The 115,343-nt window shown below is 51.6% G+C and carries 102 protein-coding genes and 1 tRNA gene (2 of these 103 cut by a window edge); 55 read left to right on the top strand and 48 right to left on the bottom strand.

What is annotated here, in order from left to right; translation table 11 throughout:
- The 4 genes in view from thiD to rsxB are tightly spaced (each overlapping or abutting the next) and all read right to left on the bottom strand, a layout consistent with a single transcriptional unit that may run on beyond the window.
- Positions 1-682, bottom strand: the 5' portion of a protein-coding gene (thiD, locus tag LG200_RS03025) for a bifunctional hydroxymethylpyrimidine kinase/phosphomethylpyrimidine kinase (protein WP_226756120.1). It extends 185 nt beyond the left edge of the window; only the first 682 of its 867 coding nucleotides appear in the window; it begins with the start codon at positions 680-682; the stop codon falls past the left edge of the window.
- Positions 679-1,824: an FIST C-terminal domain-containing protein gene (locus tag LG200_RS03020; RefSeq protein WP_226756119.1), complete on the bottom strand. Its 1,146-nt coding sequence runs from the start codon at positions 1,822-1,824 to the stop codon at positions 679-681. The genes thiD and LG200_RS03020 overlap by 4 nt, the downstream gene beginning before the upstream one ends.
- The gene (gene nth, locus LG200_RS03015) at positions 1,770-2,429 is read right to left on the bottom strand and encodes an endonuclease III (protein ID WP_226756118.1); all 660 of its coding nucleotides are present in this window, start codon (positions 2,427-2,429) and stop codon (positions 1,770-1,772) included. Before nth ends, LG200_RS03020 begins: the two co-directional genes overlap by 55 nt.
- Positions 2,426-3,091: an electron transport complex subunit RsxB gene (gene rsxB / locus LG200_RS03010; RefSeq protein ID WP_226756117.1), complete on the bottom strand. Its 666-nt coding sequence runs from the start codon at positions 3,089-3,091 to the stop codon at positions 2,426-2,428. Before rsxB ends, nth begins: the two co-directional genes overlap by 4 nt.
- A 273-nt stretch (positions 3,092-3,364) precedes the next feature.
- Between rsxB and LG200_RS03005 the strand changes: the two genes are divergently transcribed.
- The 11 genes from LG200_RS03005 to LG200_RS02955 all read left to right on the top strand — a co-directional run bounded on the left by LG200_RS03005 (position 3,365) and on the right by LG200_RS02955 (position 20,811).
- Positions 3,365-5,059 carry a ShlB/FhaC/HecB family hemolysin secretion/activation protein gene (locus tag LG200_RS03005; protein WP_226756116.1) on the top strand — a complete coding sequence of 565 codons (1,695 nt, stop codon included), beginning with the start codon at positions 3,365-3,367 and terminating at the stop codon, positions 5,057-5,059.
- A 21-nt stretch (positions 5,060-5,080) separates the two neighbouring features.
- Positions 5,081-11,563, top strand: coding sequence for a two-partner secretion domain-containing protein (locus tag LG200_RS03000; RefSeq protein WP_226756115.1), 6,483 nt, complete (start codon positions 5,081-5,083; stop codon positions 11,561-11,563).
- Between the two features lie 3 nt (positions 11,564-11,566).
- Positions 11,567-12,559 carry a hypothetical protein gene (locus tag LG200_RS02995; RefSeq protein WP_226756114.1) on the top strand — a complete coding sequence of 331 codons (993 nt, stop codon included), beginning with the start codon at positions 11,567-11,569 and terminating at the stop codon, positions 12,557-12,559.
- Positions 12,560-12,621: 62 nt separating this feature from the next.
- The gene (locus LG200_RS02990) at positions 12,622-13,185 is read left to right on the top strand and encodes a hypothetical protein (protein WP_226756113.1); all 564 of its coding nucleotides are present in this window, start codon (positions 12,622-12,624) and stop codon (positions 13,183-13,185) included.
- Positions 13,186-13,261: 76 nt separating this feature from the next.
- Positions 13,262-14,056, top strand: coding sequence for a hypothetical protein (locus tag LG200_RS02985; protein ID WP_226756112.1), 795 nt, complete (start codon positions 13,262-13,264; stop codon positions 14,054-14,056).
- A gap of 376 nt (positions 14,057-14,432) precedes the next feature.
- The gene (locus LG200_RS02980) at positions 14,433-15,140 is read left to right on the top strand and encodes a transposase (protein WP_226756111.1); all 708 of its coding nucleotides are present in this window, start codon (positions 14,433-14,435) and stop codon (positions 15,138-15,140) included.
- A 953-nt stretch (positions 15,141-16,093) separates the two neighbouring features.
- The gene (locus LG200_RS02975) at positions 16,094-17,617 is read left to right on the top strand and encodes a fumarate hydratase (protein WP_226756110.1); all 1,524 of its coding nucleotides are present in this window, start codon (positions 16,094-16,096) and stop codon (positions 17,615-17,617) included.
- Positions 17,618-17,626: 9 nt separating this feature from the next.
- Positions 17,627-18,694 carry an NADH:flavin oxidoreductase/NADH oxidase gene (locus LG200_RS02970; RefSeq protein ID WP_226756109.1) on the top strand — a complete coding sequence of 356 codons (1,068 nt, stop codon included), beginning with the start codon at positions 17,627-17,629 and terminating at the stop codon, positions 18,692-18,694.
- A 10-nt stretch (positions 18,695-18,704) separates the two neighbouring features.
- Positions 18,705-18,899, top strand: coding sequence for a Fe-S cluster assembly protein IscX (gene iscX, locus LG200_RS02965; RefSeq protein WP_226756108.1), 195 nt, complete (start codon positions 18,705-18,707; stop codon positions 18,897-18,899).
- 65 nt (positions 18,900-18,964) lie between these two features.
- Positions 18,965-20,338: a phosphomannomutase/phosphoglucomutase gene (locus tag LG200_RS02960; protein WP_226756107.1), complete on the top strand. Its 1,374-nt coding sequence runs from the start codon at positions 18,965-18,967 to the stop codon at positions 20,336-20,338.
- Positions 20,338-20,811 carry a retropepsin-like aspartic protease family protein gene (locus LG200_RS02955; protein ID WP_226756106.1) on the top strand — a complete coding sequence of 158 codons (474 nt, stop codon included), beginning with the start codon at positions 20,338-20,340 and terminating at the stop codon, positions 20,809-20,811. Before LG200_RS02960 ends, LG200_RS02955 begins: the two co-directional genes overlap by 1 nt.
- A gap of 211 nt (positions 20,812-21,022) precedes the next feature.
- On the opposite strand, the gene LG200_RS02950 is transcribed toward LG200_RS02955, so the two are convergent.
- On the bottom strand, positions 21,023-22,654 hold the full coding sequence (locus LG200_RS02950; RefSeq protein WP_226756105.1) for an alpha-D-glucose phosphate-specific phosphoglucomutase: 1,632 nt from the start codon (positions 22,652-22,654) through the stop codon (positions 21,023-21,025).
- A 109-nt stretch (positions 22,655-22,763) separates the two neighbouring features.
- Between LG200_RS02950 and LG200_RS02945 the strand changes: the two genes are divergently transcribed.
- From LG200_RS02945 to LG200_RS02910, 8 genes are all read left to right on the top strand, one after another.
- Positions 22,764-22,839, top strand: a tRNA-Lys gene (locus LG200_RS02945).
- A gap of 582 nt (positions 22,840-23,421) precedes the next feature.
- Positions 23,422-23,559 (top strand): DUF3149 domain-containing protein, encoded by a 138-nt coding sequence (locus tag LG200_RS02940; RefSeq protein ID WP_226756104.1) that lies wholly within the window; start codon positions 23,422-23,424, stop codon positions 23,557-23,559.
- A 162-nt stretch (positions 23,560-23,721) separates the two neighbouring features.
- Entirely contained in the window at positions 23,722-24,498 is a 777-nt protein-coding gene (locus LG200_RS02935) for an elongation factor-1 alpha (protein ID WP_319004533.1), read from the top strand.
- A 120-nt stretch (positions 24,499-24,618) separates the two neighbouring features.
- On the top strand, positions 24,619-25,404 hold the full coding sequence (locus tag LG200_RS02930; RefSeq protein WP_226756102.1) for a TIGR01458 family HAD-type hydrolase: 786 nt from the start codon (positions 24,619-24,621) through the stop codon (positions 25,402-25,404).
- A 17-nt stretch (positions 25,405-25,421) separates the two neighbouring features.
- Complete coding sequence (locus LG200_RS02925) at positions 25,422-25,976, top strand: YqiA/YcfP family alpha/beta fold hydrolase (RefSeq protein WP_226756101.1); 555 nt, start codon at positions 25,422-25,424, stop codon at positions 25,974-25,976.
- A 197-nt stretch (positions 25,977-26,173) separates the two neighbouring features.
- Entirely contained in the window at positions 26,174-27,046 is an 873-nt protein-coding gene (gene dapA / locus LG200_RS02920; RefSeq protein WP_226756100.1) for a 4-hydroxy-tetrahydrodipicolinate synthase, read from the top strand.
- 28 nt (positions 27,047-27,074) lie between these two features.
- Entirely contained in the window at positions 27,075-28,298 is a 1,224-nt protein-coding gene (bamC, locus tag LG200_RS02915; protein ID WP_226756099.1) for an outer membrane protein assembly factor BamC, read from the top strand.
- Between the two features lie 33 nt (positions 28,299-28,331).
- Positions 28,332-29,105, top strand: a complete 774-nt coding sequence (locus tag LG200_RS02910; protein WP_226756098.1) for an MBL fold metallo-hydrolase — start codon at positions 28,332-28,334, stop codon at positions 29,103-29,105.
- Positions 29,106-29,243: 138 nt separating this feature from the next.
- On the opposite strand, the gene LG200_RS02905 is transcribed toward LG200_RS02910, so the two are convergent.
- The 4 genes from LG200_RS02905 to LG200_RS02890 form a co-directional block, all read right to left on the bottom strand.
- Positions 29,244-29,453 carry a hypothetical protein gene (locus tag LG200_RS02905; protein WP_226756097.1) on the bottom strand — a complete coding sequence of 70 codons (210 nt, stop codon included), beginning with the start codon at positions 29,451-29,453 and terminating at the stop codon, positions 29,244-29,246.
- A 182-nt stretch (positions 29,454-29,635) separates the two neighbouring features.
- Entirely contained in the window at positions 29,636-30,466 is an 831-nt protein-coding gene (locus LG200_RS02900) for a secretin N-terminal domain-containing protein (protein ID WP_226756096.1), read from the bottom strand.
- Entirely contained in the window at positions 30,466-30,954 is a 489-nt protein-coding gene (locus tag LG200_RS02895) for a DUF7931 domain-containing protein (protein ID WP_226756095.1), read from the bottom strand. The genes LG200_RS02900 and LG200_RS02895 overlap by 1 nt, the downstream gene beginning before the upstream one ends.
- A gap of 18 nt (positions 30,955-30,972) precedes the next feature.
- Positions 30,973-32,139, bottom strand: a complete 1,167-nt coding sequence (locus LG200_RS02890; protein ID WP_226756094.1) for a cupin domain-containing protein — start codon at positions 32,137-32,139, stop codon at positions 30,973-30,975.
- Between the two features lie 79 nt (positions 32,140-32,218).
- Here LG200_RS02890 and LG200_RS02885 point away from each other — a divergent pair, with 79 nt between their 5' ends.
- Positions 32,219-32,680, top strand: a complete 462-nt coding sequence (locus LG200_RS02885; RefSeq protein WP_226756093.1) for a peroxiredoxin — start codon at positions 32,219-32,221, stop codon at positions 32,678-32,680.
- A 10-nt stretch (positions 32,681-32,690) separates the two neighbouring features.
- Positions 32,691-33,170, top strand: coding sequence for an FKBP-type peptidyl-prolyl cis-trans isomerase (locus tag LG200_RS02880; protein ID WP_226756092.1), 480 nt, complete (start codon positions 32,691-32,693; stop codon positions 33,168-33,170).
- Between the two features lie 169 nt (positions 33,171-33,339).
- Here LG200_RS02880 and LG200_RS02875 read toward each other — a convergent pair whose 3' ends face one another.
- The 3 genes from LG200_RS02875 to LG200_RS02865 form a co-directional block, all read right to left on the bottom strand.
- Entirely contained in the window at positions 33,340-33,588 is a 249-nt protein-coding gene (locus tag LG200_RS02875; protein WP_226756091.1) for a hypothetical protein, read from the bottom strand.
- Positions 33,589-33,684: 96 nt separating this feature from the next.
- The gene (mutS, locus tag LG200_RS02870; protein WP_226757285.1) at positions 33,685-36,216 is read right to left on the bottom strand and encodes a DNA mismatch repair protein MutS; all 2,532 of its coding nucleotides are present in this window, start codon (positions 36,214-36,216) and stop codon (positions 33,685-33,687) included.
- A gap of 204 nt (positions 36,217-36,420) precedes the next feature.
- Positions 36,421-38,637, bottom strand: a complete 2,217-nt coding sequence (locus LG200_RS02865) for a TonB-dependent receptor family protein (protein ID WP_226756090.1) — start codon at positions 38,635-38,637, stop codon at positions 36,421-36,423.
- 356 nt (positions 38,638-38,993) lie between these two features.
- Between LG200_RS02865 and LG200_RS02860 the strand changes: the two genes are divergently transcribed.
- Both LG200_RS02860 and LG200_RS02855 read left to right on the top strand, forming a co-directional pair.
- Positions 38,994-40,307, top strand: a complete 1,314-nt coding sequence (locus LG200_RS02860; RefSeq protein WP_226756089.1) for a histidine kinase — start codon at positions 38,994-38,996, stop codon at positions 40,305-40,307.
- 1 nt (position 40,308) lies between these two features.
- Positions 40,309-40,947, top strand: a complete 639-nt coding sequence (locus LG200_RS02855; protein ID WP_226756088.1) for a response regulator — start codon at positions 40,309-40,311, stop codon at positions 40,945-40,947.
- A gap of 300 nt (positions 40,948-41,247) precedes the next feature.
- Here the strand turns inward: LG200_RS02855 and LG200_RS02850 are convergent, their stop codons facing one another.
- From LG200_RS02850 to LG200_RS02840, 3 genes are all read right to left on the bottom strand, one after another.
- Positions 41,248-41,889 (bottom strand): response regulator, encoded by a 642-nt coding sequence (locus LG200_RS02850; RefSeq protein WP_226756087.1) that lies wholly within the window; start codon positions 41,887-41,889, stop codon positions 41,248-41,250.
- Positions 41,890-41,909: 20 nt separating this feature from the next.
- Complete coding sequence (locus LG200_RS02845; RefSeq protein ID WP_226756086.1) at positions 41,910-43,241, bottom strand: sensor histidine kinase; 1,332 nt, start codon at positions 43,239-43,241, stop codon at positions 41,910-41,912.
- Between the two features lie 294 nt (positions 43,242-43,535).
- Positions 43,536-44,342: an inositol monophosphatase family protein gene (locus tag LG200_RS02840; protein WP_226756085.1), complete on the bottom strand. Its 807-nt coding sequence runs from the start codon at positions 44,340-44,342 to the stop codon at positions 43,536-43,538.
- A 125-nt stretch (positions 44,343-44,467) separates the two neighbouring features.
- Between LG200_RS02840 and LG200_RS02835 the strand changes: the two genes are divergently transcribed.
- The 10 genes from LG200_RS02835 (at position 44,468) to fdx (ending at position 52,745) form a co-directional block, all read left to right on the top strand.
- The gene (locus LG200_RS02835; protein ID WP_226756084.1) at positions 44,468-45,217 is read left to right on the top strand and encodes an RNA methyltransferase; all 750 of its coding nucleotides are present in this window, start codon (positions 44,468-44,470) and stop codon (positions 45,215-45,217) included.
- Positions 45,218-45,294: 77 nt separating this feature from the next.
- Positions 45,295-46,047, top strand: coding sequence for a serine O-acetyltransferase (cysE, locus tag LG200_RS02830; RefSeq protein WP_226756083.1), 753 nt, complete (start codon positions 45,295-45,297; stop codon positions 46,045-46,047).
- A gap of 100 nt (positions 46,048-46,147) precedes the next feature.
- A complete protein-coding gene (gene iscR / locus LG200_RS02825) occupies positions 46,148-46,627 on the top strand; it encodes a Fe-S cluster assembly transcriptional regulator IscR (protein ID WP_226756082.1) in 480 nt (159 codons plus the stop codon).
- Between the two features lie 15 nt (positions 46,628-46,642).
- Complete coding sequence (locus LG200_RS02820) at positions 46,643-47,791, top strand: cysteine desulfurase family protein (protein WP_226756081.1); 1,149 nt, start codon at positions 46,643-46,645, stop codon at positions 47,789-47,791.
- A gap of 10 nt (positions 47,792-47,801) precedes the next feature.
- Entirely contained in the window at positions 47,802-49,022 is a 1,221-nt protein-coding gene (locus LG200_RS02815) for an IscS subfamily cysteine desulfurase (RefSeq protein ID WP_226756080.1), read from the top strand.
- Positions 49,023-49,142: 120 nt separating this feature from the next.
- Positions 49,143-49,544, top strand: a complete 402-nt coding sequence (gene iscU, locus LG200_RS02810) for a Fe-S cluster assembly scaffold IscU (RefSeq protein ID WP_226756079.1) — start codon at positions 49,143-49,145, stop codon at positions 49,542-49,544.
- Between the two features lie 10 nt (positions 49,545-49,554).
- Positions 49,555-49,878 carry an iron-sulfur cluster assembly protein IscA gene (gene iscA, locus LG200_RS02805; RefSeq protein ID WP_226756078.1) on the top strand — a complete coding sequence of 108 codons (324 nt, stop codon included), beginning with the start codon at positions 49,555-49,557 and terminating at the stop codon, positions 49,876-49,878.
- A 98-nt stretch (positions 49,879-49,976) separates the two neighbouring features.
- Positions 49,977-50,507: a Fe-S protein assembly co-chaperone HscB gene (hscB, locus tag LG200_RS02800; protein WP_226756077.1), complete on the top strand. Its 531-nt coding sequence runs from the start codon at positions 49,977-49,979 to the stop codon at positions 50,505-50,507.
- 24 nt (positions 50,508-50,531) lie between these two features.
- Positions 50,532-52,400 (top strand): Fe-S protein assembly chaperone HscA, encoded by a 1,869-nt coding sequence (gene hscA, locus LG200_RS02795; protein ID WP_226756076.1) that lies wholly within the window; start codon positions 50,532-50,534, stop codon positions 52,398-52,400.
- Positions 52,401-52,403: 3 nt separating this feature from the next.
- Positions 52,404-52,745 (top strand): ISC system 2Fe-2S type ferredoxin, encoded by a 342-nt coding sequence (fdx, locus tag LG200_RS02790; RefSeq protein WP_226756075.1) that lies wholly within the window; start codon positions 52,404-52,406, stop codon positions 52,743-52,745.
- A gap of 46 nt (positions 52,746-52,791) precedes the next feature.
- Here the strand turns inward: fdx and LG200_RS02785 are convergent, their stop codons facing one another.
- Both LG200_RS02785 and LG200_RS02780 read right to left on the bottom strand, forming a co-directional pair.
- Complete coding sequence (locus LG200_RS02785) at positions 52,792-56,121, bottom strand: bifunctional diguanylate cyclase/phosphodiesterase (protein ID WP_226756074.1); 3,330 nt, start codon at positions 56,119-56,121, stop codon at positions 52,792-52,794.
- 166 nt (positions 56,122-56,287) lie between these two features.
- Positions 56,288-57,715 (bottom strand): porin, encoded by a 1,428-nt coding sequence (locus LG200_RS02780; RefSeq protein ID WP_226756073.1) that lies wholly within the window; start codon positions 57,713-57,715, stop codon positions 56,288-56,290.
- 488 nt (positions 57,716-58,203) lie between these two features.
- On the opposite strand from LG200_RS02780, the gene LG200_RS02775 reads away from it, so the two are divergent.
- Together LG200_RS02775 and LG200_RS02770 are read left to right on the top strand one after the other, a co-directional pair.
- Positions 58,204-58,869, top strand: coding sequence for a carbonic anhydrase (locus LG200_RS02775; protein WP_226756072.1), 666 nt, complete (start codon positions 58,204-58,206; stop codon positions 58,867-58,869).
- Positions 58,870-58,914: 45 nt separating this feature from the next.
- Positions 58,915-60,474, top strand: a complete 1,560-nt coding sequence (locus LG200_RS02770) for a SulP family inorganic anion transporter (RefSeq protein WP_226756071.1) — start codon at positions 58,915-58,917, stop codon at positions 60,472-60,474.
- A gap of 71 nt (positions 60,475-60,545) precedes the next feature.
- Here LG200_RS02770 and LG200_RS02765 read toward each other — a convergent pair whose 3' ends face one another.
- From LG200_RS02765 to prfB, 3 genes are all read right to left on the bottom strand, one after another.
- The gene (locus LG200_RS02765; protein WP_226756070.1) at positions 60,546-61,112 is read right to left on the bottom strand and encodes a bactofilin family protein; all 567 of its coding nucleotides are present in this window, start codon (positions 61,110-61,112) and stop codon (positions 60,546-60,548) included.
- A 375-nt stretch (positions 61,113-61,487) separates the two neighbouring features.
- A complete protein-coding gene (gene lysS, locus LG200_RS02760; protein ID WP_226756069.1) occupies positions 61,488-63,017 on the bottom strand; it encodes a lysine--tRNA ligase in 1,530 nt (509 codons plus the stop codon).
- A gap of 2 nt (positions 63,018-63,019) precedes the next feature.
- A protein-coding gene (gene prfB, locus LG200_RS02755) for a peptide chain release factor 2 (protein ID WP_226757284.1) occupies positions 63,020-64,124 on the bottom strand; the annotation gives its coding sequence in 2 pieces (ribosomal slippage) (positions 63,020-64,042 and positions 64,044-64,124; 1,104 coding nt in all).
- A 168-nt stretch (positions 64,125-64,292) separates the two neighbouring features.
- Between prfB and LG200_RS02750 the strand changes: the two genes are divergently transcribed.
- From LG200_RS02750 to pstB, 5 genes are all read left to right on the top strand, one after another.
- Positions 64,293-65,183, top strand: coding sequence for a trypsin-like serine protease (locus LG200_RS02750; RefSeq protein ID WP_226756068.1), 891 nt, complete (start codon positions 64,293-64,295; stop codon positions 65,181-65,183).
- 170 nt (positions 65,184-65,353) lie between these two features.
- Complete coding sequence (locus LG200_RS02745; RefSeq protein WP_226756067.1) at positions 65,354-66,373, top strand: PstS family phosphate ABC transporter substrate-binding protein; 1,020 nt, start codon at positions 65,354-65,356, stop codon at positions 66,371-66,373.
- A 93-nt stretch (positions 66,374-66,466) separates the two neighbouring features.
- Positions 66,467-67,408, top strand: a complete 942-nt coding sequence (gene pstC / locus LG200_RS02740) for a phosphate ABC transporter permease subunit PstC (RefSeq protein WP_226757283.1) — start codon at positions 66,467-66,469, stop codon at positions 67,406-67,408.
- 4 nt (positions 67,409-67,412) lie between these two features.
- Positions 67,413-68,351, top strand: coding sequence for a phosphate ABC transporter permease PstA (gene pstA, locus LG200_RS02735; protein WP_226756066.1), 939 nt, complete (start codon positions 67,413-67,415; stop codon positions 68,349-68,351).
- Positions 68,352-68,413: 62 nt separating this feature from the next.
- Positions 68,414-69,193: a phosphate ABC transporter ATP-binding protein PstB gene (pstB, locus tag LG200_RS02730; protein WP_226756065.1), complete on the top strand. Its 780-nt coding sequence runs from the start codon at positions 68,414-68,416 to the stop codon at positions 69,191-69,193.
- Positions 69,194-69,264: 71 nt separating this feature from the next.
- On the opposite strand, the gene LG200_RS02725 is transcribed toward pstB, so the two are convergent.
- Positions 69,265-70,515, bottom strand: coding sequence for a D-amino acid dehydrogenase (locus tag LG200_RS02725; protein WP_226756064.1), 1,251 nt, complete (start codon positions 70,513-70,515; stop codon positions 69,265-69,267).
- A gap of 74 nt (positions 70,516-70,589) precedes the next feature.
- Complete coding sequence (locus LG200_RS02720) at positions 70,590-71,792, bottom strand: glycosyltransferase (protein ID WP_226756063.1); 1,203 nt, start codon at positions 71,790-71,792, stop codon at positions 70,590-70,592.
- A 110-nt stretch (positions 71,793-71,902) separates the two neighbouring features.
- Between LG200_RS02720 and LG200_RS02715 the strand changes: the two genes are divergently transcribed.
- On the top strand, positions 71,903-72,622 hold the full coding sequence (locus LG200_RS02715) for a hypothetical protein (RefSeq protein WP_226756062.1): 720 nt from the start codon (positions 71,903-71,905) through the stop codon (positions 72,620-72,622).
- 13 nt (positions 72,623-72,635) lie between these two features.
- On the opposite strand, the gene LG200_RS02710 is transcribed toward LG200_RS02715, so the two are convergent.
- A complete protein-coding gene (locus LG200_RS02710; RefSeq protein ID WP_226756061.1) occupies positions 72,636-73,004 on the bottom strand; it encodes a diacylglycerol kinase in 369 nt (122 codons plus the stop codon).
- 131 nt (positions 73,005-73,135) lie between these two features.
- Here LG200_RS02710 and LG200_RS02705 point away from each other — a divergent pair, with 131 nt between their 5' ends.
- Entirely contained in the window at positions 73,136-73,969 is an 834-nt protein-coding gene (locus tag LG200_RS02705) for a zinc dependent phospholipase C family protein (RefSeq protein WP_226756060.1), read from the top strand.
- Between the two features lie 131 nt (positions 73,970-74,100).
- Positions 74,101-74,772, top strand: a complete 672-nt coding sequence (locus LG200_RS02700; RefSeq protein WP_226756059.1) for a class I SAM-dependent methyltransferase — start codon at positions 74,101-74,103, stop codon at positions 74,770-74,772.
- A 17-nt stretch (positions 74,773-74,789) separates the two neighbouring features.
- On the opposite strand, the gene LG200_RS02695 is transcribed toward LG200_RS02700, so the two are convergent.
- From LG200_RS02695 to rlmE, 5 genes are all read right to left on the bottom strand, one after another.
- Positions 74,790-75,329, bottom strand: a complete 540-nt coding sequence (locus LG200_RS02695) for a phosphatase PAP2 family protein (RefSeq protein ID WP_226756058.1) — start codon at positions 75,327-75,329, stop codon at positions 74,790-74,792.
- A 117-nt stretch (positions 75,330-75,446) separates the two neighbouring features.
- Positions 75,447-76,805, bottom strand: coding sequence for a phosphoglucosamine mutase (gene glmM, locus LG200_RS02690; RefSeq protein WP_226756057.1), 1,359 nt, complete (start codon positions 76,803-76,805; stop codon positions 75,447-75,449).
- A 61-nt stretch (positions 76,806-76,866) separates the two neighbouring features.
- Positions 76,867-77,706 carry a dihydropteroate synthase gene (folP, locus tag LG200_RS02685; RefSeq protein WP_226756056.1) on the bottom strand — a complete coding sequence of 280 codons (840 nt, stop codon included), beginning with the start codon at positions 77,704-77,706 and terminating at the stop codon, positions 76,867-76,869.
- A gap of 70 nt (positions 77,707-77,776) precedes the next feature.
- Entirely contained in the window at positions 77,777-79,669 is a 1,893-nt protein-coding gene (gene ftsH / locus LG200_RS02680; protein WP_226756055.1) for an ATP-dependent zinc metalloprotease FtsH, read from the bottom strand.
- A 79-nt stretch (positions 79,670-79,748) separates the two neighbouring features.
- Positions 79,749-80,372, bottom strand: a complete 624-nt coding sequence (rlmE, locus tag LG200_RS02675; RefSeq protein WP_226756054.1) for a 23S rRNA (uridine(2552)-2'-O)-methyltransferase RlmE — start codon at positions 80,370-80,372, stop codon at positions 79,749-79,751.
- 43 nt (positions 80,373-80,415) lie between these two features.
- Between rlmE and yhbY the strand changes: the two genes are divergently transcribed.
- A complete protein-coding gene (gene yhbY / locus LG200_RS02670) occupies positions 80,416-80,706 on the top strand; it encodes a ribosome assembly RNA-binding protein YhbY (RefSeq protein WP_226756053.1) in 291 nt (96 codons plus the stop codon).
- A 63-nt stretch (positions 80,707-80,769) separates the two neighbouring features.
- Here yhbY and LG200_RS02665 read toward each other — a convergent pair whose 3' ends face one another.
- The 6 genes from LG200_RS02665 to bamE all read right to left on the bottom strand — a co-directional run bounded on the left by LG200_RS02665 (position 80,770) and on the right by bamE (position 87,867).
- Positions 80,770-81,222: a DUF4149 domain-containing protein gene (locus tag LG200_RS02665; protein WP_226756052.1), complete on the bottom strand. Its 453-nt coding sequence runs from the start codon at positions 81,220-81,222 to the stop codon at positions 80,770-80,772.
- 9 nt (positions 81,223-81,231) lie between these two features.
- Positions 81,232-81,708: a transcription elongation factor GreA gene (gene greA, locus LG200_RS02660; protein WP_226756051.1), complete on the bottom strand. Its 477-nt coding sequence runs from the start codon at positions 81,706-81,708 to the stop codon at positions 81,232-81,234.
- An 84-nt stretch (positions 81,709-81,792) separates the two neighbouring features.
- On the bottom strand, positions 81,793-84,999 hold the full coding sequence (gene carB, locus LG200_RS02655) for a carbamoyl-phosphate synthase large subunit (RefSeq protein ID WP_226756050.1): 3,207 nt from the start codon (positions 84,997-84,999) through the stop codon (positions 81,793-81,795).
- A 3-nt stretch (positions 85,000-85,002) separates the two neighbouring features.
- The gene (gene carA, locus LG200_RS02650) at positions 85,003-86,133 is read right to left on the bottom strand and encodes a glutamine-hydrolyzing carbamoyl-phosphate synthase small subunit (protein ID WP_226756049.1); all 1,131 of its coding nucleotides are present in this window, start codon (positions 86,131-86,133) and stop codon (positions 85,003-85,005) included.
- Positions 86,134-86,339: 206 nt separating this feature from the next.
- Entirely contained in the window at positions 86,340-87,149 is an 810-nt protein-coding gene (gene dapB / locus LG200_RS02645; RefSeq protein WP_226756048.1) for a 4-hydroxy-tetrahydrodipicolinate reductase, read from the bottom strand.
- 73 nt (positions 87,150-87,222) lie between these two features.
- Positions 87,223-87,867, bottom strand: coding sequence for an outer membrane protein assembly factor BamE (gene bamE / locus LG200_RS02640; RefSeq protein ID WP_319004532.1), 645 nt, complete (start codon positions 87,865-87,867; stop codon positions 87,223-87,225).
- A gap of 190 nt (positions 87,868-88,057) precedes the next feature.
- Here bamE and LG200_RS02635 point away from each other — a divergent pair, with 190 nt between their 5' ends.
- Complete coding sequence (locus LG200_RS02635) at positions 88,058-88,405, top strand: helix-turn-helix domain-containing protein (protein ID WP_226756046.1); 348 nt, start codon at positions 88,058-88,060, stop codon at positions 88,403-88,405.
- Positions 88,406-88,481: 76 nt separating this feature from the next.
- On the opposite strand, the gene recN is transcribed toward LG200_RS02635, so the two are convergent.
- The gene (gene recN / locus LG200_RS02630; protein ID WP_226756045.1) at positions 88,482-90,143 is read right to left on the bottom strand and encodes a DNA repair protein RecN; all 1,662 of its coding nucleotides are present in this window, start codon (positions 90,141-90,143) and stop codon (positions 88,482-88,484) included.
- A 6-nt stretch (positions 90,144-90,149) separates the two neighbouring features.
- Positions 90,150-91,013 (bottom strand): NAD kinase, encoded by an 864-nt coding sequence (locus tag LG200_RS02625; RefSeq protein WP_226756044.1) that lies wholly within the window; start codon positions 91,011-91,013, stop codon positions 90,150-90,152.
- Positions 91,014-91,226: 213 nt separating this feature from the next.
- Between LG200_RS02625 and hrcA the strand changes: the two genes are divergently transcribed.
- From hrcA to LG200_RS02590, 7 genes are all read left to right on the top strand, one after another.
- Positions 91,227-92,246: a heat-inducible transcriptional repressor HrcA gene (gene hrcA / locus LG200_RS02620; RefSeq protein ID WP_226756043.1), complete on the top strand. Its 1,020-nt coding sequence runs from the start codon at positions 91,227-91,229 to the stop codon at positions 92,244-92,246.
- A 51-nt stretch (positions 92,247-92,297) separates the two neighbouring features.
- Complete coding sequence (hemH, locus tag LG200_RS02615; protein WP_226756042.1) at positions 92,298-93,332, top strand: ferrochelatase; 1,035 nt, start codon at positions 92,298-92,300, stop codon at positions 93,330-93,332.
- 73 nt (positions 93,333-93,405) lie between these two features.
- Complete coding sequence (rfaD, locus tag LG200_RS02610; RefSeq protein WP_226756041.1) at positions 93,406-94,386, top strand: ADP-glyceromanno-heptose 6-epimerase; 981 nt, start codon at positions 93,406-93,408, stop codon at positions 94,384-94,386.
- Between the two features lie 22 nt (positions 94,387-94,408).
- A complete protein-coding gene (locus LG200_RS02605) occupies positions 94,409-94,972 on the top strand; it encodes a D-sedoheptulose 7-phosphate isomerase (RefSeq protein ID WP_226756040.1) in 564 nt (187 codons plus the stop codon).
- A gap of 5 nt (positions 94,973-94,977) precedes the next feature.
- Positions 94,978-96,444 carry a bifunctional D-glycero-beta-D-manno-heptose-7-phosphate kinase/D-glycero-beta-D-manno-heptose 1-phosphate adenylyltransferase HldE gene (hldE, locus tag LG200_RS02600; protein WP_226756039.1) on the top strand — a complete coding sequence of 489 codons (1,467 nt, stop codon included), beginning with the start codon at positions 94,978-94,980 and terminating at the stop codon, positions 96,442-96,444.
- A gap of 3 nt (positions 96,445-96,447) precedes the next feature.
- Positions 96,448-97,470, top strand: coding sequence for a lipopolysaccharide heptosyltransferase II (gene waaF / locus LG200_RS02595; protein WP_226756038.1), 1,023 nt, complete (start codon positions 96,448-96,450; stop codon positions 97,468-97,470).
- Between the two features lie 2 nt (positions 97,471-97,472).
- Positions 97,473-98,504, top strand: coding sequence for a glycosyltransferase family protein (locus LG200_RS02590; RefSeq protein WP_226756037.1), 1,032 nt, complete (start codon positions 97,473-97,475; stop codon positions 98,502-98,504).
- A 13-nt stretch (positions 98,505-98,517) separates the two neighbouring features.
- On the opposite strand, the gene LG200_RS02585 is transcribed toward LG200_RS02590, so the two are convergent.
- The 12 genes from LG200_RS02585 to LG200_RS02530 all read right to left on the bottom strand — a co-directional run bounded on the left by LG200_RS02585 (position 98,518) and on the right by LG200_RS02530 (position 112,921).
- On the bottom strand, positions 98,518-99,468 hold the full coding sequence (locus tag LG200_RS02585) for a glycosyltransferase family 2 protein (RefSeq protein WP_226756036.1): 951 nt from the start codon (positions 99,466-99,468) through the stop codon (positions 98,518-98,520).
- Between the two features lies 1 nt (position 99,469).
- On the bottom strand, positions 99,470-100,666 hold the full coding sequence (locus tag LG200_RS02580; RefSeq protein ID WP_226756035.1) for an O-antigen ligase family protein: 1,197 nt from the start codon (positions 100,664-100,666) through the stop codon (positions 99,470-99,472).
- Positions 100,667-100,976: 310 nt separating this feature from the next.
- Positions 100,977-101,666: a PhoP regulatory network YrbL family protein gene (locus LG200_RS02575; protein ID WP_226756034.1), complete on the bottom strand. Its 690-nt coding sequence runs from the start codon at positions 101,664-101,666 to the stop codon at positions 100,977-100,979.
- Positions 101,663-102,328 (bottom strand): HAD family hydrolase, encoded by a 666-nt coding sequence (locus LG200_RS02570; RefSeq protein ID WP_226756033.1) that lies wholly within the window; start codon positions 102,326-102,328, stop codon positions 101,663-101,665. The genes LG200_RS02575 and LG200_RS02570 overlap by 4 nt, the downstream gene beginning before the upstream one ends.
- Positions 102,329-102,407: 79 nt before the next feature.
- On the bottom strand, positions 102,408-103,034 hold the full coding sequence (gene eda, locus LG200_RS02565) for a bifunctional 4-hydroxy-2-oxoglutarate aldolase/2-dehydro-3-deoxy-phosphogluconate aldolase (RefSeq protein ID WP_226756032.1): 627 nt from the start codon (positions 103,032-103,034) through the stop codon (positions 102,408-102,410).
- 133 nt (positions 103,035-103,167) lie between these two features.
- Positions 103,168-104,982, bottom strand: a complete 1,815-nt coding sequence (edd, locus tag LG200_RS02560; protein WP_226756031.1) for a phosphogluconate dehydratase — start codon at positions 104,980-104,982, stop codon at positions 103,168-103,170.
- Positions 104,983-105,124: 142 nt separating this feature from the next.
- A complete protein-coding gene (locus tag LG200_RS02555) occupies positions 105,125-106,843 on the bottom strand; it encodes a carbamoyltransferase family protein (protein WP_226756030.1) in 1,719 nt (572 codons plus the stop codon).
- Positions 106,840-108,342, bottom strand: coding sequence for a lipopolysaccharide kinase InaA family protein (locus tag LG200_RS02550; RefSeq protein WP_226756029.1), 1,503 nt, complete (start codon positions 108,340-108,342; stop codon positions 106,840-106,842). Before LG200_RS02550 ends, LG200_RS02555 begins: the two co-directional genes overlap by 4 nt.
- A 3-nt stretch (positions 108,343-108,345) precedes the next feature.
- Positions 108,346-109,128 carry a lipopolysaccharide kinase InaA family protein gene (locus tag LG200_RS02545; protein ID WP_226756028.1) on the bottom strand — a complete coding sequence of 261 codons (783 nt, stop codon included), beginning with the start codon at positions 109,126-109,128 and terminating at the stop codon, positions 108,346-108,348.
- 37 nt (positions 109,129-109,165) lie between these two features.
- Positions 109,166-110,869, bottom strand: coding sequence for a phosphoethanolamine transferase CptA (gene cptA / locus LG200_RS02540; RefSeq protein WP_226756027.1), 1,704 nt, complete (start codon positions 110,867-110,869; stop codon positions 109,166-109,168).
- A gap of 31 nt (positions 110,870-110,900) precedes the next feature.
- Positions 110,901-111,749: a lipopolysaccharide core heptose(I) kinase RfaP gene (rfaP, locus tag LG200_RS02535; protein ID WP_226756026.1), complete on the bottom strand. Its 849-nt coding sequence runs from the start codon at positions 111,747-111,749 to the stop codon at positions 110,901-110,903.
- Positions 111,746-112,921 carry a glycosyltransferase family 4 protein gene (locus LG200_RS02530; RefSeq protein WP_226756025.1) on the bottom strand — a complete coding sequence of 392 codons (1,176 nt, stop codon included), beginning with the start codon at positions 112,919-112,921 and terminating at the stop codon, positions 111,746-111,748. The genes rfaP and LG200_RS02530 overlap by 4 nt, the downstream gene beginning before the upstream one ends.
- Before the next feature lie 17 nt (positions 112,922-112,938).
- Here LG200_RS02530 and waaC point away from each other — a divergent pair, with 17 nt between their 5' ends.
- The 3 genes from waaC to dnaK all read left to right on the top strand — a co-directional run.
- Positions 112,939-113,928, top strand: coding sequence for a lipopolysaccharide heptosyltransferase I (gene waaC / locus LG200_RS02525; RefSeq protein WP_319004531.1), 990 nt, complete (start codon positions 112,939-112,941; stop codon positions 113,926-113,928).
- A gap of 133 nt (positions 113,929-114,061) precedes the next feature.
- Positions 114,062-114,589: a nucleotide exchange factor GrpE gene (grpE, locus tag LG200_RS02520; RefSeq protein ID WP_226756024.1), complete on the top strand. Its 528-nt coding sequence runs from the start codon at positions 114,062-114,064 to the stop codon at positions 114,587-114,589.
- A gap of 103 nt (positions 114,590-114,692) precedes the next feature.
- A protein-coding gene (gene dnaK, locus LG200_RS02515; RefSeq protein WP_226756023.1) for a molecular chaperone DnaK crosses the window boundary here: on the top strand, positions 114,693-115,343 show its 5' portion. Its footprint extends 1,275 nt past the window's final position; the window shows 651 of its 1,926 coding nt (coding positions 1-651); it begins with the start codon at positions 114,693-114,695; its stop codon lies off the right edge, out of view.

Genomic DNA, 115,343 nt, shown 5'->3' with positions numbered 1-115,343 from the left:
ATCCCGTGCCGTGCAGATTATGAGTGGAGATGCGTAATGAATGCAGCTTGAGCAGCTCGCACACCTGCCCGGAAGAACCAGCCCTGGCCAGGATATCGATCACGTCATGGCCGGGCAAATGTCCGCCCTTGAGCAAAATGGCCTTGGCGCCCTGCTCCAGCAATTGCTGCGCCGCCAGTTCCAGCTCCCCTGTGTCAGTCAATGGGCGACCCAGCAACAATGCAGCCTCGTCCAGATTGGGGGTCACCACCAATGCACGGGGAAATAGCCTTTCCACCAGCACCGCTACTGCTTCATCAGAGATCAGCTTGGCCCCGTTTGCAGCCACCATCACTGGATCCAATACGACTTTTGTCAGTTGATGCGCATCCAGTGCCGCGGCCACTGTTTCCACGATTTCCGGGGAATGCAGCATGCCTATCTTGACGGCATCCACGCCGATGTCTTCTACCACTGCATCTATCTGGTCACGCAGCATTTGTGGCGGTACGCTGTGGATAGCGCGTACGCCCTGCGTGTTCTGCGCAGTGAGGGCGGTAATCGCCGTCATGCCATAGCAGCCCAGCGCAGAAAAGGTCTTGAGGTCTGCCTGGATACCGGCGCCACCGCTACTATCGGAACCGGCAATCGACAACACACGCGGATAACTGTTGATTGACGATGGAAATGCTTGTTTGCTCATACCTGCCCTTCACTGGCAAATAACCCCAATACTGCGGAATACTGCAATAATTCATTAGACCCCGACATGGGCGCAATCTCTCCGTTGCCATAAAAACCGATTAACGGCATGGAGGGGTAATATTGCTTCAATAGCTCGATATCCCGGTCTACCCCACCATAAAAATACGGCCCACGTCCCATGCAGGAAAACAGCAGCCCGAATAATGGCGGGCCTGGCAGCAACGCACTGGCTGTTTCTGTACACTCCCCTAGATTGATCAGTGCGGCTTCGGCATCACGCAAACCCCATGCCAGCCACTGTCCTTCCGCAAGCTGCCTGGCAAGCGTAATAGAACCATCTTCCGGGTTTCCGCTGACCAGTGAGGCCAGCTTGTAATGCCCAAGTTCCAGTTGCTCGCGGCTGTCCGCAAACACGGCCATTAGCCGGTGATAAGGCAGGCCCTCATCCTCAACAGCCCCGCATTTTTGCAGTAGCTGCAGCAAGCCCGTGAATGCTGGACTGGCAGATAATGTCTTTACATCATACCCACGTACACTACTCACCTGCTGTGCTTGCGCGAGCAGCTTGAAGCCATGCGCAGCAGATACCGCTCCCGTCACTCCTTGCAGTGCTACCTCACAATATCCGCGCACCGCTCCTTTCCCATTTTCCCAAACAGAAAACGGTCCTTGCCCGGTCACATCCCCCGACACCCCTCCAAAGCGCCTGCCCGGCAGCTCCAGCCAAGTAGTATTGACCGCATTGGGGGCAGTCAAGGTCAAGAGCAACTGATCCGCGCCAGGATCCGGCAGGTGTTGTAAGGCCACCCCTTCTCCCAGCACCAGTGCAGCGGCCGCGGGAGTATCCAGCGCCCAATCCTGTTCGGTAAAAATACCGGTGGCGGAACATCCTGTCACTTGGGTAGTACTTGCCGCCACAGCGGCAGCACGTATTGCAGGCAAGGGGTTCTCGGCAAACTCCTCGGTCAGGAATAACAACACGCTATTGGCGATCTGTAGACCGGCCGCATCCAGCGCCAGCCTTACTGCATCCGCTGCCAGCTCAGGGAGCGCCTGGCGCCCGCGCACAAATCCCGTGCCAGCCTTCAAACGGTCATCTCCAGATTGCCCGCTGGAGTAGGCTTGGCCTTGAACTCGCACAAATCATAGATCACGCACTCTTCACATTTTGGCCGGCGCGCCACACAAACGTAGCGTCCATGCAAGATCAATAAATGATGGGCATCCTGCATATACTCCTTGGGCACCACTTTCATCAGCTTGGTTTCCACTTCCAATGGTGTCTTGCCCGGGGCAATGCCTATGCGGTTGCCCAGGCGGAAAATATGAGTATCGACAGCAATGGTCGGCTGGCCAAAAGCCGTATTGAGAATCACATTGGCTGTCTTGCGCCCCACTCCGGGCAGGCTTTCCAGTGCCTCGCGTGTATTCGGCACTTCACCGCCATGGTTCTCAACCAGCATGCGGCAGGTAGCAATCACATTCTTGGCCTTGCTGCGAAAAAGGCCGATGGTCTTGATATATCCCTCCAGCCCTTCTATCCCCAAATCCAGAATAGCCTGCGGCGTATTGGCTACGGGAAACAATTTGGCGGTGGCAATATTCACACCCTTATCAGTGGCCTGCGCGGAAAGAATCACGGCAATCAGCAACTCAAAAGTGCTGTGGTGAACCAACTCCGTTGTAGGGTTGGGAATGGCAATGCTCAATCTGCGGAATATCTCGTGCCGTTTTTCTGCATTCATTGATTGTGTAAGTCCTGTTTTACCGGCATCAATTGCTGTTTCTTGGCTTTGGCGCGGGCCATGGCTGCGGCAATGGCTGCCTTCTTGGCATCGATGGCGGCCGAGGCCCCAACAAGGGAAGGGCCAATAGCATTTGCTTGTTTCCGCTCAACGGCTTGCCGGGCCAATCGCAACATGTGCCTTTGACGTGCCTCATCAGCTATCTTGCGTGCGTAGCCTCCTGTCTGAGTATAGTCCCATTCCTGCATCGGCAAAGGCTGCATATCGATGCAATCTACCGGGCAAGGCGCCACGCAAAGTTCACAGCCTGTGCATTCTGCTGCAATCACGGTATGCATCTGCCGTGCGGCTCCAAGAATCGCATCCACAGGGCAAGCCTTGATGCAGAGCGTGCAGCCTATACACGTCTCCTCGTCAATCACGGCCAGCATCTTGGGGCCAAACTTACCATGGGCAGGATTCAGCGGTTGATAAGGCTGGTTCAATATGTCCGCCAATGCGTGTATGCCCGCATCCCCGCCGGGCGGGCACTGGTTGATACCGGCCTGCCCGGCAGCAAGCGCCTCTGCATAGGGGCGACAACCCGCATACCCACACTGGGTACATTGTGTCTGCGGCAAAATTGCATCAATGCGTTCAACTAACGCAGCAAAATCCCTCATGGCCTCATTCATCATGGTCAATTATGGAATTATACCCGTAGCCCAATACCGGTCAGTAAATTGAGAATTAATACAGACAAAAAACTACAACTCTTACAGCCATTTCCTGACGAAATTTAATGATAAATTCATCTTACAAATCAGCCTATTGGGTAGGAAAATTACTATCAATAACAGTGGTCCAAAAATACCACTCCATAACAGTAAAAACAGTCAAGGGACCTACAATTGCAGCAGTTTAGGGGAAACGGGTGGCGCAATCTGGGCCACTGCATGTTAATTGGCATATGCGTATATACCAAGCAGGCCGTGGCAGCCATAGAGCCGATTGACACTTCAGCCCAAGAACAACTACTGCAGCAAGAGCGTTTGCGTGCCCTGCGCCAGCAACAAGAGACCAGCCCGGATATCCGCCAGCAGCAGCTCCTTGAACAACCAGACCTTACCTACCCTGATCAGGAAACTCTCTGTTTTGCTATCCAAGATATCAACTTGGCAGGCAATCATGCCTCGTTGTTCCAGTTTGCACTGCGTGAAGTCCTGCATGGCGAGCATGCGGCAATCGGTCGCTGCCTGGGCGCCCAGGGCATTAATGTCATCATGTCCCATGTGCAGAACGCCATCGTGGCCCAGGGCTTTGTCACGACACGCATCCTGGCCGGGCCGCAAGATCTCAGCAACGGACACCTCACCCTCACCGTGATTCCCGGCAAGGTACGCCAGGTCCGCTTCACCCCGGATTCCAGCCAGCGCATCCGCTACGGTAATGCATTGCCGATTGCCCCTGGCGACATCCTCAACCTGCGCAGCATCGAGCAAGGCCTGGAAAACCTCAAACGCTCCCCCACCTCCGATGCCGATATCCAGATCGAGCCTGCTGAAGACAATGCCCAGCCCGGTGAAAGTGACCTGGTGATCCGCTACCGCCAGGCATTGCCTTTCCGTCTCACTTTCAGCGCTGATGACGGCGGTTTCGACAGCACAGGCAAATATCAGGGCGGCGTCACGCTCTCCGGCGACAACCTGCTGGGCCTGAGCGACCTGTTCTACATCAACCTCAACCAGGACCTGGGTGGCGGTGACAAGGGCAGCCGCGGCACGCGCGGCAAGACCCTGCATTATTCCATCCCTTACGGACATTGGCTGCTCAGCGCCACCGGCTCCAGCTACAACTATCACCAGGAAGTCGCCGGCCTCAACCAATCCTACCTCTACAGCGGCCGCACGCAGAATGCCGAACTCAGGCTCAGCCGCATGATGTACCGCTCCGCCATCAACAAGACGCAGCTTTCCCTGGGGAGCTTCTTCCGCAAATCATTCAACTACGTTGACGACACCGAGGTGGAAGTGCAGCGACGCCGTACCGCCGGGTGGACACTGGGCATCAACCAGAGTTGGTACATCGGCCAGTCAGTGCTGGATTACACCTTGTCCTACCGTCGTGGCACCGGCGCGCAACAGGCGCTCAAGGCACCTGAAGAAGCATTTGGCGAAGGCGCTTCGCGCATGGAAATCATCACCGCCGATATCAGCTTCATGGCCCCGCTTTCCATCCAGGCACCATGGGGAACACAGGCCTTACGCTATGCCGCCAATATCCGCGCGCAATCCAACCTCACCCCGCTCACGCCGCAAGACCGCTTCGCCATCGGCAACCGCTACACCGTGCGCGGCTTTGACGGACAACTCACCTTGAGCGCAGACCGTGGCTGGTTCATCCGCAATGATCTCAGCGCCATGCTCGGGCAAAGCGGCCAAGCGCTTTATCTCGGGCTCGACTATGGCGAGGTCGGCGGACAATCCAGCAACATTCTTATCGGCAAGCAACTGGCAGGCGCTGTCATCGGCATGCGCGGCGGCTACAAAGGATTCAGCTACGACCTGTTCCTGAGCAAACCCGTCAAGAAGCCGGATGGATTCGATACCGCCAACACAGCCGTCGGATTCAATCTCAATTGGTCGTTCTAGCAACACAGGAGAGACATCAATATGAATAAACATCGCTACCGCCTGGTATTCAACCGTGCCCGTGGCCTCATGATGGCCGTGGCGGAAAACATCCCGGCCCGCAATTCCGCCCCGACAACGCAATCCGGCACTACCCAGCCTGTGGACAGAATAACGCTGGCGAGCATTTCGGTCCTGCGCCTCGCCCTCATGCTCCTGCTGGGCTCCGCCGTCATCATGCATGGCACGGTCCGGGCCGACATCATTGCAGACCCATCGGCCCCCGCCAGCCAGCAGCCCATCATCAACAGCACCGCCAACGGCTTGCCGCTGGTCAACATCCAGACGCCCAGCGCGGCCGGGGTATCACGCAACACCTACAGCCAGTTCGACGTCAATACCCAGGGAGCCATCCTCAACAACAGCAACACCAATGTGCAGACCCAGCTTGGCGGCTGGGTGCAGGGCAACCCTTTTCTGGCAGGCGGCACTGCCCGCGTCATCCTCAACGAAGTCAACAGCAACAACCCCAGCCTGCTCAATGGCTTTGTCGAGATCGCAGGCAGCCGCGCCCAGCTCGTCATTGCCAACCCGGCCGGCATCAGTTGCAATGGCTGCGGCTTCATCAACGCCAACCGCGCCACCCTGACCACCGGCACCCCCATCATCAATGGTGGCAACCTGCTGGGTTATCGTGTGGGTGGCGGCAGCATCAGCTTCTTAGGCCAAGGCATGGATGCCAGCCACACCGACTACACCGACGTCATCACGCGTGCTGTCGAGGTCAACGCGGGCATCTGGGCCAACCATCTCAACGTCACTACTGGCAGCAACCAAGTGAATGTGGATAGCACCGGCAACCAGACGACGATATCCCCCATCATCCCGACAAGCACGGCCCCGGCCTTTGCCGTGGATGTGGCAGCACTAGGCGGGATGTATGCAGGCAAGATCCACCTCATCGGCACCGAAGCCGGATTGGGCGTGCGCAATGCCGGGCATATCGGCGCCAGTGTGGGCGAGGTGGTGGTGACGACTGACGGGCACATTACCAACTCAGGGACACTGGCAGCGCATACCGATATCAACATCACCACTAATCACGACTTGCAGAATGCCGGCATCATCAATGCCAATGCCGGGTTGAGCCTGAATGCCGAAAATATCGACAACCAAGACACCGGGGACATCTCCTCATCCAGCACCACGCTCCTCAGCCAAGATACCCTTATCAATCGCGGCACCATAGACGGAGACACCACGCATATCAGCGCAAACAGGCTGGACAACATCGGGCGCGGCAGCATATTCGGCGACTACCTCAGCATCGAGGCCAGCGAGATCAACAACCTCGCAGAAACCGTGAATGACATCACTACCGCGGCCATCATGGCTGGGCGCACCCGGCTGGACCTGGCAACAGGCAGTCTCCTTAATCGCGACAATGCCATGCTGTTCAGCGGCGGTGACATCGCCATCGGCGGCACCCTCAATGATTCAGGGATAGCCATTGGCAGTGCCGCTTCCGTCATCAACCAGGACGCTACCATTGAAGCGCTGGGCAACATGGTCATCAGCGCAGATGAGGTACAAAACCTCAATACAGGCTTGCAAGTAGGCAGGACAGCGGAAACCATGGCAAGTTATGACAAATTCACCCCACGTGACCAGGGTGTCGTCTGGGATAGCGCAGACTACCCTGGCGCACAAATCGGCAATGTCCATGTGGAGTGGCGCTCTGCCGGGCCATATACATTCCGCGAATACATGCGCTATCAGGGCACCAGCTACACTTCCCACACTGAAGTGCTCGCCTCCACTCCCGGCAAAATCCTCTCTGGCGGGGATATGCAGATCACTGGGAATGTATTGAATAGCGATAGCCAGATCATCGCTGGCGCTGCGCTGGACATCAGCGGCGCTACCGTTCAAAACCTCAACACCGAAGGCCAGACCATTGTCCGTCACAGCGGCAGCGCTTGGTATTACGACTGGGATGGCAATGATGATGATTACGACATCGACTACCTGGGCAACCACAGTCCCGGCAACATCGTCACCACCTACAACCTGGCCACTACACGCCTTGAAGGCAATGCCGCGCCACCGGCCAGCAGTACCCTGGTCAGCAGCAACTCAAGCACAGTCAATAACAACGCATTGTTCCAGGCGCTGCCCGATGCTTCAGCAGACTACCTGATAGAAACCAATCCCCGCTTCACCAATTACCGCACCTGGCTGAGCTCCGACTACATGGTGCAGCAATTATCCTTTGACCCTGCCATCACGCAAAAGCGCCTGGGGGATGGTTTTTATGAACAGCGCCTGGTGCGTGAACAAGTGGCGGAACTGACTGGCAGACGCTTCCTCGATGGTTACGCCAGTGATGAAGCGCAATATCAGGCCCTGATGAACGCAGGGCTCACCGTGGCAAGCCAGATCCAGCTGATTCCAGGTATTGCCTTGTCAGCGGAACAAATAGCCCAGCTTACCTCCGACATCGTCTGGCTGGTAGAACAGGAAATCACCCTGCCTGACGGCACCGTCACCAAAGCCCTTGTTCCTCAGGTATACGTGCGCCTGCAGGATGGCGACTTAAGCCTCACGACCGGCATCATGGCGGGCAACAGCATCAACATCAATGCCACAGACACCATCACCAACGGCGGCACCATGGCAGGGCGAACCCTGGCCGTGCTCAATGCGGACAACATCCAGAACCTGGGCGGCAACATCAGTGCTGATGTCACGGCCTTGAAAGCCACCGGCGACATCGACAACATCGGTGGCACCATCATGGCAAAAAATGCCCTGGTACTCGAAGCCGGCAACAACATCAACATCGAAAGCACCACGCAGAGCCATGCCCAGACCATAGGCGCCAGCAGTTTCAACCGCACCAACCTTGACAGGGTTGCCGGCTTGTACGTCAGCAACCCGGATGCCATCCTCGTCGCCAGTGCAGGCAACGACCTCAACCTCATGGCCGCCAGCATTGCCAATAGCGGCGTAGACGGTCAAACAGTGCTATCCGCCGGTCGCGACATCAACCTCGGCACCGTGCAGATCGCCGAGCAAAACAACAGTGTGCGCAATGCCAAGAATCGTGTTTCCTACGGTAGCACGCAAGATATCGGCACTGCCATCCAGGCCGCTGGCGACATCATCCTGCAAGCAGGCAATGATGCCAACCTGAGAGCAGCCAATATCAATAGTCAACATGGCGAGCTGAGCATCACGGCAGCCAAAGACATCAACATCACCGCAGGCGAAGCCACCAGCAACTTCGACCAAGCGCGCAAAACCAAGCGCAGCAGCGGTTTAAACAGCACCACAAAAACCTACCGCAACACCTTTGAAGACAGTCAGGCCATTGGCAGCACCCTCAGTGCAGACACCATCGCCCTTCGGGCAGGTAGCGCAGCCAGCGAAACAGCAGCAGCCATTGCGGGCAATATCAATATCGAGGGCAGCCAGGTGGTCAGCGACAACGGCACCCTGTTGCAAGCCAGTGGCGACATTACACTCGCCACCGCTGAAAACACCAGCTACACCTTCAACCAGAAAACCACCAAGAAATCAGGCTTCTCCGCCGGCGGCTCCAGCATCGGCTACGGCACCAGCAACCTGAGCCAAAAGCAAACCGGCACCACCATCACCCAGACCGGCAGCACCATTGGCAGTGTAGAAGGCAATGTCACCATCCAGGCAGGCAATACCTACACCCAAACCGGCAGCGAGGTACTCACCCCACAAGGTGATATTGACATCAAGGCTCAGCAAGTCAACATTACGGCTGGCAACAACACATCGACCCAAACTACCGAGACCAAGTTCAAGCAGAGCGGGCTGACATTAGCGATCACCAGCCCAGTGATCTCGGCCATCCAGACTGCCGAGCAAATGAAGCAGGCCGCTAACAATACTTCCGATGGCCGCATGCAGGCATTGGCCGCAGGTACTACAGCATTGGCTGCGAAGAACGCTTTCGATTCCACCCAGCAGGCATTATTTGCGGCACCGACAGACAATGGCGTCACCAATGCCGCCAATCAGGCAGGCGGCGTCAACATTAGTCTTTCCATCGGCACCAGCAAAAGCAGCAGCACCTCCACGCAAACCAGCAGCACGGTTCAAGGCAGCAATGTGATGGCGGGCGGCAATATTGCCATCCAGGCCACAGGGGCTGGCGAGCAATCTGATATTAACGTCATCGGCAGCACAATCAAGGCAGGCGGAGATGTCAACCTGAAAGCGGATGATAAGGTGAACCTGATCGCTGCGCAGAACACGGAAACACTTAACAGCAAGAATAAAAACAGCAGTGCCAGTGTCGGCATCAGCATCGGTTCCAACGGGCTTGCCATTACCGCCAGCGCATCACAGGGTAAAGGCAAGGCCAATGGGTCGGATGTCACGTGGACAGAAAGCGTGGTACAGGCTGGCAACAAGGTCAGCCTGGAAAGTGGCACGGATACCAATATCATCGGTTCGCAAGTCAAGGGCGATCAGGTAGTAGCCAACGTCGGCACTTCGGGCAAGGGCAATCTCAATATCCAGAGTTTGCAGGACTCCAGCACCTACGACAGCAAGCAGAAAAGCGCCGGCATCAGCGTCAGTGTGCCGGTTGGCGCGGGCATGGCCGGCGGGTCGTTCAGTTCGTCCAGCAGCAAGATCAATAGCGACTATGCCTCGGTCAACGAGCAGGCGGGTATATTTGCGGGAGATGGCGGCTTCCAGGTCAATGTCAACGGCAATACCGACCTCAAGGGGGCAGTGATTGCATCGACTGAAACAGCGATTGCGGAGAATAGGAACAGCCTGACTACGGAGACGCTCACGGTTTCGGACATTCAGAATCGAGCAGAATATGCAGCCGACAGTAGTAGCATGAGCTTAAGTATGTCTTATAACTCTAACCAATCCATCACCAAAAATATTGGTAATAATTTAGTCAATCTTCCTGGTACATTGACACCCGACCTAAATCAGTCAGGCACAGACTCCAGTGTTACGCATAGCGCGGTAAGTACAGCACAAATTGCCATTACTGATGATGCAAAGCAAACTGCATTGACTGGTAAAAATGCCGAAACAACCATCGCTACCTTAAACCGGGATACTGACACAGCCAACAATGATGTATTGACTAAACCTGACATCACAGCCATTCAAAATGAAATAGCGGCGAATGCAAGCATTGTCAGCGCAGCCACCCAGCAAGTGACTACGGCCATCAATTCGTATTACGTCAAAAGAATGGCGGAATATGATCAGCAATATAATGACAAGCTCAACCTCGCCAGAGACAAAGAAGCAGAAGCGGCTGTTCTGAATGCCAGCGGTAAAACAAGCGAAGCAGCTAGTTTAATAGCCGAAGCGCAAACACTGCGTTATCAAGCGATTGATATTCGCAATGAACGTGACAAACCAAGCCTATCGCAAGGCTTAGCACTCACTTTGGGTAATATACTGGTCGGTAGTTTGGCTGGTGAAATTGATATCGCGAATGCCGCCACCAGTTATGCAGTTGGGACGCTGGGCAATGCCTTCTTGTTAACTGCACAAAAGCGCGATAGCGACATCACGCAAGGGTTTATTGCCACTTGTAAAAAATCACCGCCTGAATGCGCACAAGCCGCCTCTGGGCTAGGCGACACCATTAACAATGCAGACTTGCCGCTAGAAGAACGCATCAAGGCCTTAGCCGATCTAAAAAAAGACGATACACCGCTATTCGAGATTAAAGCCGTGGATAGCAATAGTGAAGGTCTATTTAATATTGCCGTGAATGGCATTCTGAATGAGCCAGACCGCGCATTGGTGCTGGGTATTGGTCATTTACCAACGAATGGTGAAAATCAATCCATTTACCTGTCCTATAACGACACCCAGGGCAGCCTGGCCGATTTGCTCAATGCAGCCATCGACCAATACGCCAAAGCGACTTCCAACACTTCAGACGCCATCGTGCAAGCCTTGATCGCCTCTCACGGCAACCAGCAAGTGGGAGGCCACGGTGAAACCAATCTCCTTTCCCATAGCGGCGGCACGCTCTCCAGCAACATTGCCTTGAATGATTATGCCGCACAAGGTAATGCAAACCCTAATCTGCATATCGATTACTTCGGGCCGGCATCTTCCACAGGCGCAGCAGTCGCTGCAGCATTGAATGCCGCCGGTTTGGCAGGCGCAACGCCTGAACAGCAGGCTAACTGGTTGGCCTATGGCAATGTTAATGGTCCAATAGATAATAGTATTAATGGCCTTGGTTACCATAATCACGCCAATGACCCTGTTGCCACGGTGGTAGGTGGTAATTTAGGTCAAACCAATCAATATAATGACCCCAACTCAGCCACGCATTTACAAGGAGTTGAGCTAGGCAATCTATTGCAATCGGTATTGGAGCTGAAGGCTTTATTTACCACGAGCGATAGCGCACACTCCACCTACCGCTGGAATGACCCTTCCACTTGGCCGACCACAACGGTTGCGCCTGTTTCCAGCAACCCACCAAGGTAAACCATGTATAAATCCATTACCACCCTTCTGTTCATCAGCGCCACAGGTATAGCTACACTCAGCGCCTGCAGCATGACTGGGTATCAGAAAATAGAAGAAATGTCGCTGCCACGCTACCAAAAAGGCATGCCCGTGATGAGCGACATGAAAGTCATGTGCCGTGCGCAGGTTATTGTGAAACCCGACCATGACAGGCACATGGTGGACTATACCCCACGCCGCACGCACGGGTCGGCGCTGACTGACGAAGACAGACACGCGGTAGATGATCGCACCGGAAGCGCATATTTTCTCTCTCAAGACACTAAAGAGAGACCTGCTACAGATTACACGCATCCGCCTTTGGACTTTATGGTGACTTACGACCGTATCTGGGATGTCACGGTTTATCCGACCCCCCCCCGTATCCCACCGAAATACCCACAACAACTATGCCAAAACGGCATTTCTACCCAAGTCATCACCAGTCCTGGCATAGGTGGTTTATTTACTCAATTGGAGCCCGATTACAAATATGATGTGCGCCTCCGTTATAACTTGGACCCCAGCAAAGGTGCAGTACGGGTGTGGACATTGCCCCATGTGAGTATGGATGGCCTGAATTACCGAGCCACCATGATCGGTTTTTGGCCGATGATTATTGAAGGTCACAAATTACCAACGGGGAGTAATTTTAGTAGAGGTAAATTTACCACCGACCCCCGTACCAAAAAAGAAACCGTCACCATTAATGGGCGGGAGTGGGAGTATATGAAGTGGAGCATAATTTATGGAAAAAGTGACCCTGTCCAAGAAAAGTACAATGTGCCAGGAGCATCTTCTGGAGTTGATGAACTCTATATCACCAAGGTAGGCAACTACACGTTTGCAATGCTTGCATGGTATAGCGGAGATTTAGCAACACACGTCCCCGACTGGCTAACCAAGCGTCAGGAATTTTTAAGGCACTGGCTGGAATCATTCAAGTTTGAGCCAATCCCGTCTAACGTTGAGTAGCTCCCGTTAAAACAATAATAGGGAGCATAGATATGTGGCCCCATATCTTTAAGATAAATCTCATGAACTCTCGAAATCTCCTGCTTTTTATGATTGTTATCAGCATGCTGACCGCATGTGCAGGACCCAAAGTGCTGGATGCCTCTCCAGAACATGGACCTATTGCCCGCATGCGCGTACTCACCACAGGGGCATTCGTTTATCTTCATCCCAACAAGTCTTGTTATACCTTGTACGATAAAGCAACGATTCCTGCTTTTTCTGGTGGAAAAGATTATGGTCTTTTTTATGGTTTGTCCCAGTTAAGCAAAAACAGAAAGATCGGGATGCCTATAACAGATGACATCACTTGGGCGTACAACGAGTTTATCGTGCAAGCAAGTCAGCCAATAACCATCTATTCCACCTATGTCGCCAATGGAGAAGTCGGTGGACAATGGAGGCACGCTAGTTGTGGCCCTTTTACAGGAAGCTTTAGCCCTGAACCCGGAAAAGATTATGATGCTGCACTTCTTTTGGAAGGCGGCCGATGCAATCTAAGAGTTCGGGAACTAGTCGCTGATGATATTACAGGGGAAATTAATCCAATCGAGATAAAACTCCAGCCCGCGCCTCCATGTAAATAGCATTTAAATAAAATCAAGCAATTCAAATTAATTAAAGGGTAAGAGTAACCGGCTGGCAGTATTGGAAGCCTCGGGAATGACGCTGGAATCAGCTCAAGCGATACTAAATGACCCACAAGCCAAATCTAATTATGAGAACTGGAATGGCAATGGTAATTACCGCAGGGCTGCGAATATCATCATCGCTGCGATCGGCGGCAGCTCTGCCGAACTTACTTCTACCGTCACTAAGGAGTCTCTTTCCTGGGCTGCTGATGTGATGCGGCAGAAAATGATTGACGACTCAAAGAAATTCAAAAATCTTTGTGCCAGCGAAAACGATTGTATTAATAATGCTTCAGGAGTAAGTGTTGGTGTTAATGGAGATAATTTCAAGCTAGCTGGCGGACGGATTGTACTGGAAAAATGGTGTGAAGTTGCTGGTGCTGGTGCATGCCAAGCCGACCTATCTACAAAAAGTGGATACGCAGAAAACTCTGATGGCACAGTTATTTTTAAACCAAAAGATGCACAAGGAAATGATATAACAATTAACGATTTTATTGCACAAAATCAGGATTTAATAAGTCCACTCTGTGGAGTGCAAGGCAGTAATGGTCAAATGGCATTAGGGGTACAATTTGAATACTCTACCGGAGATTTTTGGGATAGATTAGCAGAGGCTTACTCCGGCACTCATGATACTCTCAATAGCTTTATCTGGTATGACAAGATCGGAACTGGAAAACAATTAGACAACACTTTACGAGGTAACATCGGAGAGGCTGCGAATAAATTAAATGTTCTAATTGCAACACCATTTGCGGCTAGCATCCTACTTCCTCCAGAAGTATTTAGTACCATTCTCCAATCATTAAAAAATATAAAATAGCAATATACTCATCAGGATGAAAATATGAAGAAAATTTTGAAAAAAACATTTAGCGTATTAGGAATTATTATTCTAGTTTTTGTCACTTGTTCATGTGCTGTCAATGGATATAAAGGAGGATGGTAATACATCACAGAAATGAAAATAATGAATAATAGGGGATAGCCCAGTCTGTCCCCTATTGTTGCTATTAATCCAACCACTGGGAAGATAGTTTCCGTTAATCCTCTTTCCCGACTTGGAGTCAATTGAGAATTGCCATGTCCGATAAAATAACAGTTCAATTAAATACAGAACAAATCAAAGGGGTCAGACTCGATTGATTTTGCTTCAAGCGGCTGCTATGGTGAGAGCAGTTTCTGTTGGAGAGACTCGAATGGTTCGCCTACCACGCTTTGTACTGACGGGACACCCTCAACATATCATCATCCGCGGCAATAACCGTGAACCGGTTTTTTCTGCGGAAGAAGACTATCACTTCTTCCTGGACAAACTGTCGCAAGCTGCCAAGAAACATCAATGTGATATTCATGCCTATGTCTTGATGACCAACCATGTACATTTATTGGTCACGCCTCATCAAGAGAATAGCATTGCGAAGATGATGCAAAGTGTGGGCCGACATTACGTGCAATATTACAACGTTACCTATCGACGTACCGGCACCCTTTGGGAAGGCCGCTACAAAGCCAGCCTGATTGATAGTGAAACCTATGCCCTACTCTGTTATCGCTATATTGAACTGAATCCAGTCAGAGCCAACATGGTGCAACTCCCTGCTGAATATCCATGGAGTAGCTATCGTGCCAATGCACTGGGACAAGCTGATCCATTGGTGACCCCTCATACGATGTATCACAGGCTGGGCAATGACGAAACATCCAGGCAGGTGCATTATCGGTGCTTGTTTGAAGCGCATATTGATGAACTGAGCCTGCATCAGCTAAGAGAAGCTACCAACAAAGCTTGGGTACTGGGAAGCGAATATTTCAAGCAAAAGATTGCTCAACAACTCAACCGTAGAATAGACAAGCTACCTAGAGGTGGAGACAGGAAGTCAGAGGCTTTTCGTCGTCAACGATAATTATGGATCAATCGAGTCTGACCCCTTTGATTCCACCCCTTTGATTCCACCCCTTTGATTCCACCCCTTTGATTCCACCCCTTTGATTCCAACCCCTTTGATTCCAACCCCTTTGATTCCATGACCCCTTTGATTCCATCGAGTCTGACCCCTTTGATTCCAAGAGCGCGGAAACTGAAGAAGAGAAATACGTTACTTTCAGCGAGGAGAAGATTCGATCCGATATCCGAACGATATTCAAGCAGAGGTGCGACTCAGTAAAAAATGGGCTGAGTGCATGCGCGACAGAGGTTGTACCTATCTGGAATATTGCGATGCACGCTGTCAGTATCCATAGCTCGCTTACAACATTTACCCTCGCCACCAAAGCCAGCGATAGAAAATTGAGAGAAATCTGAAGCCTCCTCAGAAACCCGCCTGGTCGACTGGCAAGCACGTGGCGGAGTTAAAAGCGGGAACTTTGCAATGGACCCTAAACACAGTATTGAAGGAGAAGATGACCTGCAAGCCTCTAAACGGCAAAGTGCCGAACACCAACGTTGTCTGATCCGTAAAGGCTATCGTTATATTGGGCTTTGCCATACGGACTACTGGAAATCTATGCCAGCTTGCGGCTCACAATAGCCAGCAAAATTCGCCGCAGGCCACCTTAACAACATGCCGAATCAAATTGCACATTACCTTTCCATCTGTATGGCCATTACTACAGGTATGACTAGCAATTTCTGTTTTATTAAAAGTGGCACAATGAAAACATGGATATTGCCGCAGCAGCTCACTCGGCTCTTCCAGTAGCAAGATCAATAACGACTATGCCTCGGTCAATGAGCAAACAAATATCATCTACTACCATCAAGTCATCTGCGTGGCTAAGATTCATGCAGATTTTTACATGCGGTGCTAGCCTTGATGCAGGGTATAATTCCTGCATATCCACAAACTCAAGCAGCAGCATGGCATTGATCCGCCAAGAAGATTTTATCAGCAGCATCCACCAGGCTTTGCAATATATTGCCTGTTACCACGCGCCCGACTTTCTGCATGCAATGCATGAGGCCTGGCAGCGAGAGCCCTCTCCTGCTGCCCGCGATGCCATCGGCCAGATACTCATCAATTCCTATCTTTGTGCCAATGGCCAGCGCCCGCTGTGCCAGGATACGGGTATTGTTGTGGCTTTTGTCCAGGTGGGCATGAGTGTGCAATGGCAAACCGAAATGAGCTTGCAACAGATGGTGGATGAAGGTGTTCGGCGTGCCTATACAGATGCAGATAACCGCTTGCGTGCCTCTATTGTGAGCGACCCGGCAGGCAAGCGCCTTAACACGCGTGACAACACGCCCTCCGTGGTGCATGTGGAAATGGTGTCTGGGGATACGGTGGAAATTCATATTGCGGCCAAGGGCGGCGGCTCCGAGAATAAGTCAAAACTTGCCATGCTGGAGCCGTCTGACAGCATTGTGGATTGGGTATTGCAGGTTGTGCCTGAAATGGGCGCAGGCTGGTGCCCACCGGGCGTGCTCGGTATCGGCATTGGCGGTACTGCTGAAAAAGCCGTATTGCTGGCCAAGCAGTCATTGTTTTCAGCGATTGACATTCAGGCATTGCAGGCGCGCGGCGCGCAAACGCGTACGGAAGAACTGCGGCTGGAAATCTACGAGAAGGTCAATCGCCTGGGCATAGGCGCACAAGGGTTAGGCGGTCTCACAACGGTACTCGATGTCAAAATACTGGAAGCCCCCACCCACGCCACCTCATTGCCTGTTGCGATTATTCCCAATTGTGCAGCCACCCGTCATGTCCACTTCACCCTGGATGGCAGCGGCCCAGCTCAGTTGCCGGTACCAAAGCTGGAAGACTGGCCTCAGGTAGTGCTGGATGCCAGCACACCCATGCGCCGCGTCAACCTTGATGAGCTAAGCAAGGCTGACATCAAGGATTGGCAGCCGGGCGAAAAGCTGCTGCTCTCTGGCAAACTGCTTACCGGACGTGATGCTGCGCACAAACGCATCGTGGACCTGATTGCCCGTGGAGAACCAATGCCGGAAGGGCTGGATTTCACTAATCGCTTTATCTATTACGTCGGTCCGGTAGACCCAGTGGGGGAAGAGATCATAGGTCCGGCCGGCCCAACCACTGCTACCCGCATGGATAGATTTACCGACACTATGCTGACCAAGACCGGCTTGCTTGGCATGATAGGAAAGGCAGAACGCGGAGAATTGACAGTCGATGCCATACGCCAGCATCAGTCAGTCTACCTGATTGCCATCGGCGGTGCGGCTTACCTCATTTCCCAGGCCATCAAGGCATCCCGCGTGGTAGCTTTTCCCGAGCTGGGCATGGAAGCCGTCTACGAATTTACGGTGGAGGACATGCCCGTTACCGTGGCAGTAGACAGCCAAGGCCATTCAGTGCATGAATCAGGTCCAGCGGAATGGCGACCACGGATTGCCGATATCCCCATATTCAGTCACTAAGGAATATTAATGGCCAAACTTTTCACTCCCATCACCCTGCGCAAGACAGAAATCAAGAACCGTATTTTTGTCGCCCCTATGTGTCAATACTCGGCAGTGAATGGCATTGCCAACCACTGGCACCTGGTACATCTGGGTGGGTTGGCAGTCGGTGGTGCAGGACTGGTGATGGTGGAAGCCACAGCCATATCCCCTGAAGGGCGCATCACCCCTTCCTGCCTGGGATTGTGGTCAGAAGAGCATGCGCAGGCGCTGCAACCTATCGTGCAGTTTATCCGGGAGCACGGCGCCATTCCGGCCATCCAGATTGCCCATGCAGGCCGCAAGGCTTCATGTGATGTGCCCTGGCGTGACGGCAAGTTTTTATCCAAGGAACAAGGCGGATGGCAAACAGTTGCGCCTTCTGCCATTCCTGTCACACCTGAGCACGGCACACCAGTTGAACTAAGCCATTCTGATATCCAGGAGATAGCGGCACAATTTCTAGCAACAGCAGAACGTGCACTGGCTATCGGCTTTGAAGTATTGGAACTTCACTGCGCCCACGGCTATCTGTTGCATGAGTTTCTCTCTCCCCTCTCCAACCAGCGTCAGGACGAATATGGCGGCAGCCTGGAAAACCGCTGCCGTCTGACGTTGCAGATCGCCAAAGACCTGCGCAAGTTCTGGCCGCAGGACAAGCCCGTGTTTGTGCGCATTTCCGCAACCGACTGGGTGCAAGGCGGCTGGGATATAGAGCAATCCATACAGCTTGCCAATTGGCTGAAAGAGCTGGGCATAGACCTCATAGACTGCTCCAGCGGCGGCTTGATCCTGGATGCCAAAATACCGACAGGTCCGGGCTACCAGACGGTATTTGCCGAGCGCATCCGCAAGGAGGCCGGCATAGCCAGCGGTGCGGTTGGTATTATCACATCCGCCCTGCAGGCGGAACATATCCTGGCCACCGGGCAGGCAGACGTCATCCTGCTGGCTCGTATATTATTAAGTGATCCGCACTGGCCATTGCATGCAGCCAAGGAATTACATGTAGATTTAACCTGGCCGGAGCAATATGTCCGAGCCAAGCACCTATAAGGAAAGCAGAATGAAATGGACTGATAGCCAGCGCATTGCTGAAGAACTATTTGATCAATATCCAGACGTGGATCCAAAGACCATACGCTTCACCGATTTGTATGACTGGATACTGAAACTGGATGGCTTCAATGACGACCCCAGCAAATGCGGCGAAAGAATATTGGAAGCCATCCAGTTGGCATGGATAGAAGAAGCAGAATAAAGCTGTGCATGTACGGAAAAACACTTAAAGACTTGAATAACAAAGGTTTGACCAGAAGGAGTTCCATGATTGCGCCAAAAGAAATCTTCAAGGCCTATGATATTCGCGGCATCGTCGGCAAGACCCTAACGCCTGAAGTGGTGGAAGCCATAGGCCAGGCTATAGGCAGTGAAGCTGCCGCGCGCCAGCAAAAGGCCATCTGCGTTGGCTACGATGGACGCCTGTCCGGCCCGGAACTGGCTGCTGCCCTTTCTCGCGGTATACGCAAAAGTGGGCTGGACGTCATCAACCTGGGATTGGTTGCCACCCCCATGGTGTATTTTGCCGCCTTCCACCTCAACACAGATTGCGGCGTCATGGTGACCGGCAGTCACAACCCGCCAGAATATAACGGCCTGAAAATGGTTGTCGCCGGTGAAACTCTTTCCGGCGATACCATCCAGCGCCTGCGCCATCGCATAGACAACAATGATTTCACCACTGGCAACGGCAGTGAAAGCAGCTTTGACATTGCGCCTGCCTATATAGACCGCATTGCTTCAGACATCAAACTCAAGCGCCCGCTCAAACTCACCGTGGATTGCGGCAATGGCGTACCAGGGGCATTTGCCGGAAAGCTCTATCGTGCGCTTGGTTGTGAAGTGGAAGAGCTTTTCTGCGAGGTGGATGGCAACTTCCCCAATCACCATCCCGATCCTTCCGTGCCGGAAAACCTGGCTGATCTGATCGACAATCTAATCAATGGTAGCTCTGAAATCGGTTTTGCATTTGATGGCGATGGCGACCGCCTGGGTGTGGTCACCAAAGACGGCAGCATCATTTACCCTGATCGCCAGTTGTTGCTGTTTGCCGAAGACGTGCTCAAGCGCAACCCGGCTGCCACCATTATTTACGACGTCAAATCCACGCGTAACCTTGCCCCTTGGATCAAGCAGCGTGGCGGCAACCCGCTGATGTGGAAAACCGGCCATTCATTGGTCAAGGCCAAGATGAAGGAAACGGGCGCAGCGCTGGCTGGTGAAATGAGCGGCCATATATTCTTCAAGGAGCGCTGGTATGGCTTTGATGACGGCCTTTATTCAGGTGCCCGCCTGCTGGAAATCCTCAGCCAGTTCGATAATCCATCGGATATCCTCAATGGATTGCCAGACAGCGTGAGCACGCCCGAGCAGCATATCAATATGCAAGAGGGTGAACCGCACAAGCTGATTGCAGAGTTACAAGCCAGCGCAACCTTTGATGGTGCGGATGAAGTCATCACCATTGACGGCCTGCGTGTGGAATATCCTGACGGTTTTGGCCTGATGCGCCCATCCAACACCACACCAGTGATTGTGCTGCGTTTTGAGGCAGATAATATCGCTGCCCTCAAGCGTATCCAGGAACAGTTCCGCCACGTGATTCTGGCTGCAGCACCAGACGCAAAGTTGCCGTTCTGATGTCTGGCGGCAAGGTACTCTGGATCGCCGTCTGGCTTACATTGGCAGGCGGCCTTTACTATCTTGCCGACAGCATGCTGAATCCGAACAAACTTTCGGTGTTAGGTGAAGCCAGTACTGTCACCCTTCAACGCGGACCAGATGGACATTATCGTGCAGAAGCGCTTATTAACGGCATCAAGGTAGATGTATTGGTAGATACTGGCGCAACCGGCGTCGCCATTTCGCAAGACATTGCCGACAAGCTGAATCTCAGCAGCAACCATGCCATTCGCACCTCAACCGCCAATGGCAACACGGTAAGCTATATGACACGGCTCGAATCAGTCAGGATTGGCGGGGTTGAGGCCAAGAATGTGGCGGCTGTTATTGCCCCCGGACTCAATGGTGACGTATTGCTTGGCATGTCTTATCTGGGACGCATGGATGTCAGGTTATTCCAGGGGAAAATGACTATTACGCAGGTTGAATGAATTTCGCATCACCACTTTTTCATTGAAGATCGCGCTTTGTTTACATCCAGCCTGACTTTCCTGTAAGTCAGGCTGCACATACCAACCGTTGACACGGGCTTTAACCCGTCCACCACTGGAGAGTTGATTCACCTGGCGCCCCCGGGAGCCCAGATGTCATGAATCAACGCTCAAACACAGACTTTCAATTCCTATCTCGAATGGATGCATATCAGGTGATGACCGTGGGCTGCTCCCGGCCTGTACGCTGCTTCAGCTCGGAAATCTGATTTGCAATCTGGATCATCTCGGCCAGTGCATCCTGGGCGTCAAGGCTATGCTTCGCCATATCAGTTTCAAATGCTTCCAGGTAGATTCTCAGGGTAGCGCCTTCAGTGCCCGTGCCGGAAAGGCGGAACACAATCCGTGAACCATCCTCAAACAGGATACGTATCCCCTGTTTGTGACTCACACTTCCATCTACAGGGTCGGTATAACTGAAATCATCACAGGTCTTGACGGTGTAACGACCAAACTGCTTGCCGGTAAGATTAGGAAAACTGTTGCGGACGTGTTCAATCAGGCTGTTTGCCGCATCGCTTGGCAACTCTTCATAATCATGGCGCGAATACACATTGCGCCCAAACTGCACCCAGTGCCGCTTCATCAGCGTTTCCACCGGCTGGCGTTTGATGGCCAGGATATTGAGCCAGAACAATACTGCCCACAGGCCATCCTTTTCACGTACATGGTCTGAACCAGTCCCAAAGCTTTCTTCACCACATAATGTGACCTTGCCTGCATCCATCAGGTTGCCAAAAAACTTCCAGCCGGTCGGCGTTTCAAAACAAGGAATCCCCAGCTCTTCAGCCACACGGTCAACAGCTGCACTCGTAGGCATGGAGCGCGCCACACCGGCAATCCCTTTGGCATAGCCAGGTGCCAACCTGGCATTAGCCGCAATCAAGGCTAGGCTATCGGAAGGCGTCACAAAAAAGCGCTTGCCCAGAATCATGTTACGGTCACCATCACCGTCAGAGGCCGCGCCAAAATCAGGTGCATATTCACCATACATAATTTCCACCAGATCATGCGCATAGGTCAGGTTGGGATCAGGATGCCCACCACCAAAATCCGGCAATGGCACAGCATTGAGCACCGCACCCGCGTCAGCTCCCAGCTTGTCCACCAGGATGGCGCGCGCATAAGGCCCAGTTACCGCATGCATGGCATCAAAACAGATACGGAAGCCACTAGCCAGCAACTGGCGGATTGCCTCAAAGTCAAACAGCTTGTCCATCAGCTTAACATAGTCGGCCACGGCATCTATCACCTGTACCTTCATCCCGGCTAGGTCGCTTTCGCCTATGACATCCAGTGCCACGTCAGGAGCATCCACTATCTGGTACTGGCTGATCCCTTTACTCAGCGCATAAATCGCTTCAGTCACCTTTTCCGGTGCTGGCCCTCCATTGGAAGTGTTGTACTTGATGCCAAAATCTCCCTGTGGGCCGCCTGGGTTGTGGCTGGCAGAAAGAATAATTCCACCAAAAGTCTGATATTTACGGATGACGCAGGAAGCCGCAGGCGTGGAAAGAATCCCATCTTGTCCAACCAGTACCCTGCCGAACCCGTTGGCTGCCGCCATCTTGATAATGATCTGGATAGCTTCGCGATTATAAAAACGGCCATCTCCACCTACCACCAGGGTTGCACCCGCAGGTGCGGAGATTGCATCGAAAATACTTTGTACAAAATTCTCAAGATAATGTGGCTGCTGGAATACAGTCACGCGCTTGCGTAAACCGGAAGTTCCCGGTTTCTGGTCATTGAAAGGCTTGGTCGATATTGTTTGAATTGTCATGCACGCGCTTTCGATATGAATTTGGATAAAAATGTAACTTACTCGATAAAGTTGCTGGTTTCAAGTTGACACACAGCCTCAATCTCAGCATAATTGCGCCTCTCGATTGGGGGCATTAGCTCAGTTGGTAGAGCAGCGGACTCTTAATCCGTTTGTCGTAGGTTCGACCCCTACATGCCCCACCAGAAAAATCAAAGGCTTGTGCATCAGCACAAGCCTTTTCCATTTCTCTTTCCCGTCCCACTTAATTGACAGGCAACTTCAGACAATACTTTGCCTCCTATCTATTAAAGCCTCATAGACATAATTTCGCGCAACCAGTTATTCAGCTGGATCAAGCTCCGTAGTCATGTCTTTCATCCAGATGAGGCCAAGGCGTGTTGCACCGGCATATGGGCCCGATGGCAAGAAGCTGTATTTAGTACCAGGCTGAAGATTCATTGCCTCAAACTCCATCTGCTTCAGATCTGAAGGCTTTTATTGCTATCTGTCATTTTTCTAGTAATTGACGCATTCCAAAATACCATGATGAAGACATGGTCCAGAACTTTGTGGTTTTATTACCACTACGATAAATCCAAACAGTTCCTGCTCGAACATTGAGATCAATAATGCAAAAACTGTATCAATTTGGCTACATCAAAATAAAACACATAATTTTTTTATGGTTATTTAACCTTTTTTAAAAAAAGGTCTTTACTCTTTTTTATAGAAGCGTAGGATCCTAATCAGGCCTACAGCAAATAATTGTAAAAAAGGAGAACGTCATGCTTAAGGTGCTATTTGGCTCATGGGTAGGAATTGCCTCAATATCCACCATCATCCTTACTATTCTTGTAGTGACTTACTGGGTTGGCTTTTGCGTAATCAACGCCCGCAAAGAGCGCGAGCAATCATTGCGCTGAGTAATTGCTCGCCTGTGCCTCCGTGAATGAGAAGCCAATGACCGCATCAATCGCATAACGGCTTTTCATTCTCAAATATCCCTAATAAAATTAGGTGTTATATCTCAAATTGAGTTATTCTTTGCTCTGCTTGTACTTTGTTAATGCTTGACGAGACTGTTTATGAAAGACACTTCCTCCAGCCTTCCCTGGCTAAATTTGCCCAACCTTCCTACTTCACTCAAAGTTTTATTTGCCGGCTATCTTTTAGTGATTGGTGTTGGTCTCTGTATGGCCGGGTTACAAATCATGCTGACTCATGGCATGGCCGATGGGAAATTAGGTCTTTCCAAGGATGATATTGTTTATAGTTATTATGGTGATCGCAGTGGCAGCAAACTGGAGAGCAAGCTTAATGGCTCTATGAAGGACCATGCACCACCGGCAGTTAAACTGGAAATCATCAAATGGGCACGAGAAGGCGCACCTGAAGCAGAATGGGAAAACCACTTCAAAGGGGTGTTTGCTCAACATTGTGTCATGTGCCATAGCAATATTCCCGGCATTCCCAACTTCACCAAGTTTGACGAAGTCAAAAAAGTAGCTGCCATCAACGAAGGTGCCAGCGTGCAAAGCCTTACCCGCGTGTCACACATACACTTGTTCGGCATCAGTTTTATTTTCTTCTTTATGGCTTTTATTTTCAGTTTTGCGGTGAATGTGCCACGCATATTGAAGATTCTAGCGATTGCCTTCCCGTTCGCCTTCCTCATCCTGGACGTACTCTCCTGGTGGCTGACAAAATGGAATCCAGGCTTTGCGTGGCTTACCATTATCGGCGGCGTAGGTTACAGCATCGCTTCCACCTTCATGTGGTTCACCAGCATGTACCAGATGCTCATCCTTTCCCGCAATGGCAAAATCTACGGTAACGCCTGGGAAGCTGACTTGAAGCATTAAGCAAGTTGTCACAATATCGTGCTAGGCTACACGGAGGCTCCTGCCTCCGTTGTTTTTCATGAATACCGGCACAGGCTTTGCTTGAGATCTACTAGACATACCCCACTAGGAGAACTCGCGATGGATACGTCTTCTGTTAATGCAGTCTTGTTTGACCTGGATGGTGTACTGCATATCGGCAACAGTCCGATAGAGGGTGCCATTGAAACCGTTGACCTGCTGAGGGTGCGAGGCATTGCCTGTCGCTTCCTCACCAACACCAGCACCCTTTCCCGCAAATCTCTGCACAAAAAGATCACGGGTATGGGGTTTTACATTTCGCCTGAAGAAATCATCAGCGCACCAGAAGCAGCACTCAGATACCTTGAGCAATTGGGTAACCCTGTATGCCGCTTCCTGCTGACCGAAGACGTCAAGCAGGATTTTTCACATTTTCGTCAATCTAAGACCGATGCTGAATATATTGTTGTAGGCGATATTGGTGATGCATGGTCTTATGAAATGCTGAATGAAGTCTTCAATTGCCTGAAAAATGGCGCCAAGTTGATTGCCATACATAAGAATCGCTTCTGGCAAACAAACGAGGGGCTGAAAATGGATATTGGCGGTTTTATTGATGGCCTCGAATATGCGTCAGGCACTGAAGCCATGATTATAGGCAAGCCCTCAACCGCCTTCTTCCAGATTGCATTGGCAGACCTGAAGGTGCCAGCTTCTGAGGCTCTGGTCATTGGCGATGACATAGACTCTGACATTGGCGGTGCACAAAAAGCGGGCCTGAGGGGTATCCTGGTGCGCACGGGCAAATTTCGCCAATCCTACCTTGAGTCCTCAACCATCAAGCCTGACATGGTGATAGACTCCATCAGCGACCTACCGCCCCTGCTGGGCTTGGTATCCTATTAACATCGGAAAGCGGATATTTGAATATTGTCTATATGCCGGGCTTTAACTCTAGCCCACTGAGTGAAAAATCCAAACTATTAACAGCACAATTCCCGGGGATTGTGATCCCCGACTACAACTCCTGGGACCCAGAAATATCCTATGCCCAGCTTACTCATTGCATAGAACCCCTGCTTTCAGAAAAACTTCTACTCACAGGCTCATCACTGGGCGGCTTTTGGGCTTATCACCTGGCCAGCCAATATAAATTACCTTGCTTGTTGATCAACCCCTGCATGTCACCTGAAATCAGTCTCCAGCGTTATGTAGGCCCAGTAGAAAATTTCTATACCCACGAAACCGGCTTATTGACCAAACATCACCTGGCTCAATATCAGCGGTTCCGCTTCCCTGGCAAACCAAGATACATCACGGTATTACACGAGCAAGGGGATGAATTGATCCCCTATCAGGAAAGTGTGAAAAACTTTGTCGGCAAGGCAAAACTATTGCTCCCGGGGGCAGGAAATCATCGTTTTGCACGCACGGATTTGCTGCTGGAAAATATACGTTTGATGACAAGGCGATTTTAGTATTGATGTTGTTTGATGGCATCATCATCTGGAAGCCAAATTAATGGGGTGTTTTCAATTGGCAATTGCAGCGCGAGGGTCAATGAAAAGCGCCGCCCTCACAATGTTTTACCATATGGCGATGGCATAAAATCATATTATTGTTATGCCAGTTTCAGTTAGAATGTTCAGGTTTATTCATTATCAGGTTGTTTAACATGCTGCAAGGCAGTCTCGTTGCCATTGTCACCCCCATGCACGATGATGGCAGTTTAGATATCAAGGCATTACGCTCACTTATAGATTTTCATGTCGAACAAGGCACTGACGGTATTGTCGTTGTCGGCACTACAGGTGAATCTCCTACTGTGGACTTCACTGAGCATGCGTTGCTGATCCAAACAACTATAGAACATGCAGCAGGCCGCGTTCCGGTCATTGCAGGCACTGGTGCCAACTCGACTAGCGAAGCAATCGCACTCACCCGCAAGGCCAAAGAACTAGGAGCAGACGCCTGCCTTCTGGTTGCACCTTATTACAACAAGCCAACACAAGAAGGTTTATACCGGCACTTTCATGCCGTGGCTGAAGCCGTTGATATCCCGCAAATTCTCTACAACGTGCCAGGCAGAACTGGTTGCGACATCAACAATGACACTATATTGCGCCTGGCCGGCCTCAAGAACATTATCGGCATTAAGGATGCTACTGGCGGCATAGAACGCGGTACGGATCTTATTCTGCGAGCCCCGGCCGATTTTGCAATTTACAGTGGTGACGATGCAAGTAGCCTGGCCTTATTATTGCTCGGTGGACACGGGGTCATCTCCGTTACTGCCAATGCAGCCCCCAAGCTCATGCGTGAGCTGTGTGTAGCTGCACAAAATGGCAAAATCGATGAAGCACGCAAGATTAATGCAAAACTCTTCGCACTTCACCAGAAATTGTTTGTCGAAGCCAACCCAATCCCTGTCAAATGGGTATTGCAAGAGATGGGTTTGATTCAAGGTGGCATCCGTTTACCTTTAGTGCCACTTTCAGCTCAATTCCATGAAACATTACGCAGCGCCATGAAGCAAGCCGCTGTTTGATGCTACCGTTTACCAGTCAAGAGAAACCATGAATCAATTTACTTTCAAACCTGTTTTATTGGCCACATTACTGACCCTGACAGTAAGCGGTTGTGATTCAATTCCATTTATTGACACCAGTTCCGACTACAAGGCTGCTGGACGTTCACGCCCCCTGGAAGTGCCTCCTGACCTGACCAACATTTCCGCCAGTGACGCCTATGCTATCCCCGGCGCTGCAACCAACTATTCTGATTACAGCCAAGGCTTGAATGAAAGCGGCCAGCAGGAAAATGAACAGGAGAAATTGCTACCTACGCCTGACGGGGTCAAGATGGAACGGGCAGGATCTCAGCGCTGGCTAGTGGTCAATGCACCACCAGAAAAGGTATGGCCAGTGATTCGCGAATTCTGGGCTGACCTGGGTTTTGCTGTACGTACCGAAAATGCACAGACCGGGGTTATGGAAACCGAATGGGTAGACCCGAGCTCACTGCAATCGGATGATAAAAGCTACCTGGAGAAATTCCAGGGATGGCTGGACAAGCTCAACAGCCTGCAAAGCCGCCAGAAATTCCGTACCCGTATTGATCGCGGCCAGGAAGCTGGTACTACTGAAATCTACATGAGCCATCGCGCTGTCAGCAATGTTCCAGATGATGGCAAGGTCAAGGTTCGCACTATTGCGGGTGAGGTTGAGATGGGCTATGCCCCGACTAAGACCTCTAGAAACAAGGGAGATGAGGCCAAGTCCACTGCTGAAGACATTGATGCAGAATTGTTACGCCGCCTGATGGTACGCCTTGGAGTCGAGGAAAAGAAATCACGCGCCATCATTGCCAATCCGACTACAGAGCTACGTGCAAACGTCAACAAGGAAGCGGATGGCACCTTGAACCTTAGCACCAATGATGCATTTGATCGTGCATGGCGCCGTGTTGGCCTTGCCCTGGATCGCATAGGTTTTGTGGTTGAAGATCGAGACCGATCCAGTGGCTTGTTCTTTGTACGATATACCGACATTGATATTGATGACGCCCCCAAAGAGAAGAAGGGCCTGCTGGCAACCCTGAAATTCTGGGGTGATGACAAGGATGAAGGCAACGATAAATCTGGCAAGAAGCGTAAGTCAGGTGAAAACCAGTATCACGTCAAGGTGGAAAATTCCAGTTCCGGTGGCTCCATAGTCACAGTAACCGACAAGGATGGCAACCGCGAGCATTCCAGCACGGCCAACCGCATTATCACGCTACTTTATGAGCAACTGAAATAACCATGTTCTACCGCCTGCCAGTCCATTATCCATATGCGCTTTGCCTCGCTGGGTAGTGGCAGTGCGGGCAATGGCCTGATTGTCGAGCAACAGACCACCCGCTTATTGCTTGATTGCGGTTTTGGACTGCGTGATGCCGTCGCTCGCATCCACAGGCTGGGCCTGGAGCCTGAACAGATCACCGGCATTCTTGTCAGTCACGAGCATGACGACCATACCAGTGGAGTCTTCAAGCTTGCCAACAAGTATGGCATCCCTGTCTGGATTACACATGGCACCCTCGCCATGAGCGAGAGATTAATCCCCAAACAACGAAGTTTTAAAATTCATACTATAGACAGTCACCAGCGGTTCAGTATCGCTGATCTGGAAATACACCCTTACCCGGTTCCACATGATGCGCGCGAACCTGTGCAGTACCTATTTGAAGATGGCCGGCACAAACTGGGGATACTGACGGACACCGGCTGCTCAACACCACACATAGAAGCCATGCTGACTGCCTGTGACGCGCTAGTGCTTGAATGCAATCACGATATTGCAATGTTGCAGAATGGCCCTTATATACGATCACTCAAACAACGGGTAGGTGGTCGCTTGGGGCACCTGGACAACGAAAGTGCGGCCACCTTGCTTTCCAGGCTGGACAACAGCAAGTTACAACACATCATTGCCGCCCATCTCAGTGAAAAGAACAACGCACCAGAACTGGCACGTGCCGCGCTAAGCCGCAGCCTGAATTGTGAAAGTGAATGGATAGGAATTGCGGGACAGTCGCTGGGCTTTGATTGGCGCCAGTTAGTATAGCCGCAGCAGGGCTGCTATACCCACGGCACACACCTGTATCACTAAAAACCTTGTATGCGCCACACAAAGCAAAAAGCCGACATTAAGTCGGCTTTTTGCTTAGATAATTCAAAGCTGGCCTAATAAGCCAGCGTTAAATTACTTAGCTTCTTCAGCTGGAGCTTCTTCAGCAGGTGCTGGAGCCTCTTCAGCAGGTGCAACTTCAGCTGGAGCTTCTTCAACTGCAGGTGCTTCAACTGCAGGTGCAGCTTCTTCAACAGCAGGAGCTTCAGCAGGAGCTTCTTCCTTTTGACCACAAGCGGTCAGAGCAAGTGCGAGCAGAGCGGCAAGCAGAGCAGAACGTGTCATTTTTTATCCCTTAAGATGTAGACAATAATAAATATAAAACCAGTTACGGTGAGCCTTAAACAACCAACCGAGTGCCAAAAATTTTACCAGCTCTCACAAAAAATACCACTGTTTTTTGGCCTAGAAGCCTTATTTGACACAAATTCACAGGTTTTTCGCTAAAAATATCCATTCTAAAGAACTTAATCGATGCGGATTCGCAATTGTGTGCTTTTCCCCTCTGCATATTGGCCTTGCGAAAGGATCTCACTGCTCACCTGATCGCGCCCTTTCATGACACCTCCAAGATCAAGCCATTCTCCCGGAGTCACTCTTACAATAGTGGACAACTCCTCGAAATCGATAAATCCGCGTTCATTCAGGCGAGCGATGCGTGGTGTTACCTCAAGCTCCACCTGACTGCCTATATATCGAGGCCGCACTGCAAAGCCTGTAGAGATTTCGTGAAACTCCGTTGTCTGCTGCACATTAAGGTAACGCTGTGTCAATGCCATCCATTGCTGGGTATAAGGCACAGACTGCCCTACACGTATAAATGCACGCTCACCATCAATCACAGTAACAAACTCTTGCCCACTATGGCTCACCTGGCCTTGGCTACGTTCAAGATTGATATTGAGTCCAGCATTATCCTGCCGCCTGTCTTGAGAATATGTTTGCGAACCATCAATTGTGCCTATTTCAATATTGCCAAACCGGCCTCGTCCATTCACACCTGTTTGCCTGGCCTCACTCTGCATATCATCCTCATGGCTGATAGTGATTCTCAGATTACGCCGGGCAGTATCCAGTCTTGCCACCAGCTCTTCCACTGCCTGCATGCGCTCCGGAGTCGCACGTACCACCAGATGATTATCTATGGCACTCACTGTGCCCCCAGGTCCCACCAATGGCTCCACTGCAGGCATGATGTCTTGCGGAAAACGATGTTGCAGCGTAATCATCTTGAAATCGAGCGCCCCCGCCTCTGCACGAACAGCCATCAGCACCAGCATTATCAGCAATAATCGCATCACAGCCCCAGACGAGTTAATGTAAACCTGTGGGTAGAAGACTCCAGCAACTCGGCAAAACGCCGATTCAGCATGCTACTGGCATCCAAGTCATTGAAAGCATACTTGAATCTGGCATGGCCGGCATGAAAACGTCGCACATAATGCCTGTTATCAGCCACAATAAATGGATCCATGGCCACTCGGGCCTGGTCTGAAGCCTGATAAACCACGAGGCGATGCCCATATTGCTGCACCAACTTCAAGAGGCGAAAACAATGTAGTTCCAGATAGCTTGTATCGTGCAATACCATGGTAAGAGTGGAGTGGATACTATTGGCAAAAAAATCGTGCAATTGCTGGTAGCGGAGAGCACTAGCGTAATTGCCTGTTCGTAGATCAATATCAAAAATCAGCAGGCTGGATTCAGCCCTTCCAATGATGCAATCAAGTGTATGTGCATAATCGAATTCGCCGAGCAGGATTTGATGTTCCGGCAATGAGCTCATGATGGCTTAAAGCTCTGTTCAAACAAATTGCACATACCCGGCCTGGTACCAGCCAAGCAATTGCTCAATCAGCTCAGCATCATTCAGCAACTCCTCGGTAAAACGAGAGCTGGCCAATTGCCTGTCATCCGCCAATTCCACCCATAGCGCATGATGGGCAGGTAATGTACTCAGCTGCTCTCCGTTCAGAAAAAAAGAGTTTCCATGGAACAGCATCTGGCTCTTGCCAGACAATGCAATTCCTTTTTTGGCCAAGCGTTGCCTAAAGACTTTGAGCGTCACACTGGCAGGGCTGTCAAAGACAATATGGCATTTTGGCTCAGAAAGATATCGCCCAATAAACTCTGCAATATCCTCCTTTTCCCAGCGGATTGCGTTCAGCATATTGCTCACCTTTTGCACCATATGCTGCTCAATTTCTGCCGGATGCTGCTGCAATGGGAGATCCGGGTCGGCATACATGCCTGTCAACTTGATTTTGTCCTGCAAGAAGCTCAGGAATTCACTCGCCAATTCTTGAGCGGATGGTGCACGGAAACCAATTGAATAGGTCATACAGGCGCCGACCGCTATTCCCCAATGTGCCACGTGGGGTGGCAGATACAACATATCCCCCGGCTCCAACACCCATTCCTGCTCTGTCTGGAAGTTTTGTAGGATACGCAAGGGAACGCCCTCGACCAGCGCCAGGTCCTTTTGCTCGCTGATACGCCAGAGACGCCTGCCCTCGCCTTGCAGGAGGAAGACATCGTAAGAGTCAAAATGCGCGCCAACACCACCTGCGTCAGGTGCAAAACTTACCATCAGGTCATCCAACCTGGCATGAGGCACAAATCTGAATTGCTGCAACAGCTGATCGGCTTCAGGCAAATGATGATTGACACCCTGCACCAACAACGTCCAATCCTTGGGTGGCAACTTGGCAAATCGCCGTTCATCAAAAGGGCCATTCTCAACCTTCCAGCCGGATTTCTTATGAGAAATCAGACGCGATTGCACATCACTTTCACAAGCAAGCCCAGCCAGCTCATCTGGGCTGAGTAGCCCACTGAAACCGGGAATCGCCTGCCTGATCAATAGAGGTTTTTTCTGCCAGTACTCAGCAAGAAACTGTTCTGCATTCATGCCGCTCAGCAAGGCCAATGGCTGAGATAGAGAATAATGGTGCGTCGGATTATTTTTCATTCACACATCATATCCCATTGCTTACGCCGGTTAGAAATTAGGTTAGAATCTCGACTATTCACTTACTGCAAATCACGCCATGTTGCAGCAAAATACTCCAGCGCCGGATTTCACATTGCCTGATGCAGATATGCAATCCATCAGCCTATCCCAGTTGCGCGATAGTATTGTCGTACTCTACTTTTATCCCAAGGACGACACTCCCGGCTGCACACTGGAGGCCATTGAGTTCAGTGACCTGGAAGACGAGTTTATACGCCACAATGCGCTGGTCATCGGCATCAGCCGGGATGACTGCATCAGTCATGCTGATTTTCGCGATAAGCATGGCCTTGCCGTCAGCTTGCTCTCTGACATGGATGGCAAGGTATGCCAGCAATATGGCGTATGGCAGGAAAAAGAAAAGGATGGCATCAGGAAAATGGGCATAGTCCGCTCTACATTTGTCATCGACACTGCCGGAATGTTACGCTTGGCGCAATATGGCGTCACAGCCAAAGGCCACGCTGCCGAAATACTTAATTTTATTAAATCAATTTGAAGGGTTTTTCATGCAAATCGCCATGAACACTGTTGTAACCATTACCTACGAACTGCGCGATAGTGATGGCAATGTCCTCGAAGCCAGCAAAGAACCAGTCAGTTATTTACACGGTGGCTACGACAACATTTTCCCGCGTGTAGAAGAGGAACTACATGGCAAATCCAAAGGTGACACGATTGAGCTCACTTTGGAGCCTGCTGACGCATTTGGCGAGTACGATGAAGAACTGGTACAAATGGAACCAGCTTCTGCGTTCCCTAGCCAGGACCTGAAAGTAGGTATGCAGTTTGAAGGTGAAGATGAATCCGGCGAAGTGATTCTCTATACCATCACCAACATTGAAGATGGCAAGGTCGTTGTGGATGGCAATCATCCATGGGCCGGCGAACGTGTTTTATTCAAGGCATCTGTCACGGATGTACGTACTGCTGGCAAGGAAGAGGTAGAGCACGGGCATGTACATGGCGCGGGCGGTCATCACCATTGATGATGGTATTCTTCATCCCATAAAAGATGGCGAAGTAAATACACAATCTCTCTTAAGCTGGTTTTCAACAGATATGTGAGACAGGCAATAAAAAAAGCAGCCACTGGCTGCTTTTACTTTGATCAATCCGGCGACATACGCCGCTACGCTATAGCTTCAGCAATAGAGATCAGGCGCAAGACACCTGGCGCACTGTCTTTTTTGCACGTGCATGCTTTCTCTTGGCTAGACGTTCGTTAATACGCGACTGCCTGGCTGCAAGTGCCCAGTTATAGCTGGTCCAACCGGCAGAAATTGCCAGAGCAGAACCACCAGCGATCAACGCACCGGCCATTTCATCGGCGAACCAGCCGATCATGGCAACTAAAGTGGAGAACACCACTGGAATGACTATCTTGATGAAATACTCGACGACCATATTTTCCTTTTGGGATTAAGTTATTGAACCGTAGCCTTTGATAAAGGTTACGGTTCATATTGTCGCAATGAGTTGTTTCAGAATTATGTCCAATCCCTAACTTAATTTTTTCAATTTGTACAAAACCTCCAGGGCCTGCCTGGGTGTCAACTCATCAGGATCTATAGTTTCCAGCTCAATCACCACTGGATGCACTGGTTGCTCAGGTTCAATTTGCGCTGCTACAAACATGTCTCCTTGCCACGCAGAGGTTTGGCTCTGCTGCGCCACCTGGCTCTGTTCCAGCTGGGCAAGCTTGCGCCTGGCGGCATTTACAACAGACCTTGGAATCCCAGCCAATTGGGCTACCTGCAAACCATAACTCTGACTGGCTGGACCTTCTTCCACGCTATGCAGGAAAACGATGCCATTCCCGTGTTCAACGGCATCAAGATGAACATTGGCCGCCTGCTTGAAGTCCTCGGAAATGCGCGTGAGCTCAAAGTAATGCGTGGCAAACAATGTATAACTACGATTTTTTTCCAGCAGTTGCCGCGCCACGGCCCATGCCAGCGAAAGACCATCAAAAGTGGAAGTTCCGCGCCCTATTTCATCCAGCAACACCAGGCTGCGCTCAGTAGCATTATGCAGAATATTGGCAGTTTCGGTCATCTCCACCATAAAAGTGGAACGTCCTCCAGCCAGATCATCTGAAGCCCCGATCCTAGTGAAAATACGGTCTATAGCACCCAGACGAGCAGAGGCTGCGGGCACAAAACTCCCACAATGCGCCAATAGCACAATCAGCGCAGTCTGCCGCATATAGGTTGATTTACCCCCCATGTTGGGACCGGTAATCAACAGTAACTGGCGATAAGGGGATAAAGAAACATTATTGGCAATAAAGGGTTGGGCCAATTGCTCAACCACGGGATGCCTGCCGCCAGCGATTTCCAGCCCTGCCTCAGTAGTGAATTCAGGCGCCACGTAATTGAGTACGTCTGCCCGTTCAGCAAACGTGGCCAGTACATCTAGCTGGGCAACAGCATCAGCATGCTGCTGCAACCTTGGAATATGCGGCAACAGGCTTTCCAGCAACTGCTCATACAAACATTTTTCACGAGCCAATGCACGCTCGTTGGCGGAAAGCACCTTGTCTTCAAACGTCTTCAAATCTGGGGTAATAAAGCGTTCAGCGTTCTTCAAGGTCTGCCGGCGACGATATTCAGCCGGTACTGTCTCTGCCTGTGCACGGCTGATCTCGATGTAAAAGCCATGAACGCTGTTGTACTCCACCTTGAGGTTATTGATGCCAGTCCTCGCACGCTCATCAGCTTCATACTTGAGCAGAAACTCGCCACAATTGGCTTGTATTCCGCGCAACTCGTCCAGCTCTGAGTCAAATCCATCGGCAATCACCCCTCCTTCGCGCAATATAGCGGCAGGTTCATCCTTGACGGCAGCCAGCAACATCTCAAGCACATCCTCGGGGACTTGCAAGCTTTGTAACAACGTTTGCAGCAACACTGATGACTGCTGTTGGAGCTGTTGTTGCAATAATGGCAATTGACGGAGGCTGTCACGCAAACCCGACAGGTCCCGTGGCCGTGCACTTTTCAAGGCGATACGTGCCGTGATGCGCTCTATATCCCCGATATTTCTCAGCAAAGGCCTGAGCGCTGTGTATTGTGCTTGCAGACTTGCAACCGCCTCATGCCGGCCAAGGATTGCCTGTTGATGCTGCAAGGGATGGTGCAGCCAGAAACGTAGCAACCGCGCACCCATCGCGGTCTGCGTAGTGTTGAGCAAGGAATAGAGTGTAGGGGATGGTTCACCACGTAGCGTCTGGTCTATCTCCAGATTGCGCCTGGTCGCAGCATCCAGCTGGATAAAACTGCTGGCCTGCTCTACTGACAGCCCATTGATATGAGGCAAGGTGGTACGCTGGGTATGCTTGACGTAATCCAGCAATGCGCCCGCCGCAGCTATTGCTGCTTGCATATCCGCGCAGCCAAAGCCATTCAGATCATACGTATTGAATTGCTTGATCAAGGACTGCAAGGATGAATCAATATCAAACTGCCATGGAGCCAATCGCCTTTTGGAGCATTTGCTCACCTCAATGGCAGTATGAGAAAAATCATCCGCATGCAGGATTTCTGCCGGACTGATGCGTTCCAGCTCCTGCCCGAGCAGACCTGGTGCAATCTCACTCAATACGAAGCGACCAGAGGCAAGATTGATCCATGCAAGACCCAGCACACCTTCCCCTCTAGCCACTGCCAACAACAGGTTATCCCGTGTATCGTCCAGCAATGCCGCATCCGTCAATGTGCCAGGTGTGAGTATCCGTGTCACTTGGCGCTCGACTGGGCCCTTGCTCTTGGCAGGATCACCGATCTGTTCACAAATAGCTACAGCCTCGCCCAGCTTGGCAAGCTTGGCCAAATATTGCTCAGCGGCGTGATAAGGCACCCCCGCCATGCGTATTGGCTCGCCATTGGAGGCTCCACGCTTCGTCAGGGTAATGCCTAACAGGCGCGACGCCTTTTCAGCATCATCATGAAACAGCTCGTAAAAATCACCCATCCGATAAAACAGCAGCATGTCCGGGTATTGCGCCTTGATCCCCAAGTATTGGCGCATCATCGGGGTATGTTGTTCAAGAGAAGTGCTGTCGTTTGTGCTCAAGTTAGTAACCTATCTGCCCTCGCCTGAAGCAAGGCTTATCCATCATTACAATTCCATTTATTATAGCCGTAGCCCCCAGATTCTCTGCGCAAAAAAACGCCCCACATAGGGGGCGTTGAACAAAAACCTGGGAACAAGTCCCAGGGGAAGGATCAGGTTGCACTAAAAGTCGTAGCGTACGCCACCAAACACTTGACGCTGGCGGCCTGCAACCATGCCGTCTACACGGCTTGCAAGGTATTCCTTGTCTCCCAGGTTATGGCCGCTGACAAAAAAGGTCGCCTTGCTGCCAATTGGACGATAGCTGGCAGAAGCGCTGATCAAGGCGTAGGACGGAATGGTACCGGTCAGTCCTGACAGACTTGCCGCGGTAGTATTGGTATTGTCCGCATATTGCTTGCTGACATAGTCCACCCCGATGCGTGCCTCAAACCCAACTGGATGCTGATAGCCGAAATTGACCGATGCAATATGCTTGGGTGCATATGTCAGGCGATTACCACTATCGAAGCTGTCGGTAGTAACATCGCCATCTTCATCAACAATCGTGCGGCTGTTCCTGAACTTCGCGGTGAACAGGCTGGTGTAGTTACCGGATACATAAAAATTATGTGGTGTATCGTATACCGTGCCCAAATCAACACGGCCTGCGATTTCCAACCCGGTATGCTGGGCCTTGCCTGCATTGATAAAGCGTCCGGAACCGTCACCTGTGCCAATCACGATATTGTCGAAATCAATATTGAACAGCGTGGACTCCACTGTTACCCCCTTGAAGTAATGACTCCTGACCCCGAATTCAATATTGGTGCTTTTCTCGGCCTTGGTGCGGCTTGCCACCACGTCGCCCAAGGTATTCTGGGCAATATCCCTGTCTGGTCGCGGAGGCGCATAACCACGGTGGATGCCAGCAAAGAAAGTGGTGTTGGCAATCCCGTTCCAGGCCACTCCCAGGCCAGGCAGATAGACTGTCTCGTTGTTATCGTATTGAATGTCTTGCAAGGCGCCTTCCGCACGGGCAATATTCGTGCGCTTCTTCACATCCTCCACGCGCAACCCTGGTGTCACGCTCCAGTTGCCCAGATAAAAGGTATTCTGGGCATAATAGGATTTGGCCTCGACATCAATCCGAATATCCTCACGATGGCTACCATTGGCAATCGCCCAATTCAGGCTCTGCGCCAAAGGGTTACCGTCACGGTATTGATTGCGGTTCTGGTCTTCCTTGTGATAACGGAAGCCAATCACGGCATCACTCTCGATACCAAACAAGCTGTGGCTTATATCCAGTCTCGGCTCAACACCCCAATAATCAAAATCACGGGGACGCCAGCGACCGCCACACTGTGCCGAGTTTGCCTCCGTCGCCACTACGCCTGCACAACGATCCATTTCCGAGCGGCCTCCCAATCCACCTGGATCATTGATCTGGCGAAAAGATGCACGCTCGGAATTGGCATAATAAAATTGCGTGCTCAGCTTAGCCTTGTCGTTCACCTGGAAAATGTGCTGCAGTTGTAGGGTCTTTCGGGTGTGATTGAAAGAGTCTTGCTTGCCAGTAGGTGCCTGGTATTTGTCCTCATTGTATTCAACCAGGCCCAGACCGGTTTCCGAAACGCTGGAATTCTCTTCATACCAGCCCACCTTGGCGATCAAGGTATTGCGGTCATCAAGGTTCAATTGCCCTTTCAAGGTCAGCTCATTAATCTCAAAATCGTGGTTCCTGCGAATACCATCCCCCTTGCGGTTGACAGCATCCAACATGATCCCGCCCCAATCGCCACCGGTTCCGATATTGACGTGTCCGCCACTGAAGTTGTTATTGCCAATAATCGCCATGACACTCGCCTGGAATTCTTTTGGCACAGGCTTAGTCACGAAATTGATCATGCCGCCTATCGTTTGGGGGCCATATAGAGTTTGTCCAGAGCCTTTCACTACCTCAATGCGGCTTACACGATCCAGCGGAGTGGAGTAATGTGCCGACGGATCGCCATATGGCGCCAGGAACAATGGCATGCCATCCTCCATCAGCAAAGTGCGCGAAGTACGGCGCGGATTCAGGCCACGAATACCAATATTGGGAGCAAGGACGAAGGCATCTTCGCCCACTATATTAATGCCGGGCACCTGGTTCAATGCCTCACGGACGCTGAAAGGCTGGCGAGACTTCAGCTCCTTTTCATCCACGACATTGAAAGAGCCTGGAACCGCTTCCAGACGGTCAGGCAGGATACTGGTGACTTTGACCTTATCAGTCAGCAATTGCTCATCACCTGGTGTGGCCTTTGCTGTATCTTGCTGGCTGGCTAGTTCTGCCGCAAAAGCCGGCATCACAAGAATCATGGCGGCCATCCCCATCATTGGTTTTTTAATCACGTTGGAATTCCCTCTTAATCTCATTAATGTCAGGTTGAACTTCAGGACCAACCTGGTCTTCTCCATAAATATCACTGATTTTTTGTAATTGTAAAAAAATGTAATCAGCAACAGGCGAGAGTTTCCGGGGATAAGCCCAAACCTAAAAGGGGAATTCATCACAAATGATTCCGGGAATAAATCCCGAATATATTAATTATTAATCTCCATTGTTAAATTATGTAATCAACCACACAATCAGGAAATATTCACAAACCTCCCATCTACCAGGCGATTTCAGGAAAAAATCACTTCCTCATAATGATTGCGCTATTCAAAATACCCTGATAATGAACACTTACCATCCATCCTCCCCCATGATCACATTCTGGAGTCGTTTTAATCAGTCTCACCGTGATCTTGTTATCGCTACTTTCACTATCGCCAGTGTGTTTTTTGTTTCGGCAAAACTGGATCTTTCAGAAAAATTTGTTGAATGGGCTTTACTCCACGAATCTCTCCAATTGGATGAACTGCCATTAGTATTGTTTTCAGCTGCAGTAGTTGCCATCTGGTTTTCTCGCCGCCGTATGCGTGAAGTTGTAGCAGAAGCCACACGTCGCGTAGAGGCCGAACATGCATCCAAAGAAAGCCAACGCATGTTCAAAACGCTCTTTGATCAAGGATTGTGCGGTAATTTTGTAGCAGATTTGCAAGGAAACATCCTTATTTGCAATCAAGCATTTAGCAGCATGTGCGGAAGAAGTGAAGCCACCCTTAACCTGAGTAATGCCTTAGGAAAAAACTGGGATGACTTGTGCAACAAACTGAAGGTAGTCGAAAAAGTGGATATTCCCGAACTATCTGTGAAGCGCCCCGATGGGGCACCATGGATTGTCATGGCCCGCTTGACCTGTACGCTGGATAGTCCGGTAGCGGAACAGAAAAATATTCATGGGTTCTTTACCGACATCACGGAGCAGCATCTGGCTGAACGTGAACTTGCTCTCCTGTTTAAAGAAAACCAATCGCTGGCACGTCACGCCATGCAAGTACAGGAAGAGGAACGCAGAAACATTGCGCGAGAAATCCACGATGAAATGGGGCAGTATTTAACTGCTATCCGGCTGGACATTGCTTCTCTGCCTAAAGATGCCGACAACACCATCGCTGAACATGCAAAACGTATCAATTCACATGTGGAGCATATTCAACAAGGGGTCAGGGGCCTGATTCACCGGCTACGTCCCACTGCGCTCGATGCACATGGCTTAATTGAAGCAGTGGACCAGTTGGTGAATGAATGGAAGAAGCAACACCCTGGCATCACCTGCTCATTAGTTCTAGAAAAAAGCTGTCAGAACCTGCCTGAAAAAATCAGCATAGTCGCTTATCGCATTGTGCAGGAATCCCTGACCAATATCGCACGCCATGCCCAAGCACATTCTGTTGACGTCAAGATCATGCGTACACGAGGTATTTTATCTGACACCCTCTCTATTGAGATACGAGATGATGGTATAGGTTTTAAACCGCACTCCCCGCGTGCAGGATTCGGGCTTTCAGGAATGCGAGAAAGGGTGGAGGCTGAGGGCGGCGTTTTTTACATTCATAGCAATGGCACAGGGGTTTTGATATCAGCCAGCATCCCATTGACCACAGCATCACAAGCAATTCAGGAAAATAAATAAAATGGCTCATAAAATATTGCTAGCCGATGATCACGCTGTTGTGCGCAGCGGCTTACGCACATTATTGGAAAATGCAGGTTATAAAATCATCGCAGAAGCAGAAAATGGGGAACGCACCTCCATTCTTTGGCAAGAGCATCATCCTGATCTGGGAATCCTGGATTTAGATATGCCGGGAATAGGCGGGCTTGAAACACTGCAACGGATTATCGCGCGCGATGCCAACGCAAAATTGATTATATTCAGCATGCATGATGACAATATCTATGCCGCGCGCGCCATGCAAGCTGGCGCCAAAGGCTATGTCGTTAAAACCGATGCCCCCGAAGTATTGCTCGAAGCAGTGAAGCAAGTACTGCGCGGAGGACGATACATTGGTCACGAACTGGCCCAGCATCTGGCCATGGATCGTTTCTCACCTTCAGAAAATCCCTTGGAGAAACTCTCCCCTCGCGAATTCGAAGTATTCAGGCGCATAGCCGAAGGCGTTTCACTGGCGGGTATTGCAGAACAATTGCACATAGGATACAAAACTGCAGCCAACATCCAAACGCAGGTCAGGCAAAAGCTGAATGTTCAAACTACCGGCCAACTGGTCCATATGGCAATCCGGTTCGGCATCAGTCAAAAACGCGAATAGCAATAACGATTCAATGACTTGAACGTCAAGCAATTATCTTTCGATGATAAAAAAAAACCAGGTTGGATGCCTGGTTTCAGTATAACCTTAGTGGTATGGAGTATGGACAACATGCCTGGGAGCTAGGCTTACTTATTCCGCTGGGTGCGCAAGTTGTTCATGTGTATCGTATGCCTAAGCTCATAGATAATCCATCAAGTAATTCCCTAAAATGATCGGGATTTATTCCCAATAAGGAATAAATTCACCAAATATCAGGAATAACTAATCATCCTCGAGCACAATAGCAACAAAATAGCTTTATCCCTCTATCAGTCCATGCCTGATCGCCAGTCTGACCAATTCTATTGGGCTGCTAATCCCCAATTTCTGTTTGAGTAATGTCTGATAATTAGCCACCGTTTTCTGACTGATTTTGAGGATAGTGGCAATCTCTTCAATACCATGTCCTTCGGCGAGCAATCGGAATACCTCAAACTCGCGCGCAGATAACAATCGTGTAGGATCATCATCCCCAGACAGGCTCTGTAGTGCGATTTTCTGCGCAATACCTGAACTGAGGTATCCCTTGCCAACTGAAACTTCACGTACGGCTTGCACAAGATCATCTGCAGCGCCAGATTTTGCAACATACGCGCGTGCGCCTGAGCTCAATGCTTGTGACGCAAAAGCTGCATTCTCATGCATGGAGAAAATCACGACCCGCGCCTGAGAATACCGAGCCACAATGCGTCTCAGGGCTTCCAGACCGCCCATACCAGGCATGGACATGTCCATGACGACCACATCAGGAAGATGCTCTCCATAGAGCTGGTAAGCCTGTTCACCGCTATCCGCCTCTATAATGACATCGATGCCATCACTTTGCTCCAGCAACCGGCGCAGACCGGAGCGAACGACCTCATGATCATCCACCAGCATGACACGAATAATGGCACTCATTCCCTATCCTTTTATATTATTTACATTGGCAACTTGACATAAATACGCGTACCAGCTGCCAGAGCACTGTCTAACTCAAACTTTCCGCCAAGACCTTCCACTCGTTCACGCATCCCGGCCAAACCAAATCCTGATGGCGCCTGCCCGACATTAAAACCCTGACCATCATCATCTATCCTGAGAACAATAGCCGAGTTCTCAGACTGAACGTGGATAGCTATTTTTTTTGCATGCGCATGACGCGTGATATTGGTCAGGCATTCCTGCACTATACGATAAATAGCAATCGCCATGGTTTCATCCTGCACAGATTCCAAGCCTTCAGAAATAGCCACATCCACTTCAATTGCCCGGTTGCGCTGGCGCCACGTATCAATCAGATCCGTCAAGGCAACTGCAAGACCAAACTCGTCCAGCCCGCTAGGCCTTAAACGTTGCAGCATGTCATGGACTATATCCATCATCTGCCTGGCTACCACACTGATTGCCTTTGCACTTTCCTTTGCCCCCTCAATACTTTTGGCATTCAGAATTGCAGAAGCATCTACATGGGCGGCCGTCAAATACTGACCAATCTCATCATGCAAGTCACGCGCAAGGTTTTTGCGCTCGTCTTCTTGCAAGCGGATCATTTGCTGCGTCAACTTATGATTGCTATGTATACTTTTTTCAAGGGTCTCAGCCATCGCATTAAACTTGCGGCTGATGCCCGACAATTCAGGCAACTCAAACTCCGGCAACCTGGCCTTGAGATTTCCCTGCTCAAGTTCGTTTAAAGCAGATAGGACACTATCTACGGGTCTCATGGCACGCCCCACTGCCCAGTAAACCACCGCATTCACAACGACAAAAAATATTGCCACAAGCACAAGCAATCCAAAAATATCATCAAGCACCTCGGCAATTTCATATGATGGATCCGGTGTCACAACCAGCTCGCCTATCATGCGGCCATTGACAAAAATCTTGCGCCGTATCTCAGGCATAGCCGGTGAAATAAAACCCATGGTACGCACCAGCCAGGAAACACCCTCTTCCTTATCAGGTTGAATATTGCTATCCCGCAAACGTCCATAAGCATCAAAGAACTCTATGCGGAGATGCCTGACATTCTCCAAGCTTTGCAGCCTGAAAATTGAGCTTTGATTTTTTTCATCATTCCGCAGCCAGCCGAAATCCGAGGTGTAATGAAGAATTTCTGCATCAAGCAAATGCATGGCAAGCATTGCAGTCGACTCCACTTCTGCACGTACATCATTCCGTGCATTGTGGATCATCAACAGTGCTGCAAAAAATAATACCAATGCTAGCAGGAGCGTAATGATCAGGTTAAGGCGAAGCTTCAGGTTCATCGGGGAACTGGATCTTGTGAGCCGTTGCAGACGATTGCGCAATTTAAATCAGTTCTCCGAAAACAGATACGGGAGAAAATCCCAATGTTCATTATTTAGCAGAATCAAACTTAATGAACAATTCCCTTACTCGAAATGAGACATTCCTACATCCACATAACCTATCGACAAATAGAATGGTAAGCAGAAGTTAAGAGTTCACTCCATGTTCTTTGCAACTTCTCCATAGTGTAACGCCAGCGTGTTTTCACGCTGGCTTTTTTCTTTTCTGAAGAAGCCCTTACTTTCGCCCGGCTACTTGCGGCGAGACTTGAGTTCCTCTGTCAAATGAGGTGCTAACGTTTGTAGCATTTGAACAAATACTTTTGGATTGGCTGCCACAATATTGCCGCTTTCAAGAAAACCTTCATTTCCTTCAAAGTCACCTACCAGCCCACCGGCTTCATGTACCAGCAGCGAGCCTGCAGCAATATCCCAGGTAGATAGCCCGATTTCCCAGAAGCCGTCGAACCAGCCCGCAGCCACATACGCCAGATCGAGCGCCGCCGACCCAGGACGTCGAATCCCTGCAGTTTTCTTGACCATGTCCTTGAACATTCCAAGATAGGTATCAAGATGGGTGAAATCGCGGAATGGGAAACCCGTGCCAATAATGGCATCCTGCATCTTGGGGCGGTTAGTGACGCGGATACGCTTGTTATTAAGGAAGGCACCGCCGCCACGAATGGCAGTAAATAAATCATTGCGGCTGGGGTCATAGACTACAGCCCGGATAATTTGTCCTTTGTGCATCAGGGCAATCGACACTGAATATTGCTGAAACCCATGCAGGAAGTTCGTTGTGCCATCAAGCGGATCAATAATCCAGACACTTTCCGCATCTGCATCCTGGCGTCCACTCTCTTCGCCAAAAAAACCATGATCAGGATAAGCATCCTTGAGCACTTCGATAATGGCAGCTTCCGCAGCATGGTCAACCTCGCTGACAAAATCGTTATAGTCCTTGCTGCGTACAGTCAACGCACCAATGTCCATGGAGGCGCGGTTAATAATGTCGCCAGCGCGGCGAGCGGCCTTGACCGCATTATTCAACAAATGCATAGATTTTTCCGTATGATATCCCGGCACACCGGGCAAATTTTAAAGAACAGGTCAGACATGGACGCACCCAACAATTAAGTCTGCGCCCAAGAACTGGTAAAATAGCATTTTAATGCCTTATTGCCATGACCTCCAAACCTAATCTACTTCAACAAATCCGCATAGTCCTCTGCCAAACCAGTCACCCGGGCAATATAGGCGCTGCGGCCCGTGCGATGAAAACAATGGGGCTTAGCCGCCTGATGCTGGTCAAGCCAAAATCATTCCCGCATGCCGATGCAACAGCAATGGCCTCCGGCGCGGATGATCTACTTGAAAATTCCCTGATCTGCGAAACGCTGACAGAAGCGCTTGAGGGCTGCACACTTGCTATTGGCATGAGTGCCCGTAGACGTGAATTTTCACATGAATTGGTTTCTGCTCGGGATGGCGCCTTGAGGGCAACGGCTGCGGCACATACAGAGCAAGTCGCCATTGTGTTCGGCACTGAAATGAGCGGCCTTTCCAATGAGGAGCTTAATCACTGTCAGTTGCAATCCATGATCCACGCCAACCCGGAATACTCATCACTCAATCTGGCAGCTGCGGTACAGGTGTTCAGCTACGAACTGCGCATGGCGGCCATGGACAATCCACAGCCTGTGACCAATCCGCCTCAGCCTTTGGCAACCAACGAAGATATTGAGCGTTTATATCTTCATATGGAAGAAACCTTGATTGATATCGGCTTCCTGGATCCAGAATATCCCAAGCGATTGATGCAGAGGATACGCCGCCTGTTCGGTCGTACCGGACTGGAAAAAGAGGAGGTCAATATCCTACGAGGCATACTCTCAGCAACCCAGGCTCCTCGGCCACCCGCAAACAGAAAATAACCTGGACCTTGTCTCACCCATGGACCCAGGATAGGGATGACGAGATATTGTTAACAATTCAGAGTAAAATAATTAAGATGTTCAGCCATATCAAAGAAGACATCAGCGTCGTATTCGAGCGCGACCCTGCAGCACGCACACGCTGGGAAATACTCACCACTTACCCCGGTGTTCATGCACTGCTGATCCACCGCATTTCACATTGGATATGGACACACCGCTTTTACTGGATCGCCAGGTTCTTTTCCCATATTGCCCGCTGGTTCACCGGTATTGAGATCCATCCGGGTGCAGTGATCGGTCGGCGTGTTTTCATCGATCACGGCATGGGGGTAGTCATTGGCGAAACCGCCGTCATCGGAGACGACTGTACGCTATATCATGGGGTCACGCTGGGCGGCACATCATGGAATAAGGGCAAACGCCATCCCACCCTGCTTGCCGGCGTAGTGATTGGAGCTGGAGCCAAAGTTCTCGGCCCCATTACTATCGGCGTCAAAGCAAAAATAGGCTCCAACGCTGTCGTGGTAAAGGATATTCCAGACAATGCAACTGCCGTTGGTATTCCCGCACGCATTCTGGACCAGGAAAAATCTCGCCAGCGTGATGACATGGCAGAAAAAATCGGCTTCTCGGCCTATGGCGTCAGTGACAATATGAATGATCCCATGGCCAAGGCTATACACGTGCTAATAGACCATATTGCCCAGCAGGATGCACAACTTCAGACTGTTATGCAGCAGCTCGAAAAGCTGGGCGCAGACGTGGATACCGACGCTGAAATAGGCAAGGCATTTGATGTGAACTTCATCAACAAAATAGTTGACTAAAGTATTCAGGTATTCTAGACTTCATCACTAGAATCAAGTCGTAAGACACTGCGCCAAAGCCAGTCTGGGCGCGTTATCTGAATAACTTTAGGAAACAAAAATGCGATTAACAACAAAAGGCCGTTTTGCAGTTACCGCAATGCTTGACCTGGCCCTAAACGAAGAGGAAAAACCCGTAACCCTTGCTGGTATCAGCGAGCGTCAAGGTATCTCCCTGTCTTATCTGGAGCAACTGTTCAGCCGCCTGCGTCGCAACGGACTGGTCAAAAGTGTTCGCGGACCTGGTGGAGGCTACAGGCTTGCCAAGAAACACAGCGATATTTCCGTATCCGATATCATCACTGCAGTGGATGAACTGATTGATGCTACCCAATGCGGGGGCAAAGAGAACTGCCATGAAGGCAAGCCATGCATGACGCACGATCTCTGGTCCAGCCTGAACAGCAAAATCCTGGAATATCTCTCTGGCGTTGCTTTATCTGACTTGGTTGCATCGCAGCGTGAAGGCAAGGAAATCCGCTTTGCTGTCCGCCGAGAAAGCCGTGACAACCAGTTGCAGCATGCGCAGGTGGCAGCATAAGGCTGGATTGACACAGTGAGCACCGCTGTCTACTTTGATAATAATGGCACCACAGCACTGGATTCCCGAGTGCTCCAGGCAATGTTGCCATATTTGTCGGGACAGCAGGGCAATGCCACCAGCCGCCATATTTTTGGCCGTGCTGCCCGCAACGCCATAGACCAGGCCAGGGAACAGGTAGCAGACGCTGTGGGCGCGCATCCTTCCCAGGTAGTGTTTACTGGCAGCGGTACCGAAGCAGACAATCTGGCGATTAGTGGTGCGGCGAACGCGCTTGCACCAGGCCGCATTGCCGTTAGCAGTATAGAGCATCCAGCCGTAACGCGGCCTGCCGACGCATTGGTTTGGCGCGATTGGAAAGTGGTAAAAATTGCCAGCAACCGTGATGGGCAGGTTGAAAAGGCCGCATTAGCAGCCATATTGGAAGAGAAAACCGACATTGTGTCGGTGATGCTTGCCAATAATGAAACTGGCGTGATTCAGGACATCGCATCACTTGGCGAAATCGCCAGACAGCACAAAGCTTTTATGCATACCGATGCTGTGCAGGCATTAGGCAAAATGAACGTCGACTTCGTCGATCTGAATGTCCATGCAATGAGCTTGTCATCCCACAAGATCAACGGCCCGCAGGGTGCAGGTGCGCTGATCCTGGACAAGCGCATCGATATCCGTCCGCTGTTATATGGTGGCGGACAGGAAAAAGGATTGCGTAGCGGCAGCGAGAATATTGCCGCGATTGTTGGTTTTGGCGCAGCCTGTGCGTTTGCCAGCCGCGAAATCCAGCAACGCACAACTAAGCTCAAGATGCTGCGTGAAAGACTTGAACAAGGCCTTAAACAGCTGGATGCCACCATCTTCGGTGCAAGTACAGAGCGCCTGGCTAATACAAGCTTCTTTGCCTTTGCTGGCATAGAAGGTGAAACACTGGTCATGGCACTGGATCGCCAAGGTTTTGCAGTGGCAAGTGGATCAGCCTGCTCCAGCGATAGCACCGAGCCAAGTCATGTTCTGTTGGCCATGGGCGTGGAAGCGGATATGGCGCGTGGTGCGGTGAGAGTCAGCGTAGGCACTCACAATACTGCCGAAGAAATAGACCTTTTTCTGCATGCACTGAAAAATGAATTATCGAGATTGAGAAAATTAACTGCGGTAGCAGTTTAGGAAAGTTGATATGACAGTACGTACTCCAATTTACCTGGATTATTCGGCCACTACCCCTATAGATCCAAGGGTGGCAGAAAAGATGATCCCTTACCTGACCGAGCATTTCGGCAACCCGGCTTCACGTAGCCATGCGTTTGGCTGGACAGCGGAAAAAGCCGTGGAGAATGCTCGTGAAGAAGTGGCAAAGCTGGTAAACGCTGATCCGCGTGAGATTGTCTGGACTTCGGGAGCCACCGAATCGAACAACCTTGCCATCAAGGGAGCTGCCAATTTTTACAGCGGATCCAAGGGCAAGCATATCGTTACCGTGCAAACCGAGCACAAGGCTGTGATCGATACCGTGCGCGAGCTCGAACGTGTTGGCTATGAGGCAACGTATCTGACACCTGAACCTAGTGGCCTGTTAGACCTGGAAAAATTCAAGGCTGCCCTACGTCCTGATACCGTGGTGGCATCTGTCATGCTTGTTAACAATGAAATCGGCGTGATCCAGGATATTGAAGCCTTGGGCAATATCTGTCGCGAGCGCGGCGTGATTTTCCACGTTGATGCTGCACAGGCCACTGGCAAAGTACATATAGACCTGGAAAAACTACCGGTCGACCTGATGAGCTTCTCTGCCCACAAGACCTATGGGCCTAAAGGCATAGGCGCATTGTATGTGCGCCGCAAGCCCCGTGTGCGTATTGAAGCGCAGATGCATGGTGGTGGCCACGAACGCGGTATGCGCTCAGGCACTCTGGCAACCCATCAAATCGTGGGCATGGGTGAAGCTTTCCGCATTGCACGCGAGGAAATGGACACGGAAAATGTGCGTATCCGCCAACTGCGCGACCGCCTGCTCAAGGGACTGGAAGAAATTGACGAAGTGTATGTCAATGGAGACCTGGAACATCGTGTAGCACATAACCTGAACATCAGCTTCAATTTTGTTGAAGGTGAGTCACTGATTATGGCAGTCAAGGATATTGCGGTATCCAGCGGATCCGCATGCACCTCTGCCAGCCTGGAACCTTCTTATGTGCTGCGTGCACTGGGCCGCTCGGATGAGTTGGCACATAGCTCGATTCGTTTCTCTATTGGCCGCTTTACGACCGAAGAAGATATTGATTACACAATTGGCCTCATGAAAAGCAAGATTGGGAAATTGAGAGAACTGTCCCCCTTGTGGGAAATGCATCTGGACGGTATTGACCTCAGTACAGTCGAGTGGGCAGCTGAGCATTAGCAATTACTTATAGAGGCATACAGCTTTGTGCCTGGGAAATACCATGTGAAACATGCTACGCAGATAATTTGCATCACGATATCGACAGCAACATGTTTTGCATATTTTGAGGAGTAAAAAATGGCTTATTCAGACAAAGTACTAGATCACTATGAAAATCCCCGTAATGTGGGTTCTTTAGACAAGAACGACCCAACGGTAGGTACCGGCATGGTTGGTGCTCCTGCTTGTGGCGATGTGATGAAGTTACAGATCAAGGTGAATGAAAGCGGCATTATTGAAGATGCCAAGTTCAAGACTTATGGCTGCGGTTCCGCAATTGCTTCCAGCTCACTGGTGACCGAATGGATCAAGGGCAAGTCCCTGGATCAGGTCATGGAAATCAAGAACTCCGACATTGCCGAAGAGCTGGCATTGCCGCCAGTCAAGATACATTGCTCAGTCCTGGCAGAAGATGCCATTCGTGCCGCGGTAGCTGACCTCAAGGCTAAGCAGGGCATCAAGGACGAACAGGTAGCTTGAGGCTGGAACCATGGCAATCACTCTGACTGAAACTGCAGCCAAGCGGGTACAGAAATTCCTTGCCAACCGAGGCAAAGGCATAGGTTTGCGCTTGGGCGTCAAGACTACAGGCTGTTCAGGCATGGCTTACACACTGGAGTTTGTTGATGAATCCAATGCCGAGGATATGATGTTCGAGAGCCACGGGGTGAACGTCATTGTTGATCCCAAGAGCTTGGTTTACATTGATGGCACTGAACTGGATTTCACCAAGGAAGGCTTGAACGAAGGCTTCAAGTTCAACAACCCAAACGTCAAGGACGAATGCGGCTGCGGCGAGAGCTTCACGGTTTAGTAGTGCTGGATCTTGCCGCAGGTTTTACCCTAATTGCCCTTGCCAGCGCCCTATCGGCCAAGGATGTGCCATTTTCCGCAGATTGAACCACGCCCCGTATGTCCGATTTCCTGAAAAATCATTTTGAGTTGCTAGGCCTTGCACCAAGGTTTGAGATCAATAATGCAGAACTTGATCAAAGCTATCGCAAGATACAGGCTGAAGTACACCCAGACAAGTTTGTTGCCGGCACCTCTACTGAACGCATGCAATCCATGCAATGGGCAACCCAGGCTAACGAGGCTTACCGCACCCTGAAAAACCCGACCGCACGCGCACGATATTTATTGCACTTGCAAGGCGTGGACACAGAGGAAGAAAACAATACGGCAATGCCCGCTGAGTTCCTGATGCTGCAAATGGAATGGCGTGAAAAAACCGAAGAGGCCAGTCATGACAAAGATATCGGCGCACTGGATGCCATGCTAAAGGAAATGCTTAGCAAGTCCGCAGAGCTTCAGGCAGACCTGCAAACCGCCCTTGACCAGGAACAAGCCTGGCAGACCGCGGCCGAGATAGTGCGCAAGCTCAGTTTTATAGACAAGATACGCTACGATGTCGAACATGAAATCACCAAGCTGGAAGACTAACCACTAGCATCAAGATTACAACCCATGGCCTTACTACAAATATCAGAACCCGGAATGAGTACTGCCCCGCACCAGCACAGGCTGGCTGTGGGAATAGACCTGGGCACGACCAACTCGCTGGTGGCCACTGTTCGTAGTGGCCTGAGCACTGTACTGCTGGACGACCAAGGTCGGGCCCTGTTGCCTTCAGTCGTGCATTACCTTGAGGCAGGCAAGGTTGAAGTGGGTTACTCTGCCCAGCTACAACAAAGCCAGGACTCCCAAAACACTATCGCCTCGGCAAAACGTTTTCTTGGTCGCGGACTCAAGGATATTGGTGATACAAGTCATATGCCCTACCGCTTTGTGGAAGCCCCTGGCATGGTGCAGGTGGAAACCCGGGCTGGGATCAAAAGCCCGGTGGAAATTTCCGCTGAAATTTTAAAAACCCTTAAATCGCGTGCAGAACAAGCATTGGGTGGTCAACTTACCGGCGCCGTGATTACAGTACCAGCTTATTTTGATGATGCGCAGCGGCAGGCCACCAAGGATGCAGCCAGACTGGCTGGATTGAATGTGTTGCGCCTGCTGAACGAGCCAACAGCGGCCGCTGTCGCGTATGGCCTGGATAATGCATCCGAAGGCATTTACATCATTTATGATCTTGGTGGCGGTACATTTGATGTTTCCATCCTGCGCTTATCCAAGGGCGTATTTGAAGTTTTATCCACAAATGGCGACTCTGCGCTGGGCGGCGATGACTTTGATCGACGCATTTTCTGCTGGATACTAGAGCAATCGGGCATGCAACTGCTGAGCCCTGCAGACACCCGTTTGTTGCTAACCAAGGCGCGTGAAGCCAAGGAATGGCTCACCGAGCACGCCAGCGCCAACATTACCGCCCTGCTGAGCAATGGCGAATTGATTGACCTGAATTTGAGCCAAGAGGTATTCCATGCCTTGAGCCAGCAGTTGATCAGCCGTACGCTAACCCCGCTACGCAAAGCCTTGCGCGATGCACAACTGGATATTTCAGACGTCAAGGGCATCGTCATGGTGGGTGGTGCTACGCGCATGCCGCAAATTCAGCAGGCAGTCGCCGAATTCTTTGGCCAGGCACCGTTAACCAACCTTGACCCGGACAAGGTAGTTGCCCTCGGGGCCGCTATACAAGCCAATGTACTGGCAGGCAATCGTAGTGACGACGATCTGCTGCTGCTGGATGTCATTCCCCTTTCGCTGGGCCTGGAAACCATGGGCGGCTTGGTGGAAAAAGTAATCCCGCGCAACTCTACGCTGCCACTTGCCCGCGCCCAGGACTTCACCACATTCAAGGATGGGCAGACTGCCATGAGCATCCATGTGCTTCAAGGCGAACGGGAACTAGTCACTGACTGCAGGTCGCTGGGGCGCTTTGAATTGCGGGGCATTCCTCCAATGGCGGCAGGTGCCGCACGCATTCGCGTGACTTTCCAGGTAGATGCTGACGGCCTGCTTTCCGTATCTGCACGCGAGCAAACCAGCGGCGTTGAAGCGAATATTGTCGTCAAGCCTTCATACGGCCTTAGCGAAGAAGACATCATCGGCATGTTGCGATCATCATTCAATTCTGCCGCTGCTGACAAGGAGGCACGCGCCCTGCAGGAAGCGCGTGTAGATGCCGCTCGCTTGCTGGAAGCAATAGAAGCCGCTCTTGCCAAGGATGGTGACGCTCTGCTCAATGCAGAGGAAAAGCAGATTATAGAATCTGAAGCCTACAAGCTGCGCATGCTCATGGGTGCAGAAGACAGCACTGCCATTCACCAGGCTGTGGAAGCGCTTAACCACGCTACCGAAACTTTTGCAGCACGCCGCATGGATGCTTCTGTCAAGCAGGCATTGGCAGGGCAAACACTGAATACACTGGAAATCTAGCTCATGGCCAAAATCACCGTACTTCCCCACCCTGAGCTATGCCCCGAAGGTAAGACCTTCGAGGCGCAGCCAGACCGCTCGATCTGCCATAACCTGCACAAACAGCATATAGATATAGACAGCGCCTGTGGCGGTGTCTGCGCTTGCACCACTTGTCATGTTTTCATCCGGAAAGGCTATAACTCGCTCTCCGAACCTGATGAGAATGAGGAAGATATGCTGGACCAGGCCTGGGGCCTGAGAGCCGATTCCCGATTATCCTGCCAGGCGATTATTGGCGATGAGGACATCGTTGTTGAAATCCCGATTTACTCGCTTAACCTGGCGAAAGAGCCACCCCACTAGATTGCAGGGTTCAGCTTGGGTAAGGCAATACCAAGCTGCAGGCAGCCTATACCTGATCCAACTCAAACTGCATATCCTTGATATGGGTGCGTCCGCCACGTTTCGCCGTATCAAACCGGAGCATGCCAGTGAAATCTTCATCCGGTAAAGGCCTGCTGAAAATATAGCCCTGCAGCTGGTCACACGATTGCGCACGCAGAAATTCAAGCTGTGCCTGATTCTCCACCCCTTCCGCCACCACCTTGATCTTCAGGCTGTGTGCCATGGCAATAATCGCCTGTGTAATCGCCGCATCATCGCTATCCTGTGGCACATCCCTGACAAAAGAGCGATCAATCTTGAGAGAATCAATGGGGAAATGCTTGAGGTAGGCCAGGGATGAATAGCCGGTGCCAAAATCATCAATCAATACATGCGTACCTAGATCGCGGAAATGCTGCAGAATATCGCTGGCATGCTCGGCATTTTGCATGATCATGCTCTCGGTAATCTCTAGCTCCAGGCAATCTGCCGTCAGCCCGCTGTCTGCCAAGGCCTCGCTGATAACCTCCCGCAGGCTATCCTCACGGAATTGGCGTGCAGACAGGTTGACACCCACCCTGATCGGTCGGCCGGCAATAGACTGCCATTGATAGGCATCCTTGCAGGCCTGGTTGATGACCCACGCCCCAATGTCGATAATCAGACCTGTCTCCTCTGCGATTGGGATAAAATCCTGTGGCGAAATGGTTCCCAATTCTGCACTGTTCCAACGTATCAGTGCCTCTGCTCCCACGATATGCTGTCCCGACAAATCAAGCTTGGCCTGGTAAAGCAGGGTGAATTCCTCACGTTCCAGCGCACGACGCAGGTTATTTTCCAGGATCAGGCGATCCACACTATGGGTATTACTCTCGGCTGAATAAAAGTGGAAGGTATTTTTTCCATCATCCTTGGCCTTGTACATGGCCATATCTGCATTTTTAAGCAGCGAGAAGATATCAACACCATCTTCGGGATAAACGCTAATGCCGATACTGGCGCTAATATAAAGCTCCTGATTCATCAGGATAAAAGGTTGTGCAAGCATATTCATGATCTTGCGGGCCACTGCGCTCAGGTATTGAGTTTCAGTAAAATCTTCAAGCAGCACCACAAACTCGTCACCACCCTGGCGTGCGATCGTATCAGTCAGCCGCAAACAATCCTTCAGGCGCTTGGCCGCCTCTTGCAACAACATATCTCCAGCCTGGTGCCCCAAAGTATCATTGATGATCTTGAACCGATCCAGGTCAATAAAGAGCACCCCCACCCGATTCCGGTATCGTTGCGCACGTAGCAGCGCCAGCTCCATACGCTCTTGCAACAGCGCCCGGTTAGGCAAGCCAGTCAGCGCATCATGGGTAGCCAGGAACTGCAGGCGCTCTTCGGACTGCTTGCGCTGGCTGATGTCAGTCAACACCGCCACATAGTTCTGCAATAGGCCGTTAGCATCATGTACCGTACTGATGGACACCCACTCGGGGTAATACTCGCCATTCTGCTTGCGCGCCAGTATCTCGCCCATCCATTTGCCTTTTTCCTGCACGATATTACCAATCGGCTGGTCTTCCTCCCCTATCTCATCGAGCAGCCGCAAGTGCTTGCCTACCGTATCGTCTCTAGCATAACCGGTGATATCCAGATAAGCTTGGTTCACCTCCAGTATCTGACGGTTGCGATCAGCGATCAGGATACCTTCTGCCGTATTCTCAAACACCTGTTTGGATAATCGCAAACTGGTTTCGCCCTCCTTGCGGGCTGTGATATCGAGCATGACCCCCACCAGCTCCTGGGGATGCCCAAACCGGTTGGGAATCACGCGCACAATATCCTGCACCCAGACAGTACGCCCGTCTGCAGCAATCATGCGATAGTCGAACATATGGTTTTTAAGCTGGGCCGACTCAGCCTTGCAGAAATCAACCACCCACCCCCGGTCATCAGGGTGGATTTTTTCCATCCAGAAAGTGGGACTCTGCGTCCATTCAGCCAGCGGATAACCCATCAATGTTTCGGCCTCCTGGCTAACAAAGGTAAATACCCCGTCTGGCGTAGCACGCCAGACAATTGCCTGCACCGACTCCACCAGCTCGCGATATTCAGCCTGGCTTTGCAGTAGCGCAGCCTCTGCCTGCTTGCGACTACTGATATCAATAATCAGCACGACCACTCTCTCGCTGCCATCACGGTAATTGGCAGCTGCCACCTCAATCGGCACAGGCTTTCCCGACTTGCTGATGCCTGTCGCTTCATAGCGGCTGGGTGTATCAAGTCCCTGCATTCTCAACTGATAGTGCTGTGCCACGCGCGCCCTGTCCATGGGGTGGATAAGGTTCAGGAAGTCTGACCCCAGCGGAATATCGCGGGCATCATAGCCACCAATCTGCCACACCGCCTCATTGGCATACACAATCTTGCCGTGCTCAATGACGATGACCCCTTCACCAGCATCGGATTGCGCATTGATCAAGGCGTTATAAAGCCCCAATTGATTGTTGAGTTTCTCCCCGGCACGCACCCGTCCGACATTCAGGCCTGACAATCCAACTCCCGTAGAGACCGTGACCAGCACAAATAACCAATAATTCAATAGATCAGCATGCATCATTTGCATACCGAAATAGCCTTGATAGCCCGCCGCCACCCATAACGCGGTAATTGAAATGCTCAAAGAGGCAATCGCTGCCCCACGCTGATGGAAACTCAATGCAGCCCAGATCACAAGGGGGAATACGAGGAACGCTTTTGCCTCAAGCTTAAGCAGTGAGTCAGACCATGTATTAGTAAAGGCCAGAATAAACATTGCCAGGAGAATCAGCAGCAATATCCCCGCCTCAACTACCTTGGCACGGCTCCAGCGAATTGGCTCATGATGCAAACATGCAAGAACGGCCGGCGTAAACAAAATGATGCTCAAGGCATCTCCCATCCACCATTGCCACCACACATCCATCCAGGAAGCAGACTCCAAAATGCTTGCCACGGATAAGCTGGACAAAGCCACAGTGGCACCAAGCACAGGGCTTAACACTGCTCCCAGGACCATTAACCCAAGAAGATCGCGCAAGCGAGTCATGGCGGGGTCGAACTGCACCATACGCTTCAGCATATAATTGGCCAGCCAGGCACTGGCAATATTGCCTAGCGCAATCACGATTGCCACCATGATAGGCAAACCTATGCTGTATTCTGCAAAAAAGGCCCCAATCAGCAAACCTGGCAGAAACCGATGACCGCCGATAACAAGCATTGCCAGGGCAAACCCGGCTGGCGGCCAGATTAGGACGGCGATGGTTTTTGGCACACCGAACTGGATTGCACTTTGTGCCAACAGGAAATAGCACAGTCCAATCATTGCAATCGTCAGGCAATATCGAATCGGCCTGTTCCTGGCGACAGGCTGGTGGCTGGATATGTACATAATTCGGGTATTGTATTAGTAAATTCCTACATCGCGCATTAATCTTCAATGCAAATAAAAAAGCCCGCACAAGGCGGGCTGGAACTGCTCTGCAAATATGTTAGAAGTTGTACTGCAACTGCATGCGCAAGATGTCAGTATTGTACTTGTCATAGGGAGCTGTCGCTAAATTATTGCGATCAAGCTTGGAATAGTAAGCAGTGAACTCAATTTCAGGCACTGGCTGCCATTCGAAACCCGCCTCCCAATCCTTGACATGGTTCTGCGGCGCATTGGTTTCAAACTTCTGCGCGCCATCATAGTATTGCCATTTGACGAAAGGAATCAACACGCCATATCCATAGAAATCGTTGATCTTGTACATGGCTTGTATATAACCGCCATTCAATGACTTCTCTTCAACTCTCGTGCCTGCGTCGTTCAACGACGGGCCGCGTCCCCAGTTCCATTCAGCCTGCAAACCGAAAGGCTGTGGGTAGAGCACTGCATGGACACCTACGCGCTGATCCTTGAAGCCGTCGGTGCCAGAATCAGCAGCGATACCCGTGCCGCGATTGGGCTTGAAAGTACCAGACAATGCCTGGATACCCGCTTCCACAATCTGGCCACTTTCAAACTTGACTGGATAAGTGAAACGCGACACTACATGCATATTGTCGTTATTTTCGTCACGATTGGCACCGGTACCGTTATAGACACCGAAAGCGAACATACCATAGTTGCCAGAACCCTTCAGTCCACTGTCAACCAAGTACTTGAACATCTCCTGCTTGTCCTTCGGGGTGTAGTAATAGAATGCGCCAAGATCCCGCTCATCCTTACAGCAACTGTTCAAGGCATCATTACGATCCAGGGCAATACGGTTTTGGCTGGACTGCAAATTCTCAAAACTGTAAGGAATCTTGGACTGGCCTACCCGGATACGGTGCACGCGGTCTTTGGTCAGGTAGATATCACCATAAGCATCACGCAACTGGGCAATATTGCCGGTATTGTCGCTACTGCCAGTACGGCTGGCAAAATCAGGCTGGATATAATAAGAGAGACGCTCACCGATATCACCGTAGAATATCAATCGCATACGGCGGATCATCAAGTTGGTGTTATCGCCGATAGAACGGTCTGCTTGGTGCCGGACCTGCTTATCGCCACCCAGGATAGGATTGCTGCGGATCTGTATGTACCCGCGCACTTTCATCGTATCCGCCCAGCTTTTACTGGAACTGGCTGGCTTTGGTGCAGGTGCCATTGCAATCTGGTCAAGCTTCTCTTCCAGCTCGCGCTGCTTGAGTTCCAGGCTCTGCTTCATCTCCACCAAATCAATGCCTGCCGAATTATCGCTGCGGAATTCTGCCGTGTCATCCACCGGCTTGAATGTGCCCATCTTTACCCGGTTAGGACCGGGCTCTGAGAAAATCTGCTTGGTATTGGAATCCACATACAATTCCAGAGTTTGTGAAGAATCTGCTATTGCAGTAGCAGATGCCATGGTCAGCAAAGCAGCCATGACGGCTGCATTTATGTTCATTTTCCCTGTTGTCATCAGAATCACTTTAATCATGCACTCATCGATGTGGCATCAATCTGATTAATACCACCCCATTCTTGGCGGCTTTTTTACCACCAAGCCCCGCTCTGTCAGGTTATTGACCTTCTCATAGCGGTATGGCGTGCAGTATGTGCATTCAATGTGACTTTCTCATGTACATGAAATGACAAATTTGTGACAAGAACAAAACAGCGAATACCAAAAAAGGACTATGAATTAGAAAAACTTTGGATTATTTTCATCGAACCTTCATGATTTAACTGCATGATACGGTGCAATTTTTACCATGTCCTTTCAAAAACTTACATTCTTTAACAAATTGTATTTTATAAATACATAAAAAATTATCTATAATAATCATATTTGTACTGAACAAAATATTTATATCCATGTCTCTTTTTAAGTCTTACTTTGATTAATTCACCTAAAAATCAATTTGATTTTTACTAACCGGGGGAATCCAACATATGTATAAACACCCATTAAAAGATCGCGACAAAATGTCTCCACAAGAAGCCTTGAGCATACTGCTGGAAGGCAATGAGCGTTTTACCCAGAATATTTCCGCGCACCGAGACTTGCTGAATGTAGTCAATATCACCAAGGACAAGCAGCATCCGTTTGCTGCCATCCTCAGTTGCAGTGATTCACGTACGTCAACTGAACTGATTTTTGATCAAGGCCTGGGAGATTTATTCAGTGTTCGCTTGGCGGGCAATATCGCCTCTAGAAAAGCTATCGGCAGTCTGGAATATTCGTGCAAATATCTCGGCAGCAAGCTGATTGTGGTTCTTGGCCATAGCGGTTGCGGCGCCATCAAGGCCGCTTGTGATGGATTTTCCGGTGGGCACATTGGTGAAATCACCAAAATGATTTTCCCTGCAGTAGAAGCTGAGCAAACCATCAAGGAAAACCGCAACTCTAATAATGCAGAGTTTGTTCAGCATGTATGCGATCTCAATGTAAAAACACAGATTGATTCCATCTGGAATTCAAGCGAAATTCTGCGAGACCTGCTCAACCGCGGCGAAATCGGCATTGTAGGCGGAGTTTACGATCTCCAAACTGCCCAAGTCACCTTCCCTGACCATTACCAGATATTCAATGGCGACCACCCTCTTGTTCAAAACTGAACAAATAGGGGGTCGGTTCATTTTTAATTTCAGGATTTCATCGCAATGACAAGTCAAACCATAGCACCTTCAGTCAGCAAGGGCTCCTTAAGCAAGGACTTCTTTGCTTCCATTGTTGTATTCCTGGTAGCGGTACCACTTTGTTTGGGCATTGCTATCGCATCGGGCCTGCCTCCAACTGCAGGTATCATTACCGGGATTATCGGCGGCCTAGTTGTAGGCAGCATCTCAGGCTCACCATTGACGGTCAGCGGCCCGGCTGCAGGACTGGTCGTGATTGTCGCCGACATTGTGGCTGAGTATGGCCTTGCCATTTACGGCATCATCGTGCTGCTGGCAGGCCTGGTCCAAATACTGGCTGGCATATTCAAGCTCGGCGTATGGTTCCGTGCCATTTCGCCTGCCGTGATTCATGGCATGCTGGGTGGTATCGGTATTCTTATCATAGGTTCGCAATTTCACATCATGCTGGACCGTGACCCGCTTTCGAACGGTATCAAGAACCTGATGGATATACCCAGTGCATTGATTGAAACATTTGAAGTGCATGGCGGCAACATTTATGCAGCCAGCATAGGCCTGTTGACCATCACCTCCATCGTGCTCTGGACCAAATACGCCCCGCCAAAACTAAAACTGATCCCTGGTGCGCTGATTGGGGTAGTCCTGGCCGTAATTGTGGCCAATCTTTTCAACTTTGACATCAAGTATCTGACAGACCTGTTTGACGGTCCGACCAATCTTGAAAATATCCTGGGCACCATTGTCACACCTACGCTCGGTATAGCTCAGGCTTCCATGACAGGCGGCGTCATCGTTGCAGTGCTGTCCTTGGCATTTATTGCCAGTGCGGAATCCCTGCTGTCATGCGCAGCTGTTGACCAGATGCATCAAGGCGTACGCACCAAATATGATAAAGAACTGATGGCTCAGGGCGTAGGTAACACAATTTGCGGTTTTCTCAGCGCGCTCCCGATGACAGGGGTTATCGTACGTTCTAGCGCCAACGTTGAAGCAGGCGCCACTACCCGTGCATCGACTATCATGCATGGTTTCTGGCTATTGCTTTTCATCAGCGTTTTCCTGTTCACGCTTGAATACATCCCGGTCGCCACCCTGGCAGCCGTGCTGGTTTACACAGGCTACAAGCTGGCTTACCCCAAGGTCGCCAAACAACTTCTGGCCTATGGCAAGCCTGAGCTGGCAATCTACATCATCACCATCATCACCATCGTGAGCTTCAACCTGCTGGCAGGCGTGATTACCGGCCTGGCCCTGTCAATTGCCAAGCTGCTGTATGTATTCTCCCATGTGTCAATCAAGCCAGAGCATCAAGCCAGCAATAACAAGACCGTACTCCACCTCAAGGGCTCGGCTACCCTGCTCGGCATTCCCAAGCTGGTGTCCGTGCTTGACAGGCTGGAAGCTGGGCGTGACATCCACGTCCAGTTTGATGATCTTGAATATATTGACCATGCCTGCATAGAACTACTGAACGGCTGGCAGAAGCAATACGAGATGACTGGTGGCCAAGTCACCATAGAGTGGGATAGCCTGATCAATAAATATCACTCCAGGGAAGCTGAAGCAATCCAGGGATATTGATTTTGAATTTGCACATGAAATAAAAAATAAAAAGCCCCTTCCAAGGGGCTTTTTATTGCCAACAGGACATGTTATGAAGCGGACTGGATACGCTTGACCTTCGAGCCTTCCTCGGATGACAGCGATGCAATGTCGCCGGAAAGCTCACCACCCTCTTCAATAAAAATCTTACCGTACCGAATCTTGCCACTGACACGACCTGTCGCATGGATAATCAGCTGGCTACGCGCAGTCAGCTCACCCTCAAAATTTCCATGCACTTCAGCAACATCAATGCCCACCTTGCCGGAAAAGGAGCCATCAGCCGCAATCTGGATAACCCGGCTATCCATGGTAGCTTCGACCCGGCCCTCCACTACGAGGATGTCACAATCCTGAATTTCAGCCCCCTTCAACTTGACGTCAGGGCCGACGATCAAGCGGCTTCCCGTCTGTACATCAGTATTGGCTGAAGGCGCAGGCTTTGATTCCTGCTTGGGCGTGCTGGCGGATGCTACAGCGGCCATATGGCCGGGAATAGGCGATACCTCCGGCTTGCTGTTGAGCGACGTGGAAGCTGAGGAAACGGAAGGGCTGACCGAGTTGGAATGATGGCTGGGAGTTGAATTGCGACTGAAAAGACCTTGCTTGTTTAACATGGGGGAAACCTCTCTCTGGATTGAAAACAGATTCACATGACAGCGAATCCAGACCCAATGCAGTTAGCAAAGCCTGTGCCGGCTATAACTAAACACTAAAAATCAACATGTTAGAAAAGTAAATTAAGAGTTAGCAAGAGAATTACCGATCAAACGTCGCCCATATACGACGTTGAAAACCCGGCATCAAGGATTCAGGCCGTCTATCCAGCTAGGCAATTATTGTCGTTCTGGCGTATAGCAAGGCTATAAGCCTCATCAAGACTGGATCCGGCCCTTAAGGTCAAATTATCCTACAACAAAAACTCCTGTCGCCCAGAGGCAACGGTACCGCGAGGCATGATACAAAAAAGGCCGGAAATTCCGGCCTTGAGCTTAATGTTCTGGCCGCATATGCGGAAATAGAATCACGTCCCGGATGCTGGGGCTATCAGTCAACAGCATCACCAGACGGTCAATACCGATACCGCAGCCGCCAGTAGGAGGCATGCCATATTCCAGCGCACGGATGAAATCCGCATCGTAATACATTGCCTCATCATCTCCTGCTTCCTTGGCAGCCACTTGTGAATGAAAGCGTGCAGCCTGATCTTCAGCATCGTTCAACTCTGAGAAACCATTGGCAATCTCTCGACCAGTGATAAAGAGTTCATAACGCTCGGTAATGGCAGGATCAGTGTCAGAAGCACGCGCCAGTGGGGAAACTTCCACCGGGTAGTCAATAATATAGGTAGGCTCCCATAACTGGCTTTCTGCAGTTTCTTCAAACAATGCCAGTTGCAACGCGCCCAGCCCCAGATGGGCAAACGCCTCTACGCCAAACTTCTTGAGTTCCTGGCGCAGGAAAACCTGGTCATTCAACTGCTCCAGAGTATATTGAGGCGCATATTTCTGGATCGCTCCAACAATGGTGAGCCGCTGGAATGGCTTGGCCAGATCCAGCTCACGGCCTTGGTATTGCACAACAGCAGAGCCACAGGCAGCGATCGCCGCTGCGCGGATACAGTGTTCAGTGAAATCCATCAACCAGCGGTAATCAGTGTAAGCCGCATAGAATTCCATCATGGTGAATTCGGGGTTATGGCGAACACTCAGCCCTTCATTACGGAAATTCCGGTTGATCTCGAACACACGGTCAAAGCCCCCCACAACCAGGCGCTTCAGATACAACTCAGGTGCGATACGCATGTACATCTGCATATCCAGCGCATTGTGATGCGTGATGAACGGCTTGGCAGAAGCCCCGCCAGGAATCGGATGCAACATCGGTGTTTCCACTTCCAGGAACTCGTTGCTGAGCATGAAAGCGCGTATTGCCGCCACAATTTTGCTGCGTGCAGTAAAGGTGGCGCGGGTTTCCTCGGAAACTATCAGGTCCACATAGCGCTGGCGGTACTTGGTTTCCTGGTCAGCGAGGCCGTGGAATTTCTCTGGCAGTGGACGCAATGACTTGGTGAGCAAGCGCAGTTCGCTGACCTTGACTGAAAGCTCCCCGGTCTTGGTCTTGAACAGCACGCCACGCGCTGCAATGATGTCTCCCAGATCCCATTTCTTGAAAGCGTCATATAGCTCTTCACCAATATTCTCCCTGGTGACAAAAAGCTGGATGCGGCCACTTTTATCCTGCACTGTGGCAAAGCTGGCCTTGCCCATGACCCGCTTGAGCATCATGCGGCCAGCAATGGCCACCTGCACAACTTGCGCTTCCAGTGCCTCAGCCTCCAGCGGGTCATAAAGATCATGCAGGCTTTGCGAGATATGCTCGGGCTTGAAATCATTGGGAAATGCCACGCCCTTCTCACGAATGGCCTTGAGCTTCTCGCGCCGCTCGGCAATCACATGGTTTTCATCCTGCGCCACGGTGGACGTTTCAGTCACCACCTTTGAATTTTCAGCTTCGCTCACCCTTACACTCCCTGCTTCAAACTTTCAGAAATAAACGGATCCAGGTCGCCATCCAGCACCCCCTGGGTATTACCAACTTCGACATTGGTACGCAAATCCTTGATGCGCGACTGGTCAAGCACATAAGAACGAATCTGGTGACCCCAGCCGATATCGGTCTTGGAATCTTCCATCGCCTGCTTTTCCTCGTTGCGCTTGCGCAGTTCCAATGCATACAACTGCGCTTTCAACATATTCATCGCCTCATCCTTGTTGCGATGCTGCGAGCGATCATTCTGGCACTGCACGACGGTATTGGTCGGCAAGTGGGTAATACGCACAGCTGAATCGGTCTTGTTGATGTGCTGACCACCTGCGCCGGAAGCCCGATAAGTATCAATCCGCAAATCAGCAGGGTTGATCTCTACCACAATGGAGTCATCCACCTCTGGGTAGACAAATACACTGGCAAAAGAGGTATGGCGACGATTGCCGGAGTCAAACGGCGACTTACGCACCAGGCGATGCACGCCACTCTCGGTACGGAGGAAGCCATAGGCATAGTCGCCAGAAATTTTCAGGGATGCGCTCTTGATACCAGCCACATCGCCTTCTGATTCTTCCAGCACCTCGACCTTGAAGCCTTTGTTTTCACAATAGCGCAGATACATGCGCAACAGCATGGAGGCCCAATCCTGTGCCTCGGTACCCCCGGAACCGGCCTGGATGTCCAGGAAGCAATTATTGGGGTCCATAGGGTGGGAAAACATGCGGCGGAACTCCATTTCCGCCACAATCTTTTCCAGCGCTTGGGTATCGCTATCGATACTGAGCAAGGTGCTGTCGTCATTTTCATCACGCGCCATCTCAAACAGCTCGCGACTGTCACGCACGCCGTTATCGACCTCCGTCAATGACTTGACGACAAACTCCAGCTCACGACGTTCCTTGCCTAGTTTTTGCGAACGCTCGTTATCGTTCCAGATATTGGGGTCTTCCAGCAACTGGGAAACTTCTTCCAGGCGCTGTTGCTTGGTGTCGAAGTCAAAGATACCCCCGGAGGGCCTGGTGACGCTCAGCCAGATCGTCAAGACGATTGGCGATGATATTGAGTTGTTCCGCTTCCATGAGAAATGTCCGAACCATGCTGAATTCAAAGCATGCAATTATACATTATTGCCTGTGTGCCAGCCGTTCCCTCTTCATCACTCATGACAATACCCATGATTCCAGTTATGTATTCCAGGCACCAGGTTTTACCTACAATCATCCATTCGCCCTCAAGGATAAAGACAGATGCCAGCAGTCCCCGCTCAACTCCACGTTTCAATACTATTGGCAATACTGGTTTGCAGCACGCCGGCGCATGCACTGCTTAATGGCACTCCAAGCACAGATTTCGATATGGTGGGCCAGATTGTAGGCGGAGCTGATGGCGTTCTGATTGCGCCAAACTGGGTATTGACAGCAGGCCACGCCGCCACTACAGGCAAGATGTTTTCCTCAGGAGCAGGATCGGCCATGATAGACGCCAAATTCATCCTGCCAAATTACAACTTTCCAGGCAATGACCTTGCATTGCTGCACCTCTCCAGTGCCATTGAAAACCAGCCATTCACCGCCCTGAATTTAACTTATATTGAAGCTGGCAACATTGCAGATTTCAGCACTGTTACCCTTGCCAATGCGAGCGGCAATGGCAACAATCAGTATGTAGAGACCACCCTCGTAAACGCTTATGCCCACGCTGGCAACTATTTTGTGCATTGGATTGTGGCCGACCAGAGCCCTGATGGCAGGCCGATAGTGCAAGGTGGTGACAGTGGCAGCGCCTTGTACCTTGGATTGGCCGATACAGTCGCGCCAGTGCTGGGAGGGATCGCTTCTGCCATTTGCCTGACCAACAAATCCTGTTATGTGCAGCCTACGGCTTACCGTGACTGGCTGGATATCACGATGATGCTATACGTGCCAAGCAATCCGGACGAAACACCCAGGCAATCAGTGCAATGGGTGGAAACCGTCAGCATTCCCGGAGGCATATCCAGCATGGCCAGCTCTTCCGTCGCAGCCGTCCCTGAACCTTCAACCATACTGTTGATGCTCTCCGGGCTACTGCTTGGCTGGAGAAAATTCCGCCAACAATATCAAGATGCCCTTCCCCGCAGGATCAATCCGGGATTTTAACCACCGTCACGAGACATTGAGGCATGACATGAGGAGATGAGACAGGCAAAATGGCATTTTTGCTGAATTGTCACAAACCTGAAACAATTCATCTTTATATTTGCCACGTTGCCAAAAAACCCGGCCTCCTCATGCACCGGACGCAACATTGATCAATCGACGGAGCCTATATGCAATCCAAATTTGTTCCAACCCAGTTATTGAAGGTAGCAGGTGTTGCTGCCCTCGTTACTGCTGCATTTTCTATCCAGCATGCAGATGCAGCCGATAAAAACGACATTATCCGTATTGACGGCTCAAGCACTGTTTACCCGATTACCGAGGCTGTTGCCGAGGATTTCCAGAAAGCCAAGCGCATCAAGGTCACGGTTGGCATTTCAGGCACCGGCGGTGGTTTCAAGAAGTTCTGCCGTGGCGAAACTGATATTTCAGAAGCTTCCCGCCCTATCCTGTCCAAGGAAATGGAAGCCTGTAAGGCAGCGGGCATTGAATACATCGAGCTGCCAGTAGCATATGATGCATTGACTGTAGTCATTAACCCCAAAAACACCTTCATCAAGAGCTTCACCGTTGAAGAGCTGAAGAAGCTCTGGGAGCCAGAAGCCCAGGGCAAGATCAAGACATGGAAGCAAATCAACGCCGCCTGGCCTGACACACCGGTCAAACTGTTCGGTGCAGGCTCCGACTCCGGTACTTTCGACTACTTCACTGAAGCCGTCGTCGGCAAGGCAAAATCCAGCCGTGGCGACTTTACAGCCTCTGAAGATGACAATGTGCTGGTGCAAGGTGTGGCAAGCGATGTCGCGGCTACCGGTTACTTCGGGTTTGCCTATTATGAAGAAAACAGCACCCGCGTAAAAGCCGTGCCTATTGTTGCTAAGGCCGGTGCCCCGGCTGTGCTGCCGTCACGTGAAACCGTCATGAACGGCACTTACCAGCCGCTTTCACGCCCATTGTTTATTTATGTCAGCGCAAACGCCGCCAAGAACAATCCCAACGTAAAGGCATTCGTTGATTTCTACCTGGCCAATGCCAAGACACTGGTTGAAGAAGTGAAATATATTCCTTTGCCAGCCAATGAATATGCGGCAGTCAACGAGCACTGGAAAACCATGAAAGTGGGTACCGGATTTGGTGGTGAACCTGAAGTAGGCGTCAAGATCACCGATCTTCTCAAGCGTATCAAATAGCAGGTTGATGCCTGGAAATGACGCACCAGTCACTTCCAGGCATCGCATGCATTGCTGCAATTCCGTTACAATGCACGGATTATTAACGTGAACATGACCACTCAAGTGTTACAAAAGCCCATCGAACTACCCATTAGTCCACGCTTGGCAAAGAATGTGCGCCGCCATGTGCTGGAGCGCATCATTGAATTCATCCTGATGCTGGCAGCGCTTTCTGCTGTCGCTACCACCATTGCTATTGTGGTGATCCTGCTCTATGAATCACTCAGCTTTTTTGAACATGTTTCCATTATTGACTTCCTCACCGATACACAATGGACACCATTGTTCGAGGATGCCCACTACGGCATCCTGCCATTGGTTTCCGGCACACTCACTACCTCTGCCATTGCATTGGGTGTTGCTATTCCATTGGGCACCATAGGCGCCATCTACCTGTCGGAGTTTGCCTCTCACCGCACACGCGAAATCGTCAAACCCATACTGGAATTGCTGGTTGGCGTACCTACCGTCGTATTCGGTTATTTCGCGCTGCTGTTCGTGACGCCATTGCTGCAAAAGATTTTCCCTGAACTGCCAGGCTTCAACATGCTGGGCCCAGGTATCGTGATGGGCATCATGATTATTCCTTATATCAGTTCAGTCGCTGAAGACGCCATGCGTGCCGTACCGATGAGCATGAGGGAAGGCTCATATGCCATGGGAGCCACCCGCTTCCAGACGGCAATCCGCGTTGTCACGCCGGCTGCCATCTCCGGCATTATCGCGGCCTATATTCTTGGGATATCGCGCGCTGTAGGAGAAACCATGGTGGTAGCACTAGCTGCAGGCCAGCAACCAAACCTCACTTTCAACCCGATGGAAAGTGCAGCCACGATCACCGCGTATATCGTGCAAGTAGCCATGGGCGATTTGCCGCACGGCAGTATCGGCTATCAGAGTATTTTTGCTGCAGGCCTGGTCCTGATGCTGATGACCTTGGTCTTCAACATCCTAGGCCATATCACCCGCAAGAAATTCCGCGAGACATACTAACATCATGACAACACAAGCATCTGTACTGAAAAATCTCGCAGAAGTGCGGGCCATGATCCGCCGCCACAAGCGCAATGACCTGATTTTTTCCATCATTGGCCTGCTTGCCTTGATGGTTGGCCTGCTCACCCTGCTGACACTGTTTGTTGACCTGGTATCCGACGGCTACCAGCGCTTTAACCTGGACTTCCTCAGCAACTATCCCTCACGACGCGCAGCCAGTGCCGGCTTGCTGTCAGCATGGGTGGGCTCCTTGCTGGTTATGCTCGTCACCTTCTTCTCAGCCGTGCCCATGGGCGTTGCCGCAGGCATCTATCTGGAAGAATATGCTCCCAAGAACTGGTTCTCCGACCTGATCGAGATTAACGTCACCAACTTGGCTGGCGTGCCCTCCATCGTTTATGGCCTTCTGGCTCTAAGCCTGTTCGTATATGGCCTGGGCCTGGGTGAAAGCATACTGACAGCAGGCCTGACATTGGGTCTATTGATCCTACCTATTGTCATCGTCGCCACCCGTGAATCCATACGCGGCATTCCCGTCGCCATCCGTGAAGCGGCATACGCAGTGGGGGCAACCAAGTGGCAAGTGGTCTTCCATCACGTGTTGCACTACTCTTCAGGCGGCATCCTGACCGGCATCATCATCGGCATGGCCCGCGCACTGGGTGAAACAGCGCCCATCATCACGATTGGCGCACTCACCTTTATTGCCTTCCTGCCACCATCGCCAATTACCGATACCGCCCCATTCATCAATTTTGAATGGCTGAGTTCCGGCTTCACCGTGCTACCGATTCAGATGTTCAACTGGCTATCACGCCCGGATCATGCCTTCCACATCAATGCAGCCGCCACAGGCGCGCTGATCATTGTGGTGACACTGCTGATGAACGGCACGGCCATCTGGTTGCGCTACCGCATCCGCAAGAACATCAAGTGGTAATAGAACAAGCATCAGAAACAACGACCACTACGCAGACAAAATCGAATCAGGATATCTCACTCATGGTTACAACAACTAGCCCGATCAAAGCCGAATCCCGCGACCTGAATTTTTACTACAGCAACGGCCACAAGGCGCTCAAAGGCATCACCATGCCGCTGTATGAAAAGCGCATCACTGCCTTGATCGGCCCTTCAGGCTGTGGCAAGTCCACGTTCCTGCGCTGCTTCAATCGCATGCATGATCTCTACCCCGGCAATAGTTATGATGGCCAGATCGTCATGCACCCGGACAACACCAACATCCTGGATAAGGGTGTAGACCCGATTGAAGTCCGCATGCGGATCAGCATGGTGTTCCAGAAACCCAACCCATTCCCGAAATCCATCTATGAAAACGTAGCCTATGGGCTGCGCGTACGTGGCGAGCGCAACAAACGCGTGGTCGATGACAAGGTGGAAGAAGCTCTCAAGGGCGCAGCACTCTGGGACGAAGTGAAAAACCGCCTGCATGACTTGGCCTTCAACCTTTCCGGCGGCCAGCAACAGCGTCTCTGTATTGCGCGTGCCCTGGCTACAGATCCGGAAATCATGCTGTTCGATGAACCGACTTCTGCGCTGGACCCGATCGCCACTGCCAATATTGAAGAACTGATGTCCGAGCTGCGCAACAAGCTCACCATCCTGGTGGTGACACACAATATGCAACAGGCAGCCCGTGTTTCAGATTACACCGCTTATATGTACCTGGGCGAGCTGATTGAATATGATGATACTGACCGTATCTTCACCAATCCAAGCCGCAAAGAAACTGAAGACTATATTACCGGCAAGTTCGGTTAGGCTCTTGTCATATTTCCACGAAAAAGCCGGAACAATCCGGCTTTTTTATTGGCAAGCTCTTTTATTGAGCATTAATAATAGCGCTGTAGGCCCAGATCATCATATCTGATGTCTGCCTCACGCCCTGACATGATATCCGCAAGCAGCTTTCCCGAACCGCAGGCCATGGTCCATCCCAATGTACCGTGGCCGGTGTTCAAGTATAGATTGGGAAGATGGGTCGCCCCCACAATCGGCGTTCCATCAGGCGTCATTGGGCGCAACCCGGCCCAGAAACTGGTTTGGCTAAGGTCGGCCGCGCCGGGAAACAGGTCATCGATAATCATTTTCAATGTACCTTCCCGCCGTGGGCTGAGACGGCGATCAAGGCCAACCAGCTCGGCCATGCCGCCAATGCGGATACGTTGGTCAAAACGTGTCACTGCCGTCTTGTAGGTTTCGTCCAATATTGTCGATACCGGAGCAACAGTCTCGTCAACAATGGGAACCGTGATTGAATAACCCTTGACCGGGTAGACTGGCAAATGGATGACATCATGCAAAAACCCCGTGGAATAAGCTGCCAACGCAACAATATAGGCATCTGCATGCATGTGTTTTCCATTCACGACCGCGCCTGCAACCTGGCCTGACTCAATATCAAGATGGTCGATTTCCTGCCCGTAGAGAAACCTCACCCCCTTGTCAGCTGCCATCTCGGCAAGGCGGATGGTAAACAGGTAGCAATCGCCAGTCTCATCATGTGGCAGCCACAAACCACCAGCCAGTTTATGGCTGGCACGCTCCAGCGCTGGTTCTGCCTTGGAAAGTAGTGATCTCGGCAGCAACTCGAACGGCACATGGGCAAAGCGCAATACCTCAATATCACGCACTGCACCATCAAGCTGCTCCTGGGTACGGAAGAGCTGCAGGGTTCCGCGTTGCCGGCCTTCATACGCAATGCCCGTTTCCAGCCGAAGTTGATCCAGGCAATCACGGCTATATTCCGCCAGGCGCACCATACGTGCCTTGTTCTGTTCATAGCGTGCTGCAGTGCAGTTCCGCAGAAGATGCCACATCCAGCGCAACTGTTGCCAGGTACCATCAGGACGTATGAACAATGGCGCATGGCGGCGCAGCATCCATTTCAGCGCCTTGAGCGGAATACCTGGAGCAGCCCAGGGGCCGGCATATCCTGGGGATATTTGCCCGGCGTTGGCATAGCTGGTTTCAAGCGCCGGACCAGGTTGGCGATCCAGCACCGTCACCTCGTGGCCTGCCTCGGCAAGATACCAGGCCGTCGTCACACCGATTACGCCGCTTCCCATCACAATGATGCGCACGCCACCCTCCCCAATTACAGATGAGGCTAGCTTATCACCAAGACCGGCTTAGAAATATATTGAATCGGCTATGGTTAACCGCCCTTGACCTTCAGTGTATCCACATGCAGCGCATGAAATGCATCGCGGCTCAATACGCGCTGATAAAACTGCAGCATGCGTTCTGCCTGCATACGCGATGTCCAGCGCTTGGCTGCATAATTTCTTCCTGCCTCACCCAGCTTGGCACGCTTGCCTGGATTTGAGAACAGGCTGAATACCTTGGCCGCAAATATGCGCTCATCTTCCGGGGCAATCATGGCGCCCTCGCCCTCAATCAGGATGGATTTGGTGCCCAGCTCAGCCAAGGCAACCACGGGCACGCCCTGCGCCATCGCCTCAAGCAGCACCAGGCCCTGTGTTTCTGTTTTGGATGCAAAGACAAAGACATCGGCCGCACGATAGCAGGCATTCAGCTCCGTATTGCGATCAAGGTAGCCGATGAACTTGATATTGCCGGCAAGCTCCAGTTTCTGGCTGAGCTCATGCAGATGTTTTTCTGCAGGCCCTTCCCCAGCCACCACCAGCAGCATATCTGGTTGCTGGCGTCTCAGCTCGCTGGACATACGCAATAGGAAGTCTATGTTTTTTTCAAACGCGACCCGTCCGACAAACAAGGCCACCGGACGATGACGAGCAATGCCATATCGATCCCGGAAGCCTTCCCCGTCTGCCGCCTCAAAACTCCTGGCTTGCAAACCAGTGGGTATCACTTCCGCACTGGCCTTCACTCCATAGCTCCTCAATGCATTCAGCATGGGTTGGGAAGGCGCTACCACGGCATTGACGGCATTGCATTGGCGCCTGGAAATAGTAATGGCGAGATTGCGCGCCATCTTTTGAGGAATCCACGGCAGATAATGATGCAGGTAATCCTCAAAAAAGGTGTGATAGGTTTCCAGGCACGGAATATCCAGCAAATGCGCCAGCCTATGCCCCAGATAATGGGCAACAAATGGCGTATGGATATGAATGACATCGTAATTCTCATTACGCAACTCGGGCAGCATCTTGAGGGCTGCACCATACCGCATGAGACGATCTTCAGGATCAAAATAGATCTGACGGGCTGGTACGCGTTTGATCCAGGCCTCATCCTCAGTCACAATACCGTAGTCCGGTGCAATCAGGTGTACCTCATGCCCCATGTCCCGCATCTGGTGGACAAATGTGCGGATAGAAGTTGAAACTCCATTCACACGGGGAAAATATACATCGGAAATAAATAGAATCTTCACGCGATCCCTCTCCAAAGGAACTAGAAATGCATATGAAGAAGATACGCATGGATTATGACGCTTCGATGAACTGCCATACATCCGTCATATTTTTTCTTTAGAGTGACGCCATGACTTTTCGCATTAGCAATTTACTTGCCGGCTACAGTCTTTGCATCCCCTTGGTATTGTGCTCGCCCGCCGTCTTTGCGGCACGCCCCATGGTCACGGATGATGCTCGCGTGGTGGATCCCAAAAGCTGCCAGTTGGAGTCCTGGGTGAAAAGAAACCGCGGCAGCATGGAATACTGGGCATTGCCAGGCTGCAATGTGGGCGAAAGACTAGAGCTCTCATTTGGTGGTGCCATCACCCGGGAAGAGCGGGCCTCGGAGAATACGGATATTGCCATGCAGGCCAAAACGCTATTCAAGCCGCTGGAAACCAATGGCTATGGTTATGGATTGGTAGTCGGCTACGCCCGGCATCCCCGTTTGGACAACAATTCCAGCATGATCGGCAATGCTTATGCCTACATGCCCATCAGCGCCTCATTCTTCAGCGACAAGCTGATCCTGCATACCAATTTGGGAGCACTGCATGACAAGGAACTCAGCCGCACCAACATGACGTGGGGCATAGGCTCAGAAATTCCGCTGCCCCATCACCTTGAATTGATCGCCGAGACATTTGGCGACCATAGGTCACGGCCATATTACCAGGCCGGATTGAGATACTGGATCATCCCGGACCGGGTGCAGGTCGACACCACGTATGGCAACCGCCTTGGCACCCAGACCGAGGAGCGCTGGTTCAGCATAGGCTTGCGCCTGCTTTCAGCACCCCTGTGGTAAGGCCTGTGAATGGCTAGCCAAAAACAAGCAAACCCCAGACGACTACCAGGTTCACCAAGGTCAACAATACAGCAGCACTGCCAATATCCTTGGCACGCTTGGCCAGTTGGTGATTTTCCAGAGAAATACGATCCACGGTTGCCTCGATCGCAGAATTGAGCAACTCAACAATGATCACCAGGAACACACTGCCTATCATCAACGCCCGGGCCATAGCATCCTGGCCAAGATAAAGCGCTAGCGGAATCAATATCACCGCGAGCGTCACCTCCTGGCGGAAAGCATCCTCGTTACGATAGGCTGCCTTGATTCCATCCATGGAATAGCTGAAAGCATTGATCAATCGGCGCAAGCCTGTCTTACCCTTGTACGGACTTTCCATGAATTCCTCAAAATGATGCGATGGCTAACAAGCGCCGCAGTATAGCAAATAGCGCCAGCATGCCGCCATTGTCACAATAAAGTCATGTCCCTGCCATAAACCGTTCACGACCAAAGCGCACATTATGCCGCATGAGATCCAGCAAGCTGTTACAGAAAATATTCTGGCTGGCACCTTTCGCCAGCTTCAGTGCGGATGCCCAAGCCTGGGGATTGGTCACCCACGTCTATTTTGCACAATCCCTATTATGGGCCATGCCATTGCTTGATCCCAGACTGCAGGCAGCCATTAGGAAATTTCCGGAACTCGTCATGGCAGGTGCCTGTCTGCCAGACCTGGCCATTATCTCGCGGCGCTTCAGCCATACCCACTATTGGGAAAATGCGCACCAACTACTGGCCAGCTCGCGCAGCGATGAAGAAACAGCCATCGCCATCGGCTACGCCAGCCATCTATATATAGATGTCATCGCCCATAACCACTTTGTCCCGGCCCATGAAGCCATGTGGCTAGAAAACAGCATGCTGACGCATATAGGTTCAGAATGGGCAATGGATGCCTATCTGGCGCCCCTCACTGACTGTTCTCCTGGTTATTTATTACGCAAGCACCGGAGCTCTATCAGCCGCTTTATCGCGCCGCAGTTCAACTGTACGCCGCTACAGGTCAGCAAAGCCATGAGCACGCTTGCTGATGCCGACCGCCTGCTCCGCCTTTCACGCTTGCCGGGCATGATTTACCATGGCATGCGCCTGCTGGATAAACGGCTGTTCAGGAATTTTGCCTTCTATATTGCCAGGACCCAGACAGCCCTGAATCATATCGGGGCCATGCTGCAGGGTGAACGACCGCTGTGGGAACCTGAACTCAACCACATCACGAAAGAACAAATGCAGCAATGGCGCAAACATTGCCTCCTCAGCCTTAAAAGGCGTCACGCCAGCCCAATTGATTATTTCTCTTAGGAAGGGCTATAGTGAAGGGGTTCTAATCTAAACTCAAAACCATCACTATGTCCCAGCCTATACCCTGCCCCGTATGCGATAGCGCATCCTCAGCCTTTGATGTAGTTGATTTCAATAAGTCATGCGAGGAAATGCGGGGAAAGTTTTTGCCGTTAGCCTGTGTGCCTATCTATTATTATCGTTGCACTGCTTGCAATTTCTGTTTCGCACCGGAATTTTCTTCATGGACAGCTGAAGACTACGGCAACCATATCTATAACGAAGACTATATCCTGGTTGATCCTGAGTACGTAGACGTACGTCCTCAGGCGAACGCGAAAGGAATGGTCAGCATGCTGGGAGCGCAAAAAGATCAATTCCGGCACCTGGATTATGGAGGAGGCAGCGGGCTCATGAGTCAGCTGCTGAAGCACGACGGTTGGGACTCAAGCTCTTATGATCCTTTTGTCAATCATGACACTGATCCCACCAGTCTGGGCAAGTTCGACCTGATTACTGCTTATGAAGTATTTGAGCATGTACCCGATGTCAGGCCACTGGTCACCCGGCTTTCCAAGCTGTTGGCACGGCATGGAATCATTCTCTTCAGCACCCTGACTTCAGACGAGAGCATCATCCCTGGACAACGCCTTGGCTGGTGGTACGCAGCACCAAGAAATGGCCATATCAGCCTGTTCTCGAAACGGAGCCTGGTATTGCTGGGTGAAAGAGAAGGCTTTAAATTTGGCAGCTTCTCTAGTGGATTTCATGCGTATTGGCGCGAAATTCCATCCTGGGCTTCCCATTTATTGCGGGATGCATAGCGCGCCTAGTGTAGATCCTACAGCAGCAGGAAAGATAAAGAGGCTACCAGCGCCCCTATCGCCCCCCCGGCGAGTACATCGCTGGGATAGTGCAGGCCAAGGATCACCCGCGACATTGCCACCAGGGTAGCAAATGGTATCAGGAGCAAGCCAAGCTCAGGATAGTAAGAAAGGGCAACGAAGCTGAAAGCCACTGCATGCAAGGTATGTCCAGAAGGAAAACTGAACCTGTCCAGAGGCTTGCCAACCAACCAGATATCCTGGTGCACCTCATATGGCCTCGGCCTCAGGGTTTTCCCTTTCAGCCATTTGTAAAGCAGGGTTCCAAACAGGCCAACGGCTATCATATGCAAAGTAGGCAAGAGACCCTTTTCGCCATGAGCCAGCAATATCCCGAACATAACAGCGTACCAGAATACTCCATCACCCAACCGGCTGACCAGGCGAAACATCCACCTGACCATTCGATAGTGACTGGTTCGGTTGACTTTGATGCACAGCGCACTGTCGAGGGCACTGATGCGATCAAGATAATCAGTAAGCAGGCGGTTTTGCATGCATGCAGAATCACATGAAGCTGTGACAAACCTGTGGCAGTTAGCTGAAATTATCATGACAGCGGACTGGTAACCGCATGCGGCGGTTACCAGTGCAAACTTAATCTCAGGTATGCGTCAGCTCGTCACTCGCTTGACGACAGCAGCGATCTGTTCTGCCAGCTCCTGTACCAATGCCCGGTCCTGGCCTTCCACCATGACGCGGATTTTGGGTTCGGTACCGGAAGCACGCAACAACACGCGTCCGCTGCCATTCAGCGTTTGCTCTGCTGCCTTTACAACCGCCTGCACCTCGGCATTATCATCCAGGTTAAGCCGCTGCGCCACTTTGACGTTGATCAATACCTGCGGATAAAGTGGCAGACTGGCACGCAGTTGTGCAAGAGTTTGATTGGAGGCATGGAGGGCAAACAGCACTTGCAACGCAGCGATAATGCCATCTCCACTACTATGCTTGTCCAGACAGAGGATATGCCCGGAATTCTCTCCTCCAACCTGCCAACCATTGGCATTCAGCAGTTCAAGCACATACCGGTCACCCACCTTGGCGCGCTGGAACGGAATCTCTGCCTTGGCCAGGGCGTGCTCCAAAGCCAGGTTGGTCATCAATGTGCCCACTACCCCGCCCCCCAGCCTATCGCGCTGTTTTCTATGCATGGCGATGATGTAGAGCAACTGGTCGCCATCTAGCAGGTTGCCATGACTATCGACCATGACCACACGATCGCCATCACCGTCAAAGGCGATACCCAGGTCCGCTTGCTCCGCCACGACTGCTTTGCACAATGCCTCAGGATGAGTGGATCCTGCATTTAGGTTGATATTGAGGCCATTGGGCTGGTTGCCAATGCTGGTCACCATAGCGCCCAGCTCATGAAACACCGGCGGTGCCACATGATAGGTGGCCCCATGGGCACAATCCAACACGATTTTCAGGCCGCGCAGATCCAGTGCATTGGGAAAAGTGCTCTTGCAGAACTCGATATAACGGCCTGCAGCATCATCAATACGCTTCACGCGCCCCAGTTGCTCGGAAAGCACCAGCTCCATCGGCTTGTCCAGCTCTTCTTCAATCTCGAGCTCCACTTCATCGGGTAACTTTGCCCCCTGGGCAGAAAAGAACTTGATGCCATTGTCCTCAAACGGGTTATGTGACGCAGAGATCACGATGCCAGCCTGGGCTCGCTGAGCACGGGTGATATGTGCTATTGCCGGAGTGGGCAAAGGACCGGTCAAGCGGACATTTACCCCGGCAGCACAAAGGCCTGCCTGTAGTGCAGATTCGAACATATAGCCTGAAATCCGCGTGTCCTTGCCAATGATGACGGTAGGCTTGGTGCCAGGCACCAGATGATGATCCATACGCGTCAACACGCGGCCGGCCGCATATCCCAAACGCATGACAAAATCCGGGGTAATAGGAAACTCGCCCACACGGCCACGTATACCATCGGTACCAAAATATTTTCTGCTCATTATGTTATCTGTCTTAAAATTCTATTGATTTGCTTGATCGATGGTCCGGACTGAGGCTCAGTCATGCTGCCAGGACAGCATTGACCACCTTCAAGGCGTCCACTGTCGCCTTGACATCATGCACACGAATGATGCTTGCTCCCTTCATGGCAGAAATCACCGAAGCAGCAAGACTCGCATGCAGCCGCTGGTCTACATCGCTCCCAACTATCTGGCCCAGTATCGACTTACGTGAAAGTCCCACCAACAAGGGTCGTCCCAGGGTCAGTATCTCAGGCAATGCCTGCAACAAGGCAATATTGTGCACTGTACGTTTGCCAAATCCAAAACCGGGATCCAAAACAATACGCTCCGGAACAATTCCAGCCTCCTGCACTGCCTGCAGGCGCTCCAGTAAAAAGTTTTTCACCTCTTGTGCAACATCATCATAATAAGGCTCTATCTGCATGGTCTGCGGTGATCCCTGCATATGCATGAGGCATATGCCAGCATTGCCTGCTGCTGCAGCCTCCAGGGCGCCAGGTTCCTGCAAGCCACGAATATCATTGATAATAGCGGCCCCGGCATTCACTGCCTCGCGCATCACTGTCGGTTTATAGGTATCAATCGAAATCGGCACATCGACTTCGGATGCCAACTGCTCGATCACCGGAATGACGCGGCTTAACTCTTCATCAAGGCTGACAGGTATCGCGTTGGGCCGAGTGGACTCACCGCCGATATCCAGGATGCTTGCCCCTTCAGCCACCAGTTGCCGTGCATGGGCAACCGCAAGCCCTGTGGATGCATAGCGCCCACCATCGGAAAAAGAGTCTGGAGTGACATTGACGATACCCATGACATGGGCATGGCTCAGGTCCAGCTGATAGCGGCCACAGATAAAATTAACGGTGTTGATCATGACGATGAAAAGCCACAAGTCTCGAATAGTTGCTGTCGAGTGTCTTGTGGCCTCTTAGAAAGTTAATAAATCAGGTTTTTGCTGCTGGCTGGGGAGTAGGCTCAGTAGTGGTACCACCACCATGGTCATTATCGACAGCAGGCTTATTGCTGACTACCGGAACCTTGGGCGGACGAGGAGGCTTGCCATCCATGATGTCGCGGATCTGCTCGGCATCTATGGTTTCCCACTCTAGCAGTGCCGCCGTCATGGCTTCAACCTTGTCGCGGTTCTCCTCCAACAATTTGCGGGCTACCGCATACTGCTCGTCAAGAATCCGGCGGATTTCCGCATCCACCTTCTGCTGGGTCGCTTCCGACACGGTCTTGGCGGACATGCTGCCAAACATGGAATCCTGTTCGTTACCAGCATAGACCATGGTACCCAACACATCCGACATACCGTACTTGGTCACCATGTCACGTGCTATCTTGGTAGCACGCTCAAAATCATTGGACGCCCCGGTAGACATCTGGTGCATGAAGATTTCCTCAGCAATCCGCCCACCGAACAGAATGGAGATTTCCTCCAGCATCTTGTCCTTGTAGTTGCTGATACGATCATGCTCAGGCAACTGCCATGTCAGGCCGAGTGCCCAACCACGAGGCATGATGGTGACCTTGTGCACAGGATCAGCATGCGGCAACAAGGCAGCAACAACAGCATGGCCGGATTCATGGTAGGCTGTGTTACGGCGTTCTTCTTCACGCATAATCATGGACTTGCGCTCAGGACCCATGAATATCTTGTCCTTGGCATCCTCAAAATCCTGCATATCTACAGTGCGCTTGTTGCGGCGTGCCGCGAACAATGCTGCCTCATTCACCAGGTTGGCGAGGTCCGCGCCTGAAAAACCAGGGGTACCACGTGCCAGGATATCTGCCTGCACGTCTGTATCAATAGGCACCTTGCGCATATGCACCTTGAGAATTTGCTCGCGGCCACGGATGTCCGGCAAGCCAACCATCACCTGCCGGTCAAAACGGCCTGGGCGCAACAAGGCTTTATCGAGTACATCCGCACGGTTGGTTGCAGCAATCACGATCACGCCTGAGTTGGCTTCAAAGCCATCCATCTCCACCAGCATCTGATTCAATGTCTGTTCACGCTCATCATTGCCGCCGCCGGTACCTGCACCACGATGACGCCCCACGGCATCAATTTCATCAATAAAGATAATGCAAGGTGCACTTTTCTTGGCTTGCTCAAACATATCACGGACACGGGCAGCGCCCACACCGACAAACATTTCAACAAAGTCGGAACCGGAAATAGTGAAGAATGGGACTTTGGCTTCGCCAGCAATCGCCTTGGCCAACAAAGTCTTACCAGTCCCTGGAGGCCCAACCATCAAGACACCGCGAGGAATACGCCCTCCCAGCTTCTGGAACCTGGTAGGATCACGCAGGAATTCGACCAGCTCAGAGACTTCTTCCTTGGCTTCATCACAACCAGCCACGTCAGCGAAGGTAGTGTGGTTGGAGTTTTCATCCAGCTGGCGCGCCTTGCTCTTGCCGAAAGAGAACGCCCCGCCTTTACCCCCACCTTGCATCTGGCGCATAAAGAAGACCCAGACACCAATCAGCAACAGCATTGGGAACCAGGACACGAAAATATTCATGAGCAGTGAAGGCTCTTCGTCAGGCTTCGCTTCGACAGTCACGTTATTCTTGAGCAGGTCAGATACCAGCCATGGATCTGAAGGCGCATAGGTATTGAACTTGCGGCCTTCATTGGTCACGCCGCGCAATACCCGTCCATCGATAGTCACCTTGGCTATACGCCCCTCTTTCACCTCATTGATGAATTGGGAGTAAACCACCTGGCTTTCGGAAATGCTCTTGGGGCCGAACTGGTTGAAAACTGTCATCAGTACCAGCGCCACGATCAGCCAGATAGCAATATTCTTTACGATGTTATTCAAAGTCCCGTTCCTTATTCATGAGGGAATTCACTGCCTTATTCTAAACCTATTTTGCCCGCAATGCCTGACTCTTGAAACACTAGGCAGGCTTACGTTTAAGTCCCAGAAGATATACTTCACTACTGCGGCCCCGTGAGGCTTTTGGCTTGCGCGTGACCACCTTTTCAAAGCTATCGCGCATCTCACGCACAATCTCATCAAAACCGGAACCAATGAAAACTTTGACCAGAAAATTACCACCCGGTTTCAACCATTCACGACTGAATTCAAGTGCCAATTCCGTGAGATAAGCCGCATTGGCCTGATCTACTACATTGATACCTGAGATATTGGGGGCCATATCGGCAATTACAAGGTCTACCTGCTTGCCGCCCAAAGTTTTTTCCAACTCAGCCAGTATCGTCTCTTCGCGGAAATCCCCCTGAATGAACTCCACACCGGGAATAGGCGGCATATCCAGGATATCCAGCGCAATCACACGCCCATGGTCCTGCAGCTTGTGTCTTGCTACCTGGGACCAGCTGCCGGGGGCAGAACCGAGATCCACCACAGTCATGCCCTGCTTGATCAACTGGTCCTTTTCGTCGATTTCCAGGAGTTTATAGGCCGCGCGCGCGCGATAGCCATCACGTTGCGCGCGCTTGACGTACTCGTCATTCACATGCTCCTGCAACCATGCTTTGCTGGTAGGTCTGCGTTTCATCTGCTAAACTGCGAGCCTTTTCGAATCAACAAGATACTTAAAATTGAATTCCAAACAAATTAGCTTTCTGCGTGGCCTTGGTCACAATCTGCATCCTGTGGTGGTGATTGGTAATAACGGCCTGACGGAACAGGTCTTGAAAGAAATTGAAGTCAGCCTCAAGTCCCACGAGCTGATCAAGATCAAAGTATTTGGTGACGACCGTGCTGCACGAGTTCAAATACTGGAAGAAATCTGTGAAAAAACCGGTGCTGCGGCTATCCATCACATCGGGAAGCAACTGGTGATTTATCGCCAGGCGGAAGAGCCCAAAATTGTTATCCCCAAAAAGTAATTCTGTACCATCCCACCTGCTCTTGAAGCCGCTAACAAGCATGATCGTTAGCGGCTTTGCTTATTATTGCCTCGCCTTTAATACCAACACCAGCCCCAACAGGCTTTCAATCAGGTAAGCCACGCTAGACACGCCGTGCCAGGTTTTAAATCGGCTGGCAAATACGCTATTCATGACATCTGCAGGCATGGCCTGAGCCTTGAGGGCAGCCATCAAGGGCTGTATGCCGAAATGACCGGCCAATGTCAGCAACAACATGACAAATACTGCCCAGAAGAAGCCCTGCTTGAGCGCTGCCGTGCCGAAGCGCGCCAGCCTGTGCAGCAATAAATAAAATGCACTGGCAAAGCCGACATAAGCCACAATTTCAAACAGCCTGCCTGCAATAGTGCCGGCAAGCTGCCGGTTAGGCAACTGATGGAACAGAGCAGGAGCAACCAGATAGCCTACCGTCCATAGGGCGCCCACCCATAGCGTGATCACAATCAATGTCAGCTTGTCAGACCAGTGGTTCATGTCGGCAACCTAGATGTACTGTACATTCAATACTTCATAGGAACGCAAGCCGCCGGGTGCCATGACTTCGGCTACATCGCCTTCAACCTTGCCGATAAGGGCACGCGCAATCGGCGAACCTATGGATATCTTGCCACCCTTGATATCTGCCTCGTCGTCGCCCACGATTTGGTAAGTCGAGACATCACCGCTATCCATATCTTCCAGCTCAACCGTTGCACCGAATACGCAACGACCTTCAGCATTCAATGTCTTTGGATCAATCACCATCGCATTGGAAAGCTTGGCTTCGATTTCGGCAATCCGGCCTTCAATAAAGCTCTGACGCTCTTTGGCAGCATCATATTCTGCATTTTCGGAAAGGTCGCCTTGTGCACGTGCCTCGGAGATAGCCTGAATAATATTGGGACGGTCCACACTACGCAGGCGCTGTAATTCTGCCTTGAGTAATTCGGCACCTTTGACGGTAATTGGAATTTGATTCATTTTTTATTCCCTGAATTTCCGAAACTTAATAAAACAAAAAACCACACCTGCGGTCCAGGCGTGGTTCCAGTAAGCATTATCTTATTACTTAGGCAGTTGCTTGTGCAAGCTTTGCAGTGATTGAACTTCAAGCTCCTGCATATGAGCCATGCCTATGCAGGCAGCCTTGGCTCCTGCCAGGGTCGTATAGTAAGTCACTTTCTGCTGCAAGGCACTACGCCGGATCTCATAGGAGTCGGCCACGGCGCGCTTGTCTTCAGTCACATTAACGATAAAACTGATTTCACCGTTCTTGATCATATCCACAATATGCGGACGGCCTTCAGCCACCTTGTTGACTGGCGTGACCTTCAAGCCAGCATCAACCAGGGCACTTGCGGTGCCACGAGTAGCCACCAACTGGAAGCCAAGGTCCGCCAAGGCCTGGGCAATTTCCACCACGCGCTCGCGATCCTCGCGGCGTACACTGATGAAGGCCCTGCCACTCTTGGGCAATTTGGTACCTGAGCCTAACTGGGACTTCACGAAAGCCTCGGCAAAAGTCTTGCCTACTCCCATCACTTCCCCTGTGGACTTCATTTCAGGTCCAAGGATGGTATCCACGCCAGGGAACTTGATGAAGGGGAATACCGCTTCCTTCACTGAGTAATAAGGCGGCACCACCTCGTGAGTGACACCCTGGTCCCTGAGTTTGCGACCAGTCATGCAGCGGGCTGCAATCTTGGCAAGCTGCAGGCCGCATGCCTTGGATACAAATGGCACGGTACGCGAGGCACGCGGATTGACTTCAAGCACGTAGACGGTGTCGCCCTGAATGGCAAACTGTACATTCATCAGGCCCACCACGCCCAGCGCCTTGGCCATTTTCACGGTCTGCGCCCTCAACTCGTCTTGCATTGCGGCGGAAAGGCTGTATGGAGGCAGGGAGCAAGCTGAGTCTCCAGAATGCACACCAGCTTGTTCAACGTGTTCCATGATGCCGCCTATGATGACATCTTCACCATCAGACAATGCATCCACATCCACTTCAAGCGCATCATTCAGGAAACGGTCAAGTAATACAGGTGACTCATTGGACACCTTGACCGCCTCACGCATATAACGTTCCAGCTGGGACTGCTCATGCACAATTTCCATGGCACGGCCACCGAGCACATAAGATGGGCGAACCACCAGCGGATAGCCGATTTCAAGCGCTAGGCGGATAGCTTCTTCTGGCGTACGTGCCGTGCGGTTAGGCGGTTGCTTGAGGTTTTCCTGCTGCAGCATCTGCTGGAAGCGCTCACGGTCTTCAGCACGGTCAATCGCATCAGGGCTGGTACCAATAATGGGCACACCGGCTTTTTCCAGGTCGCGAGCCAGCTTGAGCGGTGTTTGCCCGCCGTACTGCACAATGACGCCCACAGGTTTTTCCAGAGCAACAATCTCCAGCACATCCTCCAGCGTCAGCGGCTCAAAATAGAGACGATCGGAAGTATCGTAGTCAGTAGATACTGTTTCCGGATTACAGTTAACCATGATGGTTTCATAACCATCTTCGCGCATGGCAAACGCTGCATGCACACAGCAGTAATCAAACTCTATCCCCTGGCCGATACGGTTAGGCCCACCGCCCAACACCATGATCTTTTTCTTGTCGGTAGGTTGCGCCTCGCACTCTTCCTCATAAGTAGAATACATATAGGCAGTATCTGTAGAGAACTCAGCAGCACAGGTATCAACGCGCTTATAGACCGGGCGCACATTGAGTGCCTGGCGATAGGCACGGACTGCATGTTGGTCAGTACCAAGCAACTTGGCCAGGCGCTTGTCAGAAAACCCGCGACGCTTTAGCTGCCAAAGGGCATCCCTATCAAGGTCTGCTAGATGGCGGCCCTTCAGTGCCTGTTCGCGTTTGATGATGTCTTCAATCTGGACCAGGAACCAGCGATCGATCTTAGACAGGTCAAACACCTGATTGACGGTTAACCCGGCGCGGAAGGCATCCCCTACATACCAGATACGCTCAGGACCAGGCTCACTAAGCTCCTTCTGGATTTCATCCAGATCATCTGTTTTCTCATCTAGGCCATCCACGCCCACCTCAAGCCCACGCAAGGCCTTCTGGAATGACTCCTGGAAGGTACGGCCAATCGCCATGACCTCACCCACAGACTTCATCTGCGTAGTCAGACGTGAGTCAGCTTGCGGAAATTTCTCGAAAGCAAAACGTGGCACCTTGGTCACGACATAATCAATGGTCGGCTCAAACGACGCAGGAGTGGCCCCGCCAGTGATTTCATTACGCAACTCGTCCAGCGTAAAACCAACAGCCAACTTGGCCGCCACCTTGGCAATCGGGAAACCCGTTGCCTTGGAAGCCAGCGCAGATGAACGCGATACCCTAGGATTCATCTCGATCACGATCATGCGCCCATCGTCAGGGTTGATGGCAAACTGTACGTTGGAACCGCCGGTATCCACGCCGATCTCGCGCAGCACTGCCAATGAGGCATTGCGCATGATCTGGTATTCCTTGTCCGTCAGTGTCTGGGCCGGAGCCACGGTGATTGAGTCACCGGTATGCACGCCCATTGGATCAAGGTTCTCGATTGAGCAAATAATGATGCAGTTGTCCTTGCTGTCACGGACAACTTCCATTTCATATTCTTTCCACCCCAGCAACGATTCCTCAATCAGCAACTCGCTGGTAGGGGAGGCCTCCAGGCCACGCTCACAGATGGTGATGAATTCTTCACGATTGTAGGCAATACCACCGCCACTGCCGCCCATGGTAAAGGAAGGGCGAATAATCGCAGGGTATCCGATAGAAGCCTGCACTTGCAGCGCCTCTTCCATACTGTGGGCAACCGCTGAGCGTGCCGACCCCAGACCTATCTTGGTCATGGCAGTCTTGAACTTCTCGCGATCCTCGGCCTTGTCGATCGCTTCCTTGGAAGCGCCAATCAACTCAACATTGTATTTGTCCAGTACACCATGCTTGGCGAGATCCAGCGCACAATTCAATGCAGTCTGCCCGCCCATGGTAGGCAATAGGGCATCAGGCCGCTCAATGTCGATAATTTTTTCGACAATCTGCCAGGTCACGGGCTCAATATAAGTGGCATCGGCCATTTCCGGGTCGGTCATGATAGTGGCCGGATTGGAATTGACCAGAATGACGCGATACCCTTCTTCGCGTAATGCCTTACAGGCCTGCGCACCGGAATAGTCGAACTCACAGGCTTGGCCGATCACGATAGGACCGGCACCGATGATGAGGATGGATTTGATGTCTGTACGTTTTGCCATAATTTATTGCTTTTGCTGTTCCATCAAGTTGATGAAGCGGTCAAATAGATAGCTCATCTCATTCGGGCCGGGGCTGGCTTCAGGATGGCCCTGGAAGCTGAAGGCAGGTTTGTCGGTACGGGCAATCCCTTGCAGGCTGCCGTCAAACAGTGAAACGTGAGTAGTTTTGAGGTTGCCAGGCAAGCTATCAGGATCTACCGCAAAGCCATGATTCTGGCTGGTAATGAACACTCGCTTATCATCCACATCCTGCACTGGGTGGTTGGCGCCATGATGGCCGAACTTCATTTTCACAGTCTTGGCACCACTGGCAAGCGCCAGCAACTGGTGGCCAAGACAGATGCCAAACACGGGAATGCCTGTTTCCACCAAGGTATTGATCGCGCTGATCGCGTAATCACATGGTTCAGGATCACCGGGACCATTGGAGAGGAAAATACCATCGGGTTTCAAGGCCAATGCCTGTGCAGCAGTCGCTTCTGCCGGGAGAATAGTGACCTTGCAGCCCCGTTCTACCAACATACGCAGTATGTTGTGCTTGACACCATAATCAAACGCCACCACATTGAATGCCGATGAACCAGACTGCTCATAACCAGAGCCCAGCTTCCACTCTCCGGACTCGAAACTGCCAGCCTCCTTGCGGCTGACCACCTTTGCCAGATCCATGCCAGCCAGGCCGGGGAAGCCACGCGCAAGCTCGAGCGCACGAACCTCGTCCACATCACCAGCGACAATACAGCCCGCCTGCGCTCCTTTTTCACGCAGGATACGCGTCAACTTGCGTGTATCAATATCGGCAATGGCAACTACATTGTTCTCAGTGAGATACTCCGCCAGGCTTTTTTCACTACGCCAGTTGCTGTCAACCAGCGGCAGATCGCGAATCACCAGACCACTGGCATACACACGATCAGACTCGATATCCTCCACATTCACACCTACATTGCCGACATGCGGATAGGTCAGGGTGACGATTTGTTTGGTATATGAAGGGTCGGTCAGAATTTCCTGATAGCCGGTAATTGAGGTATTGAATACTACCTCGCCTACTGTCTGGCCCAAGGCACCAATTGAAATGCCCCTGAACACTGTCCCGTCTGCAAGCACAAGTACGGCTGGGGTTTGTGGCAATTCTAACTCCTTGTAACTGTTTGATATTCCGTGCCACTACAAGCACGGAAAGCGGATGTGCAAAGCGGGACGAGCAACCGCTCATCCCGCCTGAATGTATTTGTGAAATTATAGCCTAAAGCGCACCCGGCTTCAACGCGCACCCAAGAATTTTTGGCGGCCAGATCGAATTACACTACGCCAAACACCCGATATCAGGCAGAAAATCAGGCATGGCTTCTCAAACCCAGGACATCCTGCATGTCATAAAGTCCAGACTGCTTGCCATCCAGGAATTTTCCTGCACGCAACGCCCCCAAGGCAAAAGTGGCACGGCTGGATGCCTTGTGCGTAAGTTCCACACGCTCACCTATCCCGGCAAACAACACAGTGTGATCCCCCACCACATCTCCACCGCGTACAGTGGCGAAACCTATGGTGTTTGCATTCCGTTCACCAGTGACGCCTTCGCGGCCATACACCGCACACTCATCAAGATTGCGCCCCAATGCCGAAGCTGCCGCCTCACCCAAGCGCAAGGCAGTCCCTGATGGGGCATCCACCTTGTATCGATGATGGGCCTCTATGATCTCCACATCATAACCTTCCGCCAGCACCTTGGCCGCAGATTGCACCAGGTTGATCAGCAAGGTCACGCCCACGCTCATATTGGGCGCAAATACGATAGCCACATCTTTCGCTGCATTTTCTATCTGCTGTTTTTGTTCGGCGGTAAACCCTGTAGTGCCAATCACAAGCTTGACTCCCGCCTGACGGCAAGCAGCAACATATTCAAGACTGGGCTCCGGACGCGTAAAGTCAACCAGCACGTCCGCCCCTTGAATGGCAGACACTACGTCCGAAGTAACCTTGACACCACTGACACGGCCAAACTGCTCACCTGCATCACGCCCGATTTGCGGACTGTCGGCACGATCCAATGCCCCATGCAGCATCAGGCCTGCATCCCCGAACACCCCCTCAAGCAGGGCATGACCCATTCGACCGGAACAACCGGCAATCACTATCTTTTGCATTTCAGACTATATTCTTCAATGGGTTATCAATATCGAACCAAGCCGATCCTGGCTTAGCCCCCAAAAATAAACATTAAAAACCTATTTTTTCCAGCATGCGCTCGAAATAGCCAGGCTCATCTTCAGGCGGCAAGTCATCTTCATCCACCTCTTCGGCCGGAGCAGGTTTGGTAGGACTTGCACCAGACGCGGCAGGATCAACAGGTGCCGGATTGCTACGGCCAGCAGGCTTGGCTGCCGGAACAGCAGGACTTGGACTTGCCTCAGGGGAGATCAATTCCGGCACCACCTTGGTCGGCTCCTTCGCGTTATCCTTACTCAGGACTGTTGTCGGTTTCTCCGGTGCTGGTGCTGGCTTTTCAGCCGCCTCTTCTGCCTTTTTCTCGTCACTCTTCCAGAACATCAGAGCATCAAGCAAGCCACCCTTTTTCTCAGGCGCCTTAGGCTCAACAATAATAGGTGCTGCTGGGGGAGCCTCAACGGAAGTTTCGCCAGGTGCAGCAGGAATCACGTCGCCACGCACACTCTTCAGTGCATCGTTATCAAATTCCAGGATGACGCGGCGTTGCTCAATGATCTTCCCGCCTTTACGCATCTGGTAAAAATAATCCCAGCGATTCTTATGGAAACTATCCTGTATCAATGGCGTGCCCATAATAAACCTGACTTGGGACTTGGTCATGCCAGGACGCAATTGCAACATCATTTTCGATGTCACGACATTGCCTTGCTGGATGTCCATTCTGTAAGGTTTAAAAGAAGGCAGGGCTGAACTGCAGGCCGTGCATAACAGCACGGCTAAAAGGATTATATGACGCATCACACCATAGCTTTGGCAAGAAATGGCGTTAATATACCATGACACTCACCAGCCACTGAACAACTCCCCGTCACATAGCAAATAAAATATGTGTGATCCAGAAGAATTGAAAAATGCCGGCCTGAAAGCAATCTTGAAACATATCAAGGTGCTGGGCCTGCCTGGGGCAAGCAAGGACAGGCTCTTTCAGTTAAGGGTCTATAAGCTACTGCTGAGAACTGGCAAGAATGTAGACCCGGCTACTGCGTTTACACCGTTTGAACAAACAGACTTGCTGATTCGCCATCACTTTAAAAGCGGCAAGACCGTGTTTGGGCTCAACCAGGAGAATCGGAAACGCCAGAAGAAAACCCGACCGAACGCGGTTCGAGGTGCAAAACCATTCGCATACATAATACGATGTTTACAAAATCCGCCCTGCGCCCTTAAGGACTAGACTCATAGATACTTAAATCTGCCTGTCCTATCAAAGCCAATGGCAAACATTTGTGCAACAACCGCTAGTATGCCAATTATGCCGCACCAGCGGCCAGCATTTCGCTGGCATGTTGACGGGTGGTTTCAGTGATTTCAACGCCTCCCAGCATACGCGAGACTTCCTCGATCCGCTCTGCATCACCCAGCACTGTAATATGGCTCAGCGTCTGACCCTCAACCATACCCTTGCTTACCCGCAAGTGCTGCCTGCCTTGTGCGGCCACTTGTGGCAGGTGCGTAATCACCAACACTTGGCGCTGCACTCCCAGCGCCTTCAATAATTGGCCAACCACCTCGGCCACGCCGCCACCGATACCCACATCCACCTCATCAAAGATCATGGTCGGGATATCCCCTTGCTGGGCAGTGACTACTCGAATGGCCAGGCTGATCCGCGACAACTCCCCACCAGATGCCACCTTGGATAAAGACCGGGAAGCAACACCTGCATGGCCTGCCACCAGAAATTCAACCTGCTCATTACCATAGGCAGAGGGAGACTGTTCAAGCAATGCCACTTCAAACCTGCCACCACCCAGCGAGAGACGTTGCATTTCATGCGTGATGCCGACTCCCAGTTGAGCAGCAGCCCTTTTGCGGCCTGCGCTCAATTGCGCAGCCAAGTCATCGTAGTGTTTTCTGGCGCTTGCTTCTTCCTGCACAAGCTGCCCGTTATCAGTGGCTCCACCCAGCTCATCCATGCGGGCTTGCCAGCCAGCCAATAACCCTGAAAGCTCTTCAGGACGCACGCGATATTTTCGGGCAATCGCATGCAATGCATGGATGCGTGCCTCTACTTCAGCCAGGCGCTCAGGATCAAGGTCAGCCCGCTGAAGATATCGATTCAGGAAACGATCCGTCTCTTCAAGCTGGATCAGGGCGCTATCAAGCGTATCCAATGCTTCCTGCAAGCCACCATCATATTCCTTCAGCTCCTGTAGCTTATGGTGCACCCGGCTCAATTGCCTGACTGCAGCCAGCTCGCCTTCACTCAACAATTCCCGGCACTCTTCCCCACCCGCCAGTATGCTGGCGCCATGGGACAGCCTCAGATGCTCCTGCTGCAAGGGCTCCCACTCCTCCGCGGATGGTGCCAATTCGGCCAGCTCCCGTACCTGGTCACGCAATTCGGCCAATTCGTTAGCATAGGCCTCTGCATTCCGCTCAGCATCCACGCGTTTGCGATAAAGGATTTGCCAATCCTGATAGGCCTTCGCCACATCCAACGCAAGGCCACCCAAGCCCGCATATGAATCCAGCACCTGGCGCTGGTAAGCCGCCCTCAGCAAGGAGTGGTGGGCATGCTGACTATAGATATCTACCAGAAACTCGCCTATTTCCCGCAACTGCTGAACGGTTGCAGCAGATCCATTTACAAACGCACGTGAGCGGCCATCCGCATAAATCACCCGCCGCAACAACAATTGCGATTCATCCAGGCTAATTTCATTATCGTTCAGCCATGCCTGCAAGCCCGGCAACGCTGCAATATCAAACACCGCATTAATTTCAGCCTTTTCAGTGCCGGCACGAGTAATACCCCCTTCTCCACGAGCACCAAGCACCAGCGACAGAGCATCAATCAATATGGATTTACCAGCCCCGGTTTCTCCAGTAAGCACAGTGAATCCCGGCTTAAAGTCCAGCTCCAGCGAATCGACAATAACAAAGTCACGTATAGAAAGAGTTTGCAGCATAAATCATCAGCCCCAATGCAGCTTTTCGCGTAATACGTCGTAATGATTGTGCCCTGGTGGATGCAATAGGGTAATAGTGTTGTTTGCACGCCGCACATGAACCTTATCTCCAGGCTGCAAGGCCATCTTCATCTGGCCATCGAGATGCACGCTGGCATCTTCAGCATGCACGACATGAATCTCCACCTCGCTCGCACTATTGATCGCAATAGGCCGGTTGCTCAGCGTATGTGGACAAATTGGCACTAGCGCAATCGCATCCAGTGTCGGATGCAATATTGGCCCCCCTGCAGACAGGGAATAGGCTGTCGTGCCAGTAGGGGTTGCCACAATCAGGCCATCCGAGCGCTGCTTCTGGACAAAATGTTTGTCTATGTAAATCTCAAGCTCAATGAGGCGGGCTAAGCCATTCTTATTGACCACCACATCATTCAGCGCATATCCCTGACCTGTCATCTTGCCATCGCGCAAAATGGAAGCCTCCAGCAAAATGCGCTGCTCTGTCTGGAACTCACCTCCAAGAATCTGCGCCACGCTCTCCAGCATATGGTCCGAATTAATGTCTGTGAGAAAACCAAAACGGCCACGATTGACGCCGACCAGGGGAATTTGATAATCCACCAGCGCCCTGGCCACCGTCAACATGGTACCGTCGCCGCCCAGCACAATGGCAAGGTCGGCATAAGCCCCTATCGCGCTCAGCTTAAGGGTCGTGTATCCCTTGATTTCCGAATGCTCTGCCGTTTTTTCCTCTATGAAAATACCGACCTGCCGTTCGGCAAGGAATCTTGCCAGAGTCAATATCTGCTCCCGGGTTTCCGGGTTCATGTATTTGCCTATGAGGGCGACAGTCTGGAATACGCTTTTCATGGCTGGCATTAAATCATAGAAGGCTGGCACATAAAACCCTCAAACGAGACTCATATGGCATGCCACCATATTTGAAGGAATAAATCCTTCCATATATATTTTGATTGCGTGCATTTAGCGGCTATCGCATAATTTTTCCGGCCCAGCATCAATCGCTGGCGATATCGGTCACAATCATTGAATTCGAGCGCCCAACCCCAATATCATTACAACATGCTAGACAAACGCGCACAGGTATTGCTGAAAACCCTGATTGACCACTATATCAGTGATGGTCAGCCCGTAGGCTCACGCACGCTTTCCCTGGCATCAGGCCTGGACCTCAGCCCTGCAACCATACGCAACATCATGTCAGAGCTTGAGGATCACGGCTTTATCGCCAGCCCGCACACTTCCGCAGGACGCATCCCCACCCAGCGTGGCTATCGCTTGTTTGTCGACTCATTACTCACTGTGCAGCCTCTGCAGTCCCAGGAAATCCGGCGTCTCCAGAATGAGCTGTCCTCACCCGACCCCCAGGAGTTGATCAACGCTGCCGCTGAACTATTGTCAAACCTTACTAGGTTTGCCGGCTTGGTGATGATTCCCAAACGCCAAAGCATTGCCTTCCGCCATCTGGAGTTTTTACCTCTATCGGAAAAACGCATCCTGGTGATTATCGTCACTGCCGACGGTACGGTACAAAACCGTATCATCATGGCTGAAAAACCTTATACCTCCTCCGAGCTCACACAAGCCAGCAACTTCTTCAACCAGAACTATGCCGGCAGCACTTTTGAGCAGGTAAAGCAAAAACTGCATGAAGAACTGCAAGAAATGCAGTCCGACATGACACGCCTGATGGCGGCAGCACTGGAAGCCAGTAGCAAAACAGCCAACAATAGCAAGGAGGGCATGGTGATTGCAGGGGAGCGCAACTTGCTGGACGTGCACGACCTATCTACCAATGTCAGCTCCCTGCGCAAACTATTTGAAATTTTCGAGCGCCGCACATCACTCATGCAACTGCTCGACAACAGCCAGCGTGCCGAAGGTGTACAGATATTCATAGGGGGCGAGTCAGGCTACCTGCCCTTGGACGAGTGCAGCATGATTACGGCACCGTATGAAGCCAATGGCCAGACTGTGGGCACACTTGGCGTCATCGGCCCCACCCGGATGGCATATGAACGGGTGATCCCGATTGTCGATATCACGGCAAAACTTCTTTCCAATGCATTGTCCAATAGCTAGCCTAGCCATTCGCCAGGCTAATGCTGCTATCGTCACCATACCGGAGAACCGATGTCCTTTTACCTGAAAGAACCCACAATTCCGCAACAGGAGCCTGAGCGCACGGGTATTTTGGTCATGAATCTCGGAACCCCTGACGAGCCCACTGCCAGGGGCTTACGCCCCTATCTGAAGCAATTCCTCAGTGACCGTCGGGTAATTGAGATTCCGCGCCTGATCTGGTGGTTCATATTGAATTGCGTGATCCTGATACTCCGTCCAAGGCAGTCTGCGCACAAGTACGCACAGATATGGGACAACGAAGGCTCACCACTGATGGCGCACAGCAAAAGGCAGGCTAAGCTGCTGGAAGGCTACCTGACCGAACATATCGCGTCGCCCTATGCAGTAGAGCTTGGCATGAGATACGGCAACCCCTCGACAGCATCTGCCATTGCGGCGCTCAAGGCCAAGAACTGTAACCGGATTCTCCTGTTTCCGCTTTATCCGCAATATGCAGCCAGCAGCAGTGCTTCTGCCCTGGATGAGGCTATGCGCACCCTGATCCGCACGCGAAACATGCCAGAAATCCGTACCATACGTGACTACCATACCCATCCCGCCTACATAGCAGCCCTTGCTGAAAGCATACGCTTGCATTGGGTTGAATATGGAAAGCCGGATAAATTGCTGATGAGCTTCCATGGCGTGCCACGTCGTACACGCGATTTGGGCGATCCTTATTACTACCAATGCAAAACCACTGGCAAATTACTGGCCGAGGCGCTGCAATTAACAGAAGAGCAATACCTGATCTGCTTCCAATCCCGCTTTGGCGCTGCCGAATGGTTACAACCCTACTTCGCGCCTACGGTTGAGGAACTGGGCAAGCAAAAAACAAGACGTGTGGATGTAGTGTGTCCGGGGTTTTCCAGCGACTGCCTGGAAACGCTGGAGGAGATCGCCATGGAAGGAAAAACCCTTTTCCTTGAAGCCGGAGGTGGTGAATATCACTATATTCCTGCACTCAATGAACGTGATACCTGGATCAAGGCCATGTGCGAGATTGCGCTGGAAAATCTTCAGGGCTGGGTAACCACCAGGTAAAGATAAAGAAGCCCGGGCCGGAAAAGCCTGGCTTTTGTTATAATTCTGGATTAGCTAGAAACGGATTTCAAACATGATAGTTATTACCGGTGGCGCAGGCATGATAGGCAGCATGATTGCCTGGCATCTCAATACCGTGCAGCAACGCGACGACATCGTGATAGTTGACCGCCTGGCTCATCCCGATCAATGGCAGAACCTCTGTCACAGGCGCTATGCAAACTATCTGGACAAGGATGAGCTGTTCGACTGGCTACCCAAGACTGGCAAGATCGATGCCATCATCCATATGGGCGCCATCAGCGCCACCACCGAACGGGACTTCAACAAACTGGTACAGGACAATATTCGCTACAGCCAGATGCTATGGAGCTGGTGCGCGGAGCGTCAGATACCATTCTTGTACGCCAGCTCTGCCGCGACTTATGGCGGTGGCGAACTTGGCTATGAAGATGATGAGTCTGCTGTGGACCAATTGCGTCCCCTCAATGGCTATGGCTATTCCAAACAATTCTTTGACCAGTGGGCCTTGCGTCAGGCAGTAGAAGGAAACCCAACCCCGCCCCAGTGGTGCGGATTCAAGTTTTTCAACGTATACGGCCCCAATGAGTACCATAAAGAACGCATGGCGAGCGTTGCCTTCCACACATTCAACCAGTTCCGTGACAATGGCACGGTCAAGCTGTTCAAGAGCCATAAAGCAGGCTTTGAGGATGGCATGCAGCTGCGCGATTTTGTCTACGTCAAAGATGCAGCAGCCGTCATCGCCCATTTCCTGGAGCAATCACAGCACTCAGGCATATTCAACATAGGAACTGGACAGGCACGTGCTTTCAAGGATCTGGCTACAGCGGTCATGACCAGCATGGGCAAGGACCCCTCGATTGATTACATTGATATGCCGCAGGACTTGCTGGGCAAGTATCAGTACTTCACCGAAGCCAGCATGCAAAAGCTGCGAAACACTGGCTATACCCAGCCATTCCATAGCCTGGAAGAAGGGGTGCGTGACTACGTGCAGAATTACCTGATGCAAGTCGACCCCTATTGCTGAAATGATTAAATAAGGAATCGACATGAACCCTGTCGACACATTGAGACAAGCATTTTCCGAGCACCAGGCGGTAATTTCGGCACTGGAGCCTTTGCTGCCCACCATTGCCCAGGTAGCCCAGGAAATGCGCACCTGCCTGGCCCGTGGCGGCAAGATCCTGCTCATGGGCAATGGCGGTAGCGCAGCTGATAGCCAGCACATTGCCGCTGAAATCGTCGGCCGCTACAAGAAAGAGCGCCGAGGCCTGCCTGCCATTGCACTGACTACCGATACCTCGATTCTCACTTCTGTAGGCAACGATTATGGTTTTGACTTTATCTTCTCGCGTCAGGTAGAAGCTCTCTGTACTCCTGCTGACCTGGTCATCGGCTTCTCCACCTCAGGCAACAGCAAGAATGTCGTGCGTGCCATAGAAACTGCCCTTGAGATAGGCGCTGTGACCGTCAGCATGACTGGCGGCACTGGCGGCAAGCTGGCAGAACTCTGCAAATTCAACCTGGTCATGCCTTCCAGTGATACACCACGCATACAAGAAGCGCATATCCTGATCGGTCACAGCCTGTGCGACCTGGTCGAAGCAGACTAAATACCATGCGCGAACAATTGCTTGATACCGTACGTAATCGTTTTGGCCAGGACCAGCGATGGATACTGGTCGTGGGCGATCTGATGCTGGATCGTTACTTGTTTGGGGATGTGCAGCGCATTTCACCAGAGGCGCCAGTCCCTATCGTCCTGCTCAAACACCAGGATGAACGTGCCGGCGGAGCAGCCAATGTTGCTGCCAACCTTGCGCTGCTTGGCATCCAAACCTGTATTGCCGGCTGCATAGGCCAGGATACTGAAGCGAAAAACCTGCTGTCATTGATGGGCAAGGTCGGGATCAATACCGACCATATCTACCAAAGCAAGCTACGCCCCACCATTACCAAAACCCGTATTCTGGGCGGTCATCAGCAGATGATGCGACTGGACCAGGAAGATGCTGGTGCATTCAAGGCAGAAGAAAATACAGGCTTGCAATCCCTGGTGACACAAGCCCTGCAAGAAAAGCCTGCTGCCATCATTCTGTCCGACTACGCCAAAGGCGTACTCAGCACAGAGCTCTGCCAGTCCATCATCAGTCAGGCACAAGCATCTGGCATTCCAGTGCTGGTTGACCCTAAAGGCAAGGATTACAGCAAATACCAAGGTGCAACCGGGCTTACCCCGAACAAGCGTGAAACCGCCGAGGCCTGCGCAACCGATATCAATGACAACCCTACTCTGCTTGGTGCCGCAGCTCTCTTGCGCAGTACCCTGGGACTTGATTTCCTCGCAGTCACACGAGGCGAAGAAGGCATCAGCGTCATTGACGATCATGGCACCGCTCATTTCTCTGCCACTGCCCGTCAAGTCTATGATGTCTCAGGTGCAGGTGATACCGTCATCTCCACACTGACCGCCGGGCTAGCTCATGGCCTGAGCTTGCACGACTCGCTGGAGCTGGCAAACATCGCAGCCGGCATCGTCGTTGGTAAGGTAGGCACTGTCCCCATCACCCGGGCAGACCTGCTCAATGAGCTGCTGTCTCAGCAATCGGCTGCCCAGTCAGACAAGGTATGCGACAAGGAAGCCTTGCTGGCTCGGGTCCAATCCTGGCGCAACAATGGGAACCGCATTGTGTTCACCAACGGTTGCTTCGACCTGCTGCATGCCGGCCATGTAACCTACCTGGAGGCCGCCCGCAAGACCGGCGACAGACTAGTGCTGGGCTTGAATACCGATAGATCGGTAAGCGCGCTCAAGGGCCCTTCCCGCCCAGTGATTCATGAAGCCGACCGTGCCAGGGTGCTGGCTGCGCTGGAATCCGTGGATGCCGTAATCCTGTTCGATGAGGACACGCCGTTACAACTGATCAATGCAGTTCGCCCTGATGTCATCGTCAAGGGCAGCGATTACACCGAAGACCAGGTGGTAGGCGGCGCGGAGGTGAAATCCTGGGGCGGCAAGGTTGCGCTGATCGATGTGGTGCCAGGCCGCAGTACCAGCAACATCATCCAGAAACTAGCCTCCTGAGACATGGCACTGAATCCGGCTGAAAAAATCCTCGTCATGGGCCCTTCCTGGGTGGGCGACATGGTGTTGGCGCAAAGCTTGTTCAAGACCCTGAAAATCCGTAACCCTGATTGTGAAATTGACGTGGCAGCCCCGGCCTGGACCCTGCCATTGCTTGAACGCATGCCTGAAGTCAGCCATGGCATCGCCCTCCCTTTCAAGCACGGCCAACTGGCGCTGGGTGAGCGCATACTCTTTGGCAAAAGCCTGAAGTCGCACCATTACACCCAGTCCATCATGCTGACCAACTCCCTGAAATCTGCCGTACTGCCGGCAGCCTCGGGCATAGGCAGGCGCACCGGCTTTCTGGGCGAATATCGATATGGCCTGCTCAATGACATCCGACCACTCGATAAGCAACGGCTGCCACGGACTGTAGATCGCTTTGTTGCCCTGGGCCTGCCTGATGATGCTCCATTGCCCAACGACATCCCCAACCCCAGCCTGCAGGCAAATGCTGAAAACGCTGTATTGGCGCTACAGAAACTGGGACAGCAACTGCCACAACAACCCGTATTAGGCCTTTGCCCGGGTGCTGAGTATGGTGAAGCCAAACGTTGGCCAGCCGAGTACTATGCAGAAGTTGCCAGGGCCGCCCTGGAAAAAGGCTGGCAAGTATGGCTGTTCGGCTCTGAAAAGGACATTCCTGTCACCAGCCAGATCAACCAGCTCACCCATATGCAATGCATGGACCTGGGCGGCAAGACCAAACTGGGCGAAGCCATCGACATCATGTCTCTCTGTACCGCCGTCGTCAGCAATGACTCCGGCTTGATGCATGTAGCAGCCGCGCTGGACAAAAAACTGATCGCCATTTATGGATCATCCGACCCGCACCACACCCCGCCAATGAGCCCACAGGCTGTGGTGGAATATCTGGCACTGGAATGCAGTCCTTGTTTCCAACGGGTATGCCCGCTCGGGCATTTGAATTGCCTGAATAATATAAAGCCGGGCAAAATTATTCGCGAGTTACTGCCAATATGAGTTTGTTTCAAGCAATCATTCAACGTTTGAAAAAACAGCTTCCGTATTTTATTGATCCCTCCAAACCGGCAGAGCTGATTGTATTATGTCCCGCCAGAGCCAGGCCATGCGGCGGGGTCAAGGTGCTTTATCGACAGACTGAGCTACTCCATCAACTGTTAAGCCATGATTCAATCAGTGCAAAAATCATGCACCCGAAAAACCTGGCATTTAAATGTACATGGTTTAAACATAAGGCACCGATCAAGCACAATGCCGCAATGTCACCTCACGATATCGTGATTATTCCAGAAACCATGGTTAGCAAACATGCGCCCGTGTTGCATCGTCTGGGCATCCGTTATTGTATTTATGTGCAAAACGGCTATTTAATTTCAAACGGCAACCTCGCGGAACTGAATACATATTATGCCCATGCAACACTGATCATGGCAATTTCAGAGGATGCGGTAAACTGTATTAAAGCCATTTTTCCCAACCTGGATGCGCACAAGATTAGCCGTATTCACTATTCAATTGATACGCAGCAATTTAAACCGGGCCAGTCGAAAACCAATACCATTACGTATATGCCAAGAAAACTGGCCAAGCATGCCAAATTGGTAGAGGATTTTCTTAAAAACAGCCTGCCGTCGCATTGGCAACTGGTGCCCATTCAAAACAAATCAGAAGCAGACACTGCGGCACTGTTGGCTGCATCAAAAATATTTTTGTCTTTTTCCGAGTTTGAGGGTTGCCCGTTGCCGCCTGCCGAGGCTGCACTCTGTGGTAATTACGTGGTCGGCTATACTGGTGAAGGCGCCAGAGAATATTTTCATTTGCCAGCGTTCAGCGAGATTTCGATGGGCGACATCAAGCATTTTTGCAGCGAAATTCTGCGGCGTATACAGCAATGTGACAATTCGTCACACGATGCATCTGCCGATATTGGCTTTACAATCGACGCTGTAAGCAGCACTTATTCTGCACAGATGGAGCTGCATGATTTGAAGACAACCATTGGCAAACTGATGCCGGCCGCCACGATGTTGTGACCTATATGATTGATTAATAAATATTTTTAAGAACATCTTGCAGGGTAAACGCAGAGGTTTTGCGCAGTTCTCGTCTAAATGCAATGACCTCATTCAATTTCATCACGGCAAAGCTGAAACCACGCAGATTGGTATAATCCAACGTCAGTAACTCCCCGAGTAATTGCAAGATAGACGCCGGTAGCGCTTTGAACAGTAAGTCTGACAGACCCAGATGGGCCCACTCCAGAATATAGCGATTACGGCGGCGTATGGATTTCACATATTTGAATTTCACATTGGAACGGATAGCGCCTTTGCTCTGGTGCACAATATGCACACCAGGCTCGAAATAACTGGCCCATCCACGACGCCATGCGCGCAAGCCCAAATCATAATCTTCGCTGTAAAACGGTTTGAAAATCGGGTGGAATCCACCCAGCGCCAGAAACATGGATTTTCGTACCATGAACGAGCCGCCATGTGCATATGCCGTTGCCAGCTTGTCACCGGCCAAACGGCGTTGCAAGGCATTATCTAGCTGCCAACTAATCAGCTTGAGCGTACCGGCTTTAAACTTTCGCAAATTCCATGCATGGCGCTTGACCTCACCTTGCTCATCGTAAATTAACGGGTTCACCGAAAAGGCATGTGGGTCATCGAAATAAGCCACTAAAGGTGCAAAAATATCCGGTGCGACAGCCACATCGGAATTGAGCAAAAACAGCAACTCGGTATTAGCGGCATGGACACCGCTATGGATAGCCTCGGCAAACCCTTTATTGTGCGGATGAATCACGACATGTGCTTGCGGAAACTCCTGTTTGAGAACCTCAAGACTGTGATCAGCGGACCCATCATCGACCACAATTAAATTAGATGGTCCCGGGTAAGCCTGCATCGCTGACAGAACAGAAGGTAAATTCTTCCGAAGCAGTTCGGCACCATTAAAATTGGGGATGACGATAGTGACAGGTGGCTGCATATCAACGTTTTCCAATATTGCTCAGATAGACGGTCACGCCGGTGACCAGTGCCAGTATATTGAGATTAATGCTGACAAAGAAAGGCAAGGTAATGCTGACGCTGAAAAAGTCTATAGTCAGCACCATCAGGAGCAATAGATATACCCAGGCGTGCTGCTCGATATTTCGGCGCTGCAAATAAGCAGAAATAATCTGGAAGTACAAAAGCACCACGCCAAGTAATACCAGCATCAGACCAACAATGCCAAACTGATATAACAGTTCAAGTAAGATATTGTGCGGGCTATTGAAATCAATATGCTCGTGCATATGGTAGCGCGAGTATCCGGGAAAATCCTTTGCAAAACTTTCAACGCCATGCCCGAACGTCCACTGCAAATGGCTACTGTTATGTTGTTGCATTTGCCAGGCATCTTGCCAGATTATGACGCGCTCTTCGGTGTTGGCATGCAGGATCAGATCTTCCCAGCGCGATTTGAAATTGCCAATATTGGTCATAGCCAGTCCGACAAATATCACGCTACTACCCAGGAGTAATATCAGTGCAGTAGGACGGCGCAGACAAAAGGCCGTCATGAACACTGCCAATAACAGCGCAATCCACATGGGCCTTGATGAAGTATAGAGAAAGAGAGTTCCCAGCAAAAATGACGAAAATATCAGCAGAACTCGCTGTATCAACTCTGTATGCTTTAAAAGCAGATAGATGCTGATAACGAGAAAGATGGCACTATAAATCGCCAGATAATGCGGGTTTTTCGTCGTGCCATACGGACGCTCCAATATGTATACGGCGATACATTGAAAAATGGTATAGGCATATACCAATCCGGTTAAGGCAGGCATCAGTCTAGATTTTATTTTCGTATGATGAACAGAAAGTAACGCGATACCGACCATCAGACCAATTGCCAGCAACAAATGTCGTATAGGCTTTACAGTGAGAGAAAAATTCGCACTTGCCAACCACTCTGCCCCAATAAAAACTAAAAGCAGCAATACTCCCGGAACGATTCCGGTATTTATCGGAAGAATAGTTTGTCGACGACAAAATACACCAGCGATTAATACCAATATCAGATTGATATAGGCAAATATCCTATATCCCTCGCTAAATGTAAGTGCCTGAAAAAAAAGACACAGCATAATTACATAAAAGTGAGCCAATGGAAGGGATGATTTTATTTTATTCAACATAGCTTTTCTTGATTCGAGTAATCCTATGCGCTAACCCTAATATTTCAGCTGCAAGCACTTTCCCACATCGTGACACCTGCCTACCATTTACGCAAAAACTTTTGATCCAATTGTCTGCGCAGCATTCTACTACCCGAAGAAACTAGCGATTTTCCAATCGCCTAGCTTAATAATTACCGTGTTTTTAAAACTTCAAAATATGCAGAGGCTATTCGCAAACAATGCGGCATACTGGCGGGCACAATCCAGGAATGGTGGATAGTAACTGTGACAGATTTGTAAAACTTCCACGCGGAGCCCCTGGGATAATCTAACTGGAAAGAAACTTGAGTTTCGGCAACAGTAGCGCTTTGGTCTTGACTGACAACTTTGCATACGAAAAGTAGCTATCTGCAAATGCCTGGCGGCTTGCCAACGACAAAGTAGCCCAGTCTGCCGGCACCCTTTGCAAATGACGGAAGTTACGCGCCCTGTGCCAGGCAGTAAGGCTAAGGCTACGCACTTTCAAATCGGCAATATCTATCAGGCCTAACTTTCCCTCAGGGGTAAGTACCACATTGCCAAAATGCAGTGAGCGGAAATATATCCCATGCTCATGCAGCCTTGCGACAAACTTGCCAAACTCTCGCATCAAGGACTCATCGAGCAAACCACTTAGGCCGAGTTGCCTCAAGGTTCTGCCCGGCAGCGGCCTATAGAGCACAGCCGTGTCGGTGGACTCCTCAAAATGAAAAAGCTGAACCACCTCAACAGTGGGAATATTCAGTGCCTGCAACCGATCGGCATTGCGGCAGAAGTGACGCGCATAGGAGTAAATCTGGGCAAGACTGATAGTATGGCGCAAACGGAAAATCTTGAAGATGTTGCCGCTTTCCAATTGCAGCACCTTGATGCCACGGCCATCCTGTTCCAATACCTTGGCATTCTTGAGCATTTGCTCAAAATCTTCCCTGATGAGTAACTGGCTGTTGCGGATTTTCCAGCGCGGAACCAGCTTCATGCGCTCACCAATGCGTCTATGTTGCCGCGTACTGAAATGTGGTGTTGCTCGCAGTAGCTCTGCCACTCGGGAAAATCTGTCCAGTCCTGCAGAAAAACAAAATCAAGCCCGGCACGGGTAGAGGATTCATGATCATAGCGACTATCGCCTATGAACAGTGCGGGTTTGCGGATATTGCCATTGGCGAGTTCCCGGGCAAGGATCTCATCCTTATTGTCCGGGCTACCAAATATGCCGCCGTCGAACAGATGTTCCAAGCGACGCTGAGCAAAAATCCCATGCAATTCCTGCTGATCACCGCCGGAGATCACCAACCAGTTCGCATCAGGCGTTTGTTCTCGCAGTTTGTCCAGTCCCGGCGCAATCTCGCATGTTGCCAAGCGCTGTCGCACTTCGCGACCAAAGTCCTTGAGCAGGAACTCGACTTCGCTGTGGGATGAAGGTTTTTGCAGGATTTCCTTGAGAAAATAGTCGAACTTGACGAAACGAGAGATGCCTCCAAGCTTGATATGGTAATCCACCAGCGCCTGGGCATCCTTGTCACTAGCCCCGAAATTCTTGGCAGTGGCAAAATAGGCCTCGATCTTGAGATGGTTGGAGTTCAGTATGACCCCGTCACAATCAAACACCAGGGTGCGATATTGATTTAAATTTTTCAGCATGAAATAAACCTGACCAGCCGCATATTGCATCAAATCCAGGTTTGCAAGGCTGGCACGGAACCGTACCAGCCAAAAGCTTTTAAGCGGCCTTGATAGCGCTGGCTTCGCGCGCCAGCTTAGTGATATGTGCCCAGTCCTTGCGTGCTACAGCATCAGCAGGCGTCAACCAGGTGCCACCGCACACGACAACGTTAGGCAATGCCAGGAACTGAGGTGCAGACTCAACCGTTACACCGCCGGTGGGGCAGAACTTGACATCCCCAAATGGCCCGGCAAACCCCTTGAGCAGGTTGATGCCGCCCACAGCCACGGCCGGGAATAGCTTCAGGAAGTAGTAGTCATCGGCATTCGCTTGCATGATCTCACTGCCGGTGGAAACACCCGGCAGCAATGGCAGACCAATTTCACGCGCCGCACGGCCGATCTCACTTGTATAACCTGGACTAACGGCGAACTTGCAGCCGACATCTTTCACAGCCTGCGCATCCTTGATGCTGCGCACGGTACCCGCCCCGACAATCGCATCAGGCACAGCCTTGGCAATTGCTTCCATTGCCTGCAATGCCACTGGCGTACGCAAGGTCACTTCCAGCACCTTGATACCGCCTTCAAGCAATGCTTCGGCCATCGGCACGGCATCTTCCACCTTGTTGATGACAATGACCGGGATTACTGGGCCATGGTTAGCTAAATCTAATGTGCTCATTTGGTTTCCATTTTCATAGGGTTAAAGCGACATGTCATTTCAAAATCGCGTCGGGCTAGGCGTTTGAGGGCAGACAGTACTCTACTAGTACGGCAAGCGAAAACAACAACGCCCGGCGCGTATTTTCAAATGACTACAACCAGGTGACGGCACCCTCTTCGGCCGAATGCACATTCCTGCGCATGCCGCCAAATAATTCGCGTCCAATGCCATGGCCATTGTTGTTGCGTTGCGCCTCGGTCATGGTTGCTATAGAACGGGCTTGCCATTCTTCATCGTCCACCAGCGCATTCAGGGTGCCAACAATCGCATTGAGCCGGATCATGTCGCCAGTACGGATTTTACAGATCGCTCCACCTGCCAGCCCCTCCGGACTCAGGTGAATGGCCGCTGGCACCTTGCCGGAAGCACCGCTCATGCGGCCATCAGTCACAATCGCCACACGGAAACCCTTGCCTTGAAGCACCGACAGGGGAGGCGTCAACTTATGCAGCTCAGGCATGCCATTGGCACGCGGCCCCTGGAAGCGCACCACTGCGATGAAGTCTTTTTCCAGCTCGCCACGTTCAAATGCGGCCAGCAGCTCCTCCTGCCCATTGAATACAATGGCAGGAGCCTCAATAATCTGGCGATCTTCCGGCACAGCGGAGCTCTTGATCACCGAACGCCCGAGATTGCCTGTCAACAAACGCAAACCGCCAGACTCACTGAAGGGCTTGGAGGTATTACGGACAATGCTTTCATCCGGGCTTTGCTTGGGCAAATCCACCCAGATCAGGCCATCGCCGGACTTCTGGGGTTTCTTGCCAAAATCGCGCAGGCCGCCAATCACAACAGAGCTGACGTCTGCATGCATGTAGCCGGCATCCACAAGCTCACGAATGACAAAACTAGGGCCGCCTGCTTCCTGGAACTGATTAACATCAGCAGTACCGTTGGGGTACACGCGCGCAAGCAAGGGAGTGTTCTGGGACAGCTTGGAGAAATCAGACCAATCAATAATGATGCCGGCAGCCCGCGCCACAGCCACCCAGTGAATCAGGTGATTGGTACTACCGCCAGTCGCCAGCAGCGCCACAATCGCATTGACGATCACGCGCTCGTCCACCAGGCGGCCAATCGGCGTAAAACGCTGGTTCTTGGTAATGGAGAGCACCGTCTTCACTGACTCGCGAACCAGCAACTCGCGCATATCATCGTGCGGGTGCACAAAAGCTGAACCAGGCACATGCAGGCCCATCGCCTCAATCAGCATCTGGTTGCTGTTGGCGGTGCCATAGAAGGTACAGGTGCCAGCCCCGTGATAAGCGGCAGACTCTGAAGCCAGCAGCTCTTCGCGCCCTACCAGGCCCTGGGCATATTTTTCACGTACCTTGGACTTGGTGGTGTTGTCTATGCCGGTAGACATTGGGCCCGCAGGAACAAATACACAGGGCAAATGACCGAAATGCAATGCCCCGATCAACAAACCAGGCACAATCTTATCACAGACGCCCAGCAGCAAAGCTGCATCAAACACGTCATGGGACAAACCGACAGCGGTCGCCATAGCAATGGTATCGCGCGAGAACAGGCTCAATTCCATCCCCGGTTCACCCTGGGTAATGCCGTCACACATGGCAGGCACCCCGCCCGCCACCTGTACGGTCGCGCCATGTTTGCGCGCCTCGTCGCGGATGACATTCGGATAGACTTCATAAGGCTGATGCGCGGACAGCATGTCGTTATAAGCAGTGATCACACCGATGTTCGGAGCTTTTTCGGCCACAACGCGGAACTTGTCATTAGTCGGCATGGCAGCAAACGCATGAGCCACGTTCGCACAGCCCATACGGTCAGCCCCCCGCTCGCGATTGATGATTTGGTCAATACGCTGCAGATAGGCTTTGCGGGTGGGCGCACTGCGTTCGCGAATGCGTTCGGTCACTTCAATAAGAGTTTGTGTCATTAATAGCGCTGCTAAAGAATTGAATTTAACGTGCAATTATCGCTGAAAGCGTCTTCCAACGTCAAATTAACCACGACTAGGGTAAGGTAAAAAAACAACGCGGACTGCAGCCAAATGTGATAGCACTGCAGCCGTATCGCGACTAGACTTTGGTGACCAGGACATCTTCCATGATCAGATATTCCAGGTCACAGCCGAAGAACATGTTGAGCGCATCAGTCGGACTGCAAATCATGGGCTCACCCCGTCGGTTCAGCGAGGTGTTCAAGACTACTGGCACATTGCGCAAGCGCTCCAGCTCCTCAATCAGGGCATAATAACGCGGATTGGTGTCATGTGTGACAATCTGCGCACGCGCCGTGCCATCCTCATGCACCACTTCCGGAATACGCGGCTTCCAGTGCTCGGCCACGTCAAAGGTAAAGGTCATATATGGCGCAGGATGGTCAGTTTGCAAAATATCCGCAGCCACTCTATCCAGCATGCTGGGACAGAAAGGACGCCAGCGCTCACGATACTTGATCTGGGCATTGATGCGGTCAGCAACGCCAGGATGGCTGGGGTCGCCCAGAATACTGCGGCAGCCCAGTGCACGGGGACCAAACTCCATGCGCCCCTGGAACCACGCCAACGGATTGCCTTCAGCCAGTATTTGCGCGCCCTTGAGCGGTGCATTGTCTATGCGCTTGAATTTGGGTTTGGCCGGATGGGCCTCACAGGCTGCAAGACATTCTTCAGTGGTGAACGATGGGCCCAGGTAGGCATGTTTCATAGACTCCACTTTTTCACCAAGCTCATTTGCCGCATAGCTTGCTGCACCCAGAGAGGTACCGTTATCGCCGGAGGCAGGCTGCACGAACAGCTCTTTTACATGAGGCAGGGCAATAATGCGCTGGTTGAGCTTGACATTGAGCGCAACCCCGCCTGCCATCGCAATGCGGCCGGTTTCCCGGATGATATCGCCAAGATAGTGGTCTATCATTTTCAAGGCAACATCTTCCAGCAGTTGCTGTACGGCAGCTGCATAATGAATATAAGGATTGTCAATCTCATCCCCGGCACGTTTGGGGCCTAGCCATTCCACCAGCTCTGGCGTGAAGTAATAGCCCTTGCCTTTTTCCTTGTAGCGACGCAGGCCGACAACATTCACCAACTTGGTATTGACGCGCAGCTCTTCGCCATCAAATTCGACCAGGCGTGATAGATCATAGAGGTTGGGATCGCCATAAGGGGCCATGCCCATCACTTTGAATTCACCATCCAGCATCTCAAACCCAAGGTATTCGGTAATGGCGCCATACATGCCGCCAAGTGAGTCTGGATCGTAAAATTCCTTGATCTTGTGGATCTTGCCGTTTTCGCCATAACCAAAGAATGTCGTGGCGTATTCTCCTTTGCCATCAATGCCGACAATGGCGGTCTTTTCCTTGAAACCGCTCAGGTGGTAGGCACTGCTGGCATGCGCAAGGTGGTGCTCAACAGGCATGAACCTGGCGTTGGTAATGCCAAGCTGCGTCATCAGGTCCAGGGATTTGTCGCGATTGCGGCGGAAACGGCGGTTGCCGTTGAATATCGCATCCAGCGCACGATCCGGAGCGTACCAATGGCGCTTGGCATAATGCCAACGCGCATTGCTGCTCAGTGGGATTTCGGCATACGGGAACGCTACCACATCCACCTGGTCAGGGCGCACTCCGGCTTCACGCATACAGTAGCGCGCAGCCTCCAGGGGGAATTTGTTCTTGGCATGCTTGTCGCGCAGGAAGCGCTCCTCCTCCACCGCTGCCACAATCTTCCCATCAACCAGAATAGCCGCCGAAGCATCATGGCCCAAGGCGCCGGATAAACCTAAAATAATCATTGTCTTTCGCTTTGCTTGATGACTAGACCTGCCTGATCCAGCAGATCGGTATCTCGATAAACTGCCCTGAAGGCCTCAATTAAAAGATGCCGGACTTCGGCATCTGACTGCCAATTCTTCATAAACCGGCGTATGTCGCGTATATGGCGCGGCCTGAATCTTACACTACAGCGATATTGCCGCATGCTGTCCAGATCAATCAACAAGGGTGTCACGCCTTGCACCAATACGTTGCTGGCCTTGAAATCCCCATGTTCGACGTTAAGCAGGAACAGGCTATAAAACAGGCGGGCTATCCCTTGCGCCGCTTGCTGCTTCTGTGCTCCCTCTATTGCCTGATCGTCAAAAAACGTTAGTGAATCTGGTGCAGAAACAAATTCCGTCACCAGATAAGCCTGCTTGCGCAGCAGCCAACGCCTGCGTTCCAGCACAGCAATTGCTACTGGCGTAGCCAGGCCACAAATTCCCAGGCGATAGGCATTTGACCAGGAAACAACAGCACGTGATGGCCGTAATGCCCGCCCCAGGCCATGCCAGAAACTCTTAATATTGTAACGTTTGATGACCATTTTGCGCTGATCAATTTCAATCTCGGCCACCGTACAGGTATTACCGCTCTTCAACCGTATGGCGTCAGGCGCATCCAGCAAGGTGTCAACAATCTGCAGCGCAGCGCGCAGGCTGGCGTTGTCGTAAGGACGGTTGATAGCCAGGAAAAATGACGAATCCTGCTCAACGACCACATCGGTACAAGTGCGCAATACCTTATCGGCGTACCGGCGCATTTCCTCAGCACGGTGTCTTGCAATAAGCCTCTGCATGGGCTCCAACCCAGGCAGCTCGTTCCCGCCAAATACTTGCCCATACCGATCTAACAGCAACGGCAGCCAATCAGCCAGAGAATAGACGTCAAACTTGGAAAGCAGCAGCGCCAGGTTATCCCAAGCCTGCCTGCGCCGGAACAGCGGCCTCAAGCGGCGTATGCCATCGCCATCCAAGGTATGTACGCGTGCTCCCTGTACCAGGAAATTCTTCAGGTAGAGGTCGCTCTGCCATATCCCTGCGGCATGATGCCGTCCCACTTCTTCGACCAGCTTGGCTGCCAGTACAAATCGGGCCTGCTCTTGACCGGCGAGTGATTGCCATACCTCTTCAGCATTCCGCCCATCAATTGCTGCATAGACCAGAACATGACAGGACTGGGCCTCAACCCTGGATTGCAAGAGCAGAGGTGGAGTGGCAATGCCGGCATCAGACAGCCATTGTGAGCCCCGGCAATCGCGGGCAGCATATTTTTCTGCGGACTTTCCGATAAAAAATTTAGCGTAGACTTCACGGCCATGCAGCTCCCCGCGGCACACCAATCTCTTGCCTGGCACCCTGCGCACGGGCATCAGCACATCAAGCCTGCTGCCGTCATCCAGTTCGATGGCAAATGCGGCGTCCAACGCATGCTTGCTGTAGTCCGCAATATCGGGCACAACAATCCTCTCATGCATGGATCAATACCGGCCTTTTCTTCGCTTTTCCGAGCGGGAATCTATGCGGAGCGCTATGCGTTTTTCCAGCCACCCAAGTTTGGCACTGGCATAATACTGCTTGAGAAAATATAGGCGGCTGCTCCTGCTGAGCCAAGACAACTCTCGGTTAAGTGTCGCCAAGTCATGCAGGGTGCGCAGGATGGGGAATATCTTGATCCTGGCTTTTTCCAGGTCAATGATCACAGTATCAAAATTGCCGGATTCATGCTGGCGCACAAATAAATGCTTGGGATAGAGCGCCCTGTGCTGCATACGCGCTGCATGCATCTTGGCAACCGCGGCGGCCAGGCTGCGAATCAGCGCACGCTGCTGGCGCAAGGAAGACGGCCTGCCAAAAATATGCGGCACAACAACATCCAGCGGGCGGTAGCCCGCCAGTTCGGCTGTCACTAGTACAGCATCACGTCCATCCTCGATAACCTGCTCATCGAAAAACAAGGGCGTGGGCACCGGAACGCCGCGCTTAATGAGGTAGCATAAGGTGGTGAACTCGCAGAAAAAAGTGGTGACCCCGGAGAATGGGTGCCGCCAGGTACGCCGGATATAGTTATGCTGGCGCTTGAGAAAGGCTCCCAGCCCTGCTTGCCCATCCACATCAAGCATCACGCGGTTTACACCGCTCCAGCCCTGTCGGGCATGATTGGGCTCCTCAAACCACTCTCCCTGGAAATTCCAGAACTGCTCGAAACTGTTCAACTTGTTATGTCGCAATATCTGCTCATGCTCTGGCGAAATAAATTGCACGCGGCGTCCCCTTTGTTAGGCTCTCCAGTATGCTAAATCATTGCTCAAGCTGCAATTCCCTGAGCGAGGCCGGGTTAGCCGGATCTCCCACCAGCAAGGGATACCTCTTAAACTCCGTACTCACCAAACTCTTACCGGGATCAAACCCATCAAAGCTCAAACCCGCAAAGCCTGCCCAGGTATGAATGAAATGCGCGCTGCTATAGGGTCTGTCAAGCGCAAATTCAAAGTCGGTTTCATGCCCGGATTTCCACTGTTCTGAAGCCCAGACAATAAAGGGAATGGTGTACATCGGCAAGGTAGGTTTGCCTTCATTACGGCCCAGAATGCTATAGCTTGGTGGATCATAGACGTCTTCGCCATGATCAGACAAGTACACCAGGAAACTATTCATCTGTTTCTGGTTCAATATTTTAATCAGGCTGGAGATGACAAAGTCGTTATACAGCACTGCATTATCATAACTATTGTAGACCTTGGCCTGCTGATCAGTGAGGACAGCCGGAACTCCCGTGCGATCACGGAATTGATCATACTCGCGCGGATAGCGAAACTCATATTTCATATGCGTCCCAAGCAAGTGAATCACGATGAACTTGCGTGGTGCAGGGTCGGCCAGCACTTCCTGGAATGGATTAAGGACGTTACCGTCATATTCGCGTGAATTCTGGGCGCGGCTGTTATTCATGTAAAACTGTTGATCAGTCTGCTTGGAAAAATTGGTCAGCATGGTATTGCGCTTGGTAATGGTCTGGTGGTTAGTGATCCAGAAAGACTTGTACCCGGCCTGACGCATCATGTTCATGAGAGAGGGTTTGGTCAGATACAGATCGGGATCCTCCTGGTCTGCAAACGTCAATACTTGCTGCAAGGCCTCGATGGTATAAGGACGCGGCGTGACCACATTGCGGAATACAAACAGTTCATTCTGCATTGCATCCAGTGCAGGCGTCGTCTTGCGCTCATAACCATAGAGACTCATGCGCTGGCGGTTGGTAGACTCTCCAATCACCAATACCATGGTAGCCGGAAGGCCGGCGTTGGCGTCATGCAGGTTTTGCAGTGGTGGCAGCTTGCTGTTCTGCTCCAGCAACGCTTCCATGTTTGCCAGCTGTTTACGATAGTGAATATAGCCGATAGCCATCTGCCAGGGCACAGCCGGCTCCATACTAAGCTCCAGCTTCTCAAGTGCCAATTCCATGGTGGCCTTTTTAAGCACCAGTTGCTTGAACATGGGGTAAGCAAACAGAAACACCAGGATGGCCAGCGTGCTTGCACATGCTGCACGGAAGGTAATATGCAAAGGACGGATGCGCTTCCAGAACCAGATGGCAACAGCCGTATGTGCCAGCATGACCGGAATCATCCACCATACAAAATAATGGGCAATGAATTCACTTGACTCTGCATGATTGGACTCAAAAATGATGAACATCACGCTCTGGGAGAATTCCTGGCCATAAATGCAGAAATAGCCCAGGCTAACCAGGGAAAATGCCCACAGGACAATACCAATCACACCCGCAATCGTGCGCGTCCTGCGGGGGAAGAGCATGACAGGAATAAGCCATAACAGGCTCATGAAAACCGCTTGCCGGAAGCCTACAAAAATCGTCGCACCGCTGAACTGCAGGAGGATGTGGGTAACACCGGAGAAATAGAAAAAGAACAGATAGAGGTTAAATAACGCTCCCCAGTCCGTGCGCTTCCACCTGGAAGCGGCATTAGTCAATAATCCCATATATTCTTAATCTTGATTTTCAATCCAACGCTTAACGTGCAGCTGTCAACTTGCCGCCCATCTGGGCAGGCGTCGGCTCCACTTGGTGCAATTTGATATAAAGCCGTATAGCGCGCTGCTGAACCTGCTGCCAGAATCGGGACTCTTCCTGAAAAATCTGTTTCAGCGGCTTCTGCCTGTACCTGCGCAGGAAGCGCAAATAATCACGCGTCGTCAGGCCGGCATTCATGGCGGAAAAATACAGGGCTGCCATGTCCTTCATACGATCCTGGGGGCGGATTGTCTCACGGATTCCTACTCTATGGAGGTCTATCAAATACAATCGTATTTCCCCATGCATCAGCGCCGGTTTATCCAGGCAAATATGGCAGATATAAAAATCCCTGTGGTTAAGCCCGCTATCGTGCAAGGTGGATGCCAGCGTGGCCACGGCCACCAGCAACTGCCGCTTGAATCTTGCTGCAGGCGGACTGGCTGCCCATTCGTCAGCCAGTGTCTCCAGCGAAACAATATCGCCCAGATCACGCGTCATGAGAAACGACTGCCTGCTGGCAGGGTTACAGCCCCGGCTGCCAAACCCCGCCAATGGAGTAGTTGGAATACCAATCTCGCCCAGCCTCTCAATGGCGAGCTTTTCCGTATTGGCACTGACAATCGGAAGCTTGAATGCCAGCAGGTTCTTGAATATCTCGCCCCAGCCCACGCCAAAATGCTGCTTGATGAAGTAAGGCCGCCCATCAATGATGACCCTGACTGTCTTGCGGCCAGGTACATCCCTGAACACCTCTCCCTCCAACGCCATCACCTGTTCAAACACCCTCTCATGCCCCAATTTCGCCTGCATCTCAGCAGGCAGCATCAGCTCATTGCAAGCACTCATTCCAGTTCTTCCTGCCTGGCTTCCGCCAGGCGTAACAATATCTTAGCCTCGGCGCTGCCATCATTGGCGGCCATCACTCCCTGGGCATATTGCAGTCCATTTTCACGCCAGGCCTCCACCTGAGGATCGGCAGCAAAAATCAGCGCCAGAGTATCATGCAGCATTTGATTCAGGCGATCCTGCGCAAAGGGAACAGGCACTACCCTGCCAGCATCTGCCTGCTGTACATGATAGGCATAGCCACAACTTGCCGTTGCCATCACGGGCAAGCCGCTGGCGAGCGCCTCCAATATGACCAGGCCAGTATTTTCACGGTAGGCAGGGTGTAAGTAGAGGTCCGCCCCCTGCATCAATTGCGGGATATCCGGCCTACCCCTCGAAATCACCAGATTGTTGGAAATGCCCAGCTTGCGCGCCAATTTGATAAACGGTTCGGGCTTGTCCTGTCCGATCGCCACCATCTTGAGCCGGTCAAGCATGCCTGCCGGCAAGGTGGCAATCGCAGCAACGGCCCTGTCCAAGCCCTTCATGTAAAAGCCCGAACCCACCAGCAACATCACAATAGCATCCTGCGGCAGGTCAAATGCCTCACGCAGATATGTCCTCATCTCATTGCGATCGTACAATTGCAGGCGCTCGCTGGAGAGGAAAGGCGGAATGAAATGGAAGCGTGCTTCCTGCGTCTGGTACCAGCGCTGGAAAACGTCTTTTTCTGCCATGTCCACCATCAGCATTTCCGTCCTGGCCGCCGGCGAGAAAATGATTTCTTCGGTTTTCTGGAACCACCGGTAGCGCGGCGTCAGGCGGTAGAGCCAACTGCGCTGTTGATGTGCGCGCTCGATGAAACAAGGATCAGCGGCAAAATAGACGTCCAGCCCGCTCATGCGGTTATAGCCCACGATCAGGTCGAAATCGAAATCAATCCTGATCATGCTGTAGGCACGCTCAATGAAATTCTGGTATTTCTGGTAGTTAAACCATCCGGAAGCAGGGACGATATGCACACGAATATTGGCCACTGGCGGCTCGCCATCCCAGGATATGGTAAAAATATCCACCGTATGTCCCATGGCTGCCAGGCGTGTTGCCGTACGCAACATATCGCGCTGCATGCCGCCATAAGGAAAATACTTGAATATCAGGAAAGCAAACTTCAAATCGACCGCTCTCATTGAGAAAAGAAGCTGAATTGTATGCGAAAATGACGGCCATGCCTCGTTTGCTCATGATCAAAACGACATCGCTAGGCGATGTGATCCATAATCTCCCTGTCATTACCGACATCCATGCGCACTTTCCTGACACTGTCGTAGACTGGGTAGTGGAGGAAAGTTTTGCCGACATACCCAGGCTGCATCCAGGCGTCCAGCAGGTAATCCCGGTTGCCATTCGCCGCTGGCGCAAGCATTTGCTGCAGGCAAGCACATGGCAGGAAATCCGGCATTTGCGCCGCCAGCTGGCAGGACATAGGTACGACCATATCATAGACACCCAGGGCCTGTTCAAGAGCGCCCTGATCGGCCGCCTGGCCAGCGGCCGCTATCATGGACAGGACCGGGCGTCAGCGCGCGAGCCGCTCGCCGCCTGCTTTTACCAGCACCAATACCCTGTCGCACGCGATCAGCACGCGGTGACGCGCAACCGCGAACTGGCAGCGTTGGCATTGGGCTATCCCAAGCCGTCGGACCCGCCAGACTACGGGATACGTGCCGACCGGCCACCCGACACATTGACACTGCCAGCCCGCTACATTGCCGGGCTGCATGCCACCAGCCGTGACTCCAAGCTGTGGCCGGAATCGCAATGGGTCACACTAGGACGCCATTTGCAAAAACAAGATATTGCCCTGGTGCTGCCTTGGGGCAATGCCGGCGAACATGCGAGGGCCCAGCGGATTGCGGCGGCACTAGGCGACGCCATGGTCTTGCCCAGGCTAGGCCTGGCGGAACTGTCTGCCATCCTGGGACATGCGATTGCCGCTATCGGCGTGGATACCGGGCTGGTACACTTGGCAGCGGCACTGGATAAACCGACCGTCGCGATCTATACCGATACCGACCCGTTACTTACCGGAGTATTGGCACACAACAGCCGCAAAGTGGTCAACCTCGGCGGCAAAGGACAGAACCCGGCGCCGGAATCCGTATTGCAGGCGCTGGAACAGGTGGCAATCGCCTAGCAATCATTAAAACAATCAGCCATATACTGATATTCGCATCAATACATCACTTAAAGTTTAACCGTCCCCTCTTGTAATTTCTCCATATACCCCCATTTGCTTCGTTGTTACATTATTAACAACAGGGATTATCATGCAGCAAGAAGACAAGACTACAGAAACCGGCTTGCCCGAAACCGAGCAGGCAAATCTGCAGGACAATGGCGCGGCAGGCTCGATTGATGACAGGATTGCCGAACTGGAAGCCCAGCTTGCCGAACAACAGGCAGCTGTACTCTATGCCAAGGCCGAGGGCGAAAACATCCGCCGCCGCGCTGCAGATGATATCGACAAGGCCCGCAAATTCGCGCTGGAAAAATTCTCCAACGAACTGCTGTCAGTCAAGGACAGCCTGGATGCTGCGTTGAGCGTAGGCTCGGCCACTCTGGAAAGCTACCGTGATGGCGTGGAATTGACAGCCAAGCAGCTGACTTCAGTGTTCGAGAAATTCAGCATTGTTGAAATCAACCCGGTCAATGAAAAATTCGACCCCAACAAGCACCAGGCGATTGGCGCTGTCGAGAGCGATGCCGAAGCCAACACCGTTATCACGGTATTGCAGAAAGGCTACACGCTGAACGAGCGCGTGCTGCGGCCTGCACTGGTCATGGTTGCCAAATAAAACCATCAATTTTTAGTGGGTACAGGCTTGAAATTGGACAGCCTATCCCCACTTTTGGAACATCGGTAATTACTTACAGTTAAAGAACATAAGGAATACAAACATGGGAAAAATTATTGGTATCGACTTGGGCACCACCAACTCCTGCGTAGCAGTGATGGAAGGTGGCAAGCCACGCGTGATTGAAAATGCTGAAGGCACACGTACCACGCCATCCATCATCGCTTATCAGGAAGATGGCGAGATACTGGTGGGTGCGCCAGCCAAGCGCCAGGCTGTGACCAACCCCAAGAATACGCTATACGCGGTGAAGCGCCTGATCGGCCGCCGCTTTGAAGAAAAAGAAGTGCAGAAGGACATTGCGCTGATGCCTTACACCATCACCAAGGCTGAGAATGGCGATGCATGGGTGGAAGTGCGCAATGAAAAACTGGCGCCGCCGCAAATCTCCGCAGAAGTGCTGCGCAAGATGAAGAAGACTGCCGAAGACTACCTGGGTGAGGAAGTCACCGAAGCCGTCATCACCGTGCCCGCCTACTTCAACGACAGCCAGCGCCAAGCCACAAAGGATGCAGGCCGTATTGCAGGCCTGGAAGTGAAGCGCATCATCAACGAACCAACTGCTGCGGCCCTGGCTTTCGGGCTGGACAAGCAGGAAGGCGATCGCAAGATTGCAGTCTACGACTTGGGCGGCGGCACTTTCGATATCTCCATCATCGAGATTTCCGAAATAGACGGCGAACACCAGTTTGAA

It is taken from the genome of Methylobacillus caricis (assembly GCF_020532705.1).
GTDB lineage: Bacteria > Pseudomonadota > Gammaproteobacteria > Burkholderiales > Methylophilaceae > Methylobacillus > Methylobacillus caricis.
The sequence above is the reverse complement of the archived record's forward strand: the minus strand, read 5'-3'. Positions and strand labels throughout refer to the sequence as shown.

Coding starts and splice junctions, on each gene's coding strand:
- nth (WP_226756118.1), bottom strand. CDS start 2,429: ATGAATGCAGAAAAACGGCACGAGATATTCCGCAGATTGAGCATTGCC.
- rsxB (WP_226756117.1), bottom strand. CDS start 3,091: ATGAGGGATTTTGCTGCGTTAGTTGAACGCATTGATGCAATTTTGCCG.
- LG200_RS03005 (WP_226756116.1), top strand. CDS start 3,365: ATGTTAATTGGCATATGCGTATATACCAAGCAGGCCGTGGCAGCCATA.
- LG200_RS03000 (WP_226756115.1), top strand. CDS start 5,081: ATGAATAAACATCGCTACCGCCTGGTATTCAACCGTGCCCGTGGCCTC.
- LG200_RS02995 (WP_226756114.1), top strand. CDS start 11,567: ATGTATAAATCCATTACCACCCTTCTGTTCATCAGCGCCACAGGTATA.
- LG200_RS02990 (WP_226756113.1), top strand. CDS start 12,622: ATGAACTCTCGAAATCTCCTGCTTTTTATGATTGTTATCAGCATGCTG.
- LG200_RS02985 (WP_226756112.1), top strand. CDS start 13,262: ATGACGCTGGAATCAGCTCAAGCGATACTAAATGACCCACAAGCCAAA.
- LG200_RS02980 (WP_226756111.1), top strand. CDS start 14,433: ATGGTTCGCCTACCACGCTTTGTACTGACGGGACACCCTCAACATATC.
- LG200_RS02975 (WP_226756110.1), top strand. CDS start 16,094: ATGGCATTGATCCGCCAAGAAGATTTTATCAGCAGCATCCACCAGGCT.
- LG200_RS02970 (WP_226756109.1), top strand. CDS start 17,627: ATGGCCAAACTTTTCACTCCCATCACCCTGCGCAAGACAGAAATCAAG.
- iscX (WP_226756108.1), top strand. CDS start 18,705: ATGAAATGGACTGATAGCCAGCGCATTGCTGAAGAACTATTTGATCAA.
- LG200_RS02960 (WP_226756107.1), top strand. CDS start 18,965: ATGATTGCGCCAAAAGAAATCTTCAAGGCCTATGATATTCGCGGCATC.
- LG200_RS02955 (WP_226756106.1), top strand. CDS start 20,338: ATGTCTGGCGGCAAGGTACTCTGGATCGCCGTCTGGCTTACATTGGCA.
- LG200_RS02950 (WP_226756105.1), bottom strand. CDS start 22,654: ATGACAATTCAAACAATATCGACCAAGCCTTTCAATGACCAGAAACCG.
- LG200_RS02940 (WP_226756104.1), top strand. CDS start 23,422: ATGCTTAAGGTGCTATTTGGCTCATGGGTAGGAATTGCCTCAATATCC.
- LG200_RS02935 (WP_319004533.1), top strand. CDS start 23,722: ATGAAAGACACTTCCTCCAGCCTTCCCTGGCTAAATTTGCCCAACCTT.
- LG200_RS02930 (WP_226756102.1), top strand. CDS start 24,619: ATGGATACGTCTTCTGTTAATGCAGTCTTGTTTGACCTGGATGGTGTA.
- dapA (WP_226756100.1), top strand. CDS start 26,174: ATGCTGCAAGGCAGTCTCGTTGCCATTGTCACCCCCATGCACGATGAT.
- bamC (WP_226756099.1), top strand. CDS start 27,075: ATGAATCAATTTACTTTCAAACCTGTTTTATTGGCCACATTACTGACC.
- LG200_RS02910 (WP_226756098.1), top strand. CDS start 28,332: ATGCGCTTTGCCTCGCTGGGTAGTGGCAGTGCGGGCAATGGCCTGATT.
- LG200_RS02905 (WP_226756097.1), bottom strand. CDS start 29,453: ATGACACGTTCTGCTCTGCTTGCCGCTCTGCTCGCACTTGCTCTGACC.
- LG200_RS02900 (WP_226756096.1), bottom strand. CDS start 30,466: ATGCGATTATTGCTGATAATGCTGGTGCTGATGGCTGTTCGTGCAGAG.
- LG200_RS02895 (WP_226756095.1), bottom strand. CDS start 30,954: ATGAGCTCATTGCCGGAACATCAAATCCTGCTCGGCGAATTCGATTAT.
- LG200_RS02890 (WP_226756094.1), bottom strand. CDS start 32,139: ATGAAAAATAATCCGACGCACCATTATTCTCTATCTCAGCCATTGGCC.
- LG200_RS02885 (WP_226756093.1), top strand. CDS start 32,219: ATGTTGCAGCAAAATACTCCAGCGCCGGATTTCACATTGCCTGATGCA.
- LG200_RS02880 (WP_226756092.1), top strand. CDS start 32,691: ATGCAAATCGCCATGAACACTGTTGTAACCATTACCTACGAACTGCGC.
- LG200_RS02875 (WP_226756091.1), bottom strand. CDS start 33,588: ATGGTCGTCGAGTATTTCATCAAGATAGTCATTCCAGTGGTGTTCTCC.
- mutS (WP_226757285.1), bottom strand. CDS start 36,216: ATGATGCGCCAATACTTGGGGATCAAGGCGCAATACCCGGACATGCTG.
- LG200_RS02860 (WP_226756089.1), top strand. CDS start 38,994: ATGATCACATTCTGGAGTCGTTTTAATCAGTCTCACCGTGATCTTGTT.
- LG200_RS02855 (WP_226756088.1), top strand. CDS start 40,309: ATGGCTCATAAAATATTGCTAGCCGATGATCACGCTGTTGTGCGCAGC.
- LG200_RS02850 (WP_226756087.1), bottom strand. CDS start 41,889: ATGAGTGCCATTATTCGTGTCATGCTGGTGGATGATCATGAGGTCGTT.
- LG200_RS02845 (WP_226756086.1), bottom strand. CDS start 43,241: ATGAACCTGAAGCTTCGCCTTAACCTGATCATTACGCTCCTGCTAGCA.
- LG200_RS02840 (WP_226756085.1), bottom strand. CDS start 44,342: ATGCATTTGTTGAATAATGCGGTCAAGGCCGCTCGCCGCGCTGGCGAC.
- LG200_RS02835 (WP_226756084.1), top strand. CDS start 44,468: ATGACCTCCAAACCTAATCTACTTCAACAAATCCGCATAGTCCTCTGC.
- cysE (WP_226756083.1), top strand. CDS start 45,295: ATGTTCAGCCATATCAAAGAAGACATCAGCGTCGTATTCGAGCGCGAC.
- iscR (WP_226756082.1), top strand. CDS start 46,148: ATGCGATTAACAACAAAAGGCCGTTTTGCAGTTACCGCAATGCTTGAC.
- LG200_RS02815 (WP_226756080.1), top strand. CDS start 47,802: ATGACAGTACGTACTCCAATTTACCTGGATTATTCGGCCACTACCCCT.
- iscU (WP_226756079.1), top strand. CDS start 49,143: ATGGCTTATTCAGACAAAGTACTAGATCACTATGAAAATCCCCGTAAT.
- iscA (WP_226756078.1), top strand. CDS start 49,555: ATGGCAATCACTCTGACTGAAACTGCAGCCAAGCGGGTACAGAAATTC.
- hscB (WP_226756077.1), top strand. CDS start 49,977: ATGTCCGATTTCCTGAAAAATCATTTTGAGTTGCTAGGCCTTGCACCA.
- hscA (WP_226756076.1), top strand. CDS start 50,532: ATGGCCTTACTACAAATATCAGAACCCGGAATGAGTACTGCCCCGCAC.
- fdx (WP_226756075.1), top strand. CDS start 52,404: ATGGCCAAAATCACCGTACTTCCCCACCCTGAGCTATGCCCCGAAGGT.
- LG200_RS02785 (WP_226756074.1), bottom strand. CDS start 56,121: ATGATTGGACTGTGCTATTTCCTGTTGGCACAAAGTGCAATCCAGTTC.
- LG200_RS02780 (WP_226756073.1), bottom strand. CDS start 57,715: ATGAACATAAATGCAGCCGTCATGGCTGCTTTGCTGACCATGGCATCT.
- LG200_RS02775 (WP_226756072.1), top strand. CDS start 58,204: ATGTATAAACACCCATTAAAAGATCGCGACAAAATGTCTCCACAAGAA.
- LG200_RS02770 (WP_226756071.1), top strand. CDS start 58,915: ATGACAAGTCAAACCATAGCACCTTCAGTCAGCAAGGGCTCCTTAAGC.
- LG200_RS02765 (WP_226756070.1), bottom strand. CDS start 61,112: ATGTTAAACAAGCAAGGTCTTTTCAGTCGCAATTCAACTCCCAGCCAT.
- LG200_RS02750 (WP_226756068.1), top strand. CDS start 64,293: ATGCCAGCAGTCCCCGCTCAACTCCACGTTTCAATACTATTGGCAATA.
- LG200_RS02745 (WP_226756067.1), top strand. CDS start 65,354: ATGCAATCCAAATTTGTTCCAACCCAGTTATTGAAGGTAGCAGGTGTT.
- pstC (WP_226757283.1), top strand. CDS start 66,467: ATGACCACTCAAGTGTTACAAAAGCCCATCGAACTACCCATTAGTCCA.
- pstA (WP_226756066.1), top strand. CDS start 67,413: ATGACAACACAAGCATCTGTACTGAAAAATCTCGCAGAAGTGCGGGCC.
- pstB (WP_226756065.1), top strand. CDS start 68,414: ATGGTTACAACAACTAGCCCGATCAAAGCCGAATCCCGCGACCTGAAT.
- LG200_RS02715 (WP_226756062.1), top strand. CDS start 71,903: ATGACTTTTCGCATTAGCAATTTACTTGCCGGCTACAGTCTTTGCATC.
- LG200_RS02710 (WP_226756061.1), bottom strand. CDS start 73,004: ATGGAAAGTCCGTACAAGGGTAAGACAGGCTTGCGCCGATTGATCAAT.
- LG200_RS02705 (WP_226756060.1), top strand. CDS start 73,136: ATGAGATCCAGCAAGCTGTTACAGAAAATATTCTGGCTGGCACCTTTC.
- LG200_RS02700 (WP_226756059.1), top strand. CDS start 74,101: ATGCGGGGAAAGTTTTTGCCGTTAGCCTGTGTGCCTATCTATTATTAT.
- LG200_RS02695 (WP_226756058.1), bottom strand. CDS start 75,329: ATGCAAAACCGCCTGCTTACTGATTATCTTGATCGCATCAGTGCCCTC.
- glmM (WP_226756057.1), bottom strand. CDS start 76,805: ATGAGCAGAAAATATTTTGGTACCGATGGTATACGTGGCCGTGTGGGC.
- folP (WP_226756056.1), bottom strand. CDS start 77,706: ATGATCAACACCGTTAATTTTATCTGTGGCCGCTATCAGCTGGACCTG.
- rlmE (WP_226756054.1), bottom strand. CDS start 80,372: ATGAAACGCAGACCTACCAGCAAAGCATGGTTGCAGGAGCATGTGAAT.
- LG200_RS02665 (WP_226756052.1), bottom strand. CDS start 81,222: ATGAACCACTGGTCTGACAAGCTGACATTGATTGTGATCACGCTATGG.
- greA (WP_226756051.1), bottom strand. CDS start 81,708: ATGAATCAAATTCCAATTACCGTCAAAGGTGCCGAATTACTCAAGGCA.
- carB (WP_226756050.1), bottom strand. CDS start 84,999: ATGGCAAAACGTACAGACATCAAATCCATCCTCATCATCGGTGCCGGT.
- dapB (WP_226756048.1), bottom strand. CDS start 87,149: ATGCAAAAGATAGTGATTGCCGGTTGTTCCGGTCGAATGGGTCATGCC.
- LG200_RS02635 (WP_226756046.1), top strand. CDS start 88,058: ATGTGTGATCCAGAAGAATTGAAAAATGCCGGCCTGAAAGCAATCTTG.
- recN (WP_226756045.1), bottom strand. CDS start 90,143: ATGCTGCAAACTCTTTCTATACGTGACTTTGTTATTGTCGATTCGCTG.
- LG200_RS02625 (WP_226756044.1), bottom strand. CDS start 91,013: ATGAAAAGCGTATTCCAGACTGTCGCCCTCATAGGCAAATACATGAAC.
- hrcA (WP_226756043.1), top strand. CDS start 91,227: ATGCTAGACAAACGCGCACAGGTATTGCTGAAAACCCTGATTGACCAC.
- hemH (WP_226756042.1), top strand. CDS start 92,298: ATGTCCTTTTACCTGAAAGAACCCACAATTCCGCAACAGGAGCCTGAG.
- rfaD (WP_226756041.1), top strand. CDS start 93,406: ATGATAGTTATTACCGGTGGCGCAGGCATGATAGGCAGCATGATTGCC.
- LG200_RS02605 (WP_226756040.1), top strand. CDS start 94,409: ATGAACCCTGTCGACACATTGAGACAAGCATTTTCCGAGCACCAGGCG.
- hldE (WP_226756039.1), top strand. CDS start 94,978: ATGCGCGAACAATTGCTTGATACCGTACGTAATCGTTTTGGCCAGGAC.
- waaF (WP_226756038.1), top strand. CDS start 96,448: ATGGCACTGAATCCGGCTGAAAAAATCCTCGTCATGGGCCCTTCCTGG.
- LG200_RS02585 (WP_226756036.1), bottom strand. CDS start 99,468: ATGCAGCCACCTGTCACTATCGTCATCCCCAATTTTAATGGTGCCGAA.
- LG200_RS02580 (WP_226756035.1), bottom strand. CDS start 100,666: ATGTTGAATAAAATAAAATCATCCCTTCCATTGGCTCACTTTTATGTA.
- LG200_RS02575 (WP_226756034.1), bottom strand. CDS start 101,666: ATGAAGCTGGTTCCGCGCTGGAAAATCCGCAACAGCCAGTTACTCATC.
- LG200_RS02570 (WP_226756033.1), bottom strand. CDS start 102,328: ATGCTGAAAAATTTAAATCAATATCGCACCCTGGTGTTTGATTGTGAC.
- eda (WP_226756032.1), bottom strand. CDS start 103,034: ATGAGCACATTAGATTTAGCTAACCATGGCCCAGTAATCCCGGTCATT.
- edd (WP_226756031.1), bottom strand. CDS start 104,982: ATGACACAAACTCTTATTGAAGTGACCGAACGCATTCGCGAACGCAGT.
- LG200_RS02555 (WP_226756030.1), bottom strand. CDS start 106,843: ATGATTATTTTAGGTTTATCCGGCGCCTTGGGCCATGATGCTTCGGCG.
- LG200_RS02550 (WP_226756029.1), bottom strand. CDS start 108,342: ATGCATGAGAGGATTGTTGTGCCCGATATTGCGGACTACAGCAAGCAT.
- cptA (WP_226756027.1), bottom strand. CDS start 110,869: ATGGGATTATTGACTAATGCCGCTTCCAGGTGGAAGCGCACGGACTGG.
- rfaP (WP_226756026.1), bottom strand. CDS start 111,749: ATGAGTGCTTGCAATGAGCTGATGCTGCCTGCTGAGATGCAGGCGAAA.
- LG200_RS02530 (WP_226756025.1), bottom strand. CDS start 112,921: ATGAGAGCGGTCGATTTGAAGTTTGCTTTCCTGATATTCAAGTATTTT.
- grpE (WP_226756024.1), top strand. CDS start 114,062: ATGCAGCAAGAAGACAAGACTACAGAAACCGGCTTGCCCGAAACCGAG.